At 67.7% G+C, this 113,148-nt stretch carries 105 protein-coding genes, 3 tRNA genes, 1 other RNA gene and 3 pseudogenes (2 of these 112 running past the window's edge); 57 read left to right on the forward strand and 55 right to left on the reverse strand.

Annotated elements, in window-relative coordinates:
* A protein-coding gene (locus ACFRAQ_RS05085) for a YhgE/Pip family protein (RefSeq protein ID WP_379094307.1) crosses the window boundary here: on the forward strand, positions 1-1,101 show its 3' portion. The gene continues 885 nt to the left of window position 1, outside the view; only the last 1,101 of its 1,986 coding nucleotides appear in the window; the start codon falls outside the window, past its left edge; it ends in the stop codon at positions 1,099-1,101.
* Positions 1,102-1,166: 65 nt separating this feature from the next.
* A tRNA-Met gene (locus ACFRAQ_RS05090) sits at positions 1,167-1,240 on the forward strand.
* A gap of 319 nt (positions 1,241-1,559) precedes the next feature.
* On the opposite strand, the gene ACFRAQ_RS05095 is transcribed toward ACFRAQ_RS05090, so the two are convergent.
* From ACFRAQ_RS05095 to ACFRAQ_RS05110, 4 genes are all read right to left on the reverse strand, one after another.
* On the reverse strand, positions 1,560-2,411 hold the full coding sequence (locus ACFRAQ_RS05095) for an alpha/beta fold hydrolase (RefSeq protein ID WP_379094309.1): 852 nt from the start codon (positions 2,409-2,411) through the stop codon (positions 1,560-1,562).
* 42 nt (positions 2,412-2,453) lie between these two features.
* Positions 2,454-3,176, reverse strand: a complete 723-nt coding sequence (locus ACFRAQ_RS05100) for an alpha/beta fold hydrolase (RefSeq protein ID WP_379094311.1) — start codon at positions 3,174-3,176, stop codon at positions 2,454-2,456.
* Positions 3,176-4,144, reverse strand: coding sequence for an alpha/beta hydrolase (locus ACFRAQ_RS05105; protein ID WP_379094313.1), 969 nt, complete (start codon positions 4,142-4,144; stop codon positions 3,176-3,178). The genes ACFRAQ_RS05100 and ACFRAQ_RS05105 overlap by 1 nt, the downstream gene beginning before the upstream one ends.
* A gap of 89 nt (positions 4,145-4,233) precedes the next feature.
* Positions 4,234-4,956, reverse strand: a complete 723-nt coding sequence (locus tag ACFRAQ_RS05110) for a sigma-70 family RNA polymerase sigma factor (protein WP_379094315.1) — start codon at positions 4,954-4,956, stop codon at positions 4,234-4,236.
* A 348-nt stretch (positions 4,957-5,304) separates the two neighbouring features.
* On the opposite strand from ACFRAQ_RS05110, the gene ACFRAQ_RS05115 reads away from it, so the two are divergent.
* Complete coding sequence (locus ACFRAQ_RS05115; protein ID WP_379094317.1) at positions 5,305-8,055, forward strand: ATP-binding protein; 2,751 nt, start codon at positions 5,305-5,307, stop codon at positions 8,053-8,055.
* Between the two features lie 13 nt (positions 8,056-8,068).
* On the opposite strand, the gene ACFRAQ_RS05120 is transcribed toward ACFRAQ_RS05115, so the two are convergent.
* Both ACFRAQ_RS05120 and ACFRAQ_RS05125 read right to left on the reverse strand, forming a co-directional pair.
* Positions 8,069-8,833, reverse strand: a complete 765-nt coding sequence (locus ACFRAQ_RS05120) for an SDR family oxidoreductase (RefSeq protein WP_379094319.1) — start codon at positions 8,831-8,833, stop codon at positions 8,069-8,071.
* 130 nt (positions 8,834-8,963) lie between these two features.
* Positions 8,964-11,669 (reverse strand): AAA family ATPase, encoded by a 2,706-nt coding sequence (locus tag ACFRAQ_RS05125; RefSeq protein ID WP_379094321.1) that lies wholly within the window; start codon positions 11,667-11,669, stop codon positions 8,964-8,966.
* Between the two features lie 145 nt (positions 11,670-11,814).
* On the opposite strand from ACFRAQ_RS05125, the gene ACFRAQ_RS05130 reads away from it, so the two are divergent.
* From ACFRAQ_RS05130 to ACFRAQ_RS05150, 5 genes are all read left to right on the forward strand, one after another.
* Positions 11,815-12,954 (forward strand): ferritin-like protein, encoded by a 1,140-nt coding sequence (locus tag ACFRAQ_RS05130; protein ID WP_379094323.1) that lies wholly within the window; start codon positions 11,815-11,817, stop codon positions 12,952-12,954.
* A gap of 154 nt (positions 12,955-13,108) precedes the next feature.
* Complete coding sequence (locus tag ACFRAQ_RS05135) at positions 13,109-14,545, forward strand: NAD(P)/FAD-dependent oxidoreductase (protein WP_379094325.1); 1,437 nt, start codon at positions 13,109-13,111, stop codon at positions 14,543-14,545.
* Positions 14,542-15,285: an SDR family oxidoreductase gene (locus ACFRAQ_RS05140; protein ID WP_379094327.1), complete on the forward strand. Its 744-nt coding sequence runs from the start codon at positions 14,542-14,544 to the stop codon at positions 15,283-15,285. Before ACFRAQ_RS05135 ends, ACFRAQ_RS05140 begins: the two co-directional genes overlap by 4 nt.
* Positions 15,286-15,361: 76 nt before the next feature.
* Complete coding sequence (locus ACFRAQ_RS05145) at positions 15,362-17,098, forward strand: L-aspartate oxidase (protein WP_379094329.1); 1,737 nt, start codon at positions 15,362-15,364, stop codon at positions 17,096-17,098.
* A 4-nt stretch (positions 17,099-17,102) separates the two neighbouring features.
* On the forward strand, positions 17,103-18,026 hold the full coding sequence (locus ACFRAQ_RS05150) for an RNA polymerase sigma-70 factor (RefSeq protein WP_379094331.1): 924 nt from the start codon (positions 17,103-17,105) through the stop codon (positions 18,024-18,026).
* An 18-nt stretch (positions 18,027-18,044) separates the two neighbouring features.
* Here ACFRAQ_RS05150 and ACFRAQ_RS05155 read toward each other — a convergent pair.
* Positions 18,045-19,205 (reverse strand): annotated as a pseudogene (locus ACFRAQ_RS05155) (low temperature requirement protein A); the annotation flags it as partial.
* Positions 19,206-19,359: 154 nt separating this feature from the next.
* Here ACFRAQ_RS05155 and ACFRAQ_RS05160 point away from each other — a divergent pair.
* Both ACFRAQ_RS05160 and ACFRAQ_RS05165 read left to right on the forward strand, forming a co-directional pair.
* On the forward strand, positions 19,360-19,797 hold the full coding sequence (locus ACFRAQ_RS05160) for a cupin domain-containing protein (RefSeq protein WP_379094333.1): 438 nt from the start codon (positions 19,360-19,362) through the stop codon (positions 19,795-19,797).
* Positions 19,798-19,814: 17 nt separating this feature from the next.
* On the forward strand, positions 19,815-20,672 hold the full coding sequence (locus ACFRAQ_RS05165; protein WP_379094335.1) for a hypothetical protein: 858 nt from the start codon (positions 19,815-19,817) through the stop codon (positions 20,670-20,672).
* 61 nt (positions 20,673-20,733) lie between these two features.
* On the opposite strand, the gene ACFRAQ_RS05170 is transcribed toward ACFRAQ_RS05165, so the two are convergent.
* Both ACFRAQ_RS05170 and ACFRAQ_RS05175 read right to left on the reverse strand, forming a co-directional pair.
* Entirely contained in the window at positions 20,734-21,087 is a 354-nt protein-coding gene (locus tag ACFRAQ_RS05170; RefSeq protein ID WP_379094336.1) for an antibiotic biosynthesis monooxygenase family protein, read from the reverse strand.
* 55 nt (positions 21,088-21,142) lie between these two features.
* Entirely contained in the window at positions 21,143-21,877 is a 735-nt protein-coding gene (locus tag ACFRAQ_RS05175) for an alpha/beta fold hydrolase (RefSeq protein ID WP_379094338.1), read from the reverse strand.
* 808 nt (positions 21,878-22,685) lie between these two features.
* Between ACFRAQ_RS05175 and ACFRAQ_RS05180 the strand changes: the two genes are divergently transcribed.
* The 6 genes from ACFRAQ_RS05180 (at position 22,686) to ACFRAQ_RS05205 (ending at position 28,436) form a co-directional block, all read left to right on the forward strand.
* The gene (locus tag ACFRAQ_RS05180) at positions 22,686-23,951 is read left to right on the forward strand and encodes a glycosyltransferase (RefSeq protein WP_379094340.1); all 1,266 of its coding nucleotides are present in this window, start codon (positions 22,686-22,688) and stop codon (positions 23,949-23,951) included.
* The gene (locus tag ACFRAQ_RS05185) at positions 23,948-25,585 is read left to right on the forward strand and encodes an ArnT family glycosyltransferase (RefSeq protein ID WP_379094342.1); all 1,638 of its coding nucleotides are present in this window, start codon (positions 23,948-23,950) and stop codon (positions 25,583-25,585) included. Before ACFRAQ_RS05180 ends, ACFRAQ_RS05185 begins: the two co-directional genes overlap by 4 nt.
* Positions 25,582-27,612, forward strand: coding sequence for a galactose oxidase-like domain-containing protein (locus ACFRAQ_RS05190; protein WP_379094344.1), 2,031 nt, complete (start codon positions 25,582-25,584; stop codon positions 27,610-27,612). The genes ACFRAQ_RS05185 and ACFRAQ_RS05190 overlap by 4 nt, the downstream gene beginning before the upstream one ends.
* A 10-nt stretch (positions 27,613-27,622) precedes the next feature.
* Entirely contained in the window at positions 27,623-28,021 is a 399-nt protein-coding gene (locus ACFRAQ_RS05195) for a hypothetical protein (RefSeq protein WP_379094346.1), read from the forward strand.
* Positions 28,022-28,086: 65 nt separating this feature from the next.
* A tRNA-Met gene (locus ACFRAQ_RS05200) sits at positions 28,087-28,160 on the forward strand.
* A gap of 111 nt (positions 28,161-28,271) precedes the next feature.
* The gene (locus ACFRAQ_RS05205; protein ID WP_379094348.1) at positions 28,272-28,436 is read left to right on the forward strand and encodes a hypothetical protein; all 165 of its coding nucleotides are present in this window, start codon (positions 28,272-28,274) and stop codon (positions 28,434-28,436) included.
* 137 nt (positions 28,437-28,573) lie between these two features.
* Here ACFRAQ_RS05205 and ACFRAQ_RS05210 read toward each other — a convergent pair whose 3' ends face one another.
* From ACFRAQ_RS05210 to ACFRAQ_RS05225, 4 genes and pseudogenes are all read right to left on the reverse strand, one after another.
* On the reverse strand, positions 28,574-29,680 hold the full coding sequence (locus tag ACFRAQ_RS05210; RefSeq protein WP_379094350.1) for an NAD(P)/FAD-dependent oxidoreductase: 1,107 nt from the start codon (positions 29,678-29,680) through the stop codon (positions 28,574-28,576).
* Positions 29,681-29,723: 43 nt separating this feature from the next.
* Positions 29,724-30,167 carry a TetR/AcrR family transcriptional regulator gene (locus tag ACFRAQ_RS05215; protein WP_379095914.1) on the reverse strand — a complete coding sequence of 148 codons (444 nt, stop codon included), beginning with the start codon at positions 30,165-30,167 and terminating at the stop codon, positions 29,724-29,726.
* A gap of 9 nt (positions 30,168-30,176) precedes the next feature.
* Positions 30,177-30,323 (reverse strand): annotated as a pseudogene (locus ACFRAQ_RS05220) (TetR family transcriptional regulator); the annotation flags it as partial.
* A gap of 230 nt (positions 30,324-30,553) precedes the next feature.
* Positions 30,554-31,108, reverse strand: a complete 555-nt coding sequence (locus ACFRAQ_RS05225; protein WP_379094352.1) for a DUF1772 domain-containing protein — start codon at positions 31,106-31,108, stop codon at positions 30,554-30,556.
* A 267-nt stretch (positions 31,109-31,375) separates the two neighbouring features.
* Here ACFRAQ_RS05225 and ACFRAQ_RS05230 point away from each other — a divergent pair, with 267 nt between their 5' ends.
* Positions 31,376-32,749 carry a cutinase family protein gene (locus ACFRAQ_RS05230; protein WP_379094354.1) on the forward strand — a complete coding sequence of 458 codons (1,374 nt, stop codon included), beginning with the start codon at positions 31,376-31,378 and terminating at the stop codon, positions 32,747-32,749.
* A gap of 24 nt (positions 32,750-32,773) precedes the next feature.
* On the opposite strand, the gene ACFRAQ_RS05235 is transcribed toward ACFRAQ_RS05230, so the two are convergent.
* Together ACFRAQ_RS05235 and ACFRAQ_RS05240 are read right to left on the reverse strand one after the other, a co-directional pair.
* A complete protein-coding gene (locus tag ACFRAQ_RS05235) occupies positions 32,774-33,853 on the reverse strand; it encodes a HoxN/HupN/NixA family nickel/cobalt transporter (RefSeq protein WP_379095841.1) in 1,080 nt (359 codons plus the stop codon).
* A gap of 159 nt (positions 33,854-34,012) precedes the next feature.
* The gene (locus ACFRAQ_RS05240) at positions 34,013-35,548 is read right to left on the reverse strand and encodes a DUF4185 domain-containing protein (RefSeq protein ID WP_379094356.1); all 1,536 of its coding nucleotides are present in this window, start codon (positions 35,546-35,548) and stop codon (positions 34,013-34,015) included.
* A 145-nt stretch (positions 35,549-35,693) separates the two neighbouring features.
* On the opposite strand from ACFRAQ_RS05240, the gene hrpB reads away from it, so the two are divergent.
* A complete protein-coding gene (gene hrpB / locus ACFRAQ_RS05245; RefSeq protein WP_379094358.1) occupies positions 35,694-38,174 on the forward strand; it encodes an ATP-dependent helicase HrpB in 2,481 nt (826 codons plus the stop codon).
* Between the two features lie 201 nt (positions 38,175-38,375).
* The gene (locus tag ACFRAQ_RS05250) at positions 38,376-39,359 is read left to right on the forward strand and encodes a zinc-binding alcohol dehydrogenase family protein (protein WP_379094360.1); all 984 of its coding nucleotides are present in this window, start codon (positions 38,376-38,378) and stop codon (positions 39,357-39,359) included.
* Here the strand turns inward: ACFRAQ_RS05250 and ACFRAQ_RS05255 are convergent.
* Entirely contained in the window at positions 39,343-40,665 is a 1,323-nt protein-coding gene (locus tag ACFRAQ_RS05255; protein WP_379094362.1) for a DUF2252 domain-containing protein, read from the reverse strand. The two genes, ACFRAQ_RS05250 and ACFRAQ_RS05255, sit on opposite strands and share 17 nt — an antisense overlap.
* A gap of 125 nt (positions 40,666-40,790) precedes the next feature.
* On the opposite strand from ACFRAQ_RS05255, the gene ACFRAQ_RS05260 reads away from it, so the two are divergent.
* On the forward strand, positions 40,791-42,104 hold the full coding sequence (locus tag ACFRAQ_RS05260; protein ID WP_379094364.1) for a family 1 glycosylhydrolase: 1,314 nt from the start codon (positions 40,791-40,793) through the stop codon (positions 42,102-42,104).
* 33 nt (positions 42,105-42,137) lie between these two features.
* Here ACFRAQ_RS05260 and ACFRAQ_RS05265 read toward each other — a convergent pair whose 3' ends face one another.
* The 3 genes from ACFRAQ_RS05265 to ACFRAQ_RS05275 all read right to left on the reverse strand — a co-directional run bounded on the left by ACFRAQ_RS05265 (position 42,138) and on the right by ACFRAQ_RS05275 (position 45,132).
* Positions 42,138-43,226, reverse strand: coding sequence for a TIGR03857 family LLM class F420-dependent oxidoreductase (locus ACFRAQ_RS05265; RefSeq protein ID WP_379094366.1), 1,089 nt, complete (start codon positions 43,224-43,226; stop codon positions 42,138-42,140).
* 48 nt (positions 43,227-43,274) lie between these two features.
* Positions 43,275-44,408 carry a phosphotransferase family protein gene (locus tag ACFRAQ_RS05270; protein ID WP_379094368.1) on the reverse strand — a complete coding sequence of 378 codons (1,134 nt, stop codon included), beginning with the start codon at positions 44,406-44,408 and terminating at the stop codon, positions 43,275-43,277.
* An 88-nt stretch (positions 44,409-44,496) separates the two neighbouring features.
* Entirely contained in the window at positions 44,497-45,132 is a 636-nt protein-coding gene (locus ACFRAQ_RS05275) for a TetR/AcrR family transcriptional regulator (protein ID WP_379094370.1), read from the reverse strand.
* Positions 45,133-45,239: 107 nt separating this feature from the next.
* On the opposite strand from ACFRAQ_RS05275, the gene ACFRAQ_RS05280 reads away from it, so the two are divergent.
* Together ACFRAQ_RS05280 and ACFRAQ_RS05285 are read left to right on the forward strand one after the other, a co-directional pair.
* A complete protein-coding gene (locus ACFRAQ_RS05280; protein ID WP_379094372.1) occupies positions 45,240-46,175 on the forward strand; it encodes a MerR family transcriptional regulator in 936 nt (311 codons plus the stop codon).
* Between the two features lie 94 nt (positions 46,176-46,269).
* Positions 46,270-47,781, forward strand: a complete 1,512-nt coding sequence (locus ACFRAQ_RS05285; RefSeq protein ID WP_379094374.1) for a multicopper oxidase family protein — start codon at positions 46,270-46,272, stop codon at positions 47,779-47,781.
* Between the two features lie 147 nt (positions 47,782-47,928).
* Here the strand turns inward: ACFRAQ_RS05285 and ACFRAQ_RS05290 are convergent, their stop codons facing one another.
* Positions 47,929-49,311 carry a flavin monoamine oxidase family protein gene (locus ACFRAQ_RS05290; RefSeq protein WP_379094376.1) on the reverse strand — a complete coding sequence of 461 codons (1,383 nt, stop codon included), beginning with the start codon at positions 49,309-49,311 and terminating at the stop codon, positions 47,929-47,931.
* Between the two features lie 98 nt (positions 49,312-49,409).
* Positions 49,410-50,057, reverse strand: a complete 648-nt coding sequence (locus ACFRAQ_RS05295) for a TetR/AcrR family transcriptional regulator (protein ID WP_379094378.1) — start codon at positions 50,055-50,057, stop codon at positions 49,410-49,412.
* A gap of 203 nt (positions 50,058-50,260) precedes the next feature.
* On the opposite strand from ACFRAQ_RS05295, the gene ACFRAQ_RS05300 reads away from it, so the two are divergent.
* Positions 50,261-50,674, forward strand: coding sequence for a hypothetical protein (locus tag ACFRAQ_RS05300; RefSeq protein WP_379094380.1), 414 nt, complete (start codon positions 50,261-50,263; stop codon positions 50,672-50,674).
* Between the two features lie 78 nt (positions 50,675-50,752).
* Here the strand turns inward: ACFRAQ_RS05300 and ACFRAQ_RS05305 are convergent, their stop codons facing one another.
* Both ACFRAQ_RS05305 and ACFRAQ_RS05310 read right to left on the reverse strand, forming a co-directional pair.
* Positions 50,753-51,424: a TetR family transcriptional regulator gene (locus ACFRAQ_RS05305; protein ID WP_379094382.1), complete on the reverse strand. Its 672-nt coding sequence runs from the start codon at positions 51,422-51,424 to the stop codon at positions 50,753-50,755.
* Between the two features lie 4 nt (positions 51,425-51,428).
* Entirely contained in the window at positions 51,429-51,827 is a 399-nt protein-coding gene (locus ACFRAQ_RS05310; protein WP_379094384.1) for a hypothetical protein, read from the reverse strand.
* Between the two features lie 169 nt (positions 51,828-51,996).
* On the opposite strand from ACFRAQ_RS05310, the gene ACFRAQ_RS05315 reads away from it, so the two are divergent.
* Both ACFRAQ_RS05315 and ACFRAQ_RS05320 read left to right on the forward strand, forming a co-directional pair.
* The gene (locus ACFRAQ_RS05315; RefSeq protein WP_379094386.1) at positions 51,997-52,485 is read left to right on the forward strand and encodes a DUF4265 domain-containing protein; all 489 of its coding nucleotides are present in this window, start codon (positions 51,997-51,999) and stop codon (positions 52,483-52,485) included.
* A 263-nt stretch (positions 52,486-52,748) separates the two neighbouring features.
* Positions 52,749-53,132, forward strand: a complete 384-nt coding sequence (locus ACFRAQ_RS05320; protein WP_379094388.1) for a hypothetical protein — start codon at positions 52,749-52,751, stop codon at positions 53,130-53,132.
* A 434-nt stretch (positions 53,133-53,566) separates the two neighbouring features.
* Here ACFRAQ_RS05320 and ACFRAQ_RS05325 read toward each other — a convergent pair whose 3' ends face one another.
* The 3 genes from ACFRAQ_RS05325 to ACFRAQ_RS05335 all read right to left on the reverse strand — a co-directional run bounded on the left by ACFRAQ_RS05325 (position 53,567) and on the right by ACFRAQ_RS05335 (position 56,684).
* Positions 53,567-55,429, reverse strand: coding sequence for a glycoside hydrolase family 5 protein (locus tag ACFRAQ_RS05325; protein WP_379094390.1), 1,863 nt, complete (start codon positions 55,427-55,429; stop codon positions 53,567-53,569).
* A gap of 156 nt (positions 55,430-55,585) precedes the next feature.
* Positions 55,586-55,801, reverse strand: coding sequence for a DUF397 domain-containing protein (locus tag ACFRAQ_RS05330; RefSeq protein WP_379094392.1), 216 nt, complete (start codon positions 55,799-55,801; stop codon positions 55,586-55,588).
* Positions 55,794-56,684, reverse strand: a complete 891-nt coding sequence (locus ACFRAQ_RS05335) for a helix-turn-helix domain-containing protein (protein WP_379094394.1) — start codon at positions 56,682-56,684, stop codon at positions 55,794-55,796. The genes ACFRAQ_RS05330 and ACFRAQ_RS05335 overlap by 8 nt, the downstream gene beginning before the upstream one ends.
* A gap of 385 nt (positions 56,685-57,069) precedes the next feature.
* Here ACFRAQ_RS05335 and ACFRAQ_RS05340 point away from each other — a divergent pair, with 385 nt between their 5' ends.
* Entirely contained in the window at positions 57,070-57,297 is a 228-nt protein-coding gene (locus ACFRAQ_RS05340; protein WP_379094396.1) for a hypothetical protein, read from the forward strand.
* 26 nt (positions 57,298-57,323) lie between these two features.
* Here ACFRAQ_RS05340 and ACFRAQ_RS05345 read toward each other — a convergent pair whose 3' ends face one another.
* Positions 57,324-58,286, reverse strand: a complete 963-nt coding sequence (locus ACFRAQ_RS05345; RefSeq protein WP_379094398.1) for an esterase/lipase family protein — start codon at positions 58,284-58,286, stop codon at positions 57,324-57,326.
* 154 nt (positions 58,287-58,440) lie between these two features.
* Between ACFRAQ_RS05345 and ACFRAQ_RS05350 the strand changes: the two genes are divergently transcribed.
* Positions 58,441-59,319 (forward strand): DMT family transporter, encoded by an 879-nt coding sequence (locus ACFRAQ_RS05350; protein WP_379094400.1) that lies wholly within the window; start codon positions 58,441-58,443, stop codon positions 59,317-59,319.
* Here the strand turns inward: ACFRAQ_RS05350 and ACFRAQ_RS05355 are convergent.
* On the reverse strand, positions 59,316-60,476 hold the full coding sequence (locus tag ACFRAQ_RS05355) for an AI-2E family transporter (RefSeq protein WP_379094402.1): 1,161 nt from the start codon (positions 60,474-60,476) through the stop codon (positions 59,316-59,318). The genes ACFRAQ_RS05350 and ACFRAQ_RS05355 overlap by 4 nt on opposite strands.
* A 195-nt stretch (positions 60,477-60,671) precedes the next feature.
* Here ACFRAQ_RS05355 and ACFRAQ_RS05360 point away from each other — a divergent pair, with 195 nt between their 5' ends.
* The gene (locus tag ACFRAQ_RS05360) at positions 60,672-61,331 is read left to right on the forward strand and encodes a phosphate uptake regulator PhoU (RefSeq protein WP_379094404.1); all 660 of its coding nucleotides are present in this window, start codon (positions 60,672-60,674) and stop codon (positions 61,329-61,331) included.
* Positions 61,332-61,385: 54 nt separating this feature from the next.
* On the opposite strand, the gene ACFRAQ_RS05365 is transcribed toward ACFRAQ_RS05360, so the two are convergent.
* Positions 61,386-61,601 (reverse strand): hypothetical protein, encoded by a 216-nt coding sequence (locus tag ACFRAQ_RS05365; protein ID WP_379094406.1) that lies wholly within the window; start codon positions 61,599-61,601, stop codon positions 61,386-61,388.
* On the opposite strand from ACFRAQ_RS05365, the gene ACFRAQ_RS05370 reads away from it, so the two are divergent.
* Entirely contained in the window at positions 61,594-63,990 is a 2,397-nt protein-coding gene (locus ACFRAQ_RS05370; RefSeq protein ID WP_379094408.1) for an MFS transporter, read from the forward strand. The genes ACFRAQ_RS05365 and ACFRAQ_RS05370 overlap by 8 nt on opposite strands.
* Before the next feature lie 95 nt (positions 63,991-64,085).
* Positions 64,086-64,970: an SGNH/GDSL hydrolase family protein gene (locus ACFRAQ_RS05375; RefSeq protein WP_379094409.1), complete on the forward strand. Its 885-nt coding sequence runs from the start codon at positions 64,086-64,088 to the stop codon at positions 64,968-64,970.
* A gap of 4 nt (positions 64,971-64,974) precedes the next feature.
* Here the strand turns inward: ACFRAQ_RS05375 and ACFRAQ_RS05380 are convergent, their stop codons facing one another.
* A complete protein-coding gene (locus tag ACFRAQ_RS05380) occupies positions 64,975-66,939 on the reverse strand; it encodes a molybdopterin-dependent oxidoreductase (protein ID WP_379094411.1) in 1,965 nt (654 codons plus the stop codon).
* 215 nt (positions 66,940-67,154) lie between these two features.
* On the opposite strand from ACFRAQ_RS05380, the gene ACFRAQ_RS05385 reads away from it, so the two are divergent.
* Positions 67,155-67,532 (forward strand): hypothetical protein, encoded by a 378-nt coding sequence (locus tag ACFRAQ_RS05385; protein WP_379094413.1) that lies wholly within the window; start codon positions 67,155-67,157, stop codon positions 67,530-67,532.
* Between the two features lie 324 nt (positions 67,533-67,856).
* Positions 67,857-68,540: a DUF6319 family protein gene (locus ACFRAQ_RS05390; RefSeq protein ID WP_379094415.1), complete on the forward strand. Its 684-nt coding sequence runs from the start codon at positions 67,857-67,859 to the stop codon at positions 68,538-68,540.
* Between the two features lie 157 nt (positions 68,541-68,697).
* Here the strand turns inward: ACFRAQ_RS05390 and ACFRAQ_RS05395 are convergent, their stop codons facing one another.
* On the reverse strand, positions 68,698-70,215 hold the full coding sequence (locus ACFRAQ_RS05395) for a diguanylate cyclase domain-containing protein (protein ID WP_379094417.1): 1,518 nt from the start codon (positions 70,213-70,215) through the stop codon (positions 68,698-68,700).
* A 273-nt stretch (positions 70,216-70,488) separates the two neighbouring features.
* Here ACFRAQ_RS05395 and galK point away from each other — a divergent pair, with 273 nt between their 5' ends.
* Entirely contained in the window at positions 70,489-71,601 is a 1,113-nt protein-coding gene (galK, locus tag ACFRAQ_RS05400) for a galactokinase (protein WP_379094419.1), read from the forward strand.
* Positions 71,602-71,867: 266 nt separating this feature from the next.
* Here the strand turns inward: galK and ACFRAQ_RS05405 are convergent, their stop codons facing one another.
* The 6 genes from ACFRAQ_RS05405 to ACFRAQ_RS05430 all read right to left on the reverse strand — a co-directional run bounded on the left by ACFRAQ_RS05405 (position 71,868) and on the right by ACFRAQ_RS05430 (position 79,835).
* Positions 71,868-72,566 (reverse strand): hypothetical protein, encoded by a 699-nt coding sequence (locus tag ACFRAQ_RS05405; RefSeq protein WP_379094421.1) that lies wholly within the window; start codon positions 72,564-72,566, stop codon positions 71,868-71,870.
* Positions 72,567-72,699: 133 nt separating this feature from the next.
* A complete protein-coding gene (locus ACFRAQ_RS05410; protein WP_379095844.1) occupies positions 72,700-74,055 on the reverse strand; it encodes a PepSY-associated TM helix domain-containing protein in 1,356 nt (451 codons plus the stop codon).
* Between the two features lie 333 nt (positions 74,056-74,388).
* Positions 74,389-74,964 carry a hypothetical protein gene (locus ACFRAQ_RS05415; protein ID WP_379094423.1) on the reverse strand — a complete coding sequence of 192 codons (576 nt, stop codon included), beginning with the start codon at positions 74,962-74,964 and terminating at the stop codon, positions 74,389-74,391.
* Positions 74,965-75,109: 145 nt separating this feature from the next.
* Entirely contained in the window at positions 75,110-76,765 is a 1,656-nt protein-coding gene (locus ACFRAQ_RS05420) for an acyl-CoA synthetase (protein ID WP_379094425.1), read from the reverse strand.
* A gap of 227 nt (positions 76,766-76,992) precedes the next feature.
* A complete protein-coding gene (locus ACFRAQ_RS05425; RefSeq protein ID WP_379094427.1) occupies positions 76,993-78,648 on the reverse strand; it encodes an acyl-CoA synthetase in 1,656 nt (551 codons plus the stop codon).
* A gap of 350 nt (positions 78,649-78,998) precedes the next feature.
* A complete protein-coding gene (locus ACFRAQ_RS05430; protein WP_379094429.1) occupies positions 78,999-79,835 on the reverse strand; it encodes an SDR family NAD(P)-dependent oxidoreductase in 837 nt (278 codons plus the stop codon).
* Positions 79,836-79,934: 99 nt separating this feature from the next.
* Here ACFRAQ_RS05430 and ACFRAQ_RS05435 point away from each other — a divergent pair, with 99 nt between their 5' ends.
* On the forward strand, positions 79,935-80,729 hold the full coding sequence (locus ACFRAQ_RS05435) for a LuxR C-terminal-related transcriptional regulator (protein WP_379094430.1): 795 nt from the start codon (positions 79,935-79,937) through the stop codon (positions 80,727-80,729).
* Between the two features lie 173 nt (positions 80,730-80,902).
* Positions 80,903-81,709 carry an SDR family oxidoreductase gene (locus ACFRAQ_RS05440; protein ID WP_379094432.1) on the forward strand — a complete coding sequence of 269 codons (807 nt, stop codon included), beginning with the start codon at positions 80,903-80,905 and terminating at the stop codon, positions 81,707-81,709.
* A gap of 9 nt (positions 81,710-81,718) precedes the next feature.
* On the opposite strand, the gene ACFRAQ_RS05445 is transcribed toward ACFRAQ_RS05440, so the two are convergent.
* A complete protein-coding gene (locus ACFRAQ_RS05445) occupies positions 81,719-82,666 on the reverse strand; it encodes a serine hydrolase (RefSeq protein ID WP_379094434.1) in 948 nt (315 codons plus the stop codon).
* A gap of 220 nt (positions 82,667-82,886) precedes the next feature.
* On the opposite strand from ACFRAQ_RS05445, the gene ACFRAQ_RS05450 reads away from it, so the two are divergent.
* From ACFRAQ_RS05450 to ACFRAQ_RS05460, 3 genes are read left to right on the forward strand one after another with little or no spacing between them, the layout of a single operon-like run.
* Positions 82,887-83,408 (forward strand): hypothetical protein, encoded by a 522-nt coding sequence (locus ACFRAQ_RS05450; RefSeq protein ID WP_379094436.1) that lies wholly within the window; start codon positions 82,887-82,889, stop codon positions 83,406-83,408.
* A 48-nt stretch (positions 83,409-83,456) separates the two neighbouring features.
* Entirely contained in the window at positions 83,457-83,816 is a 360-nt protein-coding gene (locus ACFRAQ_RS05455) for a GNAT family N-acetyltransferase (RefSeq protein ID WP_379094438.1), read from the forward strand.
* Positions 83,804-84,169 (forward strand): VOC family protein, encoded by a 366-nt coding sequence (locus ACFRAQ_RS05460; RefSeq protein ID WP_379094440.1) that lies wholly within the window; start codon positions 83,804-83,806, stop codon positions 84,167-84,169. Before ACFRAQ_RS05455 ends, ACFRAQ_RS05460 begins: the two co-directional genes overlap by 13 nt.
* A gap of 93 nt (positions 84,170-84,262) precedes the next feature.
* Here ACFRAQ_RS05460 and ACFRAQ_RS05465 read toward each other — a convergent pair whose 3' ends face one another.
* The 3 genes from ACFRAQ_RS05465 to ACFRAQ_RS05475 all read right to left on the reverse strand — a co-directional run bounded on the left by ACFRAQ_RS05465 (position 84,263) and on the right by ACFRAQ_RS05475 (position 87,595).
* On the reverse strand, positions 84,263-84,781 hold the full coding sequence (locus ACFRAQ_RS05465) for an O-acetyl-ADP-ribose deacetylase (protein ID WP_379094442.1): 519 nt from the start codon (positions 84,779-84,781) through the stop codon (positions 84,263-84,265).
* Between the two features lie 147 nt (positions 84,782-84,928).
* Positions 84,929-86,179, reverse strand: coding sequence for an acyl-CoA dehydrogenase family protein (locus tag ACFRAQ_RS05470; RefSeq protein ID WP_379094444.1), 1,251 nt, complete (start codon positions 86,177-86,179; stop codon positions 84,929-84,931).
* A gap of 27 nt (positions 86,180-86,206) precedes the next feature.
* Entirely contained in the window at positions 86,207-87,595 is a 1,389-nt protein-coding gene (locus ACFRAQ_RS05475) for an acyl-CoA dehydrogenase family protein (RefSeq protein ID WP_379094446.1), read from the reverse strand.
* A gap of 234 nt (positions 87,596-87,829) precedes the next feature.
* Between ACFRAQ_RS05475 and ACFRAQ_RS05480 the strand changes: the two genes are divergently transcribed.
* Complete coding sequence (locus ACFRAQ_RS05480) at positions 87,830-88,084, forward strand: hypothetical protein (RefSeq protein ID WP_379094448.1); 255 nt, start codon at positions 87,830-87,832, stop codon at positions 88,082-88,084.
* Positions 88,085-88,196: 112 nt separating this feature from the next.
* Here the strand turns inward: ACFRAQ_RS05480 and hisN are convergent, their stop codons facing one another.
* Entirely contained in the window at positions 88,197-88,982 is a 786-nt protein-coding gene (gene hisN / locus ACFRAQ_RS05485) for a histidinol-phosphatase (protein ID WP_379094450.1), read from the reverse strand.
* Between the two features lie 109 nt (positions 88,983-89,091).
* Positions 89,092-89,688 (reverse strand): NADPH-dependent FMN reductase, encoded by a 597-nt coding sequence (locus ACFRAQ_RS05490; RefSeq protein WP_379094452.1) that lies wholly within the window; start codon positions 89,686-89,688, stop codon positions 89,092-89,094.
* Positions 89,689-89,833: 145 nt separating this feature from the next.
* On the opposite strand from ACFRAQ_RS05490, the gene ACFRAQ_RS05495 reads away from it, so the two are divergent.
* From ACFRAQ_RS05495 to ACFRAQ_RS05540, 10 genes and pseudogenes are all read left to right on the forward strand, one after another.
* Positions 89,834-90,691 (forward strand): helix-turn-helix transcriptional regulator, encoded by an 858-nt coding sequence (locus tag ACFRAQ_RS05495; protein WP_379094454.1) that lies wholly within the window; start codon positions 89,834-89,836, stop codon positions 90,689-90,691.
* Between the two features lie 169 nt (positions 90,692-90,860).
* The gene (gene prfB, locus ACFRAQ_RS05500; RefSeq protein WP_379094456.1) at positions 90,861-91,979 is read left to right on the forward strand and encodes a peptide chain release factor 2; all 1,119 of its coding nucleotides are present in this window, start codon (positions 90,861-90,863) and stop codon (positions 91,977-91,979) included.
* Positions 91,980-92,116: 137 nt separating this feature from the next.
* Complete coding sequence (locus ACFRAQ_RS05505) at positions 92,117-92,965, forward strand: mechanosensitive ion channel family protein (protein WP_379094458.1); 849 nt, start codon at positions 92,117-92,119, stop codon at positions 92,963-92,965.
* Positions 92,943-93,119, forward strand: a complete 177-nt coding sequence (locus ACFRAQ_RS05510) for a hypothetical protein (RefSeq protein WP_379094460.1) — start codon at positions 92,943-92,945, stop codon at positions 93,117-93,119. Before ACFRAQ_RS05505 ends, ACFRAQ_RS05510 begins: the two co-directional genes overlap by 23 nt.
* A gap of 57 nt (positions 93,120-93,176) precedes the next feature.
* Positions 93,177-93,866: a cell division ATP-binding protein FtsE gene (gene ftsE / locus ACFRAQ_RS05515; protein ID WP_379094462.1), complete on the forward strand. Its 690-nt coding sequence runs from the start codon at positions 93,177-93,179 to the stop codon at positions 93,864-93,866.
* Positions 93,866-94,771 (forward strand): permease-like cell division protein FtsX, encoded by a 906-nt coding sequence (ftsX, locus tag ACFRAQ_RS05520; protein ID WP_379094464.1) that lies wholly within the window; start codon positions 93,866-93,868, stop codon positions 94,769-94,771. Before ftsE ends, ftsX begins: the two co-directional genes overlap by 1 nt.
* 84 nt (positions 94,772-94,855) lie before the next feature.
* Positions 94,856-96,700 (forward strand): annotated as a pseudogene (gene recQ / locus ACFRAQ_RS05525) (DNA helicase RecQ); the annotation flags it as partial.
* 551 nt (positions 96,701-97,251) lie between these two features.
* Positions 97,252-97,572, forward strand: coding sequence for a hypothetical protein (locus tag ACFRAQ_RS05530; protein ID WP_379094466.1), 321 nt, complete (start codon positions 97,252-97,254; stop codon positions 97,570-97,572).
* Between the two features lie 126 nt (positions 97,573-97,698).
* Positions 97,699-97,771, forward strand: a tRNA-Glu gene (locus ACFRAQ_RS05535).
* Between the two features lie 363 nt (positions 97,772-98,134).
* Positions 98,135-98,812, forward strand: a complete 678-nt coding sequence (locus ACFRAQ_RS05540) for a slipin family protein (protein ID WP_379094468.1) — start codon at positions 98,135-98,137, stop codon at positions 98,810-98,812.
* A gap of 40 nt (positions 98,813-98,852) precedes the next feature.
* Here the strand turns inward: ACFRAQ_RS05540 and ACFRAQ_RS05545 are convergent, their stop codons facing one another.
* A complete protein-coding gene (locus tag ACFRAQ_RS05545) occupies positions 98,853-99,137 on the reverse strand; it encodes a putative quinol monooxygenase (RefSeq protein WP_379094470.1) in 285 nt (94 codons plus the stop codon).
* A 170-nt stretch (positions 99,138-99,307) separates the two neighbouring features.
* Between ACFRAQ_RS05545 and smpB the strand changes: the two genes are divergently transcribed.
* Entirely contained in the window at positions 99,308-99,784 is a 477-nt protein-coding gene (gene smpB, locus ACFRAQ_RS05550; RefSeq protein WP_040860814.1) for an SsrA-binding protein SmpB, read from the forward strand.
* Positions 99,785-99,887: 103 nt separating this feature from the next.
* Positions 99,888-100,260: a transfer-messenger RNA gene (gene ssrA / locus ACFRAQ_RS05555) on the forward strand.
* 47 nt (positions 100,261-100,307) lie between these two features.
* On the opposite strand, the gene ACFRAQ_RS05560 is transcribed toward ssrA, so the two are convergent.
* On the reverse strand, positions 100,308-100,727 hold the full coding sequence (locus ACFRAQ_RS05560) for a nuclear transport factor 2 family protein (protein WP_379094473.1): 420 nt from the start codon (positions 100,725-100,727) through the stop codon (positions 100,308-100,310).
* A gap of 209 nt (positions 100,728-100,936) precedes the next feature.
* Between ACFRAQ_RS05560 and ACFRAQ_RS05565 the strand changes: the two genes are divergently transcribed.
* Both ACFRAQ_RS05565 and ACFRAQ_RS05570 read left to right on the forward strand, forming a co-directional pair.
* Entirely contained in the window at positions 100,937-101,332 is a 396-nt protein-coding gene (locus tag ACFRAQ_RS05565; protein WP_379094475.1) for a hypothetical protein, read from the forward strand.
* 100 nt (positions 101,333-101,432) lie between these two features.
* Complete coding sequence (locus tag ACFRAQ_RS05570) at positions 101,433-102,008, forward strand: dihydrofolate reductase family protein (RefSeq protein ID WP_379094477.1); 576 nt, start codon at positions 101,433-101,435, stop codon at positions 102,006-102,008.
* A 125-nt stretch (positions 102,009-102,133) separates the two neighbouring features.
* Here ACFRAQ_RS05570 and ACFRAQ_RS05575 read toward each other — a convergent pair whose 3' ends face one another.
* The 3 genes from ACFRAQ_RS05575 to ACFRAQ_RS05585 are packed head-to-tail and all read right to left on the reverse strand — an operon-like array spanning position 102,134 to position 103,134.
* The gene (locus tag ACFRAQ_RS05575; protein WP_379094479.1) at positions 102,134-102,355 is read right to left on the reverse strand and encodes a hypothetical protein; all 222 of its coding nucleotides are present in this window, start codon (positions 102,353-102,355) and stop codon (positions 102,134-102,136) included.
* 11 nt (positions 102,356-102,366) lie between these two features.
* Complete coding sequence (locus ACFRAQ_RS05580) at positions 102,367-102,810, reverse strand: hypothetical protein (protein WP_379094480.1); 444 nt, start codon at positions 102,808-102,810, stop codon at positions 102,367-102,369.
* Positions 102,811-102,819: 9 nt separating this feature from the next.
* Entirely contained in the window at positions 102,820-103,134 is a 315-nt protein-coding gene (locus tag ACFRAQ_RS05585; RefSeq protein WP_379094482.1) for a hypothetical protein, read from the reverse strand.
* A 584-nt stretch (positions 103,135-103,718) separates the two neighbouring features.
* Between ACFRAQ_RS05585 and ACFRAQ_RS05590 the strand changes: the two genes are divergently transcribed.
* The 4 genes from ACFRAQ_RS05590 to ACFRAQ_RS05605 all read left to right on the forward strand — a co-directional run bounded on the left by ACFRAQ_RS05590 (position 103,719) and on the right by ACFRAQ_RS05605 (position 106,814).
* Positions 103,719-105,179 carry a hypothetical protein gene (locus ACFRAQ_RS05590; RefSeq protein WP_379094484.1) on the forward strand — a complete coding sequence of 487 codons (1,461 nt, stop codon included), beginning with the start codon at positions 103,719-103,721 and terminating at the stop codon, positions 105,177-105,179.
* Positions 105,172-105,747, forward strand: coding sequence for a flavin reductase family protein (locus ACFRAQ_RS05595; RefSeq protein WP_379094486.1), 576 nt, complete (start codon positions 105,172-105,174; stop codon positions 105,745-105,747). Before ACFRAQ_RS05590 ends, ACFRAQ_RS05595 begins: the two co-directional genes overlap by 8 nt.
* A 273-nt stretch (positions 105,748-106,020) precedes the next feature.
* Positions 106,021-106,272 carry a hypothetical protein gene (locus tag ACFRAQ_RS05600; RefSeq protein ID WP_379094488.1) on the forward strand — a complete coding sequence of 84 codons (252 nt, stop codon included), beginning with the start codon at positions 106,021-106,023 and terminating at the stop codon, positions 106,270-106,272.
* A gap of 17 nt (positions 106,273-106,289) precedes the next feature.
* Positions 106,290-106,814 carry an AAA family ATPase gene (locus ACFRAQ_RS05605; protein WP_379094490.1) on the forward strand — a complete coding sequence of 175 codons (525 nt, stop codon included), beginning with the start codon at positions 106,290-106,292 and terminating at the stop codon, positions 106,812-106,814.
* A gap of 51 nt (positions 106,815-106,865) precedes the next feature.
* Here ACFRAQ_RS05605 and ACFRAQ_RS05610 read toward each other — a convergent pair whose 3' ends face one another.
* The 7 genes from ACFRAQ_RS05610 to ACFRAQ_RS05640 all read right to left on the reverse strand — a co-directional run.
* A complete protein-coding gene (locus ACFRAQ_RS05610) occupies positions 106,866-109,157 on the reverse strand; it encodes an FdhF/YdeP family oxidoreductase (protein ID WP_379094492.1) in 2,292 nt (763 codons plus the stop codon).
* Positions 109,157-110,215 (reverse strand): FUSC family protein, encoded by a 1,059-nt coding sequence (locus tag ACFRAQ_RS05615; RefSeq protein WP_379094495.1) that lies wholly within the window; start codon positions 110,213-110,215, stop codon positions 109,157-109,159. The genes ACFRAQ_RS05610 and ACFRAQ_RS05615 overlap by 1 nt, the downstream gene beginning before the upstream one ends.
* Before the next feature lie 182 nt (positions 110,216-110,397).
* Positions 110,398-111,309: a LysR family transcriptional regulator gene (locus tag ACFRAQ_RS05620; RefSeq protein WP_379094497.1), complete on the reverse strand. Its 912-nt coding sequence runs from the start codon at positions 111,307-111,309 to the stop codon at positions 110,398-110,400.
* A gap of 31 nt (positions 111,310-111,340) precedes the next feature.
* On the reverse strand, positions 111,341-112,030 hold the full coding sequence (locus ACFRAQ_RS05625) for a DUF899 domain-containing protein (RefSeq protein WP_379094499.1): 690 nt from the start codon (positions 112,028-112,030) through the stop codon (positions 111,341-111,343).
* A gap of 84 nt (positions 112,031-112,114) precedes the next feature.
* Positions 112,115-112,642 carry a phenolic acid decarboxylase gene (locus ACFRAQ_RS05630; protein WP_379094501.1) on the reverse strand — a complete coding sequence of 176 codons (528 nt, stop codon included), beginning with the start codon at positions 112,640-112,642 and terminating at the stop codon, positions 112,115-112,117.
* Between the two features lie 64 nt (positions 112,643-112,706).
* Positions 112,707-112,925: a hypothetical protein gene (locus tag ACFRAQ_RS05635; protein WP_379094503.1), complete on the reverse strand. Its 219-nt coding sequence runs from the start codon at positions 112,923-112,925 to the stop codon at positions 112,707-112,709.
* 66 nt (positions 112,926-112,991) lie between these two features.
* Positions 112,992-113,148 carry the final stretch of a hypothetical protein gene (locus ACFRAQ_RS05640; protein ID WP_379094505.1) on the reverse strand. 443 nt of this gene lie beyond the right edge of the window, so only the last 157 of its 600 coding nucleotides appear in the window; its start codon lies beyond the right edge, outside the window; its stop codon occupies positions 112,992-112,994.

The raw sequence follows: 113,148 nt of genomic DNA on the forward strand, positions 1-113,148 counted from the left end.
CCCGACCCGTCCGTGGCCGACGCCGCCACCCAGCTGAAGGGCTTGATCGGCCAGCGCCCTGGCGACCCCGATTCCCTGGTCGGCCAGCTCACCCAATTGCGGGACGGTACCAAGGAACTGGCCCGCCAGCTCACCGACCCCAAGGCCGAATACCGCGCCGGCGTGCTGGCCCTGGCCGACGGCTCCACCCAGCTCCGCGACGGCGCGGTCCAACTCGGTGCGGGCGCCACCGAACTCTCCACCGGCCTCCGTCAGCTCGCCGACGGCGGCCACGAACTCCGCTCCGGCGTCACCCAATTGGACGACGGCGCCACCCAACTCGACACCGGCCTCCGCGACGGCGCCTCCGCCGCCCCCCACATCACCGACACCACGGCCTCCGCCGACGTGATCGCCCAGCCCGTCACCATGGACGTCCGCAACCAGGAGCCGAGCCAGCTGGTCCGCGGCGGCGACCGCAGCCACAAGGAGATCGCCCGCGGTGCGGGCCCGGTCCTGGTGGTCATGGGCGCGTTCCTGGCCGCCATCGTGCTCTGGATGTTGGTGCGCCCGTGGCGTGGAGCCGCGACCGGCCGCACCCCCTGGCGACGCACCGCCGTACCTCTGCTGCGGGGCTCCGCGGTCGGCGCGGCCGGAGTCATCGTCCTGACCGCGCTGGCCGCCGGTTACGGCAGTTCGGCGGGCTGGTCGCCCGAGCAGTGGCCGGTCATGGCGGCTGTGATCGTCCTGGTCGGCGCGGTGGCCGCCGTCACCACGCAGTTGTTCATCGTGGTGTTCGGCCGCGTCACCGGCTCGATCGCCGCTTTCGCCTTCTATATGTTCCAGATCTTCACCTTCGGCGGTGTATTCCCCGCGGGCACAACCCCTCCCGCGTTCCGTCCCTTCGAGGACATCGCCCCGATGACCTTCGCCCGCCGTGCAGTCATCCGCGCCGACATCGCCCTGTACGACACCATGTTCTGGACCTCGATCGCGGTCCTGGTGGCCATGCTCCTCACGGCCTTCGCCCTCATGCTCGTCGCCCGCCACTTCACCACCACCGACCGCTCCACCCCCACGGCCACCCCCGAACCCCTGCACCCCACCTCGACTCCGGCCTGAAAACAGCCCCTGACGAGCCGATTAGGCGCATCCTCCGCCCCCTGTGTACGGTTGTCATTACCCGACGCGGGGTGGAGCAGCTCGGTAGCTCGCTGGGCTCATAACCCAGAGGTCGCAGGTTCAAATCCTGTCCCCGCTACTGCGAAAGGCGGTCCTGGCCAACAGGTTTCAGGTCCGCCTTTCAACTTTTGTCGAGGTTGATGACATCGCAGTTGGCATCACGCCGAAATGCTCATATCGGTCACCGCTTGAAACGCTCCGAAACACCTGCTACCAGGTGTTTTCCATGGGGCGGGGTGGGACGGATGGGGCTGTGATCGTTGGGTTGCCAGCCCTGTGATCGCACCACCTCGTCAGGGTTGCCTGGGAGTCCACGTTGGTCATTGTCGACCATCGGTGAGAGCGGTTGTGGCGGTTTGAATCTGGAGGCGGCACGTAGGGCACCTACAACGCGTGGATCAGTGGGCTGCGGTGCGCGCGGCTTGTTCGATCACGTCAGCGACGAGGTCAGGGTGGGAGACGGCGACCGCGTGGGAAGAATCGACCTCTGTGACCTGTGCGTGGGCGCGCTCGGCCATGAACCGCTGGGCGGCCGCGGGGATGTTGAGGTCCTGGGTGGAAATCACGTCCCAGCTGGGTTTTTCGGTCCAGGCGGCGGTGGTTGCCCGCTCTTCTAGGGCGGCTTGGGCGATCGGGCGTTGCGTGACGGCAGCCAGAGAAGTCCGGTCAGAGGGGACGTCGGCGGCGAACTGGTCGTGGAATCTGTTCTGGCGGATGTAGAGGTCCGTGCCGATCGTGCCGCCTGAGGAGACGATGGGAACCGGCGTCAAGGCGTCGGCCAGGGTGGACCCGGGGAACCTGCTGGAGAGATCGCTCGCGCTCTCGCCCGGGGCGGGCAGGAACGCGGCGACGTAGACCAATGCTTTCACCTGGTCGAGTCCTGCGGCAGCGGCACTGATGACCGAGCCGCCGTAGGAGTGGCCGACCAGGACTATGGGGCCGTCGATAGAGGTGAGCAGACTGCGCAGGGCGTCCGCGTCGGAGGCGAGGCCGCGCAATGGGTTTGCCGGCGCGGCAACGGGATAGTGATGCTTGTGTAGTTTCTCGATGACGTCGTTCCAGCTCGATCCATCGGCGAAAGCGCCGTGTACCAACACGATTGTCGGTTGCGCAACGTCCTCGGTCGGTCCGGCCTGGATGCTGGTGGTAGATGCGATGGCGGCGCTGCCGACGCCAATCGCGATGACGGTCGCGATCCCTGCGCCGGGCCAAGTCGTGCGCGGAAACTGCAGGCGTCGAAAGATGGTCATTTCCCAACTTCTCTCGATGAAAGTTTGTGTGTGGCAGTCTGTTTAAGGTCGAGTTGTTGCTTGCACAGCGGCGAGGATCGACGCGGTCACCGCATCCGGCTGTGAAACGCTGATTGCATGCGATGCCCCGGGGACTTCGTGGGTTTCCTTCGCATTGGCGCGGTGGGCCATGAACCGGTGCAAGGCGACCGGGATGTTGAGGTCGGCGTCACCGAAGACGAACCACGAGGGGATCTCCTGCCATGCGGGGGTGCTGGTGTGCAGGCCTGAGGTGAGTGCGATCTCGGTGACCGGTCGCTGGGTCGCGTTCATAACGGCCGCCATGTTCTTGGGTACGTCCGCGGCGAATTGGAGATGGAATGCTTTCGGCCGGATGGCGAATTCGTTGCCGCCCTGGCTGATCGGATAGGCGGTGAGCGCCTCGCCGAGTGTGCTGCCGGGGAACCTGTTCGACAACTCGAGAGCTGACTCCCCAGGTGCCGGCGCGAACGCGCAGACGTAGACAAGGCCGACGACCTTATCGTGTCCGGCGGCGGCCGCGGTGATCACCATGCCGCCGTAGGAATGGCCCACGAGGATGACGGGTGTGTCGATCGCCGCCAACACATCACGCAGATAAGCGGCATCGCTCGGCAGGCCGCGCAACGGGTTGGCGAGCGCGACGACATCGAGATGTCGATCGTGCAGTCGCTCGATCACGCCGGACCAGCTCGCGGATTCGGCGAAGGCGCCGTGGACGAGGACGATTGTCGGTTGCTCGGTCATCAGTGATTCTCTCCTGTCGAATTTCGGTGGAATGCGTTGCGGAGCATTCGGATTGCCTGATCGATCGCGGCACTCGACGCCGCTGTCCCGCGTACCGGGTTCAGCATCATGAAGTCGTGCAGAGTGCCGTTGTAACGAGTGCTGGTGGTGCGCACACCCGCGGCGACGAGCTTGCGTGCGTACGCCTCGCCCTCGTCGCGCAGCACGTCGTTCTCTGCGACGAGCAGGAATGTCTCGGGCAGACCGGTCAGGTCCTCGAGGCGGGCGCGCAGCGGCGAGGCAGTCATCTCACCCCGCTTATCCAGTTCGGGTAGATAGGCATCCCAGAACCAAGGCATGGCTTTGGCGGTGAGGTTCGGCCCCTCGGCGAACAGGCGATAGCTCTCGGTGTCCTGGCCGGCGTCGGTGACCGGGTAGTACAGCGACTGGTGGACGAAGGTCACGTCGCCGCGTTGTTTGGTGAGAATCGTCACGGCGGCAGCCATATTGCCGCCGACGGAGTCTCCGGCCACCGCTAACCGGGATGCGCTCAGACCGTGCTCGGCACCGTGCTCGGTAATCCAGCGAGCGGTGGCATACGCCTGCTCGATGGCGACCGGGTAGCGCGCCTCGGGTGAGCGGTCGTATTCCACGAACACGACCGCGGCGTTCACACCGATGGCCAGTTCGCGGACGAGCCGGTCGTGGGTGTGCGCGTCACCGAGTATCCAGCCGCCGCCATGGATGTAAAGAATTGTCGGCAAGGGCTTTTCGGCACCGAGGGGTCTGACGATGCGAACCCTGACCTCGCCCGCCTCGGTGGGAAGCGTTACCCACTGCTCGTCTACCGGCGGTTTCTCGACCGGTGCGGCCTGGATCTCGTCGAGCACTCTCCGTGCGGCCTGGGGGCCGAGTTCATATAGGAATGGGGGCTGGGCGGCGGCATCGGCGAACTGCTGTGCCGCGGGTTCGAGGATCGGTTCGTTCATCGCATCGCTTCCTGTGAGGGCATGTGATCAAGGACCCGGAACCGGTGCGCATTCGTGACGGGTGTGCTTGAAATAGCCTGTCCCGCTGGCTATCCGGTCGATATCGGGGTCTCCGTGCGGGAGACCCCGGTATGTCGTTCCCGCACGGGCACCGATTTGGCGTCCTCTGTGAGCAGACGTTCCAGCGGGGCTACCTCTCCGCATCTGGCGGCGCGGAGGAACACCTTCATCAGTTGGTCGCAAGCCACCCGCTGAACCGGTAGCTGCTTCGGCTTCCCCAGGTGTGCACGAGCTCGTCGCGCCAGTTGCCGGGCACCGGCCTCGCTGATTCCGAGACGCTCGGCGATCTCGCGAAACGGGTAGTCGAAGGCTTCGCGTAGGACGAAGACCGCGCGTTCGGTCGGCGACAAGCGTTGCAGGAGCAGCGCGACCGCGCGTTCGAGCTCCGCGGACCGTTCGCTGAGCAGCGATGGATCGTCGGCGGTGACCGCCTGCCCTGGAAGCCAGTGATCGACCGGTATCTCGCGGCGGGCATGAGCCGAGCCGGCGGCGTTCAGGGATACGCGGGTGGTGATCGTCACCAGGAAGGCCACCCGGTCCCGGACCTGCGAGCGGTCGGCGCTCTGCCAGCGCAGCCAGACATCCTGTACGACGTCCTCGGCGTCGGCCACCCGTCCCAGCATGCGATAAGCGATGCCGAACAGGCGTGGGCGCAGCCCATGGAAGTCCGCTGCCGAACCGCCGGCCGCGGATGCTGGTTCAGGCCGGATGTCGGGTCCGGGAATGACGGTCGTGATGCTTGTCGGGCGCATGGGATCGTCCTTTCGTGGTGACCTCGATCGCCATCTGGTTCGGCGATCAACCGAACGGCTGCTGGTAACCGCGAATCCACCGTCGCTCGCGGCGACTGCCGATCGCGCCCTTGGAGATCCCGGGCGAACCCCCGGGCCGGGGCGACCAGGGGCACGTGCCCACGGCGCCCCGGGTCTCCCCGGGACACGGGGTGCGGACCCCGTATTGCCCTGGGCCAGTGGTTATGCGCGGACGGTATGCCCACTCGGATGGAGGTCGCCCGGGGCGGATCGTCGGATGATCGTCCGATAGTGGGAAGATGTGCTGGCCCCTTGCGGATCGGGGCGGACCTTCTCACGGTGGTGGTGATGTCGGATAGCGATCGGGCGGGCACGCTGCGCGTCAGACGCAACGAATGCGCGCCGCTGGAGAGGTTGCTCGCCGACGTGCGTTCCGGTTCGAGCCGGGTGCTGGTGCTGCGCGGCGAGGCAGGTATCGGCAAAACGGCGCTGATCGAATACCTGGTGGGGAACGCGGCGGACTGCCAGATCACCCGAGCCGCCGGTGTCGAGTCTCAGATGGAGCTGGCTTTCGCCGGTCTGCATCAGTTGTGCGCGCCGTTCATGGACCAGCTGGATCGGCTACCGCCGCCGCAGCGCGAAGCATTGTCGGTGGCGTTCGGATTGAGTTCGGGCGGTGTCCCGGATCGGTTTCTCGTCGGGCTGGCGGTGCTCAGCCTGCTCGCCGAGGCGGCCGAGACGCAGCCGGTGTTGTGCGTCGTCGACGACACACAGTGGCTCGATCGGGTGTCCGCGCAGACCCTGGCCTTCGTCGCACGCCGGGTGCTGGCCGAGCGGGTCGCGTTCGTCTTCGCCGAACGCACCCCCGTGGCTGATCCGGAGCGAGACCCACTCACCGGTCTGCCGGAACTCCAGCTACGGGGCTTACCGGACAAAGACGCTCGCGCGCTGCTGGTATCCGCCATTCCAGGACGGGTCGATTCGGACGTCATCGACCGGATCGTGGCCGAGGCTCGCGGGAATCCGCTGGCTCTGCTGGAATTGCCGCAGGGACTGACCAGCGCCCAACTCGCGGGCGGGTATTGGCGGCCGGACGTGCGACCGGTGGTAACCCAGATCGAGCACAGCTTCCTGCAGCGCATCGAGGCGCTCTCGACCGCCGCGCGCCGCGTGCTGCTCACCGCGGCGGCCGAACCCTCGGGAGATATGGCGTTGCTGCGGCGGGCGATCGAGCGGCTCGGTCTCGGCGCGGACGCCATGACTGCCGCGGAGAAGACTGGCTTGATCGAATTCGAGGCGCAGGTTCGATTTCGGCATCCGCTGGTCCGTTCGGCGGCCTATCGTGCCGCGGACCCGGGGGATCGCCGGGCGGCGCATCGTGCGCTCGCCGAGGAGACCGATCCTGCCCTCGACCCGGACCGGCGCGCATGGCATCGGGCAAGTGCCACGGTCGAACCCGATGAGGAGGTGGCCGCCGAGCTCGAACGTTCGGCGGTTCGCGCCCGGGCTCGCGGGGGCGTCGCCGCGGCTGCCGCGTTCCTGCGTCGCGCGACCGGACTGACGCCGGATCCGGGCAGGCGCGGAGCGAGGGCGGTATCCGCGGCGCAGTTCGCGTTCGAAGCGGGCAGCCCGGAATCAGCTTTGGAGCTGCTCGCCGCGGCGGAGATGGGACCGCTGGATGCTTTTCAGCGGGCACGCCTGGCGCGCTTACGCGCCCAGATCGTCTTCGCGCGCCGACGCGGCGGCGACGCGTTGCCGTTGTTGCTCGACGCGGCTCACCGGATGCAGGTCCCGTCACCGGAACAAGCGCGCGAAACCTATCTGGAAGCGATCGGCTCGGCGGTGTTCGCGGGCAGACTCAACGGTCCCGACGGAGTGCGCCCGGTAGCGGAACTCGCCCGTGCCGCGCTGCCCGCGTCGGGAGCCAGGGCGGTCGATGTCCTGCTCGACGGGCTCGCGGCGCGTTTCGCCGACGGATACGTCGTGGGCGCGGAGCCGATGCGGCGCGCACTGCGGGCGTTCCGGGGCGGGACCGCCGACGACGACATCATGCGCTGGCTGTGGCTGACCGGGCCCGCCGCCGCCGATCTGTGGGACGACGAGGCGTGGCACGAACTGACCGCACAGGCGGTTCGAACCGCAAGGGAGGCAGGCGCTCTCAACTTCCTGCCCTTGGCCCTGACCTACCACGCGGCGGTGCACGTGCACGCGGGTGAGTTCGATATGGCTTCCACACTGGTGCAGGAGGCGGAGGCGCTCACCGCGGCGACGGGCAACTCACCGCTCGGCTACACCGCGCTGCTGCTCGACGCCTGGCGGGGCGCGGATCCGCGGGCCTCGGTGGCGATCGCGGCGAGGCTCGACCAGGCCGCCGAGTGGGGCGAGGGCCGAACGATCGGTACGGGCAGTTATCTGCTCTCGGTGCTGCACAACGGCCAGGGCCAGTACCAGGCCGCTCTGGACAGCGCCGGAAAGGCTTGCGAGCACGACGATCTGGCAGCCGTCGGTCATGCGCTCGCCGAGCTGGTGGAAGCCGGGGTGCGGGCCGAGGATCGGGTGCGGGCCCAGGCGGCACTGCGTCGGCTGGAACGCCGCGCGCACGCCAGTGGCACCGACTGGGCTCTCGGAATGCTGGCGCGATCGCGCGCGCTGCTCAGTGCGGGAGAGGATGCCGAAAGGTCGTATCGCGAAGCCCTGGAACGACTCTCGCGCACCCGGATCGCCGTGTATCGCGCTCGCACCCACCTGGTGTACGGGGAATGGCTGCGGCGGGAGAATCGGCGCTCCGATGCGCGTGAGCAGCTGCGCACCGCCTATGACATGTTGCATCGGTTCGGTGCCGACGGCTTCGCCGAACGGGCCCGGCGCGAATTGCTGGCTGCGGGCGAGACAGTCCGCCGACATAGTGCCGAAGCGAACGACGTCCTGTCTGCGCAGGAGGTTCAGATCGCCCGGCTCGCCGGCGCGGGCCTGACCAACTCCGAGATCGGCGCGGAGCTGTTCATCAGTCCGCGCACGGTGGAATGGCATCTGCGCAAGGTCTTCGCGAAGCTGAACCTCACCTCGCGAAAAGAGCTGCGCCAGGCCCTGGACAAGTGAGTTCGACAGGTGGTCAACAAGTTTGGCCACCCGGTCGGATCACCATCTCATTGACGGCCACATGCCGCTCCCGCGTGACGATGTAGGCGATCGCGTCGGCCACATCAGCGGGCCGCAAGGCCGTCATCGGGTCCACGACCGGGCGCGCCTCGTCCCGCCCGGTGCCGTGGGCGTCTCGCTCGGAGGCGTCGACAGTGCCCGGCGCCACCACGCTGACTCGTACGCGGTCCGAAAGCAGCTCCTGCCGAAGCGATTCGGTGAAGCCGTTGAGACCGAACCTCGTCAGGCTGTAGACGCTGCCGATCGGCCGTGCGATCCGCCCGGCCGGCGAACCGACGTTGATCAGGTCCGACACCATTCGCGGTGAGGTGGCGGCGGCGTCGATCAAATAGGGGAGTGCAGCATGCGTGATGTGCACCAGCGCCGAGACATTGAGCGAGATCATCCGGTCCCATTCCTCGATGGGGCTGTGCAGCGCGGTGTCGAGGACCATGAGACCGGCGCTGTTGACCACGACATCCAATCGCCCGAACCGGTCGTGCGCGTCCTCCACAGCTTGATAGGCCAGCGCGGGTTCGGTGATATCGGTCGCGACCGCGATGGCTTGACCGCCCGCAGTGGTCAGCTCGCCCGCGAGGCGGTCCAGCCGTTCGCCGCGGCGGGCGAGCAGGGCGATCGCCGCGCCCTCCCGGGCCAGACGACGCGCGGTCGCCGCTCCGATGCCACTGCTGGCACCGGTCACGAGTGCGACGGCGCCGTGCAACGGACGATCTGACATGACTGCCTCACTTCCACGATTCCAGGACGGTCGGCAGACAGCGCCGACCCGGTCAGACTCGTCCGACCGGTACCCCCGTGGCACCCGGGACAATCCCTGGTCTCGGGAGACCAGGGACCGGCGCGGGCGGCTATTCGGCGTGCGGCAGGGCGTCGCGGAGCTGGCGGCGTGAGGTGATGGAGAGCTTGGTGAAGATCTTGCGTAGATGCCACTCCACCGTCCGTGGACTGAGGAACAGCCGCGCGCCCACTTCGGGATTCGACAGGCCCTCGCCGACGAGTAGCGCGATCTGTCTCTCCTGCGGCGTCAGGTCGTTCTCGGTGGTCTCGACCGTGCGTTTGCGAATCTTCTCACCACTGGCGAGCAGTTCGCGCCGGGCGCGTTCGGCGAAGGCTGCCATGCCGATCGCCACGAACATGTCGTAGGCCGTGCGTAACTCGCGGCGCGCGTCGACGCGGCGGGATTGCCTGCGCAGCCATTCGCCGTAGAGCAGATGGGCGCGCGCCAGCTCCGGACGCATCAGGGTGCGTTGCAGCCGTTCGATCGATTCGCGGTAGAGATCGTCGGCGGTCTCGTCGGCGAGCAATGCCCGGCAGCGCGCGAGAATGCCGTGCGACCAATCGGTATCGCCGGCCTCCGCGGCCGCCACCAGGTGGTCGAGCGCCTCGTGCGCGGCCTTGTCGTCGCCGACTCGTACCGCGGCCTCGATGAGTTCGGGCAGTACCCACACCGAGACCACCAACTGGGCGATGCGGGTGCTGGCCCGCGCCGCCGAGAGTGCCTCCTCGTAGCGGGCCAGTCCGTTGTAGAGGACCGCGGCCGCCCAGTGCGCGGTGGTGACGCCGGTCAATTGACCATCGGCGCTGGTCTGTTCGATCGTGGCGGCGATGACCGCCGCGGCCTCGTCCTCCTTGCCCTGCATCGCGGTCAGGATCAAGGTGGTGTACGGCGCGAGCGGTATGCCGGTGGCGGCGGCGAGGCCCTCGGATTCGGCGACGATCCCGGCCGCCGCGGTGAAATCTCCGATCAGTGAGGTCGCCGCCCCCAGCGAGGCGAGGTAGATGGGGAGTTCGGTCAGGATGCCCGCCGCGCGTACCACCTCGGCCGCCCGCGAGTACGTCTCGAGCATGATCTGTTCGCTCCAGACCGCCGGGCTCAATCCACATGCGGCCCAACCCCATCCGAGCACGTCGGGCACGGGAAGATCCACGAGTGCGTCCATCGCCAGGCGCAGGGTGGTGATGGCTGTGTCGAGACCTTCGGTGACGAGCAACGCGCAGGCCTCGAGGACCAGGTCGATGGGGCGCGGATTGCCCTGTGGCGGTGGAAGTTCGCGAATCGTCTCCGAGATGGTCACCAGATTCTCGGCATCCGCGGCGCCCCAGGCCGCCGCGCCCCAGGCGAGAAGATACGTTTCACGAGCGAGATCCATATCGAAGGATTCCAGCCGCTGAGCCGCGGCCAGCAGGATCGGCGGCGCCTCATTGTTGAACCCGGCAGCCTGCGCGATGCGGCCGCGCACCAATTGGATGCGGGCACGCAGCAATTCGCTGTCGGCATCGAGGTCGGCGATGTCGACGTAGCGCCGTGCGGCGGCTGGGTCACCGGCTCGGACACTGGCATCGGCGGCCGCCACCGCACGCTCGGCGCGCTGCGCGGGATCGATCGTCAGGGCCACCGAACGCTGCAGGAATGCGGCAGCCGCGGCCATTCCACCACGGGCCTGCGCGCGCCCGGCGGATCGTTCCAACTCGGCGGCGACCGTCTCATCCGGTCCGGCAGCAGCCGAGGCCAGATGCCAGGCTCGCCGATCCGGATCGGTCCGGGCATCGGTGACCTCCGCGAGCGCGAGATGCACGGCCCGGCGGTCTGCGTCCTCGGCATTCCGGTAGACGGCGGACCGGACCAGTGGGTGCCGGAAGGTGACCCGGACATCGAACGACACCAGCTGGTCGGTCTCGTCGTCGAGCGCGGTTCCCGGTGTGACTCCGAGCTTTTCGGCGGCGCCCCACACCAGGGCGGGATCGCCGATCGGTTCGGCCGCGGCGACCAGCAGTAGCAGCTGACTCTGCCTGGGCAGCACCGCGATCCGGTCCAGGAAGCTGTGCTCGATGCGGGTGGGCAGCGTATCGGTCTGCAGCAGGCCGTACCCGCCCGCCAACTGGGTGACCGTGCGCTCGCGCGGCAATTCCAGCAGGGCGAGCGGATTGCCCTTCGCCTCGGCCACGATCCGGTCGCGGATATGGGGATCGAGCCGGGCGTGGGTCGTCGACTCCAGCAGCGCCAGGGCATCGGCCTTGTGCAGACCGGCGACCTCCAACTCCGGTAGACCGAGCAGGTGCTGAGTCCGGACCCGGGCGCCGAACACCAGCGCGACCGACTCCGCGAGCAACCGGCGCGCCACAAAACCGAGGACCTGCGCCGAGGCCTGGTCCATCCACTGCGCGTCGTCGACCACGCACAGCACCGGTCCGCTCTCCGACGCATCAGACAGCAGACTCAGCACCGCGAGCCCGACCAGGAACAATTGCGGCGGGGTGCCGGTACGCATCCCGAAGACGGTCTCGACCGCAGCACGCTGCGGCGCGGGCAACGCCGGCAATCGATCCAACAGCGGGACGCACAGTTGATGCAGTGTGGCGAACGGCAGCTCCATCTCGGATTCCACCCCGACCGCGCGCAGCGTACGCAGCCCGGCCCCGGCGTCCTCGAGATGATCCAGCAACGCGGATTTACCGACTCCAGGTGCACCGTGAACGACCAGCACACGACTCTCGCCGGAACGGACCGCGGCGATCAATTGATCGAGGGTCGTGCATTCCGGTGCCCTGCCCACCAGTCTCACTGGACTCCGAAACGCCACGCTGCCCCACCTTCACCGGTCGATCCGTGCTGGAAACTCCCAGCAAACACTCGATGGTCATCCTGTCCGGAAAAGTTCTGTTTGGAAAGTCCAGCGCTCAGGTCCGGGCGGACCACTGGTGGACACCGATCGTCGACCCTCGTCACGAATCCGCGAGATGTCTTGTCCTAGTTGGCGACAGACTCCGCCGACTTTGCCGAGACGAGGTTCCCGCATGGACATGGGCTATCCGGCCATCGATTCCCTTGACGATCTACGCCGCCATTTGCAGTGGGCGATCGAGCTCGAGCACGCAACCATCCCGCCGTACCTGTGCGCGCTGTACTCGCTCGATCCGACCCGCAATGCCGAAGCGGCGCAGGTGATCAGCGGGGTGTTCGTGGAGGAGATGCTGCACCTGGCACTGGCCGCGAACCTGCTGAACGCAGTCGGCGGGGAACCCAAGCTCGACGCGCCGCATATGCTTCCGGCCTACCCACACCCCCTGCCGCACGGGGACCCCTCGATCCAGCTCGCGCTGCTGCCCTACGGCCCTGAGTCATTGGAGCTGTTTCTCGATGTCGAGCGGCCCGCCTCGGCCGCCGCGGCACCGGAGGCAGAGGACTATCACACGATCGGACAGTTCTACGCCGCCATCGAATCCGGGTTTCGAGACCTGACCGACCGACTGGGCGAAGACGCGGTCTTCTGCGGCGACCCGAAGCGGCAGTTGCAGGAGATGCATTTCAGCAGTGGTGGGGGACAGGTCATTCCGGTCCATGACTTGAAGTCCGCGCTGGCCGCGCTGGGCGAGATCATCGAACAGGGCGAAGGCGCGGCCCGAACCGAGGTGTGGGACGGCGACAAGGATGTTTTCCATCCCGAGCGCGAACAGGTCGCCCACTACTACCGGTTCGTCGAGTTGAAAGAGGGCCGCAGGTTCCGCGCCGGGGACACTCCGCAATCCGGGCCCACCGGCGACGCGATCGCGAGCGATCCCGGTGGGGTGCTACCGATGCGGCCCAACCCGCGCACCACCGACTATGCCGAGGGAAATCCGGTGCGACTGGCGCAGCAGGAGTTCAACAACACCTACTGCCTGCTGTTGTATCTGCTGGAGGACACCTTCAACGGCAATCCGGGTCAGATGCGAGATGCCGTCGGGGCCATGTACGCACTGAAATCCCAAGCCCAGGCGCTGATGAAGATGCCGAGCGGCGACGGCCGCACCACCGCGGGGCCGACCTTCGAATACGTGCCGATCGACCAGCGGGCATGAGCGCGCGGGCGTGACGCCCTCCGGCCAGGTCCGGCCGAGTCGCGAGATAAGAGCGGGAACACCGGGTTTCAGACGGCTCCTCGGAGCATGCGTCAAGCAGATCGTGGCTGGTCCCACCCGCCGCCGGATACACCCCAACCAAGGAAACACACAAATGGCCCTGGCTCAGCAGTTCTCACGTGTGCGTGCCCGCCGGGCAGCCGCCCGGACCCGCGCCGCGCCCGCGCACCTGCCGCACGTGGTGGTGGTCGGCGCGGGGTTCGCCGGGCACGCGGCGGCGCGCGGGTTGCTGCGTCGCCTGCACGGCCGCGCGCGGATCACCGTCATCGATCAACGCGACCACTTCGTGTATCTGCCGCTGCTCCCGGAGGTCGCGGTGGGCACGATCGAGCCGCGGCGGGTCGCCATCGCCTTGAACCGGTCTCTGCGCGGCGCCGAGTTGATAACGGGCGCAGTCGATCACATCGATGTCGACGCGCGCACGGTGTCCTGGCGCGATGTCGACGGCGGACATGGCCGGACCGGTTACGATCGGCTCGTTGTCGCGGTAGGCAGCGTCGGCAAATTGCTGCCGATTCCCGGTGTCGCCGAGAACGCTCATGGCTTCCGGAGTATTTCGGAGGCGCTGTCGCTGCGCGACCATGTGGTGCGACAGGTGGAATTGGCAAGTGCCGCGGTCGATCCGGCGGAGCGCGCGGCGCGGCTGACCTTCGTGACGGTCGGTGCGGGCTACACCGGGACCGAAGTCACCGCACAGGGTGCCGCGTTGACGGCGCTGCTGGTCGCGGATCGCCCGGCCTTGGCCGAGACTCCGGTTCGCTGGATGCTGCTCGACCACTCCGCTCGGGTGCTGCCCGAACTCGATCCGCGCCTCTCCGGTGTCGCGGACCGGGTCCTGCGCGAGCGCGGCGTCGACGTCCGCACGGGCACCTCGATCTCCGAGGCGATGCCCGGCGCGGTGCGTCTCAGCACGGGGTCCGAGGTGCCGACCCACACGCTGATCTGGTGTGTCGGCGTGCGGCCGGATCCGCTGGTCGCCGCCCTCGGACTGGCGACCGATCGCGGGCGGCTGGTGGTCGGAACCGATCTGCGCGTGCCGGACCACCCCGACGTCGTCGCCTGCGGTGACGCGGCAGCCGTGCCGGACGTCACCCGGCACGGTGCCCCGACCGCGATGACCGCACAACACGCGACCCGGCAGGGTCGGCTCGCTGCCCGGAACGTCGCCGCTTCTCTCGGTTACGGCCGTGCTCGCCGATATCGACACCACGATCTGGGATTCGTGGTGGAACTCGGAGGCGCGGACGCCGCGGCCAATCCACTGGGTGTGCCCTTGTCCAGCGTCGCGGCCGCCCTGGTGACGCGCGGATACCACTTGTATGCCATGCCGGGCAACCGGATACGCGTGGCCTTGGACTGGCTCGTCGATGCCTGCATCGGTCGGCAGGCGATCGCGTTGAGCGCGATCTCCGCGCGGCCCGAACCGCTCGAGACCACCGCGTCCGTCACGAAATCACCGACTGTCCTGTCCTCGATACAGAGACATTCCACCGACCTCGAAACAACGCTGCAACGGAAGGAAAGAGCATGAAGATCGTCGTCATCGGCGGTACCGGGCTCATCGGCTCGACAGTCGTTGCCCGCCTGGGTGAGCACGGCCACCAGGCGGTTCCCGCCGCGCCCAGCCTGGGCGTGAACACGATCACCGGCGAAGGCGTGAAGGAGGTGCTGCAAGGCGCGGACGTGGTCGTCGACGTGTCGAATTCGCCGTCGTTCGCCGACGACGACGTCATGTCGTTCTTCCGGACCTCGACCACCAACCTGCTCGACGCCGCCGCCGGGGCGGGTGTCGGCCACTACGTCGCCTTGTCGGTCGTGGGCAACGACCGGCTCCCGGACTCCGGCTACCTGCGTGCGAAGGTGGCGCAGGAGAAGCTCATCAAGGCGTCGAGCCTGCCCTACTCGCTGGTGCACGCGACCCAGTTCTTCGAATTCGCCGCAGGGATCGCCGATACCGCCACCGTCGGCGGCGAGGTCCGGCTTCCCGGCGCGGGCGTGCAGCCGGTCGCCGCCGAAGAAGTCGCGGCCCTGGTGGGCAAGACCGCGGCGGGCAATCCCATCAACGGAATCGTGGAGATCGGCGGGCCCGAAGTGTTCGGTCTCGACCAGTGGATCCGCACCGTGCTGATCGCCCGGTCCGACCCGCGCGAAGTCGTCACCGACCCCCAGGCGCACTACTTCGGAACGGCCTTGCAGCACGACAGCCTGCTGCCCGGTCAGGACGCGCAACTCGGGACGACGCGCCTCGCGGACTGGCTGTCCCGCAAGTGAATTCCGCACGCGGGCGGGCGCTACCCCTTGGCGCCCGCCCGCGTGCCCTCGTTCGAGTTCGAAAGGAATGAACCCCATGGTCGACTCTTCGACCGAACGACAGTTCGCGACCTCGGTGCTGGTGATCGGCACCGGTGGCGCCGGGCTGCGCGCCGCCATCGAGCTGGCCGAGCGCGGCGTGGACGTCCTCATGGTCGGCAAGCGGCCGAAGGCCGACGCCCACACCACCCTGGCGGCGGGCGGAATCAATGCCGCGCTGTCGACGATGGACGCCGAGGACAGCTGGCAGCAGCACGCGGCGGACACGATCAGCGAGAGCTATCTGCTGGCCCGCCCCGACACCGTGCGCATCGTCACCGAGAACGCCGCCCGCGGTATCGAGGATCTCGAGCGGTGGGGGATGCCGTTCGCCCGCGAGGCCGACGGGCGCATCTCGCAGCGGTTCTTCGGCGCGCACACCTATCGGCGGACCTCGTTCGCAGGGGACTACACCGGTCTGGAGATCCAGCGAACCCTGGTGAATCGGGCCGCGCAGCTGGGTATCCCGATCATCGACACGTGCTACGTGACCCGAATCCTGGTGCACGACAACGTCGTATTCGGCGCGTACGGATTCGATCTGGAATCGGGGCAACGCTACGGGTTCCGGGCCGACGCGGTGATCCTGGCCGCCGGTGGGCACACCCGGATCTGGCGGCGCACCTCCTCGCGCCGCGACGAGAACACCGGCGACTCCTTCCGTCTGGCCGTCCTCGCCGGCGGCCGGATCCGCGATCCCGAGCTGGTGCAGTTCCATCCGTCCGGGCTCATCGAGCCCGAGAACGCCGCCGGGACACTGGTTTCCGAGGCGGCCCGCGGCGAGGGCGGGATCCTGCGCAACGCCGAGGGCGAGCGATTCATGAAACGCTATGACCCGCGGCGGATGGAGCTCTCCACCCGCGACCGGGTGGCGCTGGCCGCGTATACCGAGATCAAGGAAGGCCGTGGCACCGCGAACGGCGGTGTCTGGCTGGATGTTTCGCATCTGCCGAGGGAGACCATCATGCGGCGGCTGCCGCGCGTCTACCAGACGATGCTCGAATTGCAGATGCTCGACATCACCCGCGACCCGATCGAGATCGCGCCGACCGCCCACTACTCGATGGGCGGGGTGTGGGTGCGTTCGGAGGACCACGGCACCGGCGTCGAGGGGTTGTACGCCATCGGCGAGGCCTCCAGTGGATTGCACGGCGCCAATCGGCTCGGCGGCAACTCCCTGATCGAACTGCTCGTCTACGGCCGCATCGTCGGTGCGGAGGCGGCCCGGTATTCGGCCGAGCTGTCGATCCAACGGCGATCCCACGGCGTGCTGGCCGAGGCCCGTGCCGAGATCGACATGTTGCTGGCGGCCGACGGCCCGGAGAATGTGCGCGCGCTGCAGCGCGCACTGCGCGACACCATGACCGAGCATGCCGGTGTGGTCAGGGACGAATCCGGCATCCGGAAGGGGCTCGCCGAGCTCGACGAGATCGAGGACCGGATCTCGGACATCGGAGTGCACCCCGATGCGGCCGGTTTCCAGGATCTGGCACACGCGTTCGACCTGAAGTCCTCGGCACTCGCGGCGCGGGCCACCCTGGAAGCCGCGCTGGAACGAAGGGAGACCCGTGGCTGTCACAACCGCTCGGATTACCCGGCGCTCGACCCGGAGCTGCGGGTGAATCTGGTGTGGTCGGGTCCGGGCCGACTCGAGCGCGAGGAGATCCCCCCGATCCCCGAGGAGATCGCTCGGCTGATGCGGGATGTTTCGACCGACGGGAAGCTGGTCGAATAGTCGTATGACGAGCACGCCCACGGACACGGGCCTCGACCGAGCCCTCGACGACTTCTCCGACCTCAGGCCACGGCTGTTCGGCATCGCCTACCGCATGCTCGGCGCGGTCGCCGATGCCGAGGACCTCGTCCAGGACGTGTGGGTGAAGTGGCAGTCCTATCCGGACCGCGTGTCGGTGCGGGACCCGGCGGGCTTCCTGATCACCATGACCACCCGGCTGGCGATCAACGCCACCCAGACCGCACGCGTGCGTCGCGAAACCTATATCGGACCTTGGCTTCCCGAACCGGTGGACACCGGCTCCGATCCCGCGCTGGGGGCCGAGCGGGCCGCGGCGCTCGAGATCGCGGTCCTCGTCGTGCTCGAGAAGATGACCCCGACCGAGCGGGCGGCCTTCATTCTGCGGGAGGCGTTCGACTATCCCTACGACCGGATCGCCGAGGTTCTCGAGGTCAAGGAGGCCGCCGCCCGCAAACTGGTCAGCCGGGCGCGGCAGGGCATCGATTCCGAGCGGCACTCCCCGGTCGACGACGACCAGCAGCGCCGACTGCTCGGTGCGTTCCTCCGCGCCGCGCGGGCAGGGGACTTCGACGACCTCGAGGCGTTGTTCGCCGCCGAGGTCGCCAGCTACAGCGACGGCGGCGGCAAGGTGCGGGCCTCGCGTATCCCGGTGATCGGGCGGACTCGGGTGGCTCGCTACGTCGCGGCGTTCGCCTCACATTTCTGGACCGGGGCCACCATCGAATGGGTCGACGCCAATGGCCGGCCGTCGGTGCTGTTGCGCCGGGACGGATCCGTCTTCGCATGGCTCGCCGTCGGCGCGGTCGACGGCGAGCACATCGACCGGATCTTCTGGATGCTCAACCCCGACAAGCTCGGTCGCCTCGCCGCCTCGATCGGGCCGGCGGAGGAGTCCACCGCGCAGTGATACGCCCAGGGCCGTCGCGCAGACACCGGCGACGGCAGGCACGGTCAGATTCGGGATCGAGAGCGTAGCGAGCGGCACGGCGAGCACCGATATCGCTGCGGTGAAAGGGATTCGCGGATTCGAGCGCGCCGTCATTCCGGCGTGTGTCACCCAGAGCAGCACCAGGAACGCGGCTGTTGGAATCGCGACGGCGTAGCCCGCGACCAACGCCGAACCACTGTGGTCGTCGACGCGCACCGCCACTTCCAGACCCGCGCCGAGTGCGGCGAGCGCCGCGAAGGACGCGTAGTGGCCGTAGCCCCACAGGAACGACCACGTCCTGCGCAGGGCCAGCGCATCGCCGCTGGGCCGCAGCTCGTAGAGCCACCACAGCACGAACAACAAAACCAGACCCGACATCGCGACCAGCACCGGCATCGACCGCAGGCCGTCGCCGAGAGCGTCGGCAATGCCCGAGGACACCGCGAGCACGCTCTCGCCCAGCAGAATGATCGTGAAGAGTGAATAGCGTTCGGCGATGTGATGGGGATGCCAGGTGGTTCCGATCGCCCGTTCCGCCCACACTGGAACGGCGAGTTCGGCCAGGACCAGCACGCCGAAAACCCCTTGTGCCCAGATGCCCTGCAGGACATCGAGTTCGACGGCCAGCAGCCGGGTCAGCCACAGCACCTCGAGCACGGCGATGCCCACCGTGTACCGCAGCGCGGTCGCTCGGCCCGCGGCATCCTCGCGTGCTGCCCGAATCCATTGCGTCACAAGGGCGCTGCGCATCACCATGTAGCCGACGGTGATGACGACATAGTCGCCGTGCTCGAAGGCCGCGGGAATTCCCGCGGCTAGCAACAGGACTCCCGCCATCTGTGTGAGCGTGAGAAGTCGGTACGGGACGTCGTCGGTGTCGTAGGACGAGGCGAACCAGGTGAAATTCATCCACGCCCACCAGATGGCGAAGAAGACCTGCAGGAACGGCAACAGCGCCGCGACCGGATGACCGGCGGCGACGGCATGTCCGAGCTGTGCCACGACGCCCGCCACCGCGACCACGAAGGTGAGGTCGAACAGCAACTCGAGCTGCGTCGACGCGCGATGCGGCTCGTCGATCGATCGGCCGCGCATCCGAATCCGCAGCGGCACGGCCTTTCTGCTGCCGGTCGGGACCGTTGTCGGTTTCGTGGTCATCGGTGTCGACTCCTGCGATCTGTCGAGGTTTACCACTAGGACAGGGCAGCAGCGACATTCGTGACGGGCGGAGCCGCGGTCTCGTTGTCACAGATGCGGGTCCGGCGTTGTCCTTGCTGTGAAGCCAGACCACGACAGCACGGGAGGAATCGAGATGACCGACGGATCCCCAGCGCCCACCGCTCGGAAAAGCACCTGGGAGACGGCATTCACCGTCGTGCAGGAGGTGACGCCGCCCTTCGTTCCGGCGGGGGCGCACGCGATGACCGTTGTCATCGCCTACCCGCCCGGAGACCGGGGTGCACCGCCGCACCGGCATCCGGGCGGTCCCGCCTTCGGTTACGTGATCGAGGGCGAGATGCTGTTCGAGCTGGAGGGCGAGCCGCCCCGCGTGATCGGAGCCGGTGAAGCCTTCTGGGAGCCCGGCGGCGATGTCATCCACTATTCGGATGGCAACCACCGCGACGACATCGGATTGCGTTTCGTCGTCACCATGATCTGCGACCCGAACCAGCCGATGCTCACCCTCGTCGACGACGCCGAATTGCTCGCGCGTGCCGACCGCCGTGTCACGTCCGAGCCGAAAGCCTGAGGAGGAAGGGCCTTCCAGTGTCGAAGATCCTGTTGCAGACAACCATCACCGAGAGCGCCGACGACTGGAACGTCACCCGATTCTCTTTGCTCGCAGCTGAATTGCGTGCCGCGGGCCATGATGTGACCGCCCGCAATCGGGCCGGCCGGGGCGAGAACGACCCTGTACTGAGTCGGCTCGACACCACCGATTTCGATCAGCTGTGGTTGCTGGCCGTTGATGTCGGGGACGGTCTTACCGACGATGAGTCCAAGGCCATCGTGCGATTCCGTGAGCGCGGTGGCGGGGTGCTCACCGCACGCGATCACCAGGACCTGGGCAGCTGCCTGCTCGGACTCGGTTCTCTCGGCGAGGTGAACCACTTCCACCTGAGGAACCCCGATCCCGCCCACCGGCGCGATGACCAGGACACCCAGGCGATCTCGTGGCCCAACTACCATTCCGGCGCGAACGGCGATTACCAGCCGGTCTTCGCGACCGAACCGGTCCATGCGCTCCTGCGTACCGACGCGACCCCAAGCGGCCGGATCGAATGGTTCCCGGCGCACCCGCACGAGGGCGCGGTGTCGGCGTGCGTGCCGGGCGCGGCCGTGCTCGCGGAGGGCCGGAGTACGGTGTCGGGCCGACGGTTCAACCTCGCCGTCGTGCTCGAGGGGGAGGTAGCGGCGGACGGCCGGCCCATGGGCCGGGCCGTCGCCGAATCCACGTTCCACCACTTCGCCGACTACAACTGGGATCTCGACCGCGGCAAACCATCGTTCGTCAGTGAAACACCGGGATCACAGATCAAGGCCGACCCGTCTCGGCTGGCCATCTACAAGAACTACATCCGCAACCTGGCGATGTGGCTGCATCCGGCGCACCACGGCCAGTAGGCGCATCGATTCGGCGGCTGCGCAGCCCAATTCGCGTAGCCGCCCTCGACGGCCGGATGCCTCAGGGTGCGTGGCGTTCGGCGACGACGCGGTAGCTCGCGGATTCCGAGGTGAGATGAAGTCCGGGATCGTCGAACAAGCGCCGCAATGAGGCACGCCATTCGGGATTGCCGGTCGCTGTGTCGAGCGCGAGGCCCGATTCCCATTCGGCCACATGGATGAATCGGGCCTCGGCAGCGTCGGCGAGCGGCCGGTGCAGGCGCGAGCGGATGAAGCCCGGCTGGGTCGACATGATCCGGGCGTTCTCGTGGTACGCCTCGACGAAATAGTCGGCTTCGGCGGTCGGCACCGTATAACTCTTGATCACGGTGACCGGTCCGTCGACTCCGGTTTTCGATACCGAGTATTGGCTCATATCCAGAGGGACAGAAGAGGATTCGTTTCTGTGACGCCTCGCCACCAAAGAGCCGTCAGCGATCGGCGTTTGCTGCCCAGTGCGTCTCGAGTGCCGCTGCGACTTCGGCCGGTCGCTGCAGCACCGTCCAGTGGTTGCAGTCGATCTCCTCGATACCCGAGGCTCGGATATTCGCCGCGAGCTGACGGCCGAACTCGATCTGACATGCTGGGTCTAGGGCGCCCCAGAACACCAGGGATGGAGCGGACACATCGGCCAGGGCCGCTTCCCACTCCGCGCCCATGGTCACGGCGGATCGGTAGAGCCTGAGGATGCTGTTCTTCATCGATTCGTCGACGTGCCGAACCATCTCGTCGGCCGCCTCTGCCGGGACATCGAACCCGACCACCAGATCCACGGCGAAGGACGTCGGCTCCAACTCGGCCATGAAGCGGTCCCCCTCGGCCCGGTCCTGCCAGATCCTTGCCAGCGGATGCCACACATAACGAGAGCTGATCGGCCCATTGCCGCCCGCCCACGTACGGACCAGGTCGGGCCGGACCGAGGCGACCCGGGCCGTGAAGATGCAGCCCCAGTCGTGGCCGACCAGGTCCACCGGCTCCCCGATCCGCTCGAGCCGATCGATGAGCCAGTCGACGTACTCCTCTTTGGTGGAACCGAATCCGTTCGGCCGCACCGCACCGAAGCCGGGGAGATCCCACGCCTCAACATCGGTGCGCGTCAGGTGCTGACGCACGGCGTCCCACACTCGGTGCGTGTCGGGGACGCCATGGATCAAGATCGCGGGCATGCGTTGCGGCCTTTCATTGATTCGAGGTCGTGGTCAGCCGACGGGGAGCGGGACTCTTCCCGCTTCCCTGGACTGAATCGACAGTTCTGAAATGTGGACCGGACACGGGGCCTTTCTGTGACACCTGCTCGCTCGTCTGCGGCTACCGATCGGACATCCGCGGCGGGCTCGCACCCGGATGTCGTCACTGCCAAAGTCGCTGATGTGGCGGCGGCAGAAGACATTCGATCGCCGGTCGTGGTCGCGGCGACTGACCGTGCGCATGACGAAATCGCTGGTCCTGGCGCGAAATTGGCATCAAATTTGGCATCACGACAGGGCGCAACCATTGGACAAAGGTGGGACCACGCAGACACTACGGACAGGTGGGATTCCGCTGACCAGCATGAACGGGACGCAGTGGGATGCCATGACACAACCAGAACCGCTTCCGGTTGGCTCATAACCCAGAGGTCGCAGGTTCAAATCCTGTCCCCGCTACTACGAGAACGGCCCGGAACCTTCTGGTTCCGGGCCGTTCTCGCATCTGGCGCGGGCCCTCCGGTCATCGGCCCGGCGCGCTGTGATTCGACCGATCATGAAATTCGCGGTCCGCGACAGGCTGTCGGGGGTGCCGCGTTCATATACCGACGGCCCAGTTCTATTCGCTGGAACATGTGCTGCGACAAACGTTTTCGAGCAATACACTCTTTTCGGAGTGTCTTCGATCGGGGTGTAACGACGCGCGGTGGCGCTCCGCTACACAGTCGGGGTCATCAGGGTGGCATCGAGGCCCCAACTGGTCGGCATTTCTTCTGGGGAGAATCTAGTGCTGCTCGATTCAGCGCTCGCGCTGCTCTCATTCGCTCTGTTCGCCAACGCGACCGCAACGCTCTGGTGGATGCTACATGCGTGGCGTACACCGGAGACGTTGGCGGCCACCAGATTTCGCGCTCCTGACGGTGAAACCGGTCTGTCCTTTTCGCTCTTGGTGCCCGCCCGGCACGAAGACGCGGTGCTGGCCTTCACCCTCGAGCGCCTACTCGAATCCTCCTATGACGCCTACGAAATCGTCGTCGTCGTCGGCCACGACGATCCCGCGACCACAGCGGTGGCGCGGCAGGTCGAAGCCGCGAGCAACCGGGTCACCGTGGTCGTGGACAGCCACGACGTGAAGAACAAACCGAAGGCTCTCAACACCGGCCTGGCGTACTGCCGGGGTGACGTCGTCGGGGTCTTCGACGCCGAGGACCAGGTGCATCCCGCCCTGCTCGCCCACGTCGACCACGCCTTCCGCTCCACCGCGGCCGACGTGGTGCAGGGCGGCGTGCAACTGATCAACTTCCATTCCAACTGGTACGCGCTGCGCAACTGCCTGGAGTACTTCTTCTGGTTCCGCAGCCGCCTGCACCTGCAGGCGCGGCACGGCTTCATTCCCTTGGGCGGCAATACCGTTTTCGTCCGTACCGACCGGTTGCGGGAAGTCGGCGGGTGGGATGAGAACTGCCTGGCCGAGGATTGCGACCTGGGGGCCCGGCTGTCGACGCGCGGCGCGAAGGTCGTCGTCGCCTACGACTCGACGCTGGTGACCCGGGAGGAGACACCCGGCTCGCTGTACGCGCTGTTCAAGCAGCGCACCCGCTGGAATCAGGGCTTCATGCAGGTCTACCGCAAGCGTGACTGGCGGCGACTGCCCACCGCGAGCCAGCGCGCACTGGCCCGCTATACCCTGGCAAGCCCGTTCCTGCAAGCGTTCTCGGGCGTGGCCACCGTGATCGGGCTGGTGATCGCGCTGTCGGTGCGCGCGCCGGTCGGGGTCGCGTTGCTGACCTTCCTGCCGATCGTCCCGGCCCTGGCGACCGTGGCGTTCGAGATCGTGGGACTCCAGGACTTCGGCAAACAGTACGGGCTCGGCATCAAGTGGTCGCACTACGCGAAACTGGTGGCCGGGACGCCGTTCTACATGGCGATGCTGACCGCGGCGGCGACCCGCGCGGTCTGGCGGGAGTACACCGGCCGCAATGATTGGGAACTGACCCAGCACGTCGGCGCGCATCTCGAGCCGGCGTCGTCGAAAGTGCGGGCCACGGCATGACTCTCACCCTGGTTCCCGATCCCGCGCCCGCCGCGGCGGACGCTCCGAAACCTCGTGCGCACCAGCGGATTCCGTTCGACAACTGGGTGCTCGCGGGCCTGCTGCTGGTCGTCGGCGTGGTGGACGGCTGGAACCTCACCAACTATCCGAGCCTCAGCGATGACGAGGGCACCTATCTCGCGCAAGCCTGGGCGGTGCGCTCCGGGGTGGGTCTGACGCACTACACCTACTGGTATGACCATCCGCCGGGCGGCTGGATCCAGGTCGCGCTGCTGTCCTGGCTGCCGGAAATGGCCGCGCCCGATCAGCTCGCGGTCGCGACCGGCCGGGTGGTGATGGTCATCGTCGCGCTGATCAACGCGGCACTGCTGTTCGTGGTCGCCCGGCGGATGAAGTTCGCCACCTGGACCGCGGCGCTGGCCGTGCTGCTGTTCGCGCTGTCGCCGCTGTCGGTGACGCTGCATCGTCAGATCTACCTGGACAATGTCGCGGTCGCGTGGATGCTGGCGGCGTTCGCGCTGGTGTTGTCGCCGCGTCGGCACCTGTGGCATCACGTCGGGGCCGGGATCTGCGCGGCCGTGGCGATCCTGTCCAAGGAGACGATGCTGGTGGTGTTGCCGGCGTTGGGTTTCGCGTTATGGCAGGCCGCGCATCCGACCACCCGCAAGTTCTCGGCGGCCGGGTTGCTGACCGGAATCGTGCTGACCGGTTGCCTGTATCCGCTGTACGCCTTGCTCAAGGTGGAACTGCTGCCCGGCGCCGGGCACGTGTCGCTGGTCGACGGCGTGCTGTTCCAGCTGCATCAGCGGACCGGCTCGGGCGCGATGTGGCAGGCGGGCAGCGCCTCCGGGGAAGTGGTGCGCTCCTGGTTGTTCTACGACCGGGTGCTGCCGGTGGCCGGGGTGCTCGCGGTGGTGGCCGCGCTGGCGGTGCGGCGCCTGCGGGCTCTAGCGCTGGCGGGCGTGCTGCTGGTGGCCATGGCCCTGCGGCCCGGCGGGTATCTGCCCGCGATGTATGTGATCCAGGCGCTGCCGTTCTTCGCGCTCGCGCTGGCCGGACTGGTCGACGCGGGAGCGCGCGTACTGCTGGCCGGGGCCGTATCCGACTTCACCCGGCGGTGGGCGACACGGGGCGGACGCGGCCCGCGTGATGTTTTGCGCGCGGCGGCCGTGCCGTCGCCGACCTGGTGGCTGCGGTGGGCTGTCGCGGCGGTGTGCGTCGCGGTGGGTCTGTCGGTGGTGCTGCCGCGCTGGCACGACGGCCTGCACCGGGCCACCACCTCGCATGTCAACGACGAGTACGCCGCCTCTCTGGTCTGGGTGCGCGAGCACGTCCCGAATCCGGGCAGTCAGGTGATCGTCGTCGACGACGTGCTGTGGCTGGACATGGTGCGCCTCGGGTTCACCCCCGGTCTGGGCGCGATCTGGTTCTACAAACTCGACCTCGACCCCGGGGTGCGGCTGCCGAACGGCTGGCGGGACGTGGATTGGATCGTGTCCACGCCCACCCTGCGCGGCAATCTCACCACCCTGCCGAATACGGCCGACGTGCTCGACCATTCCCATATCGCCGCGACGTTCGGCCGTGACGCCGGCCGTATCGAGATTCGCCAGGTAGACAAGGACCGCCGATGAGACCGATCCACCGGGGCAGTGTCGTGCGCTGGGTGCTGGCGGTGGCGCTGCTGGTGACCGTCGTCGCCTCCGCGCCGTCGGCGCAGGCCGAGAACCTCATGCTCAACGCCGGAATGGAAACCCTCGGGGCGGACGGGTTTCCGGACTGCTGGGAGAAATCCGGCTGGGGTGACAACGATTCCACCTTCGCCGTCACCGATCAGGCGCACAGTGGCTCGAAAGCGGTGTCCATCACCATCACTCGCATCGCGAGCGGCGACCGCAAGACGCTGGTGTTGGAGAACGCGCAGTGCGCGCCGCAGGTCACCGTGGGCCATCAGTACGACCTGTCGGTCTGGTACAAGACGACTACGCCCAATACGGTCGTCACGATGTTCCGGCACGACGTGACGGCCGGATGGCAGTACTGGACCGACCTGTCCGCCCTGCCGGTGACCGCCGCGTACGCCAATGCCGGCGTCCGCACTCCGGCCGTGCCCGCCAATACCGACCGAATCACCTGGGGCGTAACGATTTACGGTGTCGGGACGCTGGTCACCGATGACTACGGTATGTCCGATGCCACGCCCGCGACACCGCCGCCGGCCTGTACCGCGGGCGCGGCCTGCACCAAGGGATCGTGGGAGGTGCTCGCGTTCGAGGCGACCGTGCGCGGTATTCACGCGGCCGTCCTGCCCGGCGGCAAGGTGCTGCTCATCGCCGGATCGGGCAACGACCCCACCGCCTTCGCCGCGGGCACCTTCAAAACCGCCGTCTACGACCCCGCCACCGGCCAATTCGCCGACGTGACAACACCGTTCGACGCGTTCTGCGCCGGGCACGTGATGCTGCCCGACGGGCGGCTGCTGGTCATGGGAGGCAACAAGGACTACCCGGCCGCGGACGGCAGTCACGGCTACGAGGGGTTGAAGGACGCCTACGTGTTCGATCCCGCCGACAACAGCTACCACCGGCTCAACGACATGAACGCCGGGCACTGGTACCCGTCGGCCACGGTGATGGGTAACGGCGATGTGCTCTCGCTGGGCGGGCTCGGCGAGGACTCCAGCGGGACCGTCTCGACCGAGTACTTCTCCTACGCGCAACAGCGCTGGCTGGGCATGGGGGAGATCCCGCAGACCTGGCGGTTCTGGGGCCTGTATCCGTCGATGGTGTTGTTGCAGGACGGTCGCCTGTTCTACACCGGCAGTCATGTCTTCGGAAACGGGCTGTCCGGCACGGGCGCTTCGATCTACGACTACGCGGCCGGCACCGTCACCGATATCCCCGGACTGCGCGACAAGGACGAGCGTGATCAGTCCATGAGCGTGCTGCTCCCGCCCGCGCAGGACCAGCGGGTGGCCACCTTCGGCGGCGGCAATATCGTCACCAATGTCGACGCCAATGCGCTCACCGACATCGTCGATCTCAAGGCCGCCACCCCGAGCTACCAAGCGGGCCCGGGCCTTCCGACCCCGAAGATGTACGTCTCCGCCGTGCTCCTGCCCGACGGCAAGGTGTTCGAAACCGGTGGCGGACTGCACAATCGGGCCGACCCGGTCTACGAGGCGTCCATGTTCGACCCGGCCGCCAACTCCTTCACCCCGGGCATGGCCACCGACCCGGTGCCGCGCACCTACCACTCGTCGGCGTTCCTGCTGCCCGACGGCCGCGTGATGGCGGTAGGCGACAATCCTGGAAACGGCACCTTCGACAAACGCATCTCGATCTACTCGCCCCCGTATCTGTTCCAGGGCGCCCGCCCGGAGATCACGGCGGTGGCCAACACGAACTGGGCCTACGGCAGCTCCCAGCAGATCACCGTCAACGGCCAGATCGCCAAGGCGTCCCTGATCCGCCCCGCCGCGGTCACCCACTCCTCCGACCCCAACCAGCGCTACCTCGACCTGCCGCTGACCGTCGACGCCACCGGCACCAAGGTCAACCTCACCACCAACCCGAATCTGGCCCCGCCCGGCTGGTACATGCTCTTCGTCGCGAACGCCGCCGGCGTGCCGTCGGTGGCCCAATGGGTGCACGTGGGATGAGAGGACTTCCGTGAAGTACGCCAAAACCCTTGCCGCCGTTCTCTTCGCCGCTCTCGTGTGCGTCGGCGGCGACGCCGCCCTGCCCACGTCGGTAGCCGAACCCGCCCCCGCCCAACCCCAGGTCCCCGCACCTCACGTGAACGAATTCGCCCAGCACCCGGCAGCCCCCGCCCAGCGCCCGGCCCCGCCCACCGACAAGGCCCCCGTGGCCGAGTCCGTCGACGGCTGCGACCACGCCTACGGCACGCCCGGCCAATGCGTCCCCTGGAACTTTCCACCCCGAACCCACGACCGCTGCGCCTGGCTCCGCGACCACGGCCTCACCTCTCTCCCCTTGGTCGGCAAACGCGACCGCCACAACCTCGACCGCAACAAGGACGGCACGGCCTGCGGCCCCGGTGATTCCTGAAAACACCCCCTGATCAGCGAATTAGGGTAATCGAAGGTCCCCTGTGTACGGTTATCACTACCCGACGCGGGGTGGAGCAGCTCGGTAGCTCGCTGGGCTCATAACCCAGAGGTCGCAGGTTCAAATCCTGTCCCCGCTACTAACGAAGCGGCCCGGAACCATTGGTTCCGGGCCGCTTTCGTATTGTCGAGGACCATCACCTTCACTGGGGGACTGCGATGAAGACATTGATCCGCCACCGAGCTCGCCGATGTCCGATCAGGCCTCCGATGGCTTCTATGTGTTCGTCCGCGACCACCGGCCGGTGCAGTTCGTTCAGTACCGCCCTTCCGAGCATCCGATCAAGTTGCAGAAGGCCGTGACGACCAAGTCGATGGCACTGGTCCCCTACGGCCCCTACCTGCGGCTGGAGTAGTCGAGGTGTGACCAACAGGTACGGATTTCACCTGTGGAGCGATCCGCGCGAGCTCGCGCTCCGGCAGGCCCTGTTCCGCGGGGTTCTGGGTGGCCGAAGTCAGAGCTGACCTGGTTCGGGGTCGATCGACGCCGGCCTCACCGCGGCGGATGCGACGTGCCAGTGCCCGGCAGCCACGCGTAATTGGCTGTGCGAGAACCATATTTCGCGTAGCGGTTGATCGATTCCTTGCTGATCGCGGCCAGTCGCCCGGCGATATGGAACCGGCGTGGCGTGTCGTCGCGTCGGGATGCTTGCACGAGGCCGTTGCGGCGGCCGAGGCTCAGTGCTTGGCCGGTGTAACCCATGGAGAAGGGCTTCGGGTCGCGGCCTGCGATCAGTCGCGCCAAGGTCGAGGCCGCGTGTGCTCCTTGTGGAGTGGCTGTGGCACAGGCGAATCGAGCGTTCGGGACGGCTGCGCAGTCGCCGATCACGAAGATTTTCGGGTCGCTGACGCTGCGCAGGAACTCGTCGACCACCGCACGGCCATCGGAAGTGACCTGCAAACCGCTGCGGGCCGCCAGATCGGGTACACCCGACACGATCGCCCACAGCGTGAGGTCCGAACCGAGCACGTCTCCTGTCTCGAGTACGACGGCGCCGCCTGCCTTGCCCACGCGCACCTCGGCGAACGAGCCCAGAACGATCTCGACGCCCAAGCCCTCGAGATCGGTGAGCACGCGTCGCCGCGCGGCTGGGGACAGACTCGCGCCGATGGTCGCGCCCACGAGGCGTACCCGTAGACCGGGGTGGGCATCGGCGATCTCGCTCGCGGTCTCGATGCCGGTCAGACCGCCTCCGACCACGGTGACCGTGCTGTCTTCGGCCAACTCGTTCAACAGTTTTCGAGCCTGCTGTGCGCCTTCCCAGGTACCCACGGCAACGGTGCCGCTCGGCGGGACGACGGTACTGCCGACGGCCAGTAGCGCGTAGTCGAACGCGAGCTCCGGAGTGTCGCGCAGGGTGAGGACACCGTCGCCGATCTTCTCCACCGAATCGACGCGGATCCCGATCCCGTCGCGGAGCATTGCCCTCAATGGCGTTGCGGCCGAGCCGGTTCCTGAGATCTGCTCGTGCAGCCGCACCCGTTCGACGAACTCCGCGCGAGGATTGACCACGGTGATCTGCGCATCGCGCACCCTTTTCGCCAGCCGATTCGCCGCGATCGTTCCCGCGTATCCGGCTCCTGCCACAACGATTTTCATACTTGCCTCCCCGATGCCGAACTACCGCACGCTGGTCGCGCGGTCAGCGCTTGCCCTCACTGGCTTGTTGCAATGCGAAGTCGATGACCTCGTACAACTGCTCGAGCGGTGATCCGCCGCTGGCCGCCTGGTTTCCCGTGGTCATCACGATGCCCAGGTAGGCGAAGTACACGACCCGCGCGCGTCGCGCCGCCTCCGCGTTGTTCAGCCCGGCCGCGCTGAGTACGTTCTCGATTTCGGAGACCAGCGCGAGTGCGAGGTCGGCGAAGATCGCCGACTCGTGAGTGCCGCGCACGATGATCGAACTGTATTCGCGTGAGAGCATCGGGTCCTGCGCGAAGTAGCCGATGAACGGCTCGAACAACGCCATGATGGCGTCGCGCGGGGTTTCCGGCAGGTCTCCGCGTTCGCCGCGAGTGCGGTGCACGGCCGCGATCCAGTCGTCGAAGACCGCGACCAGCAGTGCGTCCTTGTCTCCGACGGCCATCACCGATCCTGTGCTGACCTCGGCGTCAGTGGCGATCTGCCGGATGGTCGTCGAAGCGAAACCCTGTGTTCGGAAAAGCTTTTCAGCCGCTGCGAGCACTTTTCGCCGCGTCGCGTCGCGCGCCTCGGCACGAGAGTGAACACGTTCAGTGAACATGTTCAGTAGAGTGCCTCACTTTTCACCGATGGTCAAGAGGCGCTGGTGTAGGGGGCGGCCTGGGCGGTGACGGGCGGGGCGAGGGCGGTGGTGCCGGCGGTGATGGCCAGGGCGGCGGCTGCGGAGCGGAGGTTTATGGGATTTCTCGGGTGTGAGCGGAGTGGCCCAACGGTCGCGCCGCTCACCGATGAGATCCCAATGAAGGTGCTAATCGCCTGGTGGGAGCGAGATCACCTGGTCAGGCGACCGTGCTGGACCAGTGCCCAGGCGAGGGTGGCGAGGGCGCCGGTATTGGCCAGGGCGCGGACGATGTTCCATGTCAGCCACGGGGTTTCGAAGTCCTTGCGCAGGGTGGCGAAATCGGCGAGGCCGGGGGCGGCGTCGGTGGCTGTGGCCAGGTTGTTGTTCAAGGGCACGTTGAAGCCCGAGGTGATGATGAGGCTCAGCAGGTTGAGCGCGGCGGCGACGGCGATCCAGATCAGTACCGGGCGCAGGTCCGAACGCAGGTAGAACACCCCGGCCAGCACCGAGAAGCCCAGCGAGCCGAGGAAGCTGAGCATGAACACCGGGTTCACGATCACCACGTTGATCTTGTTCATCACCTCGACGTACGTCTTGTCGTCGAACTTGCCCAGGCCGATCATGACCGAGCAGGCGTAGGCGTAGAACACGCCCGCCAGGAGCCCGGTCGTCACCGTGGCAGCGATCAGGGAGATGACCCCGAAGGTCGGGGGCGCGTGCGGCGGATCGAGGACTTCGTCGGCCAGTAATGTGCTGTGCTGCATGTCGTTTCACTTCCTGCGAGATTCGGGTTCGACTCAGTTTCGGGTGATCTGGTGATTCGATCAACGGCGATTCGCGCATGGCCGGATCAGCCCGCGTGATTGATAGCTATTGGGCATGGCGGAAATTGCCAACCAACTGAAACACCGATGTGTCTGAAAACCCTGCGAAATCGCCGCCGAGCGGCGAGAATTAGCTATGACTGTGCTGCGGATCTGTCCTTCGCAGCTCGGGAACGGGACCCCTTCGGCGGCAGAGGAATCGGAACGATGAGCAGGCTGGCGACCTCGTGCGCGGTGATCTTGGTTACCGCGGCCGTCACGGTCGGGACCCCGGGTATCGGCATGGCGCGGGCGGAAACGCCTGCCGCGGAGCCGTGCACCCGCTACACCGCGATTCTCGCACCGGGCACCTGGGAGACCCATCCCGACGCCGATCCGACCGTTCCCGTCGGCCTGCTCCGGCCGATCGGCGACGGCCTGCAACGGCAGTTCGGATCCGACATCACCGTCCTCTACGCCCCGTATGCCGCAAGCGCTTTCGACCAGGGCCTGACCTACGCGCAGTCGCTGGGCACCCTCGAAGCGAGATTGCGCGAGATGGTGAGCGGTCTGTGCGCGAAGACTCGCGTCATGCTCGCCGGGTACAGCCAGGGCGCGGACGGCGTCGGCGATTTCGCGACCGAGATCGGCAATGGCGAGGGCCCGATCGCCGCCGACCGGGTGGTGGGCGTCGGCCTGGTGGCGGACCCGCACCGCGACCCGAGAACCGCTCTCCCGCTGGGGACTCCGCAGCCGGGCCATGGCATTGCCGGCATCCGGACCCAGGATTTCGGGGCGCTGACCGACCGCGTGCGCACCATGTGCGCCGACGGCGACCTGTACTGCTCGCTCAATGCCGCGGGGTCCCCGTTCCTTTCGGCGCTCGGCCAGGTGGTGTCCGGTAACCCCGACGCCATCGCGGCCGTGATCCCGCCCGGCATCGATCCGGGCCCGGTCTTCGCGCAGGCGATCAAGGTGGGCGCGGGCTGGTCGGCGACCGCGGCGAACATCCCCGCCATCCTCGCCAAACTCACCGGGCTGCAGGATCTGATCGAGGCGGGCAACATCCCGGCCGCGCATCAGATCGCGAAAGACCTCAATACCGCCCTGGGCCCACTCGTCCAGGCCGCGGCCGGGGTGGACCTGCCGCTGGTCGCCGCGGTGATCCGGGCGGCGGGTGGTGTCGACCCGACCGGTTGGACCGCCGCGACCAGTGTTCTGGCCGACGCACTGACCCAGATCGACATCGTGGGCATCGCCACGAATCTGGGCCGCGTCGAGGACAGCCTGTGGCGCGCGGCCGATGCCCTCGCCCACGACAACGCGCTGGCCGCCGCGGCCGAACTGGTGACCCTCACCCCCGCCGGCCTCGATCTGGCGGGCTCGGTGCTCGGCCCGTTCACCTCCGCCATCCGCAGTGACCTCCGCGCCGCCGCGCGCACCTTGATCAGCCTCGGCGATCCGGACAGCGTCAACAACCTGATGGAAATGACACGTCAGGGCGTCGACCTGGCCAACTTCTACGCCTCCAAGGCCCACGTCGACTACGGCGACGACACCGAGCTGCTGCTGGATTTCCTGGGATCCCAGGCGGTTTCGTAGGGGTCGCCGGATGCCGGCCGAGGATCAGTCGAGAGTGTCTGTCCGAGGCGGCAATCCGGCCGCCCACTTCTCCTCGATCCGGCCGTACCGCCAGGTGAGCAGGGCAGCGGCCCAGGTGACGACGAACAGTCCGACGATCAGGAATCCGATGAGGTTCAGGTCGAGCCCGCTGATCGTGTCCCACGGTCCGCCGGTCCAGCCGAACTCCTCGGCCAGCAGACCGAGCAGTTCGATCGTGCCGATGATGAGCGCGACCGCGATCGACAGCGACGTGATGGTCAGGTTGTAGTAGATCTTGCGCACCGGATTCGCGAACGCCCACCCGTAGGCGAAGTTCATGAACGTCCCGTCGATGGTATCGAGCAGGCTCATGGCGGCCGCGAACAGCACCGGCAGGCACAGAATGGCGTACCAGGGCAGTCCCGCCGCCGCGCTGGTCCCGGCCAGCACCAGCAGCGCGACCTCGGTGGCGGTGTCGAATCCGAGGCCGAACAGCAGCCCGATCGGGTACATCTGCCACGGCTTGGTCACCGATTTCATGATCGGCCCGAGCAGCCGATTCACCAGACCACGTTGCGCCAGCTGGGCTTCCAGCTCGGCCTCGTCGAAGTCCCCGCTCCGCATCCGCCGGAACACCCGCAGAATGCCGACCAGCACAACGATGTTCAGCAGCGCGATGATGTAGAGGAAGGTCCCCGACACCGTGGTGCCGATCAGCCCGGTGTAGCGGTGCAGCGCCGAGGAGTCGTCCTCCACCGGCCCCGCGATCGCCTTGACCCCGAGCGACAGCAGCAGCGCCAGCCCGAACACCACCGACGAATGCCCCAGCGAGAAGAAGAATCCCACTGACAGCGGCCGCTTCCCCTCGCCCATGAGCTTGCGCGTGGTGTTGTCGATGGCCGCGATGTGGTCGGCGTCGAACGCGTGCCGCAACCCCAGCGTGTACGCGGTCAGCCCGACCCCGATCCCGAGCGTCCGGTCTCCGACGCTCAGCTGCTGCGGCGCGACGAACGCCACCAGCGTCACCCATCCCACGATGTGCAGCGCCACGATGACACCGGCCATCGCTCCGAGCCGCACCCACTCCTGCCGAGTCACCCGCATGGATCTCACGTCACACACCTCTCCACGACCACCCATGGTGCCCGACGGCGTCGAAGGTTCCCCGACCGGCGTGATCGACCGTCCGCACCACGGCGTGATCGCGCATGGATTCGATCGGTCCGGGCCCGCACGGGATGGGCCGGACACAAAACAGCTGCGCTACTTCAGTTTCGCGTGCATGAGGTAGACGTTGTAGCTGTTCCACGCGGAGATCGTGAAATACAGGTCCTGGGCAGTGGACCAGGGGTGGATGAACCCGCCGTAGGCGGTCGGGTAGTCCTCGGTATTGATCAGTGCGACCGGTTCGGTCCACGTGCCTTGGGGGTCGGCGGCGGTGCGCAGCACGATCTGCCCGCGCACGGTGTCCAGGTACACCATCCGCCAGCGGTTCGACTCGGCGTCGAAGTGGACCGACAGCTCACTGGCCGTGCCGGTGATCAGGGGCGTGGCGAGCATTTCGTTGGCGCCGTCGGCGGGAATCCAGGCGTCCTTGACCCAGTACTGGTACGCGGACTTGTTGAGCACCTGATCCGCGGGCACCCGGGCGAGCCCGATGGTGCCCAGCCGGCCATTGGGCGTGCCGAACATGTAGACGAAGTCGTCGTGCGGCACCATCGTCGCGACCTGGAAGCGCCCGACGCCGAACAGGTTGTCCCAGCGTGCCCATTGGGATTTGGTCCAGGTGCGGCCGTGGTCATCGGACCAGGCGATGCCGCCGAGGTTGGTCCACCACATGCCGGGGATCTTGGACCAGCGATTGACCGACATGTAGGTCAGGTACTGGCGATCGCCGACGGCGAAGCCGGAGGTGGGGATGGTCGTGGTCTCGTAGTTCTTGACCTTGCGGCTGTCCAGGATCTCGGTGGCGTGGCAGCGGGTGTTCTGCACGAAGTCGTCGAGGACCAGGCCCTGCGACAGATCACGGGTGCTGCTGTAGGCGATCACATTGCTGCGCCAGTCCTGCGTGTCGGTGCCCGCGCCGCCGGGCTTCCAGCCCTTGCCGAAGGTGTCGCCGAACACGACCGCGACCTGGCCGGGCTTGGTCTCCCACATCAGCCCGAGGTCGGTGCCGTCGACCGACCAGCGGGTGTCGGTGCGGTTGACCGACCCGCGCCCGGTCACCTGATTGACCAGCTCCACCGAATCCACCTGCGGCGCGGCCACCGCGGCGGCCGCGGGCGCGGGCACCGACGGCTGGACGGCCGGGGTGGGCGCGGGCTGCGGCTCGGGCGGTTCACCGCCCGGCACCACGATCGGGATGGGTTCGGGATCGGGGGCGACCTCGATCTGCGGCAGCGACGCGCTACCGCCGCCCGGCGGGGCCGGGGTCGGGGCCACGGTGTCGCGGACGTCCGGGCACGGGCTGGCGCACGGGTCCTCGGGCAGCGCGACATCCACCCGGTTGGCGTCCGGCTTCGGCGCGTACTGGCTGACCGTCACGATCTGCGGCACCGGGATGGGCACCTTGATGGTCAGCGGCGGCTGCGAGGTCGATCCGCTCGGGTCGGCCTGCCGATTGACCGGGTCGAATCCCGTTTCTCCACAGCTGTTCACGGGCGCGGGCGCCCACGGGTGCGGCGCGGCGGCGGCGGGGGTCGCGGGCAGCAGCATCGCACCCAGCGTGACCACGGCCGACAGCGACAGCGCCGCAGGGATTTCGGCATGGCTCGAGCGACGGCGGGATCGAATTCCCATGGGGTAGGCGGCTCCTCGTTCGCGATCGACCCGACCACCTTAGACCGATCTTGTCGCAGGGTGTACCACCGTGAACCGGTCGCGAGATCCGTCGCGTGTGAGGTGGTCGCGGCGCGATCCGGCGCACGCGGCAGACTGAACGGTAATGAAACTGCCCGATCTCCCCGACCTCCCCGTGCGCGCCGCGCTCGGCGAGATCACCGACACGCTGGCCGAGCACGGCACCGCCGTCCTGGTCGCCCCACCGGGCACCGGTAAGACGACGCTGGTCCCGCTGGCCCTGGCCGCCGCTACGGCCGGCCGCGTGGTGGTGGCGGAGCCGCGGCGACTGGCCGCGCGCGCCGCCGCCGCGCGCATGGCCGCGTTGCTGGGGGAGCGGGTCGGGGAGACCGCCGGATACTCGGTGCGTGGCGACCGCAAGGTCGGATCCCGCACCCGCATCGAGGTGGTGACCTCGGGACTGCTGGTGCGGCGCTTGCAGAACGACCCCGAACTCGATGGAGTCGACGTGGTCGTCCTCGACGAATGCCACGAGCGACACCTGGACGCGGACCTGCTGCTGGCCCTGCTCCTCGACGCCCGCGCCGGACTCCGCCCCGACCTGCGGGTGCTGGCCACCTCCGCGACCGTTGCGGCGGATCGCCTTTCGACCCTGCTGGGCGGCGAGTCGGAACCGTCGGCCCCCGTGCTGGAGGTGCACGGTCGCACCTACCCGGTCGAATTCGATTACGTGCCACCGCTGCCCCGCGAACGCATCGAGCAGCAGGTGGCCCGCACGACCCGCCGGGCCCTCACCGACAGCCCCGGCGACGTCCTGGTCTTCCTCCCCGGCGCGGGCGAGATCCGCCGCACCGCCGCCCTGCTCTCCGACCTGCCCGACGTCGACGTCGTCCCGCTGCACGGCAGACTGCCCGCCGCCGCACAGGATTCCGCCCTGCGCCCGGGCGCCCGCCGTCGAGTCGTCCTCTCCACCGCGGTGGCCGAGTCCAGCCTCACCGTCCCCGGCGTCCGCACCGTGGTCGACTCCGGACTGGCCCGCGTCCCCCGGATCGACCACCGCCGCGGCCTGTCGGGCCTTGCCACCGTCCGTGTCTCGGCCGCCGTCGCCGAACAACGCGCGGGCCGCGCGGGCCGAGAGGGCCCCGGCCACGCCTGGCGCTGCTGGCCCGAATACGAGCACGCCACGCTCCCCGCCTACCCCGAGCCGGAGATCCGCACCGCCGACCTGACCCGACTGGCGCTGGAACTGGCCTGCTGGGGCACCGTCGACGGCCAGGGCCTGGCCTGGTGGGACGCACCCCCGACAGGCGGCCTCGCCGCGGGTCGCGCGGTCCTGCGCGCCCTCGACGCTGTGGACGACCATGGCGCGGTGACGGATCGAGGCCGCCGCATGGCAGCGGTCGGCCTCCACCCCCGATTGGCCAGAGCCCTGCTCGACGGCGCGACCGAGGTCGGAGCCCGCGCGGCCGCCGAGGTCGTGGCCCTCCTCGACGACGACTCACTGGCCCCCGGCGTGGATCTGGTCGCCGCCCTGCGCACCCTGCGCGGCGATCGCCCGGCCCGCTGGCAGAAGGAGGCGCAACGTCTGGCGCGCCTCGTCGGCGACGACATCGACAATGGTCGGGGATCCACACCCCGTTCAGGGGGCGATGATCCGGCTCTTGTTGCGGCACTGGCTTATCCGGAGCGGCTCGCTCGTCGTCGCGCTTCCGGCTCGGCCAGTTATCTGATGGCGGGCGGGACCGCGGTGACCCTGCCGCCCGGGAGCGGACTGGGCGATGCCGAATGGCTGGCGATCGCGGTGGCGGGGCGAGATCCCGGGCAATCCGAGGGGCGAATCCGGTTGGCGGCCAAGGCAGATGAGCAGCTTGCCCGCCAAGCAGCCGCCAATCTGGTCACCACCGTGGACGAAGTCGACTGGGTCGATGGTGATCTGGTGGCTCGCCGGGTGCGCCGGTTGGGCGCGATCATGTTGTCGGAGCAGCCCCTGCGCGATCCGAATCCGGAATTGGTCTCGGCGGCGCTGCTGCGGGGGTTGCGCGCCACCGGCCTCGACCTGTTGCGCTGGACCGATGATGCCCGGACCCTGCGGCAGCGCCTGGACTTCCTGCACCGCACGCTGGGCGCGCCGTGGCCCGCCGTCGACGACGGCACGTTGCTCGCCGACGCCGAAACCTGGCTAGCGCCTGAACTTTCCACGGCCCGCCGCCGCGCCGACCTGGAGCGTGTGGATGCCGGTCAAGCCCTGCGCCGCCTGCTGCCCTGGCCCGAGGCCGCCCGGCTCGACGAACTCGCCCCCGAGCGCCTGGAGGTCCCCTCCGGCAGCAACGTCCGCCTCGACTACTCCACCGACCCACCGGTCCTCGCCGTCAAGGTCCAGGAGATCTTCGGCTGGACGGAGACGCCCCGCCTCGCCGACGGCCGCGTATCGCCTGTCCTGCACCTACTCTCCCCGGCCCGACGCCCGGTGGCGGTCACCGCCGACCTGCCGTCCTTCTGGCGCGCCGGCTGGCTCCAGGTCCGCGCCGACCTGCGCGGCCGTTACCCGAAGCACGCCTGGCCCGAGGACCCCACCACCGTTGTCGCCCACCGCGGCACCGCCCGCAACGCCAACCGCCCGAGCTGAGCCCGGTCTCGACCGGCACCGCGGAACGCCGTGGCCAGCGGCAGCTGCGGATCGCCGGCGCCGATGCCGACCGGGTGGCCGAGGTGGAACACCAACGGTGCCGGCGGAATAGCCGGCTCGTCGTGGATGCTGCATTCGTGCGTCCGGGTTCGGACGATGTGGCTATCCGTCTGGGAACAGGCGGAGAGGGAGTGTGGCGGTATGCGCGCGATTCGATTCGACGAGTACGGCGGGCCCGAGGTATTGCGGTCGGTAGAGCTCGGCGTGCCGGAGCCCGGTGCGGGGGAGGTGTCCATCGAGGTCGCCTATGTCGGCGTGAATTTCGCTGACCTGCAAGCTCGTTCGGTCGGATACCGGGTTCCGGCGCTGCCCTATGTGCCGGGGTTGGAGCTGTCCGGGCGGGTGCGGGCGGTCGGTGCGGGCGTCGAGGGGCTCAGTGTGGGGCAGGCGGTGGCCGCGATCTCGGACGGTGGCGCGTATGCCGAGGTCGTAGTCGTCTCGGCGGCGACGGTCTTCCCCGTGCCCGATGGCGTGGATCTGCGCACCGCCGCAACGCTTCCCACGGTGTTGCCGACCGCCTACGCCCTGCTGCATACGGTAGGCCGCCTGCAACCGGGGGAGACGGTCCTGGTGCAGGCCGCCGCCGGCGGCGTCGGCACCGTGGCCGCCCAGATCGCCAAACTCGCCGGCGCGGGTGGGGTGTACGGCGTGGTCTCCAGTCGGGCCAAAGCCGATTACGCACGCGAATATGGCTATGACGACGCCTTTTTGGCTGAATCGTTCGATGCTGACGTCCGTGCCGCCACCGGTGGCCGTGGGGTGGACCTGGCGTTGGAGTCGATCGGCGGTGACACCTTCCGCCGTACCTTGGAGTCTCTGGACCGGTTCGGTCGCCTGGTTTCCTTCGGCAATGCCGGTGGCGAGGCCCCGTGGCAGGTCGGTGCGCCCGAATTGTTCCCCCAGGGCCGTTCGGTTGCCGGATTCTCCATCCTCGGCCTGAGCGCCTCCGCCCCGGACGTGTTGCGCGAGATCTCCTCTCACGCCTTCGACCTGGCCACCTCGGGCAAGGTGCGATTGCCGATCACCGCGGAATTCCCGCTCGCCGAGGCGGCCGACGCGCACCGTCTGATGGCGGGCCGCTCCTCGACGGGCAAGCTGGTGCTGGCGGTCAATTCCCAGCTGTGATCCGGCCGGATTCGATTGCCGCGAGCAGGGATTCGTGGTCGGCGTCGGTCTGGTCGGCATAGGCCAGCGCGAACGCACCCATGGCCCGATCGAAGGTGTCCTTGCCGCCCAGGTAGGCCGCGATGGCCGTCCGGTCGCCGGACCGGGCGTGCCCGCGGGCCAGGGTGTGGCCGCACAGGGCGGCGTACTCGCGCAACTGGGCGGGGGACATGTCGTCGATGCTCAAGGAGCCCTTCATGTCTCGCAACTGCCGCCAGTAGTAGAAGCGTCCGTCGGGGCCGGTGGCCCAGCCGAGGAAGATGTCGCCGGCCGATTGGGAGAGCCGCTGTCCGTGCACGACGCGGTGGCCCTGATGGAGGAACTGGCTGTGGCTCAGGTGTGCTGACAGCACCGAGGGCTCGGCCTGCTTCACCTGGAGGAACAGCGGGTCGCCGGTGTTGCGGCCGGTCAACAGCGCGATGTAGCAGCGGGTGCCGACGCTGCCGACGCCCACGACCTTCATGGCGATGTCGCGAAGCTCGTAGCGGTCCAGCAGGATGCGGCGCTCCTCGGGCAGCGTGTCCCGGTAGTCCGTCAGCACCGAAAGCAGCTGCTTCTGTGCCTTTTTCGGCACGGGCAGCAGCAGCGGCGGGTCGGCCTTGATGCGCGGTGCGCCGTCGGGGCCGAGTTCGGTGAGCTTGTCCAGCGCGTGCAGGCTGGTGCGCGTCCGCGCGCGGCTGATCACCTTGGCGGTCAGCTTGCGATGTTTCGGCCGCATCAGGGCGGCGACCTTGTCGGCGTCGACCATCTCGTACCAGACGTCGGTCTCGCCGAGCTCGGCCAGCCGGTTCATGGCCTCGCGATAGGCCCGCGCCGCCGAGACCGCGGCCTCGCCGGCCTCTTCGTCGTCGCTGCCATTGGCCCGTGCCGCCACCGCCACGCTGGCCGCGAGCCGCTTCACATCCCATTCGAAGGGGCCGGGCAGCGTCTCGTCGAAGTCGTTGACGTCGAACACGAGTGACCGTTCCGGCGAGGCGAACAGCCCGAAGTTGGACAGGTGCGCGTCACCGCACAACTGCACATGCAGGCCGGTGTTCGCGCCGCTCGCCAGATCCCCGGCCATGATGGCGGGCGCGCCCCGGTAGAACGGGAGCCGTCCGGCCGCCATCCGCTCGTACCGGATCCCCATCAGTTCGGGCAGCCGCGTGGCGGCCTGCCGCTCCAGCACCGCCACCGGATCCGGCCGATCCACCGCGGCTTTCCACTCACCCAGCGACCGCCGCGGCACCCGCTTGCGCACCGCCCGCCCCGCCTTCGATCTCGACATGCGCTGACTCTAATGGATTGTGCCAAACCACTATCGACCCGCTGCTCGCTCGAAACAATTCGCAGCTATCCAGGAGTAAGTAGCCGCATTCACTCGTTTCGAGTACTGGTCCCGGGGAAGTGCTCATGCGCACTCGATTTCGTTGTCTCGTCGCGTCCGCCCTCGTCACGGCCGCCGCACTACTCCTGGTCCCCGGCGTGTCCGGTACCGCGTCGGAGGAACGCGCCGGGGTGCTGGGGGACGATTTCCTCTGGGGAGTGGCGACGTCCGGGTTCCAATCCGAGGGTCAGTCACCCGACAGCAATTGGACGCGCTATATCGACGCCGATCCGGGCTGGGATCGCCTCGGCGGTTCCGTCGATTTCCGCACCCGCTACCGGTCCGATATCGCCCTGGCCAAGAGCCTCGGCGTCGAGGTCTTCCGTATCGGGATCGAATGGACTCGGCTGGAACCCCAACCGGGGGTGTGGGATTCGTCGGCCTTCGCCTACTACGACGATGTGATCGGCGCCATCGTCGCCGCCGGTATGCGGCCGATGCTGACGCTGGACCATTGGGTGTATCCCGGCTGGGCGGCCGACCGCGGCGGCTGGCGCGATCCCGGCATGGTCTCGGACTGGCTCACCAACATGCGCAAGGTGGTCGACCGTTACGCCGCCCGCAATCCGGTCTGGGTGACCATCAACGAGCCGGTCGCGTACATCATGCACGAGGTCCGCCAGAACCGAACCGACGCCGATCAGATGCTCGACAGTGTGGCGCAGGCGCACAACGCCATCTACGACTACATCCACCAGATCCAGCCGAACGCGCTCGTGACCAGCAATGTCGGCTATGTCGCCGGGGCGGAGTCGCAGGTCAACGGCCCCTTGATGGACCGGATCGGCGACCGGCTCGACTTCATCGGCATCGACTACTACTTCGGCTACGAACCGCCGGATCCCACCGCCGCGAACGCGCCCTCGGGCATGTGGGATCTCCCCGTCCGTCCCGAGGGCATCTACTTTGCGCTGCGGCACTATTCACAGCGCTTCCCCGGTAAGCCGCTGTGGATCGTGGAGAACGGCATGCCCACCGAGAACGCACGACCCCGCGCGGACGGCTACACCCGCTCGGATCACCTGCGCGACACCGTCTACTGGCTCCAGCGTGCGAGATCCGATGGCATGAACCTCATCGGCTACAACTACTGGAGCCTGACCGACAACTACGAATGGAGTTCCTACACACCGAGATTCGGTCTCTACACGGTGAACGTGCGCACTGATCCGACCCTGACCCGAATCCCCACGGACGCCGTCGGCACCTACCGCGCCATCATCACGCACGACGGAGTCCCCGCCGACTACCTGCCCCGGCGTCCAGTCGCCGACTGCCGCCTGATCGATCCACCCGCCAGCTGCGCCGCCCCGGTCGCCGCACCTCGAGCCGATGGCTGACCATCGGCTCGACGCACGACGGGAAACCCTGTCTCAGGCGAACTTTCCCGGGTTGGCGGCCACGGCCCGGCGCAGCGTGGGCCGGTTGGCCCGGTAGGCGTCCACCACCGATTCCAGCTCGTGCGGGCTGGCCCCGTGCATGATCACCGAGTGGCAACCGAGGTCGTATTCGCGGGAGATCTTCCGCACGCACTGCTCGGGCGTGCCGTAGGCGGCGGAGGCGAGCCATTCGTCCGGAACGAGCGCGTCCAGCTGCTCCAGCACCTCGACCGAGGCGGACGCGTCGATGGGGCCCGCCGCCGCGGCGTCCTGGTACAGCTGCGTGCCGCGAATACGCTCCCACACCTGCGGATCCCAGCCATTGGCGCTGATCAGGATGTCGGCGTACGCCTGCAAGTAGGTCACCAGGCGACCGGTCCGCCGCCGCAGCTGGTCCTCGGGAGTGAGCGCGTCGCTCGCGGTCGCCAGGCAGGACCAGATGCGGACACTGTCGGGGTCCTTGCCCGCCCGCTCCGCGCCACGCCGCACGGCAGCGACGGAGTTCGCGGTGGCCTCGTCGGAGAAGAAGGTGTGCAGGACGACGAAATCACCGATCTCACCGGCGAGTTCCATGGTCTTCGGGCCCACCGCGACGAAGCCGATCGGGGGCGCTTCGTCGAGGCCGTTCTGGTGGTACAGCACAGGCCATTTGCCCGCGGGCCCATCGTGATTCACGATCGTCTCGCCGTCCCACAGGCGGCGCAGAATGCCGACGAAATCCCGAAGCTGTGCCTCGGTGACGGCGGGCAGCCCGATCGCCTTCCAGTTCGCCGCCATCCCGCGCCCGAAGGCCATGGCGAATCGGCCCTCGGTCATCGCCTGCATGGTCGAGCCGATGGTCGCGGTCACCATGGGATGGCGGGTGTGGTGATTGGTTGCCGCGGCGGCGATTCCGAGGTCGGTGGTGCATCCGGCGAGACCGCCGGACAGGACGGCGGAGTCCTTCACCGTCATGCGCTCGCCGATCATGCACGAGCCGAGGCCGATGCGCTCGGCGTCGCGGGCCTCGGGCAGCAGGACGCGGGCGTCGGCGGGATGCCGGGTGATGCAGTAGTAGGACAGTTCGTTCAGTTGATCGGTCACGAGAGTTGTACTTCCCTAATAGGTTTCGAAACAGGCGGACGCCGGGGTTCAGGCGCCGAGTTCGGTGAGCAGTTCTTCGACGATCGCCCGGTGGTGGAGCAGCACCTCGATGTCCTCGGGGCGCTCCATCTCACCGAAATGGATCTGACGGCCACCGGCGCGCAGGAAGACGACGGCGTAGTTGAGGGCGGCGAACATCGTGTACCAGGTGAGGTCGGCGAGTTCGACGCCCGCGTGCCGGGCGTAGCTCGCCCGGACGTCTTCCACGCGCATGAAGTCCGGCATGCCGGGGAAACCGAAGTTCTCGGCGATGGCGTGAAAGACACGGTGCCCGAACGTGATCCAGGCGACGTCGAGTTCGCGGGGGCCGATCGTGGCCATTTCCCAGTCGAGCACCGCGACCGGAGCGAAGTCCCGGTACATCAGGTTGCCGAGTCGCGCGTCACCCCAGGACAGCACGGTCTCGTACGTCGACGGCTCCGGGATATTGTCGGTGAGCCACTTCAGGATTCGCTCCACCAACGGTGACGGCCCGATGTCGCGCGCCGCGAACTCGTACCACGCCCGGGCGCGATTCAGGTTCCGCTCGAGCAGGCTGTCACCGGGGTGCGCGGGGTCGAGGAACGCGAAAGTGGTTGCCGCGTCCGGGATAGCGTGGATCTTCGCGAGCGCTTCGACGGTGCTCTCCTGCACGCTGCGCTGCTGCTCCGGGTCTGCGTCGAAGAGCCAGTTGTCGCCGAAGGTGTAGGGCATGACATCGGGCGGCACCAGGCCATCGACCCGATCCATCAGGAGAAACGGTGTGCCCAGCACCTCGCCGGTCGGTTCGAGGAAGCGCACCAGAGGGACGCGCACGTCGCTCGCCTGGGCCACGATGCGCATCACGTCGAACTGCTCGCGCAGGTTGTAGTGCTCGTAGACCGGGAAGTCGCCGGGGGCGGGCACGACCCGGGCGATCAGGTCATCGACCTGCTCTGCTCCGGCGTCCTGCCAGCGCAGGGTGAGGGTGAGCGTCTCCGCGGACATGCCATTGCTGTCGATGCCGGACCCCAGCGCGAGCTCCGGATTCGCGTCGTCGGGCAGTTGCGTGGCCAGCCATGCGGTGAGGCGGGGAATCAGGGCGGCGGTGTCACGGCTACTGCGCTGCAAGCGCATGCCCTGATCATCGGGAGACGGAGACATGAGTCACTCCTGACTGGATTGCGAAAGCTGGAGGTAACAGTGGACCTCCCCATCGCAATTGTCAACGAGGGTTCTCAAAGAATGTGAGTTATAGCAGGTAAAACGCTATGGAGTCGACCAGGCAGTGACGCGCTTCGGTCAGTTCGGCGGGTGTGGACAGCCGGCGCTCGTTATTGATGCCGCGCATGGCCATCGGGATCAGCGCCTGGACGCGATGCACCTTGCCCGCGTCGAGAGGCAGGTCCGCGAGGAAGTACTCGAAGGCCCTGAGCCACGCGTCCTCGTACCCGGCCATCGCCGCCGTGGTCAGCGGGAAATCCTCGAGCCGTTCCTGCTGGCCATTGGGCAGTCCGGCCCGCAGCGTCTCGACCGCCCGCCCCTCGGGAGTGCCGAGGATGGTCCACATGGCATCGACCATCTCCCACACCCGCTCCCGGATCGTCCCGGTCACCTGCGGCCAGCTCTCGGGGCTGTTCGCCCCGGTGCGATCGGTCAATTCGACGAGCACGGCCGCCCATAGTCCGTCGATATCGCCGAACTGATGCTTCAACGTCCCCCAGCTGACCCCGGCCTCCCGGGCGACCCGATTCGCCGACAGCGGTTCCCCGGACCCCGTCGCGAGACAGCCGATGGCCACATCGAGTAGCCGCTGCCTGGTCTCCCGCCCCTTCCGGTTGAGGCGAGTTCCGGCCGCGGATTGCATTGTCGAACTCGTCTCGGTCATCGCCGCTTCCGTTTCGCATGTCCCGAAATCTCGGAATCTCCGATTATCGGTCCGACGATAGCCGGAGGACTTGAGTCTCCATCCGGGGGAGACAGGAAGGTTGGGGCATGGACGACGACACGCTCTTCACGATCGGGGCTCTGGCCGAACGGACCGGGTTGACGGTCAAGACGATCCGGTTCTACTCCGACAAGGGGATCGTGCCGCCGACCGATCACACCCCGACCGGCTACCGGCTCTACGACGCCGCGGCCGCTACCCGCCTGGAACTGGTCCGCACCCTGCGTGAGTTGGGCATCGACCTGCCCACCGTGGCGCGGGTGCTGGCGCGCGAGACCTCGCTGACCGCGGTGGCCGCGGCCCACGCCGATGCGCTCGACGTGCAGATCCGGATCCTGCGGATGCGGCGCGCGGTCCTGCGCGCCGTGGCCGAGCGGGGCTCCCACCGAGAGGAAATGGAACTCATGCACAACCTGATGCGCCTGTCCGAGGCCGAACGCCGCCGGCTGATCGACGACTTCGTCGACGCCGCGTACGGCGGCGTGGACGCCAATCCCGCCATGGTGGAGCTGGTCCGCACCAGCATGCCCGAACTGCCGGACGACCCGACCGTCGCGCAGATCACGGCGTGGATGGAACTCGTGGAACTGGTACAGGACAACGACTTCCGCGAATCGGTCCGGGCCATGGCCGAGTACCAGGCCCGCGAACGCGCCGAGGGCGACACCACCGGGCTGCACCACGACCTGACCGAAGCCGTCCGCACCGATATCGGCAAGGCCCTCGCCGACGGACTGAGCGCCGACTCCGAGGCCGCCGCCACGGTCGTCGACAGGCTGACCGCGCGCTACGCCGACACCTTCGGCAAGCCCGACGACGCGCGTCTGCGCCGCTGGATACTGGAACGGCTCGAGGTGGCCAATGATCCACGCGTGGAGCGCTATTGGCGGCTGGTATCCGCCATCAACGGCTGGCCGGAGATGCCCGACATGGGGCCGGTGTTCACCTGGTTCGCCGCGGCCCTGCGCACCCACCCGGCCTAGGGGATCCACCGGGGATTCTCTCGGGTGAATCAGGGAGGGATTTGGGGGATCCGCCGGATCCGCGGAACTGCGGGTCTTCCCTAGCGTTCGAGGCATGAGAGACGGGTCTCGGATGCGGCGGGTGTTGGTCCGGCTGGGCGTGGCGGTGCTGGTTGTGGTCGTCGGGCTGAGCGCTGCGACGGCCTGGGTGTACACCTCGGCTGAAGTATCCACCGTGGGGAAGGTGGATTTCGTGCGCCCGCTGGCCATCCCGCCGCTGGCCCGGTCGACCGTGGCGGCGGACGGGGTGCGGGAATTCGAACTCGACATGCGTTCCGGCAGTATGGAATTCCGCACCGGACAGGTCACCGATACCTGGGGATTCAACGGTGAGCATCTCGGACCGACCCTGCGTGCGCGCCGCGGGGAGCAGGTTCGAGTGCGGGTCCGCAACGAACTGCCGGAAGCATCGACCGTGCACTGGCACGGCATGCATGTGCCCGCCGCGATGGATGGAGGGCCGCATCAGATGGTCGAACCGGGTGCGGAGTGGAAGCCGGAATGGACGGTCGAACAGCCCGCGGCCACCCTCTGGTATCACCCGCACCCGCACGGGGCCACCGAGACCCATGTCAGCCGGGGGCTGGCCGGGATGTTCCTGCTCGACGACGACGCGTCGGACGCGCTCGCGCTGCCCCACAGCTACGGTGTCGACGATTTCCCGCTGCTCGTGCAGGACGTCCGATTCCGCAACGGGCGGTTCGACTTCGGGCACGGCGCGTTCCGCGACGCCGGATTCCTCGGCGACGAGGTCCTGGTCAACGGCACCCTCGCGCCCTACCGTGAGGTGAGCGACGAACTGGTGCGACTGCGCCTGGTCAACGCGTCCCCCGCACGCATCTACAACTTCGGCCTCTCCGACGGCCGCGACTTCGCGCTCATCGGCACCGACGGCGGCCTGCTGGAGCGCCCCGCCCGGCTGAAGCACGTGCAACTGTCCCCGGGCGAGCGCGCCGAAATCGTGGTCCGCATGCGGCCGGGCGAGCGCGTGACCCTGCGCAGCGACCGCCTCGACGCCGGACTCGACATGTTCACCAACCGATTCAGCGGCGGAGACGACCGATTCGACATCCTCGAACTACGGGCCGCCGCCACCCTCCGACCGGCGCCGCCCCTGCCCGACCACCTCGTCACCCCGCAGATGCCGAAGGCCGCGGACTCGGTGGGGGAGCGGTCCTTCGAGCTGGAGTTCGGCAAGATCAACGGCAAGGCAATGGAGATGAGCCGCATCGACGCCACCGTGACCCGCGGCGCCACCGAGACCTGGGTCGTCCACAACGGCGACGGCACCCCACACAACTTCCACATCCACGACACCCAATTCGCGGTCGCCGAGGTCGACGGCGGCCAACCGCCCGAGTCCCTGCGCGGCGCCAAGGACACCGTCTTCGTCGCTCCGGGCTCCACCGTGAAACTGCTGGTCCGCTTCGACGGCCCCGCAGATCCCCACGCCCCGTACATGTTCCACTGCCACCTCCTCTGGCACGAGGACCTGGGCATGATGGGCCAGTTCGTGGTCGTGGATCCGGGACAACAGGCCGGAACACCTCACCACGCCGGGCACTGACCGCGCGCCATGATCGCCTACGGGACCGGGATCATCTCCGGATGCGGCTGTCCAATCCGACCGGGACCGATACGACGATCGGTGGCAGGGGCTTTCGCGGTCGGTGGACAGCACCAGCTCAGCCTGGTCCAGATCCCCGCATGGGCTTCACGGGTGCTTCGGTGAGTCGGTGCCGAGGCTGCGCTCGGGTGCGGCGGCGGACAGCGCCGCGATGACCTCGTGAGCCGCGCGCTCACCCGACTCGATGGCGCCCTCGATGTATCCGGCGTGCTCGCGGGCGGTTTCGGTTCCCGACCAGTGGATAGGCCCGGTCGGTTCGGCGGCGTGCGGGAAGTAGCCGTCGTCGTGACCGATGCTCGGCAGTGCCGAATAGCCCCCTCCGGCGTGAACGTCCTGATGCCACGCCTTCTCATGCCAACCCCGCGGCGCGAGGACCTCGGAGCCCAGACGGTCGGCGATAGGGCCGAGGATGGTCGAGCGGCGGGCGTCGGGACCGAGCTCCTCGAGATCGCGTGCTTCGGGGCCGGCGATGAGCACGCACAGGTGCCCCGGCCCATCCGGTGGCGAGGTGTCGAATATCGCCATCCCCGGCTCGGTGAGCACGATCATCTCGGCGTCCACGCGTTCGCGCCAGAACGGTCGCTCGAAGACGGCGATCGCCTTGTACACGGATCCCATATAGGTGTTGTCCTGCAATCGGATCCGGTGGGCGGGCAGCGGGGGCTGGTGTGCGATCCGGGCGGCCATCGGGGGCGGGACGGTCACGATCACCTTCTCGGCGCGGTAGGCGCCCGAGGCCGAGTGGATCGTGACTCCGGTCGCGTCGCGGTGCAAGGCGGTGACCGCACTGTCGAACACGATCCTCCCGTCGAGTTCGCCGGCCAGCCGTTCGGCCAGCGTGCCCGCCGCCTGGGTGACCAGGCTTTCCTGCGCGCCGCCCGCGGTGGACAGCATGGCCGTGAATCCACCTTGGTAGCGGGCCATGTCGAGGAGGGCATGCATCGAGTACCGGTCGAGGTCGGCGGTGGTCGATATCGAGACGAGGACTTCCATCAGGCGTCGCGCACGACGACCGGGTATCCGCCGCAGCCACGACCGGACGCTCTGCCGCTGCCATGACCGGGGTGTCCGGAGCCTGGCAACGATCTCCCAGGTCAGCAGAGTCGCGATGGCGACCAGGGCATCTCGACCCCCGTACCCGACGGTGGCGCCGCCTTCGACGATGACGGGCCGCGCGGGGGTGTGCATGGCGAAGACATCGGCGCCCAGTTCGGCGGCCAGCTTCTCGAAACGGTGATGGCCGTGGCCGATCCATTGGCCGCCCAGGTCGACTCTCGAGCCGAACACCGTGGTTTCGGCCAGCACCCGCCCGCCGGGCCGGGCGGCGGATTCGAGCACGAGGACATCGATTCCCTGCCGGTGCAGTTCGCGGGCGGCGACGAGTCCGGCCATGCCGGCGCCGATGACGGCGACTCCGACTGGTCGGGATCCTCGATCGCCGGGTTGATCGATCGGTGAGTGCTGGGTCATCTCGCCACGCTCCAAAAGGCTACAAAAGTCGGTCAGCGGTATGACTCACGATAGATAGCCTGTGGCCCGGGACGCAATAGGCGGTGAGATCGGAGCGGTTACTCGTCGTCGGGCGCCGCGGTCGCCCGCGGCCGGGCCCGGCGGGCAACCGGCTGGGGGTCGGCGAAGAGGACCAGCATGTCCAGGGCCTGCTGCAGGTCGCGCCGGGCGCGCACGGGGTCGGGCTTGGCGATGTACTGCAGTATCAGTCCGTCGACCTGGGCCAGCGCGAGGCGTCCGAGTGTCTCGAAGCCGACGGCGCAGCGCTCCCCGGTGACCCGTGCGGCCTGCTCGCAGAAGTCGGTGACGACCGAGCTGTAGCTCTCGTACTGCAATCGGGCCAGCTCGCCGGACTCGTTGCGCAGGGAGTAGCTCATCAGCTCGTACTGCATGATCTGCAGTCCGATCCGGTTGTCCACCAGCTTCTCCCAGAAGCTGGTCACCCCTTGGCGCAGGGCGTGCTCGACGCCCTTGTCGAGGTCGAGGTGCGGCCGCAGCGCTTCGGAAATGTCGTGGATCACCTTGGTGATGACCCGGCGAAGCAGCTGGTCCTTGCTGGAGAACACGTATTGCAAGGTCCCGAGCGGAACATCGGCTTCGGCGGCCACGCCGCGCAGGGTGGTGGCCGGCACGCCCACGTCGCTGAGCACCCTGATGGCGGCCGCGACGATCTGCTCCTCGCGTTCGGACGCCTTGACGTAAACCACGGACTCTCCTCGTTGCACGGGCCGACGAACCTCGTCACAACTCTTGCATACCGGCGGCACCGCGACCTACCGTACAGTCATACAGCTGACTGACTTTTTGTCGCAGGGTCGGACATATCCCCGGAACGGCGGAATCCTGCTCGACAACCTCGCCGCCGGAGATTGACACCGCGTCCGGTACGGCGGCGCGCCCAAGGTTGATGTTGATCTACCAGCCGGACGGTGGGATCGTCTGGGAAACAAGATCTTCCAGCATTGCCGAGAGGGATCCGAACGCGATGACAGAGCAGTTCCCGCCAACCGCCGTCGTCCGCGTCGGCCGAGTCACCTTCGCTCCGAACCTGTACGACGCGGTCGTCGCCGCGGACAAGAAGACCTCGGAATACCTGATCCCCGCAATCAAACAGCTCCCCGGGCTTCTGCACTGGTACGCGGGCGTCTCCCCTGAAGGCTCGCTCTCCCAGGTCAGCATCTGGGACTCCGAGGAGCATGCGGCACAGATGGACGAGTTGAAGGAGATGAGGGTCAGAGCCCGCGATGACCTCAGGGCAGTGGGCGTGACGTTCACGGCAGAGACCGCGACATACGCCAATTACCCCATCACCTGGACTATCTGACCCAAGTACTCAGGCGCACCCTGCATCCCGGCCGGCTCGGTCCGCGCGGTATGCGGCTGAGGCGTGCATTGCGATTGATCAGTTGCTGAGGTCCTGGATGAGATCCAGGGCTGGGTAGAGGACGGGGCGCAGTGGACGGAGCCTCGACAGTGCCACGATGCGTTCGACGAGCGGGGCGGTTCGGCGGATCAGCAGTCGGGTGCGTTGCTGGTCGGGGCTGCGGTCGTGGACCCAGAACAGGACGATGCCCATGTGGGCCAGCCACAGCAGATTCGGTAGCTCGGCCAGCAGCCGCTTGTCACCCTTGACGTCCGCGCCGATGACCAGGTCGCCCATGATGGCGGTGGATGTCTGTCGGGCGGGTCGGCTTTCGTCGCTGAACGGGCTGAGCGGGCTGGTGGGTTCGGCGGCGATGGCGAAGAACTTGCCGCCGAACTCGTGGTAGGGCGCGGCTACATCGACGAAGGCCATTTCCATCGTCTGCCATCGGTCGGCGAGGGAGTCGCTGCGGGGGGCCTGCTCGACCTGCTGTTGGTGCAGGGCCTGGATGTGCTGGTAGAACCCCTGGACCAGGTGTTCCTTGGATGCGAAGTAGTAGTAGGCGTTGCCGACGCTGACACCGGCTTCGCCCGCGATCGCGCGCATGGTGGTCTTCGTATAGCCGTTCTGCTCGAACAGGCGCAGGGCGGCGTCGATGATCTGCTGGCGAGTTTCCTCGCCGCGCGCGGTCGCGGGCTCGGGGCGGGGCATGGGCTCAGGCTAGTTGGGCGGCGTCGAACGCAACCGGCGGGACACCGGCCTGCTGCTCCGTGTGCCTGCTGCGCCGAATTTTGTTCAGGGCGATCAGGTTCGCGAAGTGCATGCCGCCGAGTACGAGCAGGACCCGGCCAAGTTTCATGGCGAGTTCCTCGATCGCGACACGCGCATCATCGACCGGAACGCTGATGCGCAAGGCCAGTGCCACGAAGCCTGCGTTGACGAGCCAGAACCCGATGACCAGCAGATGATTCACGGCCTCGGCGAGGTCGCTGTCCCCCTTCATGACATCCACCAGAAACCGCGCGCCAGTGCGATGCAGGACCCGCGCCACCCAGAACGTAACCGCCAAACTGACGATCGTGTAGGTCGCGTATGTGATGACGACAAGACTCATTTCCCCAGCTCCTCGCTGATTTGAACGTGTTCAACTATGAGGCTAGGCCATCTTTTGAACGTGTTCAAGAGTGAGTGTCGCGACAGCGCGAACCATCCGAACTGGACGCGCGCCGCGCAAGCCGGTTCGGTCAGCGCGCCGCGCGGTGTGGATGTTGGAGGATGGGCCGGTGACCGAGATCCGTGACGACCACGTGAAAGTCCACTTCCGCATGGACATCGATGAGCGGGGCTGGCCGCCGGCAAGCGTCGAAAGCCTGTGGGCGATAGACCTCGGTGACGGTACCGTGCGGTTGGACAACACACCCTGGTTCGTCCGTGGAGTCGCCAGCGGGGACATCATCACGGTGCAGCCGGATGACGAGGGTGTTCTCTGGGCCGGCGAGACGGTCCAGCCCTCGCAGAACTGCACCATCCGCTTGATCGTGCTGAAAGACGACGGTTCGGCTGCCGCCCGGGAGAGCGTATTGAAGGCCTTCCACCGCCTCGGCACGACAGGCGAAGGCATTGAGCACTACCGGATGGTGGCCTTGGATGTACCGCCGGACGCGGACCTGCCGCAGATCCGCAAGCTGTTGGAACATGGTGCGGAGCAGGGCTGGTGGCACTGGGAGCAGGGGTGTGTCACCGAAGCGTGGAAGGCCACTGATCGAGTGTGATGGCAGCAGATTTCGCGCTGGCCGTTGCGGTCAGCGCGGAATGCGGCATTACGGTGAGCCTTCTCATTCTGGGCCGCACGGAGTTCGTGGTCCTATGCGATATGGATGGCCTTTAGCGAGGCAGCCGTGGGACTTCTATAGGCAGTTGTGGAGAGCCCGTGGAGATTTCGCGTGGATCCGGCGCGACCGTCGAGGGGTTTCGTCGTTGCGTGCCAGCATGATCGCATGCTTGCGACGAATATCCCGATGGCCGGGTTTATGTGATGCCGCGTCGGTGGTCGCCCTGGCTGATTCTGCTCTATCCGGTCATCGGTGTGATGGTGGCGGCGTGGACTTACCACCGGATGGTGGGCATAACCCTCGACTGCGTCCACATCATCGATGGTGGAGCCGGTTTCGCACTCATGTTTCTCGGTGTTACTGGGCTGCTGAGCATGTCGTTCGTGGGTCTGGTGACAGGACTGCTCGCGGTCGTCGCCAACAGCCTGCTGCGCACCTCGGCGACTCGCCGCCACATCAGTGGAATCGTTCCGACGCTGATCACCTGTGTGGGTATCGCTCTGATCGCTGTTATCTGTGTGCGTTTGCTGAACGAGGCCACGCCGCCGGCCGACTATTGCAGTAAATTCAACGTGCCCATGCACTGAACCGATTTCACGTGGGGGCCTGGAGTTCGCGGTCTTCTTCCGGCATCGGCGGCGCGGCGCGATTATCGGTCGGCGTGGGTGCGGCTAGTGGATTTGCGCCGTTTCGGCGATCTCGCGTACACGGTACGACGAGAGCAGGCAGTCCTCGGCATCGGCGAAGTCCGGCTCCCACACGACCGGGGCCGCGGTTGTGTAATTCATCGGGACCTCGGAATGGGCCACTCCACAGCACGAGCAGACGAATCCGAGACCACCGATCATGGCGCGCAGTCTAGATCAAGGCTGTCCGGGCGAGCCGCTGCGAGTCCGCCGGCCGGAATGCGAGGACGGTGCCCGGCCGTCTCCGATTGAGACGGCCGGGCACCGGTGGGCCTGGGTTCCCGGGGCGGGGTCACGCCCCGATCGGTGAGCTTCGGCTGCTGGACAGCTGGGGCTCAGGGGAGGGTGCGGCAGTACAGGGCCTGGGGGCGGTTACCGCGGTTGTTGTTGCCGGAGAAGGCGATTCCGGCGACGTACTCGTTGGCATTGCACTGGCCCTTGTAGTAGCTGTTGGCCCAGTCGCCGCCCTCGCCGGAGGAGGGGCGGTTGTCGCCGCGGTCGAACCACAGGGTGCGGCCCGAACCTGCCAGCGGGACTCGGGCGGGGGCGCACAGGATTCCGGACATGGAGTCGCCGCGGAGGCTGTAGCCGATCATGAACTGGCCTTCGGTGCACTGGTATTTGGTGAAACCGCTCGCCCAGTCGGTGCTGACCTTCTCGGTGCTGACCTTGACCGCATTGGTGCCCGACTGCCACAGATCGCCCAGGGTGGCGTCACCGCAGAGGCCGCCTTGACCACGGTCGGTGACACCGAACAGCCGCTGGCCGTCGGGGCACACCATCTTGTGGGCGCCGCTGTCCCAGTCGGCGGCGGCGCGGATCGAGCGGTTGTCGTCCTCGTGGATGCCCTGGAGCATGGACCAGGTGCGGCTCGGGTTGACCTTGCCGGTGAAGCCGTTCGCCTCGATCAGGCGACTGAAATGCGCACCGCGCCAGTCGTCGGCGTCGGTGATCTTGCGCAGCCCGCCCGTGGTGTCATAGCGCAGCAGACCCCAGGAGTTGCCCTTGTCGTTCTGCTGGTAGCCGATGATCGGCCAGTAGGCGAAGTCGAGGTCGCGCTCGATCAGGTAGTCGACCATGTTCTTGAACCACGCCTTGTCCAGGTCGTTGGCATCGCTTTTGCCGATACCGAATTCGCTGACCCAGACCGGGGCGGTGAAATGCGTGTCGGCGGTGGTGGCGACGTATCCGGCGCGTTCGTCCATCGACTTGAACAGGTCGGTGCGCGACATGTCGCGGAAGCGCGGGTCGTGGGTTTCACCGCCGCTGATGCCGGTGCCGCCGGTGTGCTTGGGGCCGATGTAGCCGTAGAAGTGGACCGCGTAGACAACCTTGTGGGACTTCACCAAGGTGGTGGACAGCCGCTTCATCGGCTCCAGCATCGGTCGTTCATGCCAGGTCAGGTCGGTCGGGATGCCCATCCAGTTGACGCCCTCGACCATGATGAGCAGATCCGGATTGCCCTTGGTGAGAATGGCGTCGCCAGCTTCCTGTGCGGCGTCGGCCCAGTCGTGGCTGTCGCCCTGGCCCCAGTTGGGGTTGTCCCAGGTGTCGCGGCGCACCTCATTGCGCAGGTCCGCGCCGATGACCCCGGGGTCATTGCGGTACCGGGCGGTCATGAATACCCAGTCGTCGATCCACTTTTCCCAGGACTGGCCCGAGTTCCAGCGCTCGTTGCCGTCCACGGCGCAGCACCAGCGAGTGGTGGTCGTGTGGTTGTTGAGGATGACGCCGAGTCCGGCCGAAGTGAGCGCGGCGACGGCCCGGTCGTACACCTCGATCGGCCGTAGGCCGTTGAGTTCCGGATTCGCGGTCAGGCCCTGCACTGCCCGGCTGTCGGTGATCATCTCGTTCGAGAAGGGCAGGCGAATGCTGTTGAGCCCCAGCGCCTTGAAGTCGCCGATCAGCTTGGCCATCGGCACCCGGTCGAGGCCCAGCGGGGCGCGGTGCCCGTTCTCCTCGGAGAAATTGTTGGCGGTGGCCTCGTCGTCGCCACTGCCGGTCCAGGTGCCGCTCGAGCCGTGCCAGTTGCCGGACTTCAACTTCACCCGATTGCCGTTGGCGTCGACGATGTACCGCCCGCTCGTACTCAACGGACCCTTCATACCGCCGGGATCAGCGTGTGCGGGAGCGGTGCCGTGCATGAACGGAACCACCAGTGTTCCGAGCAAGAGCAGCACCGTGGCTAGCTTCCTCATTCCGAATCCTCATCGTCGCGAGACCAATCCGATTGATCGGCGCCACTGACGAATGGTGACCCGGGCCACTCCGGCGGGCCGGTCGAGGAGCAACAGTAGGGTCGGGAGCCAGATTTCAGAAACATCTAATCTTCGGTGTTTGAGCACCTTTTGTTGTCAATCACCCGTCGCACGGTCGAACTCGCCGGATTTGACGCCCAGTGTGAACGCGTCCCACTCGCCTGGATCGAAGAGCAAGGACGGGCCTGTGGGGTTCTTGGAGTCGCGGACGCCGATGCTGCCGGAGTCGAGGAACGCTACCTCGACGCATTCGCCCTGGGGTTGGCTGTAGCTACTCTTGAACCAGTTCGTCACGGGTAGTTCGCTATTCACGCTCGTACTCCTTTGCCAACCGCGTCACCAGGATCTGGCTTGCTTTGGCGTCGAGGCTTGCTTGGGTGATGGTGCTGTAAGCGCGATCGTGAAACTCCACGTCGTCGGGCTTGCGGAGGTAGATCCCGCCGACCACATTCTCGAGGAATACTGTGCGCGGCTCAACGGGCGAGCCGTCGGTGGTCGTGCCGAAGTCGAGGATCACGAACGGTGGCATGCTCGCGCCGCAGGGAAATCCCGCTTCGAAAGGGAGGATTCGCAGACTGATGTTGCGATGGAGCGCACTCATCTCGGTCAGATGCCGAAGCTGAGCCGCCATGATCGTCGGGCTGCCGACGCGGTGGTGCAACGCGGCTTGTCCGATGACAACGTCCATCGCGACAGGGTCGGGGCGGGTCAGGATTGCCTTGCGGTGCGTCTTGATCTCGACGCGTCGTTCCCACTCGTCCTGCCCGGCGTCCGGTAGCGCCCGCTGGATGAGCGCCAGGACATAGCTGGGTGTTTGGAGTAGGCCGGGAATCAGGTTGGGCTGGTGCGACCGGATCGCTTCGGCCGCGGTTTCCTGGGCGACATAGACGTCGAAACCTTCGGGAATCAGATCGCCATAAGCGTGCCACCACCAGTCCTTCTGAGCGGCCTGCATAGCTAGCCCGACCGCACCATCGATGAGGTCGTTGCGAAGACCGTAGAGTTCGCAAATCGCTCTGACATCACGGGGATTGGGCTTCGCCTTCAGCCCCTTCTCCAATCGATACAGGGCGGTCTGACTCATCCCGGGCACCTTCGCCGCCGCCTTCTCCAGGCTGTAGCCGGCATCCTCGCGCCATTGTCTGAGCCGTCGCCCGAGTTGGTGGAGTGGCAGCGTCTGGCCCACGCTCGGCATGGTGCTTCCTTCCGTTCCGAAAGGGCGCTTGCTTCGTTCTGGAACGATGTTCGCACGTAAAACGGCAGGTGTCATGGGGTTTCGGAAGTTGCACTTCGCATCTTCCGATTCGTCATGACTCTCAGTAGCCCGCCTCTCAAGCTTTGAGCACCGATCCGGAAACCTCTGGAGGTGTCGTAATGCACTGGGACATATGGGCGTTGTTGTCGATCCTTGGACTCTGCCTCGGGGTCATCGCGTGGGCGGTCTGGGGCTTCTATCGCGATAGTCATCCGGGCGGTGGTGCCCGGTTTCTTCGGCTCGCGCTGCTCGGCGGCGGAGGACACCTCGAGCTCCCCGCCCGAGGGCAAGCGGGGTGGTGGCATCAGGGCAGGCATCGAGCGGCATGACTACTGCGGAGTTCGCCGTGTTGAGCGTGTTGAGCCTCGCTGATGGGCGGTTGTCGGCTGTGGAGATTCAGCGGGCGGCATCGCTCACCGGGTGGAGTACGCGGAATGCGCTGGTGCAGTTGATGGCTCGCGGGCTTGTCGTGCGCGAGAGCGACCACGGTCGTTGGCGGATCAGTGACCGTGGGCGGCTGGCGGTGGCTGCGAAGAGGAGGAGGTTCGGATGAATGCTAGGTGGGGGGACGGGGTTCGGCTATTCGGAGAGGAGCTGTTTGGTCACCCACTGCGCTGCTTCCGGTGTCATGGGGAGTGTGGCGTGGCTGGACAGGCCGGCTTGCGGGTAGAGGTCTTCGAAGTAGTCGTTCTCTACGCGGGGGTCGTTGATGAAGGAGGCTGGGCCGGGTGGGGTGAGGACTTGGTCGCCGTGGGTGGCGAGGACCGAGTAGATGACGCCGGGGACGGTTATTCCGCCGTCGAGGAGGGCTCGGTTCACTTGGGAGCCGGCCAGGCAGTCCAGAGCGCCTGCTACTCCGGCTAATACATTGGCGCGCAGCGGATCTGTCGCGTCGTTCAGGATTTCGGCCAGGCCCTCGGGGGAGCCGGGGAGGTCGAGGCCGCCTATCAGGGTGGCGGCGGTTGTTCCTCTGGTGACCGGTGCGAGGTATGTCGCGCGCTCTACGTGCGCGCCGCCGTGGAGGAATTTCAGGTAGTAGTTCGCGACCAGCGCGCCCGACGAATGGGCGACGATGTCGACGTGGGTGGCTCCGGTCGTCGCGAGCAGCTTCGCGATGAATGCTCGCAACTGGCCCGCTGATTCAGCGACCGGCGCCGCCGCTTGCATCGGGCCGATGATTCCGTAACCGAAGATGAAGGCGCAGCCACCGAGATCTCTGATGCCGCTGGTGATTCCGGCCATCTGTCGTTCCAGCGTCCCGCGGATGTCGCCGACCGCCCCGAAACCGCCTAGCACCACAACCGGATTCGGTTGTTCCGGTGATGACACGCAGTCGATCGCCGGTTCGAGCGTCGTCGAGGTCTGTCCTGCTTGCCCGCGCTGCGCGTGTTCGGCGGGCTGGCCCGTTCCGTTGTTCCGGAGCGGCCCGGCGATGCTCGGCGGCGGTTCGCCGATCGGGCCGGGCCGAGGGGCCGCGGCGGCGGGGGTGACGCTCAGTCCGATCGCGGCCGCCGTGACCGCGACGACAGTGCCGACTCGCATCCACATCTGTCTACCTGGCGGAGCCCCGTTTGTCTCCGAAGCCGCCGGTGTCGCGTTCCTCACCGAAATACTTCGGCGGGCGGCCACGTTCGGACGACTGGTTCAGCGTGTCGGCGGCGTGCCCTACGCTCCCGGGGATCGGAAGGAGTGTGCGGTGAGTAAGCGCGGGTGGCTGTTGTTCCTGGGTATGGGCGTTATCTGGGGCGTGCCGTACGCGATGATCCGGGTGGCGGTGGGGGAGTTCGATCCGGTGTTCGTGGCATTCGGGCGGACACTGCTGGGTGCGGTGGTGCTGCTCCCGGTCGCGCTGTTCACCAAGGTCCTGTGGCCCGTATTGCGGGAGTGGCGGTGGGTGCTGGTGTACACGCTCGTCGAGATCACCGGGCCGTGGCTGCTCATCGGGCACGCGGAGACTCGACTGACCAGTTCGACGGTGGGGCTGCTCATCGCGGCGGTCCCGCTGATCGCGATCGTGATCACCACCCGCCTCGGACACGAGGGTCTCGATCCGCGCCGGATCCTCGGCCTGGTGATCGGCTTCGCGGGGGTGACCGCACTGGTCGGCCTGGATATCGACATGTCGAACCTGGGCGCGCCGGCCGCCATCGGGGTGAGCGTGGTCGGCTACGCCCTGGGCCCGATCATCATCGACCGCAAGCTGAAGGAGCTGCCGCCGATCGGCGTGGTCACCGCGTCGCTGGTCTTCGCGGCCACCCTCTACCTGCCGTTCACGCTGTGGCGCATGCCGTCCCATTTCCCGGCGGCCGCGACCTGGTCGGTGGTCGGGCTGGGCCTGCTGTGCACGGCGCTCGCGTTCGTCGTCTTCTTCGCCCTCATCGGCGAGGTCGGCCCGTCCCGCGCGACGGTCATCACCTACATCAATCCGGCCGTGGCCCTGCTGATCGGCGTCTCGCTGCTGAACGAGCCGCTGACCGCCGGCATGGCGATCGGCTTCCCGCTGGTGATCCTGGGCTCGATCCTGGGTACCGCGCGGGCCAAGCGGCCCGAGGACGCCGTCCCGGTCCGCGCCTAGTCCTCGGACTCCTCGGCGTCCTTCGCCGCGGCCTCATCCAGCTTGCGCTGCTTGCGTGCCCCGCCCTTCCGCTCGATCCGCGGATCCTCGCTGACCTCGTACCGCTTCACGTACTCCCCGAGGAACGCCTGCAAGGTGGCGGTCGCCGGAATGGCGAGCAGCGCCCCCACCGCCCCCAGCAGCGCCCCGCCCATGATCACCGACAGCAGCGCCACCGCCGGATTCACGTCCACCGTCCGCGCGGTGATCCGCGGCTGCAGCACATAGTCCTGAACCCACTGGTAGACCACCACGAACAGCAGAATCCACACCGCGTCGAGCGGTCTGATGGTGAGCGCCACCAGGATCGGCAGCACGCCCGCGATATAGGTTCCGATGGTCGGCACGAACGAGGCCACCACACCGAACCAGATGCCCAGCGCCAGCGCGTTCGGCAGGCCGAGCAGCGCCAGGAACGCCCCGTGCGCGATGGCCGAGATGACCGCCAGCAGCGCCCGCGAATACAGGTACCCACCGGTCTTGTCGATGGCCAGGTCCCAGGCATGCAGCACCGCACCCTGTTTCGCGGGCGGCAGCAACGAGCACACCGAGCGCCGCAGCTTGGGTCCGTCGGCGGTCATGTACACGCTGAACAGCGCGATGGTGATGAACTGCGCCAGCCCGCCCAGCACCGTGCTCGACAGCCCCCACACATTGTTCGCCGCCCGCTCGGCATAGGAACTGATGATGTCCGAATCCTTGAAGAGTCGATCGCGCAACTGATCCAAGGTGAAATTCTGGTGGAATACGCGATTGACCCAATTCACCAATTCGTCGACCAGTCGCGGCAGTTCGCTCACCACGTGGGAGACGGTCTCGACCAGGAGCACGCCCAGCGTCGCGACGAACCCCGCGGCGCAGGCGAACACGATGATGAACACCACCCCGGTGGCCAGCCCCCGATTCACGCCGTGCCCGGCGAGCCCGTCCACCGCCGGCTCCATGGCGAGCGACACGAAGAACGCCACCGTCATCATGATCGCGATCCCGATGAGCTGGTGCGCCGCCCAATTGGCGAGTTCGAACAGCCCGAGCAGGGCCAGCGCGAGCACCATGGCGCGGGGGAGCCACGCGGGCATGGCGGTCCGCTGCGGCGGGTCTGGGTTGTCGGCGGCCACGAGGCCAGTCTCGGTTACCGGCGGGTGTTTCCGGTTACGACCCACCGAAGCAGGGCAAATCGAACAACCGGTGGACAAATCAGACAAATCTGGACGGTCTGTTTACTTCTGGTGAACGGAATCGAGACCCATTCGGAGAGAAAGGTTTTCCCGCGATAGTGTGCAGGCATGCGGGAGGGCGGCCAAGATATGCGAGTGCGCACGAAATTCTCCAGCGAACTGATGGCGCTGACCGAGGAGCTCGCGCATATGGCGCAGCTGACACAGGAGGCCTCCGAGCGGGCCACGACAGCGCTCCTCGGCGCCGACCTGACGGCCGCGTACGAGGTGTTCGCGCTCGAGGAGCAGGTAGAGATCGAGCACGCCAAATGTGAGGACCGGTCGGTCATCCTGCTGGCCCTGGAAGCCCCGGTGGCCCGTGACCTGCGCCAGGTCATCACCGCCATGCAGATCGCCGACGACCTCCTGGCCGTGAGCCGATCGCTGAGCCGCGTCGCCGACGTGGTGGTGCGCCGCTACCCGAACCCGGTGGCTCCCGAGCACGTCCTGGACCTGCTGGTGGAAATGTCCGGCGCGGTCACGCATCTCGCCGGCAGCGCGGTGAGAGTCATTGCGGCGCAGAACCCGCCGCGCGACCGCGTGCTGGTCCCGCGCGACGAGAACCTTGAGCGCCTACGCGGCCGTCTGGTGGAGCTCGCGGCCGACGACGGCTGGGCGCACGGGTCGGCCATGGCCATCGATATCGCCCTGCTGGCCCACCACTTCGAGCGCGCGGCCGACCACTGCGTGCGCATCGGCCGCCTCATTCGCTTCTTCCACACCGGTATTCCGCTCTACGCGCAAACGGAGGCGTAACCGCCACCTCCTGTGAGGGGCCCCGATCGGCGGGAGTAAGCTGCCCGAATTGCTTCATGGCGAGGTCTTTTCGAGTAGCACCGCACGCACGGCAAGCCGAAATCCGACAAGGGCCCCAAACATGCCAAACAGCTCTACCCAGGCATCGGTATCCACCCCGTCGCGGGTGGCAGCGCCGGTCCGGGTCGCACCGTCCACCGAGAAATCAGCGCCGAGCGAACCCTCGGCGCCCGCCGACAGAACGCTCTCGCACCGCCAGATCATGACCATCCTGTCCGGCCTGCTGCTCGGGGTGTTCCTCGCGGCGCTGGACCAGAACATCGTCAGCGTGGCGATCGTCCGCATCGCCAACAGCCTGCACGGCTTCGACAAACAGGCCTGGGCCACCACCGCCTACCTGATCACCGCCACCATATCGACGCCGCTCTACGGCAAGCTGGCCGACATCTACGGCCGGAAACCCTGCTACCTCATCGCCATCGGCGTCTTCGTGCTCGGCTCGGTGGCCTGCACCTTCGCCACCTCCATGTACCAGCTCGCGGGATTCCGCGCGCTGCAGGGCGTCGGCGCGGGTGGGCTCATGTCGCTGGCCTTCACCATCATCGGCGATATCGTGCCGCCCCGCGAAAGGGTCAGGTACCAGGGCTATTTCATGATGGTCTTCGGCATCGCCACGGTGCTGGGCCCCGTCCTGGGCGGCTTCTTCTCCAACGCCGACCACATCCTCGGACTGTCCGGCTGGCGCTGGGTGTTCCTGGTGAACGTGCCGATCGGCGCACTCGCGCTGGTGGTGGTCGGCAAGGTGCTCGACGTGCCCTTCGAACGGCACCGCCACCGCACCGACTGGCTCGGGGCCATAACCCTTGCGGCGGGCACGGTTCCGCTGCTCATCGTCGCCCAGCAGGGACGCGAATGGGGATGGAAGTCGCAGCACGCGCTGCTCTGCTACGGCATCGCGGCCGCCGGGCTAACCACGTTCCTCATCGTCGAACTGCTCATGAAGGACTCCGCGCTGATTCCCCTGCGGCTGTTCCGCAGTCGCACCTTCAGCATCGCCATCCTGGGCGGATTCATCGTCGGCGTCGCCATGTTCGGCGCGATCGTGCTGGTGCCGTTGTACTTCCAGGTGGTGCGCGGGTATTCGCCCACGCGCTCCGGGCTTTTCATGCTGCCACTGGTGCTGGGCATCATGCTGGGCGCGCAACTGTCCGGGCTGGTCACGAAGTTCACCGGACGCTACAAGGCGCTGCCCGTCCTGGGCTCGCTGATCATCGCCGCCGGATCGGTGCTGTTCGCGCTGGTCCGCTTCGACAGCCCGCTGTGGCAGCCGCTGCTGTACTGCGGCGTCATCGGTTTCGGCCTGGGCGGCTGCATGCAGACGCTGATCATCGCCGCCCAGAACGCGGGACCGCGCGCCGACATGGGCGTGTCCACGGCATCGGCCACCTTCTTCCGGCAGATGGGCGGCACCCTCGGGGTCGCGGTGTTCCTCACCATCCTGTTCAACCTGCTGCCGCGAAAGATCCTGGCGGCCTTCGGCGGTCAACTGCCGCCGGGTTTCGATGCCGCGCAGCTCGGGCGGATCGAGGCCAATACCAGCGGCATCGCGGACCTGCCGGAACAGGTGCGCACGCCCATCCTGACCGGCTTCACCCATGCCATGGGCGGGGTGTTCGCGGTGGCCGCCGCGGTCGCGGTGGTGGCGGCGGTCGTGCTGCTGTTCATGAAAGAGATTCCGCTGCAGGACACTCCGGAACCGGTGGTGGTCGTCGAGGAGGAGATCCTCGAGCCCGAGCTCGAACCGGAGCCGGAGTTCGTGTTGGAGGAGGCTCCGGGGCTGTCGGTATCGGGCCGGGTGCACCGGGAGGACGGGCAGTCGGTGCCCGACACCGTGCTCACCCTGATCGACCAGCGCGGACGCCAGGTATCGCGGGCCGTCGGCGACGCGGAGGGGGAGTACCTGATCGGTGCGCCGCGCACGGGTGGGTACGTGCTGATCGTGTCCGCCTACGGCTATCAGCCCGCCGCGGTGAGCATTTCGGTCGGTAGCCGCCCGCTTCGGCTCGACGTCGCCCTGCTCGGCTCCGGTGAGGTGTCGGGCGTGGTGCGGTCGGCGGGCCGGGGCGCGCCGCTCGGCGACGCGACCATCACCCTGACCGACCACTTCGGTGACGTGGTCGGCTCGGCCGTCACCACCGCCGAGGGCGACTTCACCTGCCGCGGCGTGCTGGCCGGGACCTACACGCTGGTCGCGGTGGCCGAGCACATGCGGCCGTCCGCGGTCACCCTCACCGTGCCCGACAGCGGAATGCTGCGCCACGACATCGAACTCGCGCCGCGCGCGGTCCTGGCCGGATCGGCGTGCAACGACCGCGGCGCCGGCATCCCCGACGCCCAGATCACCGTGCTCGACGAGGCCGGGGACCTGATCGCGGTCACCCGCACCGACGACACCGGCCGCTATGTGGTGCCGGATCTCGCGGAGGGCCGCTACACCGTGATGGCCCGCGGCTATCCGGCCGCCTTCAGCCGGGTCACCGTGGCCGACGGCGAAGTGGCGCACGATGTCCTGCTCGGGTACGAGCGGATGGAGGCGGCGAGCGTCGACCGCAGGGAGATGGTGGGCGCGGACCTGCGGGAGGTGGCGGACCGGGTTTGAGATTTCGGCGAGCAGGACGACGGTCCAACTGCTAGGTTCCGCACTGAAAACAGTCCCTTCTTCGGTATTGGGGACTGATCCAGGGGAGACCAGACATGAAGACCTCGCGCGCACTGCTCACCGCCGCTGCCCTCGCCGCCGTCCTGCCCGCCGGGGCCGTGTCCGCCGAACCACCCGCCACCACGGTCAACGAGTATGTGGCCCTGGGCGACTCCTGGGCAGCCGACGCCACCCTCAGCCAGCTCAGCACCGCGTTCACCCCCGCGCCTTGCGCGCAGAGCGCCCACAACTACGCCAAACAGGTGGCCGCGGCGCTGGCCGTGCCGGTCTTCCGCGACGCCACCTGCGGCGGCGCGGTCACCGCCAATATGACCCAGCCGCAGCACACCGTGCTCGGCTCCAACGCGCCGCAGTTCGACTCGCTGACTGAATCCACCGATCTGGTCACCCTCGAAATCGGCGGCAACGACGCGAATCTGGCGGCCATCGTCACCGACTGCATCACCCTCGACCCCGCCATCAGCCCCTGTCTGAACTCGATGGTCGCCGACGGGGTCGACCGGATGTCGCAGAACATCGCCCGGACCGAGCCACGCGTGGCCGCCACCATCGCGGGCATTCGCGAACGCGCGCCGCACGCCCGCATCCTGCTGCTCGACTACTTCGAAGGCATCGGCCTCGACGGCGGCTGCTGGCCGGTCATCCCGATCTCCGACGGCGACGCGGTCTGGCTGGGGCAGAAGCTGATCGAACTGCACACCATGCTCGAACGGGTGGCGGCGAGCACGGGAGTCGATTTCGTCGACACCTACGCGGGCAGCGCGGGCCACGACGCCTGCCGGCCCGTCGGCACCCGTTGGGTGGAGGGGCTGCTGCCGTTCTCCGGCAACCCGGTCGGCCTCGCCGTCCCCTTCCACCCCAACCAGCTGGGCGCGGACTATCAGGCCAGGCGCGTGCTGGAGCGACTCGCCGCGTCCTGACCGCTCAGTTCCGGGGGCTGATCCACACCCGGTTGTCGTGGAACACCGCGCCGCCGCCGAAATCCGAATCCCGCTCGGCGACGGTGGCGTTGACGGTCGCGCCGCCGGAATGCTTGGCCCAGCGGCCCTTCGGGGTCGCGGCCACACCCGGGCGGACCATGTCGGAGACCTCGGCGACGGCCTCGAAACTGCCGCGATCATTGCCGACCGTCACCGGATCACCGTCGGCGATACCGCGTGCGGCCGCGTCGTCCGGATGGATGGTGACGCGGAGTTCGCCTGCGCGGCGGCGCAATTCGGGATTCGAACCGAACCCGGTATTGAGGAAATAGTGTGACGCCGCCGAGATGAGCACCAGGCCGTCACCGGGATCCGCGGGCGGGGTGTATCCGGCCACCGGATCGTGCCCCGCCGCCGTCACCTGGTCCGAGACGAACCGGAGTTTCCCGTCGGGCACCGGACCCGGCTCGATCTTCAGGAACCCGTCCGCGCGCAGCCGGTCCACGTCGTACTGTTTCAGCAGCTGGTTCGCCAGCTCCTCATCGGACTCGTAGAGCGCCGGCTCGGTCAGCCCCATGCGCCGGGCCAGCCGCCTGAAGGTCTCGGTGGTGGGCAGGCATTCGCCGGGCGGGGCCACGGCGGGCTCGTTCCAGACCAGATACAGATTGCCGTAGGCGGCCAGCACATCGAGGTGCTCGGGCTGCATGGTGGCCGGGAGGACGATATCGGCGTAGTCGACCGTATCGGTCGGGAAGTGTTCCAGCACCACGGTGAACAGATCCGCACGGGACAGGCCCTCGATCACCCGGCGCTGATCGGGGTTGGAGCCCACCGGATTCGCGCCGATCACGAACAACGCGTGCACCGGCGGACCGTCCGGATCCAGCAGCGCCTCGCCCATCCGGGTCATCGACAGCGTCCGCACCGGATGCGGCAGCAGATCGAAACGGGTCAGGGCGTCGATGTCCAGACGGAAGTGGCCGCTGGTCGAATAGTGCAGCCCGCCACCGGGAATCGCCCAGTCGCCGGTGACGCCGGGCAGACAGGCCAGGGTGCGCAGCGCCATGCCGCCGCCCGCGTGCCGCTGCATGCCCTGCGAGGCGCGGATGGCGGTGGGGCGGGTGGCGGCGATCCGTTCGCCGAGCGCCACGATGCGCTCGACCGGCACCCCGGTGATGGCGGCGGCCCGTTCGGGCGGGTACTCGGCGATGCGGGCCCGGAATTCGGGCCACCCCTCGGTGTGGGCGGCCAGGAACTCCTCGTCCTGCGCGCCCAGCCCGACGATCACGTGCATGAGACCCAGCGCGAGCGCGGCATCGGTGCCCGGCAGCGGAGCCAGATGTTCGTCACAGCGTTCGGCGGTCTTGGTGCGCACCGGGTCGATCGCGACGGTGTACGCGCCACTGTCCTGGATGAACTTCCAGACGTGATGGCCGGAGGTGAGCGGATTGGTGCCCCACAACAGGATCAGCTTCGATTTCGCCAGGTCCTCGGGATCCATACCGCCCGACGTGCCCAGCGTGTACCGCAACCCGACCGTGCCCGCGACCGAGCAGATGGTCGGGTCGTGCCCGGACGCGCCCAGCGCATTGAAGAAACGCCGCCCGGAAAGACCCTCCAGCCCTTGGATGAAGCCGAGGCTGCCGGTGCCGTGGAACGGCCACACCGCTTCCCCGCCGTGCTCGGCGATGATCGCGGTGAGGCGGGTGGCGATCTCGTCGAGCGCCTCGTCCCAGCTGATCGGCTCGAAACGGCCCTCACCCTTGCGGCCGACGCGGCGCAGCGGGCGGGTGAGGCGTTCGGGGGAGTGGACCTGCTCGAGGTAGCGGTTCACCTTGACGCACAGCGCGCCCCGGGTGACCGGATGTTCCTTGTTGCCGCGCAGGCCGGCGGCCCGGCCGTCCTGGACATCCACCACCCAGGAGCAGGCGTCGGGGCAGTCGAGGGGGCATGCTCCCAGTACCTTCACGTACTAGATCGTATGCAGGGGCTCCGACACCCGCGAAAGACGAGGATACGGCCGGTTTTCCAGTGCGACACGCCTATGCCGTCATGTGACGACACGCGGTCGAGCTGGGGTAGTCTCGGCCCGCGGCTAATCAGCCGCAACAGGAGTGCGGGGGCGGAAGTGCGCGGTGGAATGGGAGATTCATGATCACCCCCGGCCGAGGTCTAGTCGGTGTCGTGTCAGGATGCGCGGCGCTGCTGACCGGCTGCGCGCACGGGGGACACGGCGAACCCGCACACGCGCACCAGTCCAATGCCGAGCACTCCGTCGGCGACACCGCCGAGATGCAGCGCAGCGCCTTCGTCACCGCCTGCGCGGGCACCTCCGCGGGCTGGCAGGCGACCGCCGTGGTCAGCAACCGGGATGTGGTGGAGCACCGGTATCTGGTGGTGATCAGTTTCCAGACGCCCGAGTCCGCGGATCTGGAACGCACGCGCACCGAGGTCTTGGTGGCGCCCGGCGCGACGCAGGACTTCACCACCGAGACGCTGCTGGATCCGGTGGCCCGGCCACAGACCGTGCGGTGTGTGCTGCGCGGTGTCGAGCAGCTCTGATCGATACTCGCTATTCGGGCGCGAGTCGGACGGGTCCGTCACGAAAGTTGCGCGGGGACAGGGGCGGACGCCTAGGATCACCAGCGCCGGCCATGCTCCGTGGGCCGCACCAGTAGGAATAGCTGAAGGATCACTGACCGTGCGTGGGTGACCAGGCGCGTTCTCCGGATGTGGATTTGTCGGTGCCATGGTGCATGCTCTTGGCACGCAGCTGTCCGCCCCGTCCGCCCCGGAGTGCCCATGTCGACCCGTACCAAGCCACAGCCCTTGTCGGATACCGAGATTCGGGAGATCGCCGCGGAAATCGACGCTGGCAGACCGCCTATGGTGTGGTTCACCGCGTCGGCGGTCGGTGTTCCGGAAGGTCGTTCCGGCAAGGTGATGTCCCTCGGCGATCCGTCCGAGGGCGATTTCCTCCAGGTGAAGCCGACGGGCTCGAAGGACGTGCTGTCCTTCGGTCCCACCGAGGTGACCCTGACCAAGCCGGCCCGGCAGAACCCGGCCAAACCGGCCACCGCGCCGGCCTCCGGCGCCAAACCGGCCGGTGCAACCCCCAGAACGGCAACCAGGAAGGAACCGACCGTGACGATGTCGTCCCCCGCGACGATGCCGGCCGCCGCGCCGAGCACCCCGCCCGCTCCGGAAGCCACCCCGCAGCCGGCGGGCGAGCCCGCCGCCGAGGCCAAGAAGGCCTCGCGCCCGGCCCGCAACGCCGCCGCCACCGCGTCGGCCGCCCGCAAGCCCAAGGCTCCCGAGGTGACGGTCACCCTCAGCGGCACCGGCGAGGGCGAGTGGACCCTCGATGTCGTCAACGGCAAGAAGCGCACCATCCGCGGCCTGGCCGTGCCCAGTTCGGCTGTCTCCCAGGCCGCCAAGATCCTGCACCCCGAGGTGTCGGAGGTCGTGGATTCGATCCTGGAGTCGGTGCGCGCCTCCCAGCGCGCCAAGGTCGAGCAGCTGCAGGCCGAGCTCGAGTCGGCGCGTCGGTTATTGGAAGACCTGGCCTGAGAGCGGGGCGTTCCAGCCTGAGGGCTGACGGCCCAACCCTTTTCGTGTGGGTTGGGCCACAACTCCCCATGTCGGTGGGGCATGACCACCGAGCGTGGGTCGAGTGAACCACCCCGTAGCGCGAGTCAGCGCCGTGTACGCGGCGGCTACCGCGCGCTCACACCGCGGATTCGCGCTGCCAGGTGCGGGTGCCCGCCTCGGGGCGGTTGCGACGCAAGTCGTCGTGGAAGATGTAGCCGAGGGAGTATTCCTTGGCGTGGTACATGGCCGAATCCGCCTCGCGCAGTAACTCGTAGACGGTGGTCTCGGTCTCGCGCGGTTTGGAGCACGCGATGCCGATGCTGGCCGCGATGCGCACCTCGGCCGCGCTCAACTCGAACGGTTCGCCCAGCGTGGCCAGCAGGCGTTCGGCCAGTTGCAGGGCGTGTGGCCGGGCCAGCGGGGCCAGCACCACGAATTCGTCTCCGCCGTAGCGGGCGGCCGCGTCGTCGCGGCGGATCACCCGGCGGATGCGGGCCGCCGCATTGGCGATGAGCTCATCACCCACCGCGTGCCCGTAGTTGTCGTTGACCCGCTTGAATCCGTCCAGGTCGATGAACAGCAGCGCCAGGGGCTGTCCGGCCCACCGGTCCCGATTACGGTGCAGCGCCCGCAGCAGGGCGGCGCGGTTCAGGAGTCCGGTGAGCATGTCGTGGTCTGCCTGATACTGCGCGCGCCGCTCGCTGCGGGCGCTGCGTTCGATGGCGCGCTCGCTGCGTAGCAGCACTCCGGCTAGTAGTAGCGCGAACAGCGACGAGACCACGGTGCGGTCCAGGGTGTCCAGGCTGGAGCCGACCACCGGCACCAGCGAGGCCACGATCATGACGATGGCGATGATGCTGGCCCGCTGCCGGGACCGGTGCGGGTGGATATCGCGCGGCCCGCCGAGCACCACCATGCTGGGGTGCAGCGCGGCCGCGCCGATCAGGGTGAATCCCAGCTGCAGCGGCAGCAATTGGATCTGGCGGCCGATCACCGCCGAGCCCGCGGTCTCCAGGTTGTAGGCCAGGTCACCGGCGAGGATCACCAGCATGGCCAGATGCACCAGGCGCAGTGAGGTTTCCGAGCGCTCCGAGGTGATCACCGAATGCACGATCACCGTGAGCAGCAGCGCGTCCACGATCGGGTCCGCGACGCAGGTGACGGTGGTGAAGTCCAGGTCCCGGGACATGTGCAGCACCGGCGAGATGAGGAAGGTCCACGACAGCAGCAGCGCGCCCAGCCCGATCAGCCCGGAATCGAGCAGCAGATCGTGGTCGGTGCTGTTCTGGCGCGGGCGCAACCACAGCACCGCGGCCACCCCGACACAGCAGTAGCCGCTGAGGGTGAACAGGTCGTCGAAGGGGTGCCGCTGGGAATCGGAGATGTGGCGCAGCGCGGTGCCGATGGCGAATTGCACGGCGGCCGCGGAGAGCAGGTACCACGGCAGCGGATGGCGGGGGCGGAACTTGCGCACCCCCATGCCGATCATGGTGAGACTGATGGCCACCGACACGAACAGCGTGCCCAGCGCCACCGCCTTGGAGTTGATCACCAGGGGTAGGCCGAGAATCAGTACGCCGCAGATGAACAGGACCGTGCGCCAGCAGATGTTGAAACGCCTCGGCCGTTCGGCCGGTTGTACTTCTGTTCCCACCAGCCCCCCTGTCCGAGCAGTACTCGAAAAGACACCGCCGATCATCAACCGTGTGTGTTGCGGTACGAGCATAGGTCCCCGCGCTGCGGTGGCAGAGTGCCCGGTCGAGAAAGGCGCTGCCACTTATTGGGCAACCGAACCGATCATGACATGAAAGCGGGCGGTCCGGATGGGAGTTCGGCGAACCCGCAGGGCCGCTTTCGGGAGACTCGCTATGCTCCCCGCAGATCGAACCGTACGCCCCGCACGCCCCGGTGAAGAGGAGCCCGACACGTGGAATCGACGGCGGGACGCTGGTGGGCTCCCGGACGGGTCAACCTGATCGGCGAGCACACCGACTACAACGACGGGTATGTCCTGCCCCTCGCGCTGCCGCTGGGCACGACCTGCACCGCCCGCGCCAGACCGGATGGTGTGCTGCGCCTGAGATCTGAGCAGGCGCCCGGCGACACGGTCGACACGACAACCGCGGACCTGTCCACCGCGGGCTGGTCCGACTTCCCCGCGTGGTCCCGCTACCCCTTGGGCGTGATCCGGGAATTCGAGCGTCGCGGCCACGAGATCCGCGGCCTGGACATCGACCTCGACAGCACCGTCCCGATCGGGGCGGGCCTGTCCTCCTCGGCCGCCCTCACCTGTTCGGTCGCCATCGCCGTGCGGGACCTGTTCGCCCCGAGCGTCTCCACCGCCGACCTCATCGACATCACCCGCACCGCCGAGAACGTCTACGCGGGCGTCCCCACCGGCGTCCTCGACCAATCCGCCGCCCTGCTCTGCACCCCCGGCCACCTCCTCTTCCTCGACACCCGCACCGGCAAGACCGAACACATCCCCTTCGACCTCGCCCGCCACGGCCTCACCCTGCTCATCGTCGACACCGGCGCCCCGCATCGCCTCATGGACAGCGCCTACGCCACCCGCCGCGCCGAATGCGCCACCGCCGCGGCCCAACTGGACGTCCCCACCCTCCGCGACCTCCCCACCGCCGCCGAGATCGACCGCCTCCCCGACCCCGTCCTCCGCCGACGCGCCCGCCACGTGATCACCGAGAACGCCCGTGTCCTGCGAATAGCCGAACAATTGCGCTCCGGCGCGGACCCCCGCACCATCGCCCCGTTCCTCACCGCCGGCCACACCTCCCTCCGAGACGATTTCGAAGTCTCCGCCCCACCCCTCGAAACGGCCGTTGCCGCAGCCCTCACCGCCGGCGCCCACGGCGCCCGCCTCACCGGCGCCGGCTTCGGGGGCAGCATCCTCGCCCTCATCGATCAGAGGCGCGCCACCGCGGCCTCCGAACGGATTCGAGAAGCCTTGACCGCCAAGGGATTCACCGCCCCCCACATCTTCACCGCCACCCCCTCAGCCGGTGCCCATCGCCTTGGCTGACCAGGGCAGCAGTCGCCGATATCGGTGGGCCCACAACTGTCTCCTGTCCCCGAGGTCGTGACTACTTCGCCCGTCGGGCGTGCGAGCACCGGCTCGGCGGCGAGGACGACTTCGACGACGAGATGGTCGACGGCATGAACGGGACGCCGGCGAAGATCAAGACGGCCGTCGAGGCATCCCGGATTCCTGCGGTATAGAGCCGGAGTCGGTGTGCCCGCCAACCGATCGCGGATGCGGTGATCGGATGGCGGGCAGCGGTTTTCGGGCTACTTGGCGGGCTTGATCGACGGCTGGTTGATCGTCGTGAAGTACTGGACGGCGGCGGCGATGGCGAACGGGGCGGTGACGAAGACCTGGCCGGCGATGGTGCCGAGGAAGCCGACCGCGGCGGCGCCTGCGATGCAGCCGGCGAGGGGGCCCGCGCCGAACATGGTCAGCAGGGCGCCGGTGAGGGCGGTGCCGGCGACGCCGCCGATCAGGCAGCCCAGGGCCGCGCCGCCGAGGCCGCCGGTCAGGGTGCCGATGGTGGCGCCCATGGACAGGGTGCTGGTCATGCGGCTCCAGGCGGCCTGCTCACGCTCGTAGTCGGTCTTCCACGGGGCGCTGTTCTCGAAGGGGAGGGCGACCGGCTTGTAGGTGGCGTGCGCGAGGTCGATCTGCGGCGTCAGGGTGGCGACGCGATCGTGGATCTCGGTGGCGATGGGGAAGACGAAATCATCCACGCGGAGGGACAGTTCGGTTCCGGCGACCGTGGTGCCGTCCGCGGCCTTGATGGTGAACACGCCGTTCTCGACGCCCATGGAACCGGCGTCGGTGCGGATGACCAGGTCCTTGTCGCTGCTGGTGGCCGTGTAGTTGATGGCACCGGCGTCCGCGGGGGCAGGGGCGGCGTTCACGGTTCCGGCGGTGACGCCCAGGGCGGTGGTCACGAGGGCGGCGGACACGGCGAACTTGTTGAGCTTCATCAGTTTTCGATCTTTCGTCGGTGCGGGTCAGAGGCCGCACAGGAGGCGCAGGTCGCGGTCGCGCGAGCTGCGAAAGGGTGCAGGGGTTCGGCGGCACGGCCCGGAGGCCGTGTCGCTCAGTGGATTTCGGTGCCTAGGCGGTCTTGGCGCGCACGCGGGCTCCCACTCCCACGAGCACGTCGATCACCAGGAAGGCCAGCAGCGGGAGGCCGATCATCGGCACGAACCAGCCGACCACGGCGGCGCCGGCCGCCAGCGGCAGCAGCACGATCAAGGGAGTCTGCGCGATCGCGCGCCGCGGAGCCTTACCCACGGCCAGCTTCGACTCCTTGGTCGGGCGACGACGCCACCACATGAGGTAGCCACGCACGATGACCGTGCCCAGCCCGATCATCGCCGCCAGCAGCAACAGCTGATTGACCAGGCCGAACAGCAGGCCCATATGGAACTGGATGCCCCAGTTGGTGAGCTTGGCCATCAGCGGCCAGTCGGCGTAGGGCAGCTTGGCGGTGACATTGCCGGTCGCGCCGTCCACCGCGATGGCATCGCGGGTGTACTGCCCCGGACGCCGCAATTCCTGCGCGACGAAAGCCATGCTGTCCTTCGCCGGAATGCTGATCTCCAGCGGCCCCTCCAGGCCATTGGCGCGGGCGACGCCATAGGCGGTGTCGGCCAGTGCCGCCTTGCCCGCCGGGGGCGTCGCCGCGGGCGCGTTGCCGTGCCCGTCGTGCTCGCCGCCCGCGGGCTTGGCCGGACCGCTCGATCCCGGCAGCTTGGCGTTCACCGCGGGGGTCTGCCAGCTCATGGCCTTGCGCAGCTCGGTCACGTTCTCACCCGCGTACTTCGACCAGGTCATACCGGTGGCCGACAGCAGCAGGATCAACGGCAGGATCCAGACGCCCACCACCGCATGCCAATTCAGCGTGCGCGCGCGGGGCCGCGACCGATCCGGACGCAGCAGCCAACCAGCCGAGCGCTTCTCGCGCCGCGCCCGCACCCGCCGGTACCAGAGCACCAGCCCGGCCAGTGCGACCAGCCACATCCAGGACGCCGCGATCTCGCTGTAGAAGCGCCCGACCTTGCCCAGGTGCAGATCCTTGTGCAGCTTGTCGATCCAGGTGCGCAGGGGCAGCGCGCCCGAGCTGCCGTAGACGACGTCATCGCCCACCGTCTGCGCGGTGACCGGATCGACGAACACGGCCCGGCGCTCGGACTCACCCAGCGACGGATCGCTGAAGATGACCCGTGTGGTGTCACCGGCGTTCTGGCCGGGAGCAACGGCCACCAGCGCCAGCGCAGGCTCGGCCGCCTGCGCGGCCGCGATCTGCTCCTTCAACGGCTTGGCCGGGCCCGTCGAATCGGTGTGCAGCAGACCGCTGGAGGTGATGTTCTCCAGCGTCGGCGAGATCGCGTACAGCGCGCCGGTCACGGCCGCGATCAGGATGAACGGCGCCACGAAGACGCCGGCGTAGAAGTGCAGGCGCAGCATGAGCGCCTGGAAGGCATTGCCCGCACCGCGTTTCGGGGACTTCCCGGACGCCGGTTCCGGCGTCGGGGCAGGGGAGGGCGGCGGTGTCGTCTCGACACCGCTCTCAGTGATTGTCACCAGTGGTCTTTCAGGTTCGAGGGAACACCCGGAACGCGACGTACGGGACACGTCGATGCGGCGCTGGGTCGGCACCCATGACCCCCTCACGGCGCGCACGCGGCGCACAGCGGTCATGGGAGTGCCGGGACACGCAGACACCACCGCGACCGGTCGCGGGCGTACAGCGAAGTCACACGAACGCGAAAGTCCGTGTGCCCGGGTGAAAGTAAGGAATCAGCCTCGAACGAGCGCGGGCGGCCCGCGGGTACGTAAGACGTCGGCCGCGAAGATGCGCAGCACGACCAGATCCCGGTGCGCGATGGGCAGCCGCGGCGGCCCCGACAGCACCGGCAGTGCAATGGGCAGCGGCAGCACCCGGGCCAGCACCGTGGTGCCGATCCGATAGGCCGCCTCCGCGCCCAGAATGACCACCGCCGCCACACACGCGGCCGTGATGTGCGCGGCCAGCATGGCCGGACTCCACATCGAGGCGGTGTGATGCATGTGGTGCATGCTCCCCGGCGAACCCCACATCATGGCGAAGTGCCCGAGCAGCTGCCCGCCGATCAGCGCGAGCACCAGACCCGGAACGGTGGAGCGCAGCGCGTGCACGCTCGCCACCGCCGCGCCGACCGCGGCCGAGGCGGCGACCAGCAGCGTCAACGGCCCCGATTCCAGGGGCGCGGCCCCCGAGATCCAGCCGTGCGCGGCCATCGCGAGCGCCCCGGACACCGAACCGGCCGCCCCACCGCGCAACACCGCAGCATCACTGCGGAATTGCGCCGTACGGCGGCCGGATTGGAAACTCACGCGCTGATAATAGCGATCGCGGTTTTGCTCAGACGCTCGTGCCCCGCTGCCGGGCAGCGGGGCACGAAAAGAACTGGCTATGAGAGTCTTCCGCACCCGGTCGGGGCGCGGAAACCGCTGGTCCCGCGAACCTGCGGCGAAGATCCTAGTTCTCGGTGATCTCCATCTCGATGAGCGGCTTGCGCAGCAGTTTGCCGGTGGCGTTGCGCGGCAGCTCGTCGAGGAAGATGACCTCGCGCGGCACCTTGTACCGGGCCAGGTTCTCCTTCACGTAGTCCTTGATCTCCTGCACGTCGCGCTTGGAGTCGGGGCCGGGGACCACGATGGCGCGCAGCCGCTTGCCGAAGTCGCGGTCGTCGACGCCGACCACGGCGGCCTCGAGGATGTCGTGCCGGTTGGACAGCAGGTTCTCGACCTCCTGCGGGAAGACGTTCTCGCCGCCGGAGACGATCATGTCGTCGTCGCGGCCGTCGATGAACAGCAGCCCGTCGGTGTCGAAGTGGCCGACGTCGCCGGAGGACATCAGCCCGTCCACGTACTCCTTGGTGCGGCCGTCGGTGTACTGCTTGAACGAGTGCCCGTTCTCGATGAAGATCGTGCCGGTCACGTTCGGGGCGGTGACGCGCTTGCGGTTCTCGTCGTACAGCGCGACGCGAATACCGACCGGGGCCTTGCCCGCGGTGGTCGGGGCCTTGCGCAGCTCGCTCGGGGTGGCCACGGTCATGACCGCGCACTCGGTGGAGCCGTACACGTTGTAGAGGGTCTCGCCGAAGTAGTCGAGGGTGCGGGTGACGACGTCCGGCGGGATCGCCGAGCCGGCCGCGAAGATGACGCGCAGGGTCGCCTTCGGGTCGTACTTGGCGAGGGTCTCCTCCGGCAGGTCGAGGATGCGCTGCAGCATGGTCGGCACCACGGTCAGGCCCTGCGCCCGGTACTTCACCAGGTTGGCGAGGGTGGTCTCGGGGTCGAAGCGGCGCTGCTGGAACACCACCCGGTTGCCCAGCGCGATCGACAGCGTGAACTGCGACAGGCCGGTGGCGTGGAAGATCGGGGCGGCCATCACCACGGTGCTGTTGCGCGGCAACGGGATTCGATCCAGGAACTGGGCCGTGATGAACGGCGACACCTTGTCGCGCGGCGCGCCCTTGGGGGTGCCGGTGGTGCCCGAGGTCAGGATGACCATGCCGCCCGGCTTCTCCGGCGGCGCCAGCGGCGCGGTGGACTGACCGGCCGCGACCGACTCGATGGTCGGGATCGACGGGTCGGCATTGTCCTTCTCGTCGACCCAGGTCAGGATGCGCGGAATCTCGGCCGGGATGGCCGACATGAGGTCGAAGAACTCACTGTCGTGCAGCACCGCCTTGACCTTCTCGCGGACGGCCACATCGGTGAACTGCGGCTTGGCGAAGCCGGTGTTCATCAGCACCGCGCGCACGCCGAGCTTGCCGGCGGCGACCAGGCTCAGCACCATGCCGCGGTGGTCGCGGGCCAGCACGCCGATCACGTCGCCGGGGCCCAGGCCCTGCGCGACAAGGCCGCGGGCCAGCGCGGTCGACTGCTTGTCGAGTTGCTCGAAGGTGAGCTCGCCGCGCTCGTCGACGATGGCCGCGGACTTCGGATTGGTGTTGGCGGCGTGCACCACCGCGCCCGCGAAGGGGCCGAACTTCAACACGTTGATCGCCGAGCGCACCGCGTGATCGGGGCGCAGCGGATTGAACAGTCCCCCTCGGACCATCGCGTTGACGCTCAGTGCGGTATCGCCGGCCTTGCGTAGAACCGTGCCCGCCGATGGAAGTGACATGGGTACAACCTTCCGCGGTCCCCCTGCCGGACGAGTCCGCCGACGGACCACAACATCGAGATCCAGTGCGGTGCTAACCCTAGCAAGCACAGGCAGCGAGGATGTGGCCGAGGTCTCCGTTACTCGCGGTTACGAATAAACCTCGCAGCTCGTGGTGTGAATCCCAGGATTGCCACCGTGTCGCGGTGATCGGGACCGGGAAGGTGCGGGTCAGCGCCGCCCGTGATTCAGGCCGCGGGCGGCTCGTATTCGACCAGGACGCGGCGCAGCAGCTTGCCGGTCGCGTTGCGGGGCAGATCGTCGAGGAAGAAGACCTCGCGCGGCACCTTGTAGCGGGCCAGGTTCGCCTTCACATGCGCCTTGATCTCCTCGGCGTCGAGCTGCGCGCCCGGCTCGGGAACCACGAACGCCCGCAGCCGCTTGCCGAACTCGACATCGTCCACACCGACCACGGCCGCATCGAAGATGTCGGCCCGCTCCAGCAGCAGGTTCTCGACCTCCTGCGGGAAGACGTTCTCCCCGCCGGAGACGATCATGTCGTCGTCGCGGCCGTCGATGAACAGCAGTCCGCGGTCGTCGAAATGCCCGACGTCGCCGCTGGACATGTAGCCGTCGATGACCTCCTTCTTGCGGCCGTCGGTGTAGCCCTTGAACGGCGAACCGGAGCGGATGAAGACGCGGCCGGTGACATTCTTGGCCAGCACGCGGCGGCCGTCGTCGTCGAACAGCGCCACCTCGCAGGTGAGCGGGGCCTTTCCGGCGGTGCCCGGGGCCACGGTCAGATCCTCCGGCCGCGCCACCGACGCGATCGCGCACTCGGTGGAGCCGTAGAGGTTGTAGAGCACCGGGCCGAACACCTCGGCCGTGCGCGTCGACAGCTCCGGCGACAACGCGGACCCGGCCAGCACGATCCCCTTCAGTGAGGATGTGTCGTACTTCTGGCGAATCTCCTTGTCCAGCTCCACCATTCGATGCAGCATGGTCGGCACCGCCACCAGCATGTCCGCCTTGTGCTCGGCGATCAGGCGCAGTGTGCGCTCGGCGTCGAAGCGGCGGGCGGTCACCACCTTGTTGCCGAACGCGCACCCGGTCAGCCAGGTCGCGAAGCCGGTGGAATGGAAGATGGGGGAGACGATCACCATCGTGCCCCGATGCGGGAAGTCGATGCGGTCCACCATCTGCACGGTCGACAGCGGCCCGGTGCGGTCGCGCGGCGCGCCCTTGGGCAGGCCGGTGGTGCCGGAGGTGAGGATGATGAAGCCGCCCGGTTTCTTCGGCGCGGGCAGCGGTGTCTTCGCGTTGGATTCGATCAGCTCGTCCAGAGTCTTCGCGCCGGACGGTATTTCGGTGCCCTCGTCGATCCAGGTCAGGACGCGGGGCAGCTCCTCGGGCAGGGCGTCGAGCAGGCCGAGGAATTCGCTGTCGTGCAAGACGACTCGCACGTTCTCGCGCTCACACACCTGCGCGAACTGGGGTTTGGCGAAACCGGTGTTCATCAGTGCCAGCCGTGCCCCGAGTTTGCCCAGGGCGGCCATGGTGAGGATCAGTCCCCGGTGGTCGCGGGCCAGCACGCCCACCACGGTGCCGGGGCGGACGCCGTTGCGCTGCAGGCCGCGGGCCAGCGCGTTGGACTGCTGATCCAGCTCGCGGTAGGTGAGCTCACCCCGCTCGTCGGCCAGGGCGGGCAGATCCGGGAACATGCGGGCCGCCCGGCGCACCGCCGTCGCGGGCGGTCCGAAAACCCGTGCGTCCCTGAGTAATCGCACCGTCTCCACCGGATCGGACGGGTCGCTCAACCCCAATTCTCGCAACCGCCGCAGTCCCTTGAGCGCCTCACCGGTGTGCGCCATGCGTTGCCGAGTCGAATGCAGAACCGAGGCCATGCGGACCACCTCCGTTGACGAGACGCCCGCCGCCCACCCGACGACGGTAGCGCCACCGTAACAGGGGTATGTGACGCCGGTTACACATTTTCGGTCACATCGGGCATCGGTATGATTCGCGAAATTCTCCGAATTGTTAACCCTGCCGTCGCGCGGAGGTCACTCTCATCGCCCAGGCTGCGTGTTTCCCGCTCTCGAACTGATGAGGAACTCACATGGAACTTCTCGCCGTGCTTGCCAACATCGTCACCGCCATGGGCACCGGAAGTGCCGCGCTGACGGCGCTGTAGGCAGAACGCATGAAACAGCCCGCCGAGGGGACCGGCGGGCTGTTCGCGTTTCCGGGGTGCTCAGGCCTCGTCGAAGGCGGTGTTCAGACCGAGCGCCGCGGTGGCGTCGAGCTCCGCGGCGACGGTAGCCAGCTTGGCGCGGATCGCGCCCACGGCGTCCGGGCCCAAGGCCAGGCGCAGCGGGGCGTCCGGCTGACCGACCGAGGCCAGCACGGCGGCCGCGGCCTTGGCCGGATCGCCGGTCTGCTGCTGATCGGAGGCGGGCAGGCCATCGCGGATCACGCCGACCGTCCCGGCGTAGTCGGGAATGGACGAACCGAAAGTGAGGGCGGAGGGCCGGGCGAACCCGGTACGGAACTCACCCGGTTCGACGATCAGGACCTGGATGCCGAGCGGATTCACCTCGGCCGCCAGGGCTTCGCTGGCCAGCTCCAGCGCGCCCTTCGCGGCGCTGTACGCGCCGACGCCCGCGAAGGACATGAACCCGCCCATGCTGGTCAGCTGCACGATCGCGCCGGAGCGCCGCTCCCGCAACTGCGGCAGCACCAGCTGGGTCAGGCGCAGCGGGCCGAAGAACATGACCTCCATGGCATCGCGCAGATCGGCCTCGCTGGTCTCCTCGATCGCGCCGACGATGCCGTACCCGGCATTGTTGACCAGCACGTCGATCCGACCGGCCTCCTTGATCGCGCGCTCGGCGGCCTCGCCGTCGCGCACGTCCAAGGTCACCACCTGCACCTGATCCGGGTGTGCCGCAATGACTTCCGCCATCGTCTCGGGGCGGCGCACCGCGGCCACCACCTCGTCCCCGGCGGCCAGCACGGCCGCGGTGATGGCCGCGCCGAAACCACTGTTCGCGCCGGTGATCAGCCAGCGGCGGGGGTTCTGTGCACTCATTCCATTCCTTCGTCGCTGTGCCCCCGGCGAATTCACCCGGGGCGGTCGCGTCCAGTCTCGTGGCGCGCGGTATCGCCCGGTATGGCCCAAAGGTGGAAAATGGCTGGAGTGACTGGAGCCCTGCTCGATCCGCACCGCCGCCCCCGGCCGCTGCCCGACGGCGAACCGCTGACCGCCGAGGACCACCGGCGGCTGATCGGCGTGCTGGAAGCCGTCGATCGGGCCGTGGACCTGAGCGAGTTCCGCGAGCGGCTGGTGCTGGCCCTGCAGAGCTGGTTCGGTTTCGTCGGAGTCGCAGTGCTGCACGGGGATACGCTCGCCGAGGCGATCCGCGAGGGATGCGGCGTCCAGGGCGGATACACCCCGGAATTCATGGCCGACTACACCGAACGCTGGGCGGAGGTCGACCCGCTGCGCAACGCGCTGGTGCCCGACCTGCTGCGTGCCCGCGGCGTCATCCGGCTCAGCGAGGTGCCCGGGTCCGACGCGTTCCGCGCGGAGTTCCTGCGCCCCAACGGAATCACCGACAAGGCGGCCATGCTGGTCGACGGCGGACCCGCCGGGGTGCTGTGCGTGGGCATGGCGGTCGCGGAGTCGCCGAGCGTTCCCGAACGCGATGTGGCGCTGCTGCACGCGCTGCGGCGCCACCTCGCGCCGCTGGCCGGCGAACAACTCGCCCGCGACCGCGAACGGCGGGCCGCCACCGCGACCTGGCAGCTCACCCCGCGCGAATGGGAGGTCGCCGATCTGGCCGCGCGCGGGCTGACCAACCGGCAGATCGCCGAACGGCTGTTCATCGGTGTGGATACCGTGAAGAAACACCTCAGCCGGGTACTGGCCGAGACCGCCTGCACCAGCCGCACCCAACTGGCGGTCCGCTTCGCCGCCGCTTGACCGGACCGCGCGGTTCGACCGGTTCTCCGGCGCTGCGGTCGGTGACCCAGTGCCCGGGTGTCGGCGCGTGTCGGCGCCCGGCGTCTCGGCGTCTCGGCCCGAACCGGTCGCGAGCCTGCATCGAACCGCGTGAACCCGACCCCGGGGCGGGGGAATCGCCGCAGAATCAGGAGATGAGCGACCTCTTCGACTACTCCGGCCGGACGGTATTCGTGGCCGGTGGCACCAGCGGTATCAATCTCGGTGTGGCCCAGGCGTTCGCGCGGGCGGGGGCCTCGGTGGGGGTGCTGTCACGCTCACCGGACAAGGTGCGCGCCGCCGTCGACTCGATCGGGGAGAGCGGCGGCACCGTGCTCGGCTTCGCCGCGGACGTCCGCGACTACGAGGGGGTGGCGCAGGGGATCGCCGCCATCTGCGGGGAACTGGGGGAGCTGGACGTGCTGGTGTCCGGGGCGGCCGGGAACTTCCCCGCCGCGGCGGACACCATGTCGGCGGGCGCGTTCGCGGCGGTCGTGGACATCGATCTGAAAGGCACCTTCAATGTGCTGCGCGCCGGCCGCGAACATCTGCGCGCGCCCGGGGCGTCGGTCATCACCATCTCCGCGCCGCAGTCGACCATTCCGATGGCGATGCAGGCGCACGCGTGCGCGGCCAAGGCGGGCGTGGACATGCTCACCCGATGCGCGGCGCTCGAATGGGGGCATCACGGTATCCGGGTCAACGCGGTGGTGCCGGGGCCGATCGAGGACACCGAGGGCATGGCGCGGCTGGCGCCCACGCCCGCGATGGCCGATCTGGTGACCGGATCGGTGCCCATGGGCCGGTACGGCACCGCCCAGGAGATCGCCGACTGCTGCCTGTGGTTGGCCTCGCCCTACGCCGCCTACGTCAACGGCGCGATCATCCCCGTCGACGGCGGCTGGTCCCTGGGCGGCGCGTCCGAGGTGTTCACCGCCATGCGAAACATTTTGGCGGGCTGAGCTTCCCGATCAGTGCCCGCCCGCCGCGATCTTCTTCGGATCGATGAACGACTGCAACGGCGACAGATGCGTGTACGTGTCGAGCAACGACCGTCCCAGCGCGGCGTGCGCTTCCACCACCGGATTCGTGGCCCCGTAATTGTCGGCGTCGGGAGCCTGATCGGCGAAGAACGAGAACACCACCGACGGGGCTCCGGCCGCGTCGAACATCACGCCCGTGTCGTGCCGTTTGTCCTCGGACGCACCGTGTTTGGTGGCGAAACGGGCCCGCTCCTCCGACGACATGTTGCGCCGGACGCCGTCGGTGTAGCCGACCGACGTCCACGCCATGATCCGCAGCACCGCCTGCGTCGACTCCTGCGACAGCAATGTCCCCGAAGCCAGCCGATACAACAGGTCATTGTTCTCGCGCGCCGTGGTGACGCCCAGATAGAACCGGCTCTCCCCGGGCAGTGGCTCCACGCGAGTCTGCTTGAACCCCAGTCGATCCAGGGCCTCATTGACCTGATCCCCCGACACGAACCGCGACAGCAGTCGCACCGCGGTGTTGTCCGAGACCTGCAGCATGGTGGTCAGCAGATTAGCGACGGTCAGCTGATCCCCGAACGCGGCCTGATTCAAATACAGCCCGCTGCCCTCGGCGATGATATCGGCGTCCAGCGTCGTGGTGTCCGACAGCTTCACCCGCCCCGCGTCCACTTCCGTCATGAGCGCCGCCATCACCGCCAGCTTCTGCACGCTGGCGCCCTCGATCACGAAGTCGGCGTCCTCCTCGACGACCGGCACCGGCGTTCCCGAGCCCAGATCGGTCACCAGGCAATGCCAGCGGCCGCCGGCGACTCTGGTGATCGCCCGGTATTGCGCGTCGAACGCGGGCCCCGCGACCGGTACCCCGGCCCGGCCGACCGCCGCCGGTATCAACGCACCCGCCGTCAGCGCCCCTGCCCCCAATAGCATTCGCCTACTGAATCCACGCACCGCCGAAACCTATCCGCGCAGATCACATTTCGGCAACCGCCGCGCCGCGCCCGCGCCGCCGGTTTCCGCCATATCAACTGGTCACCCGACCGCTACCGGACCTCGAGAATTCCCTGTGATTCCCGGATTACCGGCAGTATCCTGATCCTGCCGCTTCGCCCGAGCGGCCACTGTGCGTGATCGACCAGGGGAGGCGCGCATGTCCGACCGGGCAGGCGTAGCGATCGCAGTAGCCGTCATCGGCGCGGCGGCCACCATCGGTGCGGCCTTGATAGCCGTCGGCGCCTTCGGCAACATCCATGTCGGTTCCGACAGCTCCGATCAACCCGCCACAGTCGTGGTGACCGCCAATGGCAATGGGAACGGAAATGTCAACGGCAACGGAACCGATTCGGGCAAACAGGATTCAAAGGGTCCAACCGCCGATCAAATGGCCTCCTTCATCCGCAGCTACTACGCCCAACTCCCGTCAGGCACGGAATCGGCCTGGACCCAGCTCTCCTCGTCGTACCAATCCCAGAGCGGCGGCTACTCCGGCTACACCAAATTCTGGTCCACCGTCACCACGGTCCAGGTCGGCTCCATCACCAACACCGACTATCGAACCAGCACCGCCACCCTCACCTACACCTACACCACCGGCAAAACCCAGGCCGAAAAACGGTGGCTCCGAGTCGAATACGTCAACTCCAAGCTCCAGATAACCGCCTCGGGAACCTGAACACGATCAACGGAAAACACCCCGGCGTGATAGAGCTCAGCCGCGTAGGTGGCGACCCCGGCCGTCGAACTGGACGAACTCATCGGGGACCGATCCGAGGCGGCCGCCGCCTCCGAAGCGGCCATCGAACCCTACCGACCCCAGGAGCCGGGATGGATGCTCGACACCGTCGCTGTCGCCCCCGAACATCAGGGCCGGGGACTGGGCAATGCCGTCCTCCGGCCAGGCATCGAAGAAGCCGCCCGCACAGGCTATCCGGCCTTCCTAGAAACCTCGAGCGAGGCCAACGTCCGCTTCTACCAACACCTGGGCTTCGAAGTCACCGCCGATATCGCGCTGGCCGACAACGGTTTGCGCACCTGGTGCATGCGCCGGGAACCGCATGAGGAGAGTCAATGCCGTCGGTAAGAACGATCCAAGTCACCTTCGACTGCGCGGACCCCGCGCGCCTCACCCGTTTCTGGTGCGAGGTACTGGGATACGAGCAGCAAGGATCAGCCTGCGTCGACCCCGCAGGCCTAGGCCCGCGCCTGTACTTCCAACATGTGCCCGAAGGCAAGGTCGTCAAGAACCGGCTGCATCTGGACGTGCGCGTCGGCACCGGTCTCGTGGGCGCGGAGCGCGTGGCCGCCCTGGAGGCCGAATGCGCAAGACTGGTCGCCCTCGGCGCGGTACGGCAGCGGCTGCTGCTCGCCGACGATGTCAATGAATCGTGCCTGGTCATGCAGGACATCGAAGGCAATGAGTTCTGCCTCGACTGAGTGGTAGCGAGCGCTGCGTCAGGCGTGTGGCAAGGGCCCGAGGTTCAGGGGTTCACGGTCTTTCGGGTCGGGCCTGTAAGCCGATCGCCACTGCTAACCCGATCGCTGTTGTGCGCTCACGAAGGCGTCGTGCGCGTCCTGGCTGAACAGTACGAATCGCACTTCCCGCACCGCGGTGTCGGCCGCTCGCACCGTCTCGATCGCGATCCGGGCGCCGTCATCGATCGGCCACCCGAAGATGCCGGTGGAGATGGCCGGAAACGCGACCGTCCGCGCACCCAATTCATCCGCCACCCGCAGTGATTCGCGATAACAGGACGCCAGCAGCTCCGATCGGTCGTCCTGCGCCGACCACACCGGCCCGACCGTGTGAATCACCCACCGCGCGGGCAGATTCCCACCGGTCGTAGCAACAGCCTTCCCGGTCGCCAGCCCCTTCCCATAGTGCGACGCCCGGAGTTCACGGCAAGCAGCCAGAATCGCCGGACCCCCCTTCCGATGAATGGCCCCATCAACACCCCCGCCCCCGAGCAGCGAAGAATTCGCCGCATTCACCACAGCATCAACCTCCTGCTCGGTGATATCCCCCCGAACCAGCACGAGTTCAACCATGGACCCATTGTCCCTCCCGATTGTCAGCACCCTGCCGAAGGCCCTCGTACTCAAACCGGGTAGACGTGGCGAGCGCCTCGCGTTGAAACGAGAAAACCGGTGCGGGCCATTTGCGTGGCGCGCACCGGTTTTTCGTTGTGCCGGAACTTACTTCAGCTTGTCGCTGCCCAGTCCGAGGACGCGGCGGGCGACGATGAGCTGCTGGATCTGCTGGGTGCCTTCGAAGATGTCGAGGATCTTCGAGTCGCGGCCCCACTTCTCCAGGAGGGTGCGCTGGGAGTAGCCCGTGGCGCCGGCCAGCTCGACGGCCTTCAGGGTGACATCCGTGCCCATGCGGCCGGCCTTGGCCTTGGACATGGAGGCCTCGAGGGAGTTGGGCTTCTTGTTGTCGGCCATCCACGCGGCGCGGAGGGAGAGGAGGTAGGCCGCTTCCCAATCCGCTTCCAGGCGGAGGAATTCCGCAGCGGCGGCGTGCTGGTTGTTGGCGGGGGTGTCGTAGGAGATCTCGACGCCCGCGTCGGTCAGCACCGTGCGGAGTTCCTCGAGGGCGGCGCGGCCGACGCCGACCGCCATGGCGGCAACGAGGGGGCGGGTGTTGTCGAACGTCTGCATGACGCCCGCGAAACCCTTCTCCACGTTGACTTCCGGGGAACCGAGGATGTTGTCCTTCGGGATGCGGCAGTCCTCGAAGCGGATCTCGGCGGTGTCGGACGCCTTGATGCCGAGCTTGTGCTCGAGGCGGGACACGGTGAGGCCCTTGGCGTCGCGGGGAACCACGAAGGACTTGATGGCGGCGCGGCCCAGGGACCGGTCCACCGACGCCCACACCACGATGTGGGTGGCGCGCGAACCCGCCGTCACGAAGATCTTGGTGCCGTTGAGGACCCACTCGTCACCGTCGAGAGTGGCGGTGGCGGTGACCGCCGCGGAGTCGGAGCCGAAGGACGGCTCGGTGATGGCCATGGCGGCCCACACCTTGCCGAAACGCGACAGCTGCTCGTCGGTGGCGACCGCGGCGATGGCGGCGTTGCCGAGACCCTGGTAGGGGATCGACAGCATCAGGCCGACGTCGCCCCAGGAGGTCTCGAGGGCGTTCATCAGCGCGGACATATTGCCGCCGTTGGTGTTTCCGAGCAGCTCCGTGGCGTGCGCGTCTTTGGAAGACCCAGCGCCCTCGGTGGACTCGCCCGCCTTACGGCCGCCGGTCGCGCCGGAGACGTCGGCGGAACCCGAGTCGGACAGGCCCTCGACCATCGCGGCCATGGTGTCCAGCTCGACCGGGTATTCGTGCTCGGCCAGGTCGTACTTGCGCGACGCGGGACGGAAGATCTCCTGCGCGACCTGGTGGGCCTGGTTGGCGCTGGCCCGCAGCTTCTTGGGGAGTTCGAGATTGATCATGAGTGGTCTCTCCGTTGAGAAGTCGGGTCAGAGGAGAACGACGCCCTCGGCGACGCCCACACCGCGCAGATCGCGGTACCAGCGCTCGACCGGGTGTTCCTTGGTGAAGCCGTGGCCGCCGAGCAGCTGCACGCCGTCGAGGCCGATCTGCATGCCCTTGTCGGTGGCCAGCTTCTTGGCCAGCGCGGCCTCGCGGGCGAAGGACAGGCCCTGCTCGGCGCGAGACGCACCCCGCAGCGTCACGAGACGAAGACCGTCCAGCTCGATCGCCATGTTCGCGACCATGAACGCGACCGCCTGCCGGTGCGCGATCGGCTCACCGAACGCCTCCCGCTCCTTCACGTACGGAATCACGTAGTCCAGGACGGCCTGACCGGTACCGATGGCCAGCGACGCCCAGCCCAGGCGAGCCAGCCGCACCGCGTCGGCGTACTCCTCGGCGCGCACCGCGCCCTCGGAGTCACCCAGCAGGGCGGTCGCGGGAACCGCGACATTGTTCAGGATCAGGCGACCCAGGCCCGCGGCCCGCATACCCATGCTCGGGTCCGCCTCGATCACCAGGCCCTCGGTGTCGGACTCGACGATGAAGAAGGTCGGACGGCCGTCCAGCTCGGCGGCGACGATGAACAGCTCGGCGTCACCGGCGGCCGGGACCAGGGTCTTCACACCGTTGAGGCGGAAACCGCTGGGGGAGCGGGTGGCCTTGGTCTTCAGCGCGAACGGGTCGAACAGCGCCTGCGGCTCGGCGATGACCACCGAGGACTGCGGCACGTTCTCGCCCGCGTACGCGCCCAGGTAGCTCTTCTGCTGCGCGTCGGTGCCCCACTGCGACAGCGCGACCGCGACACCGCTCGGCGCCAGGATCGGCAGCGCCAGGCCCATGTCGCCGTACGCCAGCGCCTCGGCGACCAGCGAGTTGGTGACCGCGCCGCGCTCGGAGGCCGCGCCCTCGAGCTCCTCGGGCACGTTGATCAGCGTGACGCCCAGCTCGGCGGCCCGCTCCAGCAGGTCGCGCGGCGCCTTGGCCGAGTTGTCGGCCTCGTACGCGGCCGGACGCAGGATCTCGCCGGCGAAGTCGCGCACCGTCTCGACGATCATCTGCTGCTCGTCGGTCGGGGTGAGGTCGAAGTAGTCCTTCTTGCGAGACTCGTTGGCGGGCAGACGCTTCGGAGCGCCACCGCCGGCGACCTTCTCGAACGCGCGGGTCGCGGCACCGAGGGTGCGGAATCCGGTCTTGGTGCCCTCGTAGGTGAGACGCTCGATCGGCTTGCGCAGGTTGTACTTCTCGGCCAGGTCGGACCCCGTGATGGTCGTCATGACCCGCATCGCCGCGCCCATCCAGTCACGTTTGACCGGGTTGAGGCCAACGGCGGACGTATCCCGCTTCGTTGCGGTGTCTCGAGTGCTCATAATCACCAAGTTTCTATCGAGGAGGTGGGTGATCCTGCCCAGCAATCTTACTCCTGAGTAAGACTATCTTACTTCAGAGTAAGAACTGTCGTCGAGTGTTGTCGAATCGCGAGGTCAGAGCCGTGGCTCGAACGTGCCTATGACATAACCCGGATCTAGTGAAACAAACACGCTTCAAACGAAGGCGAGCTGGGCTAAGGTGTCGGCGCATAACCCGATCCTGATGGAGGCTCGTACATAATGAAGATCGCGCTCGGAACGGTCGGCTTCGTCGCCGCCGGTCTCTTCCTCACCGCCCCCGCCGCGAATGCCGAAGTGCCGCTGCAGAACATCGACATCGGCATCACCGGCTCCAGCCTCGGCTCGAGCAACGGCCCCGGCTGTGGCAGCGGCGTGCTGAACACCGAGATCGGCCTGGGCTCGGTCGGTGTGGGCTCCTCCGCCCTCGGCGGCCCCTACATCGACGCCGGCTCGGTCTGCATCCCGCTGGGCTGAAACCCGTAGCAACGCAGCACGATAAGGCGTAGCCGCACCGGAAATTCAGGTGCAGCCACGCGCCCGGTGGCGGGACCGCAGCCCGCGCCGGGCAACCCCCGGAGAATTCGAATCAGGCCTGCAGTGCCGCCAGAACCTGGTCCTGCAGATGCGAATTGGTCGCCACCGCGCTGCCGCCGTGCGGCCCCGGATTGCCGTCGAGCGAGGTGAAGGTGCCGCCCGCCTCGCGAATCAGAATGTCGAGCGCGGCCATGTCCCACAGCGACAGTTCCGGCTCGGTGACGATGTCCACCGCACCCTCCGCCAGCAGCGCGTAACCGTAGAAGTCGCCATATCCGCGCACCCGCCACACCTCGTCGGTGAGCGCGATGAGCTTGGCGCGGCGGCCGATCGCCCGCCAGCCGGACAGGCTCGAGATCGCCAGGCTGGACGCCCCCAGCTCCGCCACCGCGGACACCGAGATCGCCTTGGGCTCACCCTTTTCGAAGGTGCTCCACGCGCCGTGCCCCGAAGCCGCCCACCAGCGCCGCGACAGGCCGGGCGCGCTCACCACGCCCACCACCGGCACGCCGTCCTCGAGCAGCGAGATGAGCGAGGCCCACACCGGCACGCCGCGCACGAAGTTCTTGGTCCCGTCGATCGGATCGATCACCCACTGCCGCCCGGTGAACTCGGCATCCCCGCCGAATTCCTCGCCGAGCACCAGATCGTCGGGCCGCTCGGCCGCGAGCACCTCCCGCACCATCCGCTCGACCGCCAGATCCGCGTCCGACACCGGCGTCAGATCCGGTTTCGAATCGATCTTCAAGTCGAGCGCCCCGAACCGCTCACGGGTGATCACATCGGCCGCGTCGGCCAGCCTCAGCGCGAGTTCCAGGTCAGCGGAGTATCCGGTCACCCCGAGCACGTTAGTCCTCCCCCGTTAACACCGGGTGTCCCGCGTCCCGAACGACGGATGGCACACCGGTGAGCGGAGATTTGCTCGCTCCGGGTGTGCCATCGGCAGGTCAGGCCGGGACAGCGGCCCGCCGGGCGGCGCCGAGGGCCGTTGCCCACCAGTGCAGCTGAGTCAGCAGACGGTCGGCGGCCTCCTCGTACTCGGCGGGCTCGAGCAGTGCGCCCGACTGGTCGAACAGCAGGTAGTAGCGGGAGAAGGAGAGATAATCCTTCACCGTGTGGGCGTTCAACTCGTTGAACACCGCGCGCAGACCCTCGATCGCCAGCAGTCCGCCGGATTTGCCGCTGTAGCCGACGAATCCCACCGTCTTGCGATCCCATTCGGCGACATGCCAGTCGATAGCCGTCTTGAGCGACGACGGGAAGCTGCGGTTGATGTCGGGCGTGACGACCACGAACGCGTCCGCCGCCGCCAGCCGCGCCGCCAGCTCGTCGCCCTTGCCGGGGCGGGCCGGATCGGGGTCCATCGCCAGCGGGATCGCGGGCAGTTCGTGCGGCAGGTCGTAGTCGGCCAGATCGATCACATCCACCTCGAACGCGCCGTGGACGCGGGCCCGCGCGGCGAACCAGTCGGCCACCACCGGTCCGAAGCGTCCTTCCCGGACGCTGCCGATGATCACCGCGAGGCGCAGGGGTGTGCTGGTCATGATGGTCTCCTTCGGGGATCCGGTGCGGCCGGTCGGCCGCTCGGGATCAACTCTGCGAGTTCGCAAGACCGGTAGGGAGACCACGCTGAGGGTGGTAGTGGCAGGGACACCCTCAGCGGCCGCCCCGGTTGTTACCGTCGAAAACGTGAGTGAGAACGAGCTGGGACTGTTCCTGCGCCTGCGCCGCGAGGCCGTCACACCCGCCGAGGTGGGCCTGCCGACCGGTCCCCGGCGGCGCACGCCGGGACTGCGCCGGGCCGAATTGGCCACGCTCGCGGGTGTTTCCGTGGAATACCTGACCCGGCTCGAGCAGGGCCGCGACCGGCATCCGTCCTCACCGGTGCTGATCGCGCTGGCCGACGCGCTCCGACTGACTCCCGCGCAGCGCGTGCACCTGCTCGGTTTCGCGAAGGCGGGGGATCCGAACTTCAACTGCCGCGGCGCTTCCGGGCCCAACCGCCGCATCCGCCCGGCCGTGCAGGCCATGCTGGATCAGCTCGAACCCGCGCCCGCCGCCGTGATGAACCGCCTCACCGAGATCCTCGCCGTGACCGACGGCTACCGCGCCCTGTTCGGACCGATCGGCATGCTCGACGACGGACTGCCCGGCAACTACGCCCGCTATGTGCTGTCCGACCCGCGCGCCCGGGAGTTCTATCCCGACTGGGAGCACAAGGCGGACAAGGTGGTCGCCACCCTCAAACAGGGTCCGGGCCGCGCCGACCCGCACGTGAACGCACTGTTCGAGGAGCTCGCCGAAACGCTCGGCCCCGAATTCACCGATCGGCTCGACACCATCCCCGGCCTGCCCGACACCAATGGCGTCGGCCGCCTCGAACACCCCGAGGCCGGGTCGCTGCGCCTGGCCTACGAGACCCTGCACTTCTCCGCGGACGACGACCAGACCCTCATCGTCTATCTCCCCGCCGATGACGCCACCGCGACCGCCGTGGACCGCCTCGTCGGCCGTCGCCCCGGCGGTCTGCGCGCCGTCGCGGGATGACGGGTTCCCGCTCGATCGAGAGGTGACAACTGATTTCGTAGTGGTCGGGGTAACGCACCGGGTGTGCCCGGAATCGGGTCGGCTCTCGACCACCGGCCCGGGTGCATGGGTGGCTACGGCACTCAGCTGTCCGCTGAAGGCGCGGGGAGGCGGTGTAGTTTGGGATCTTGTGCATCCTGACGTCTCCGCTGATCTGGCCGAACTCGACACCACTCTGAAGACCATCGAGTCGGTGCTCGATATCGACGAGCTGGCTCGCCGCATCGACGAGCTGGAACACCAGGCGGCCGATCCGGAGCTGTGGAACAACCAGGAGCACGCGCAGAGCGTGACCAGTGAGTTGTCGCACGCCCAGGCCGAACTGCGGCGGGTGCGCGACCTGCGGCAGCGGCTCGAGGACCTGCCGGTGCTCTACGAACTCGCGGAGGCCGAGGAGGGCGCGGACCAGGTCGCGGCGCTGGCCGACGCCGACGCCGAGCGGGCCGGCCTGCACGTCGACGTCGAGGCGATGGAAGTCCGGACGCTGCTCTCGGGCGAATACGACAAGCGTGAGGCGCTGGTCAACATTCGTTCCGGCGCGGGTGGCGTGGACGCCGCGGACTGGGCGCAGATGCTGATGCGCATGTACGTGCGCTGGGCCGAGGGACACAAGTACCCGGTCGAGATCTACGACACCTCCTACGCGGAAGAGGCGGGCATCAAGTCGGCGACCTTCGCGGTGAAGGTGCCCTACGCGTACGGCACGTTGTCGGTCGAAATGGGTACGCACCGACTGGTCCGTATCAGCCCGTTCGACAACCAGGGCCGCCGCCAGACCTCCTTCGCCGAGGTCGAGGTGCTGCCCGTCGTCGAGACCACCGACCACATCGAGATCCCCGAGGGTGAGGTCCGCGTCGACGTGTACCGCTCCTCGGGCCCGGGCGGCCAGTCGGTCAACACCACCGACTCCGCGGTCCGCCTGACCCACATCCCGACCGGCATCGTGGTCACCTGCCAGAACGAGAAGTCGCAGCTGCAGAACAAGATCTCGGCCATGCGCGTGCTGCAGGCCAAGCTGCTCGAGCGCAAGCGGCAGGAAGAACGCGCCCAGATGGACGCGCTCAAGACCAACGAGGGCGCGTCCTGGGGCAACCAGATGCGCTCCTACGTGCTGCACCCCTACCAGATGGTCAAGGATCTGCGCACCAACTACGAGGTCAACAACCCCTCCGCCGTGCTCGACGGCGACATCGATGCTTTCATCGAAGCCGGAATTCGTTGGCGCATGCGGGAGCAGTCGGCGAATTAGGCCGAGCCGCCGTTTCCTCGGGTGTTCGCGGCCCGCCCCGGTCTGGACTGACGGAGTGGGGGAGCGAAGCGGAGGAGCGGAGGAGGGAAGACCGGGGTTACGAGGGCCGCGAACCGCCGGAGCGGAGCGGAGGCAAATTGGACACAGAGTTCGGAAATTGGCTGCGGTCCAGCGGTCTGGAGATCGTGCTGCTCATCGTGGGCACCATGCTGTTCAGCCGGGCCGCGAACTACGTGCGGGACCGGATCACCCGGCGCATCGACGCCGGATTCCGCAGCAGTGACTCGCTGGTGCGGTCGGAGGCGTCCAAGCACCGGCACGCGCTGGCCCAGGTGATCACCTGGGTGGTGCTGTCCATCGTCTACTTCCTGGTCTCGCTGGAAGTGCTGCGGCGCTTGGGCTTCGAGCTGGGCGGACTGGTCGCCCCGGCGGCGGTGCTGGGCGCGGCACTGGGTTTCGGCGCGCAGCGCATCGTGCAGGATCTGCTCGCGGGGTTCTTCCTCATCACCGAAAGGCAGTACGGCTTCGGCGATGTCGTGCGGATCGCGGTCAGCGGGAACTCCTCGGAGGCCGAGGGTACGGTGGAGGACGTCACGCTGCGCATCACCACCTTGCGCAGCGCGGACGGCGAAGTGGTCATCGTTCCCAACGGTCAGATCGTGAAAGTGACCAACCTGTCCAAGGATTGGGCGCGCGCCGCCATCGATGTGCCGGTGCCCGCCACCTCCGACATCAACAAGGTCAACGAAGTCCTGCGCGATGTCGGGGCCAAGGCGTTCTCCGATCGCAAGTTGAAGGCCCTGCTGCTGGACGAACCCAGCGTGATGGGTGTCGAAGATCTCACCGTCAATCAGATGAACATCAAGATGGTGGCCCGGACGCTCCCGGGCAAACAGTTCGAAGTCGGGCGCGAGCTCCGTGTGCGGGTGGCCGCGGCACTGCGCCGGGAGGGTATGAGTGTCGGTGTCGATCAAGCGAATCCGTAAGTCCACCGCGATCCTGATGGCCGTGTGGGTCGCCACCTTCGCGCTCTACGTGGTCGTCAAGCCCGCCGGACACGAGCCCAAGAGCACCCCGCCGATCGTGAACACCGTGCTCAGCAACTATCTGCCAAACACATCGGAGCACACGCAGCGCTGACCCCGCACCCGCGCGGTGTAGTCGGCCGCGCGGTCGTGCTGGCTACACTGGCTCCCCGTGATAACCCTGCGCAACGTCACCAAGTCGTATCAGACCTCGACGCGGCCGGCGCTGGACAATGTCTCCGTCGATATCGGAAAAGGCGAGTTCGTCTTCGTTATCGGGCCCTCGGGCTCCGGAAAGTCCACGTTCATGCGGCTGCTGTTGAAGGACGAGAAACCGACCACCGGTGAGGTGTGGGTCGCCGACTTCCGGGTCGACCGGCTGCCGGGGCGCAAGGTTCCCAAGCTGCGCCAGCGCATCGGGTGCGTCTTCCAGGACTTCCGGCTACTGCAGCAGAAGACGGTGGAACAGAATGTCGCGTTCGCGCTGGAGGTGATCGGCAAATCGCGAGCATTCATCAATCGGTCGGTGCCCGAGGCGCTCGACATGGTGGGACTCGCGGGCAAGGCCGACCGGCTGCCCGGTGAACTGTCCGGTGGTGAGCAGCAGCGCGTCGCGCTCGCCCGCGCCTTCGTGAACCGGCCGCTGGTGCTGCTGGCGGACGAACCGACCGGCAACCTCGACCCGGAGACCAGTCAGGACATCATGATGCTGCTCGAACGCATCAACCGCACCGGAACCACGGTGGTCATGGCGACCCACGACAACACCATCGTCGACGCCATGCGCCGGCGCGTGGTCGAACTCGATCGCGGACGCATCGTGCGCGACGACGAGATGGGCGTCTACGGGGTGGGCCGATAATGCGCGCGGGATTCCTGTTCAGCGAGGTCTTCACCGGCCTGCGCCGCAACGTCACCATGACCATCGCCATGATCCTCACCACCGCGGTGTCGCTGACCATGCTCGGCGGCGGTCTGCTCGCGGTCCGGATGGCGGACAAGATCCAGGACTACTACGTCCAGCGCGTGGAGATCCGGCTGTACCTCGACGACCAGGTGTCGAAGACCGACCCGGACTGCACCGGACAGCCGTGCGCCTCGCTCATGGCGGATCTGAAGAAGCACGACTATGTGGCGAACGTGCAGTTCATCAATAGCGTGGACGCGGTGAAGGAGGTCAAGGAGACCACCTTCAAGGATCAGCCGGGACTCGCCGACGAGGTGAGCAAGGACGGACTGCCCGCCTCGTTCCGGGTGAAGCTCGACGACGTCACCAAGTACCGGTCCATCTACGACGACTTCTCCAAGCGGCCCGGCGTCATGACCGTGCTCAATGACATGGACATCGTGGACCGGCTGGTCAGCTTCTTCGTCGGATTGCGCAATGCCGCCTTCGGATTGGCGGCGCTCCAGGCCCTCGCCGCCTTGATGCTGATCGCCAATATGGTGCAGGTCGCGGCGCTGGCCCGGCGGACCGAGGTCGGCATCATGCGGCTGGTCGGCGCCACCCGCTGGTACACGCAGCTGCCGTTCCTGCTGGAAGCCGTGCTGGCGGCGTTGGTGGGATCGGTGCTGGCCGTGGGTGGTCTGTTCGTGGCGCAGCCGCTGGTGATCAACCGGGCCCTGGGGTCGCTGTTCAACGATCAGGTGCTGCCGCGGATCACCGGCGACGACATCGCGGCCGTGGCGATGGTCGTCACACCGATCGGTATCGGATTCGCCGCTCTCACCGCGTATGTCGCCTTGCGGTACTACGTGCGCGAGTGACGGGGTGCGAAGTTCTCGAGCGGGCACCGGTCGTCGGAGGGTGTCCGTAGGATTGCCGTCGTGAGTGCGCCGGAGGTCGAGACCATTGACGGGAACCTGGGTGATGCCGGAAGTGATCCGGCACACCAGGTTTTGCGGAAGACGTTCGGGTACGACAATTTTCGCGGGCCGCAGCGGGAGATCGTCGAACAGGTGATCTCCGGCGGCGACGCCCTGGTGCTCATGCCCACCGGTGGCGGCAAGTCGCTGTGCTATCAGATCCCGGCGCTGGTGCGGCCGGGCGTCGGCGTGGTCATCTCGCCGCTCATCGCCCTCATGCAGGACCAGGTCGACGCGCTCACCGCGGTCGGCGTGCGGGCCGGGTTCCTGAACTCCACACAGTTCCCCGACGAACGGCGCACGGTCGAGGCGCAATTCGTGGCGGGGGAGCTGGACGTGCTCTACCTCGCGCCCGAGCGGCTGCGGCTGGAGTCCACCGCCCAGCTGCTGGACAGGGGCAAGATCTCGGTCTTCGCCATCGACGAGGCGCACTGTGTGTCGCAGTGGGGCCACGACTTCCGGCCCGACTATCTGGGCCTGTCCATGCTGCACGAGCGCTGGCCGGACGTGCCGCGCATCGCGCTCACCGCCACCGCCACCGAGGCCACCCGCAAGGAGATCGCCGAACGGCTGGACCTGCTCGAGGGGCGCGGGGCCAAGCACTTCGTGGCCAGCTTCGACCGGCCCAATATCCAGTACCGGATCGAGGGCAAGAACCGGGCCGAGCATCAGCTGCTGTCGTTCATCCAGAACGAGCACGCCGGCGACGCGGGCATCGTCTACTGCCTGTCCCGCAATTCGGTGGAGAAGACCGCGGCGTTCCTGACCGCCAACGGCGTGGAAGCGGTGCCGTATCACGCCGGCCTGGACAATCGGACCCGCGCGACCAACCAGTCGCGGTTCCTGCGCGAGGACGGCCTGGTCGTGGTCGCGACCATCGCCTTCGGTATGGGTATCGACAAGCCGGACGTGCGGTTCGTCGCCCACCTGGACCTGCCCAAATCGGTGGAGGGCTACTACCAGGAGACCGGCCGCGCCGGACGTGACGGGCAGCCGTCCACCGCGTGGATGGTGTACGGCCTCAGCGACGTTGTGCAGCAACGCAAGATGATCGACTCCTCCGACGGCGACGCCATGCACCGCCGTCAGCTGCAGCTGCACCTGGAGGCCATGCTCGCGTTGTGCGAGACCGTCCAGTGCCGCCGGGTCCAGCTGCTCGCCTACTTCGGCCAGCGGGGGGAGCGCTGCGGCAACTGCGACACCTGCCTCAATGCGCCCGAGGCGTGGGACGGCACCGTGCCCGCGCAGAAGGTGCTCTCCACCGTGCTGCGGCTCAAGCGGGAACGCGGGCAGAGCTTCGGCGCGGGGCACATCGTGGACATCCTGATCGGCAAGCGCAATCCCAAGGTGGAGCAGCACGCCCATCACGAGCTGAAGGTCTTCGGCATCGGAACCGAGCTGCGCGATATCGAATGGCGCGGGGTGATCCGCCAGCTGCTGGCGCAGGGGCTGCTCGCCGTGCACGGCGACTACGGGGTCCTGACGCTCACCGAGTCCAGCAACCAGGTGCTGTTCGAGAAGCGCGAGGTCATGCTCCGCCGCGAGCCCGAACGCGGCAAGGCCGCCCGAACCTCCAAGCCCGCCAAGGGTTCCCGCCTCGCCGCGGGCGACCTCAGCAAGTCCGACACCGACCTGTTCGAGAAGCTGCGCGCCTGGCGTGCCGCCACCGCCAAGGAACAGGGCGTGCCCGCCTACGTCGTCTTCCACGACGCGACGCTGCGCGATATCGCCACCCGCAAGCCCGCCTCGCAGTCCGACCTCGCGGGTATCTCCGGCATCGGCGAGAACAAGCGCGCGAAGTACGGCGAAGGCGTGCTCGAGGTGATCGCCGCGGCGGGCGGCTCCGTCGATGGGGGCGGCTCTCCGGCGGTCGGTGGCTCCGTGATCGCAGGCGGTGCGGCGGTCGCCGGTGGCTCTGTGACCGCCGGTGATTCTGCGGTCGCCCGCGGCTCCTCGGATGCGGGTGGTTCAGGGGCCACCGCGAGCCCACGGCGCGAATCAGCGAGTCCCGCACCGACTTCCGGGTCCGCGTCCGCCGGCTCGGCGGTCTCGGCACCGACTTCGGGGTCCAGGTTCGGGGCGACCGAGGGGCCTTCGACGGCTGCCCCCGGAGCGCGGCGCGGCACGCGCTCCGCCACGCGGTCCACTGCGGGCCGCGGGTCGAGCTCCGCCGCGTCGGCACCTGGCTCCGCCGCGTCGGCATCTCGCTCCGCTGACCCGGGAGCCCGCTCCGCCAGACCCGCACCTGGATTCGCCGCGCAGGCGAGCGGCTTTGCCGCGGCCGACGACATTCCCTGGCCCGACGAGGCGCCACCGGAATTCGACGATCTGCCGCCGGACTACCAGTAGAGCTGCGAACTATCGATCGAACGGTGGCTGCCATGACAACCGACATGCCGCAGGTCGCGGCCGAAATCCTGGCCCGCCTGCGGGATGCCGGGTTCCCGGCCGAGGGGTCGCGGAACCGGCAGGTGCTCGCCCTGGCCGAGGAGACGGGCGAGTTCGTCGGGGCGTACCGCCGCTGGTCCGGACAGGCCCGCCGCACAGGCACATTCGAGGAGATGCGGGCCGAGCTCGCGGACGTCGTCATCTGCGCGTGGCTGACCGCCGCGGAGCTGGGTATCGATCTCGACGCCGCGATCGCGGACAAGCTCGCGGTGATCTTCGATCGCGGCTGGCGCGACGAGGTCCCGGAGAGCTGATCGCGGCGTCCACTCTGGCGGGTCCTGGGGCCCTCCGCAAGCCCGTCAACAGGCGATTTGGTTGCTGGGCGGCGGCAGGATAAGCTTTCGGAGCTGCCGCGGTCCACGGATCGCAGCGAGCGACCTGGTCCCGTCGTCTAGCGGCCTAGGACGCCGCCCTCTCAAGGCGGTAGCGCGGGTTCAAATCCCGTCGGGACTACTGTGAAAGGCCCTTCAGTGAAGACTGAAGGGCCTTTTCGCATTTCACGGCCGCCGTTCCCGCGCCCGGAAAATCGTTGGCGCGCAGCGCGATGCGCTGGCTACCGTTGATCTCGGCCGCTACCAAGGGGCGCACCGGAATCTCCGGACCGCGTTCTCCGCATCGGGGGTGGCTATTTCCTGGTGACGCAGATTCCATCTGCCGAGGTTCGACTCCTTGACGTGATGCGCCCTGACCGGTCGTGGGCGGTATCGCGGCTCTGCGAGCTCTCCGTCCCCGGACGGGGGAGGCTCCCGCCGCGTGCCGTGATCGGTCAGGGCGTGTCCGGTCGTGCCCGATGCCAAGCGAGGGAAGGAGATTGGGATGTTCACGAAGACGATGTTCACGAAGACGTATGCGACTGTCATGGATTGGCAGCGCACCCTGCTGTACCGCGACGGTGTCCTGGAGCGGACGCTGGAGCCGGGCCGCCACCGCTACGACGAGAAGCGCTGCAAGCTCGTCACCGTCGATATGCGCCCGCGGACACTCCAGGTCGGCGGCCAGGAGCTGCTGACCTCGGACGGCCTGTCGCTGCGCGTCAGCTTCGCCGCGGACTGGTCAATCACTGATCCGGTGGCGTTCACGGTCGCGGCGCAGAACGCCGAGGTGGTCCTGTACGGCGCGGTCCAGGAGGTCGCGCGCGACCTGGTGGCGGCGCACACCCTCGACGAGCTGGTCGCCGAGCGCGCGCTGCTCGGTTCCGGGACGGCGACGGTCGCGGCCGCGGTCGAGCGGCTCGGCATCCGGGTCGACACCGTACGCGCCAAGGACCTCATGCTGCCGGGTGAGCTCCGCAAGGCCGCCCTCGAGACGGTCCTGGCCCGTGAGCGCGGTCGCGCCGAGCTGGAGCGGGCCCGCGCCGAGGCGGCCGTACTGCGGTCGCTGGCCAACACGGCCAAGCTGCTCACCGACAACCCGGTGCTGCTGCGCCTGCGCACCCTGCAGGTCGCGGCGTCGCCGGGCGCGAAGGTCGTGCTCGACTCGCGCGAGAACGTCTGAGGTTCCCGGCCGGAACGGTGTGTTCTGGCCGGGATCCGCCTCAGGCCAGCGCGGAGGTGTGGTTCTGTTCCCAGACCTGGATGTGCGGCCCGAACTCGCTGAGGAAGGCCCGCACGTGCGGGGTCGAGCCGTGATCGTCGAGGGCTTGGCGGGAATCCCAGTGCTCGAAGCACAGGAACAGCGACGGGTCGTCGTTGTCGCGGTAGAACTCGTAGGTGTGGCAGCCGGGCTCGGCCAGGGTGGGTGCGGTGAGCGTCAGCATGGCCTGCGCGACCTGGTCGGCGGCGGCGGGATCGACCTTGATTCGGATGAAAGCCGTATGCACGGAGGTCCTTTCGAGGAGAGTCGCTGTGAACTGGCTCACGCCAGCACCGGTTTCATGATTAACACCGGGCCGCCCGGTCCGGACTGGGCGCGTCCCGGCCAGCGGAACCCGGCCGGACCATCCGTAAGCTGGTTGGGAATTCCGACCGGCGACGGGACGATAGAGGAGACATGAAGGAAAAGGGGCGCAAGGTCATCGCCAGCAACAAGAAGGCGAGGCACAACTACGCGATCCTCGAGACGTTCGAGGCCGGCGTGGCGCTGGTCGGCACGGAGGTGAAGAGCCTGCGTGAGGGCAAGGCCTCGCTGGTCGACGCCTACGCCTCCATCGACGACGGCGAGGTGTGGCTGCGCGGCCTGCACGTGCCCGAGTACGGTCACGGCACCTGGACCAACCACGCCCCGCGTCGCACCCGCAAGCTGCTGCTGCACCGTCGCGAGATCGACAAGCTGCTCGGCAAGACCAAGGAGTCCAGCCTCACCCTGGTCCCGCTGTCCATGTACTTCTCCGACGGCAAGGTCAAGGTCGAACTGGCTCTCGCCAAGGGTAAGCAGGACTACGACAAGCGCCAGGACCTGGCCCGACGCGACGCCGAACGCGAGGTCACCCGCGAACTCGGCCGCCGCATCAAGGGCATGCGCGGCTGACCCGTCCGCCCGCGCGTTAATGGAATGAACCAAGGTTTGTGCGGTGTTAGGATAGGTAGCCCGGTGAGAGCCGGGAAGTTCATCTGAATCGGTGAACACAGACGGGGCTGAACGGTTTCGACTGCGTACGTTGATTCAGGGGAAGCGTGTCGGTGCAGGCAGGAGACCACCGTATAAGCGTCGCTGTAACCCTATAAGCGCCGATTCTCATCAGCGCGACTACGCTCTCGCTGCCTAAGCAACGAAGCGTGTCTGTCAGCCCGGGTTCGCCCTCGACCCGGTCCCTGGCATCAGCTAGAGGGCTTTACCGTCCGGCGCGGTCGCGGCGTCGGATGGGACATCTAACAGCGACTGGGATCGTCATCTCGGCTTGTTCGCGTGACCGGGAGATCCGAGCAGAGGCATAGCGAACTGCACACGGAGAAGCCCTGAAGATGCGGCGGAGGACCCGGGTTCGATTCCCGGCAGCTCCACCTCGAGGCTCCCGACCTGATCTCAGGTCGGGAGCCTTTTTCATGCGTCTCTATCCGCGGCCGAACACCTGATAGGTGCCCAGCTCGTGGGTGACCTCCTGGCGCCAGGACATGATGCGCCATCCTTCCGGGCCGCGCCGCACCGTGGCGTGATACCAGCCGAACACCTCGTAGCGCAGATCCGGCCGACCCTCTCCGATGTGGTGAACCCGCATCTTGGCTGTCACCGTGCCCGTTTCGCCATCGATGGCGGCCGACTCGTTGCCCATGAGGTGTTGGGTCGGCCCGCACGCGTCGAGGTAGCCGCGAATCATCCCGACCAGATTGCCGCGGCCCGAGACGATCTCGCTGCCCGCGTAATCGGCCGAAACATCATGGCTGAATACGGTTTCCAGCGCTTCCCACGTGCGCCGGTCCAGGGCGTCCGCGTACCGGTGCAGTAGTCCGATGACCTCTGTCTCATCACTCATTAGCCGGACGCTAGCCCCACCCACCACATCCGCCCGGCTACGTCCTGATCATCGGGACTGCGACGGCGTGCGGCGGGCGGGCGCATGTCAGCAGACGTGTCAGGTTGTTGTCAGGTCGCTGTCAGTCCGCGCGGCGAAAGTGTGTCCATCGAACACAACGACCGGGGCCGAACCGGTTGGGATCACCAGAGATTCGAAGGAGACACGACATGTCCATCACCCTGACCGACCAGGACAAGAGCACCATCCGCACCGCCGCCTACGGCGCGGTCGCCCTGCTGTCCGCCGCCGGGGCGCCCCACAAGGGAAGCAGCCAGGGCTCCATCGCCCTCACCTCGGCGACCGGCGTGGTCGGGCACGTGCTCTCCACCCGGGCCCGTGACATCCAGTTGGACGGCAAGAACGTCGCCGAGCTGGCCGATCAGGTGCTGCCCGCGCTGACCGCGGCCATCACCTTGCTCGGTGCGCAGGATCCGGCCGAGGCCGCCAACTTCCGCGACACCGTGCTGGTCGCGGTCGACGCCACCGCCGGGGCCAAGGGCGATCCCAGCCCGGCGGTGACCGCCATGGCCCGCAAGATCACCGCGGCCCTCGACGCCTCGTGACACCGACAGACACTTCCGATCTCGTGAGGTCGGAAGTGTCTCTCGGACAGTGGATTTCCCCGGCCATGCGGGCCGGGGACGGTTGAAGATCAGGAGAACCATGACACGCGAATTGGTCTACACAGGCTTCATGTCGCTCGACGGCGTGGTCGACTCGCCCGGCGGCACGGCCGAGGGCCACCGCAGCGGCGGCTGGGTGATGGACACCGAATTCGTCCCCGAGGCCTACTCCCTCAAGGACGAGGAACTCGCTGACCACACGGCCCTGCTGTTCGGCCGCCGCAGCTACGAGGCCTTCGGCCCGTTCTGGCGTGAATCCGAGGACCACGCGGCATACCAGGACTTCCCCAAGTACGTCCTCTCCACCACCCTCTCGGACGCCGACCTGATCGACGGGTGGGGCCCGACCACGATCCTCCGGTCGATCGAGGACATCGCCAAGCTGAAGGAAACCGACGGCGGCGCAATCTTCATCCACGGCAGCGCCGAACTGGCCCGAAACCTCGCCGACGCCAACCTGATCGACCGCTACAACCTGCTCGTCTTCCCAGTCCTCCTGGGCGCAGGCAAAACCCTGTTCACCCGCGCCGACCGAGACAAGCAAAACCTGCGCCTACGCGAATCCGAGTCCTACTCCAACGGCGTCACCAAACTGATCTACGACGTCGTGCACTGATCGGGTTCCCCTCACGCTGGGGAACTCCGGGACGGGCCTCATAGTCGTGAGCAACTGGGCCCAGGCCCGGCCAGTGGAAAGGCCCCCAACCCGAGACGGGGAGGGGGCCATTTCCTGCTGAACTGTCAGCCGTAGGTCCGCGGTTCCGGCACCGTAACCGCCGCGTGGATCCCGTCCGCCGCTTCGTGCAGGGCGCGCATCACCGGATGGCTGAATGGTTCATCGTCGTATACGCCCGCGCCACGCAGGTACGGCCAAGCCTCCTCCATGACGGCCTGGATTCGGTCACTCAGTTCGCGCGCCTTCGCCCGGTCCAGCGCAGGGGGCGTGGTCGACTCGGTGGGCATGCGATGCTCCTTCACTTCCGGTTCTCGCAGGTAGCGACCGTTTTCGGCGGGTCCGAGTGCTCGGTGTAGTTGAAGTCCCCCTGTTTGTCCGTACCCGAAATACGAGCGGTAATCCGCCAGGTTCCGTTGTAGCAGGCGGCGCTCACCTTGTAATGGACATCGGGATTCGGGACGGCAGCAATCGGGTCGGTCATCGATCCGACCACCCAGTTGTCGCCGTCCTTGTACTCGAGCGCCAAGGTCACCACGTGTGTGGTCGGCGGTTCGGTGCACTTCGCGATACCTTCGCCGGTGATCTGCGGAGGCAGGACCGTGGGCGAGCTGAACGGTGTCCAGTCCCACGAACACCAGTTCACCCCGGGCAATGCCTCGGCGGCCGGGGAGGCGACCGCTACGACGCTGCCAACCATCGAGGCGGCCGCCAGGGTCAAGATTCCGAATTTGTTGCACAACATGCGTTTCCCCTATTCAAGCTGGTTCCGCCACTGGGGGTGGTCCGTGGGCCCGCATTTCAGCGCGGCTCGAGTGCCAAGACCTCCTCTCGGGCTGTAGTCGATATCGACGACCGAGAGCGGTTCGGTGTCGACAACTGTGGCGATGAGCCCGGCCGCCTCGAGCGCGGCGAGGTCGCGGTGCGTCGCTTGGAGCAGTTCGACCGCTGTGATCGGCGGCCCGACCCAGCCATCCGACGTGACCGGCGCCCAGGACCCGTCCCGATACTGCACCCATCCGACGGGCCGGTCCTCGTCCAGCAGCGGCAGGATGTCATCTACGGACATGGCTGCGCCCAGCTCGTATTCGCCCCTCGGAGACGTCCTTCCGAACGTATTCCTGGAGCGCCGGCGCTTGCATGACGTCACGGCCGCGATTTGTGGCACGCCAGTTCGGCGGGTGCTGGAATGTAGTGGCGGCAAAACCGCTGTGGGACAGTGCCCGAAGTGCTCGACGCGCTGATACTGGAGTGAGTCCAACCTCCCCGCACAGCTGCTGCACGGTGAGCGCTCGAGTCGGCTCGAGTCCAGACAACACGCCTAGTACCCGTGCCTCGAGTTCGGTCAACGACGACATTGCTAGTGCCCTCCATTCGTCTTCGATGAGGCGCACCCCGTGCCGGGACTGTGGTCCAGATCCCCACGGCTGCAGTGTGATCGATACGGAGGAGGGGCGAATGGTCCCTCCCGGCACCGGGGCTGAGTCGATCGTGCCGTGTCCGCCGAGCATCGTGAAGTGCAGAAACACCCCGCAGGCTCCCCCGCAATTTCGATGTCAACCCCTCAGTTTCGATCGAAACCGGGCTGGCTTATGCGGGGTGCGGATTACTCTCAACGACAAGAGGTCTCGGGCAGGCAGGTGGGGGCTACCGATGGGTTTGCAGCGCCGGAACACGCATTTGAAGTCGTTGATCGACGCCCGTGGATGGTCTCAGCCCCAGATCGCCGAGGCTGTCAACGCCGCTGTTGGCACCGCTACCGGTCGCCCAGGGCTCTATACCGAAGAATCGATTCGGCGGCTGCTGACCGGCCACGTCACCTGGCCGCCCCGCCACTACCGCGCTGCGCTGCAAACCGTCTTCGCGGTAGCTGATCCGGCTCTACTGGGCTTGTACAACAAGCGGGCGCGTGCGCCGCAACCTCCCGCCAGCCCAGGCACCGACCGCACAGCGGACGTACTGTGGGGGACGGCCGCTGTTCCTCACCCGGAATCACCAGGATTCGACCGGTCGCTGGCGCAGGGCCTGGTGAAGGGCATATCCGCCACAGATTTAGGAGGTGTCTCAACGAACCGCCGAGACGCTCTGCGTACCTTGGGCATCGGGGGGATTGCCGTCGCCGGTCTGCGCGATGCCGTTCTGGGGGCAGCCCGGGAGTCGGCGTCGCTGAGTAACGTCGTCGATCGGCGTGCTGTCGAACCGACGACAATGAGCGAGTGCACCGACACGCTGCACCGACTCGCCACGGATTACGTGCTCTGCCCTGACCTTGATCGGATATTCGTCGAGCTGACCGTGCTGCGCGACCGACTGGCCGCGGTGATCCAGTGCGCCAGCAGGATCACCGATCTTCAGGATCTCTACGTTTTGCTCGCTGCCGCCTGCACTCTGCTGGCATCGGTGTCACACGATTTGGCTGAGCCGCACGCGGCAATGATCCAAACAGATTCGGCGACCACGTTCGCCAAGCTGGCAGGTCACCGTTCCCTCGAAAACTGGGTGTATTGCACGCGCGCGATGATCGCGTCCTGGTGGGAACCTCCCGCACGTGTACTCGAGGAAGCCGGCAAAGCAGTTATCCCACGGGGAATTTCACAAGTGAGGCTGTCTGGTCTCGTCGCTCGCGCCCATTCGCAGGTCGGGCACCGCAGCGCGGCTATGGCAGCCATGGATGCCGCGCGTCGTGAACGCGACCGGCTGCCCGAGCACGAGAGCCTGACCGACCTCGGTCCGGTGTTCGCGTTCTCCCTTGCCCGCCAGCACTACTACGACGCGACCACCTATGCCCGGCTCGGGGAGTGGAAACGCGCAAAGTCCGAGGCCGAGAACGTGATCAGCCTGTACACGCCGACTTCGACGCAAACCTGGTCGGCCACACTCACCCTCGCCCAGGTGACCCTCGCCCGTGCAGACCTTCACCTCACCGGGCCCGATGCGGCGCTGGCGCACTTGGAGCCAGTGCTGGCGATACCAGTCGGACAACGTATCCCGCAGGTCAAGGCCGCGTTGAACGGGATCGGTTACGACCTCGCAGGCTCAGCCGCCACACCGGCTGGGCGGATGCTCGGCGAGGCAGTACGCACGTTCGCACCGAGGAGGGATCTCGATGGGTAGTGACAATGCGATCGAACGCGCACACCGGTTGCTCGCACCGCGCATCGCGTACCTGATCGGAACCGTGAACACGGACAAGACGCCGAATCTGATACCGGTCTCGAATCTGACCTCGGTGTCCACCCAGCCGCAGCAGATCGCGCTGGCTGTGTACAAACAGTGGGCGACTTTTGAAACCTTGCAAACTGCAGCGGGATTCACTGTGTCGGTGCCAGTGTTCGATCAGCTGGAAGCGGTGTGGAAACTAGGCGCACGCTACTCCCACTTCCCCACAGTGGGGGCCGCGGAGAAGCTGACCGCGAGCGGCTTGCCGCTTGACTACCAGACGTCGGAGTATGGACCGGTCCTTTCGTCTGGAATCGGATGGATGTGCTGCCGCACCATCACGCGCCTGGACCTGGGCGGTGACCACGGCATAATCATCGGCCAGGTAGAACAGGTCTGGTTCAACCCGGATCATCTGGAACGTGATGGCACACCGCGCGGAACTCCGCACCCGGTGATGCAGCAAACCGGCAACCAATTCACCTCGACAGCAGACGAATTCACATCGATCCCCTACTTCTGACGGTTGACTTCCTCAGAACCGATCGTCGGGAACCACATCCCCGTCCGCCGCACGGCGTCGCCAAGGTGTACAGCCGCGCGAGGCTACATCGGCCGCCGCGGCCGACACGGTCGGTGCTTCTTCCACTCTCTGTGAAGGTATAGCGAACTGCACACGGAGAAGCCCTGAAGGTGCGGTGGGGAACCCGGGTTCGATTCCCGGCAGCTCCACACAGCCACCCTGACCTGCTCCAGGTCCGAGAGCATAATCACCGATCGAATGGAGACCGACCGAGTGAATCAGTACACCTTGTACGAGCATCACCCTTGCGCCTTCTACGGCTGCGGCGGCGAAACATACGAGATCGGCAAATACGAGTCGGTGGCGGATGCCCGCGCGGCCGCCGAAGGCCGGACGGACGCTGTGATCCAGTGGCGGCCTGTGCCTTGCTTCAATGCCGGAACAATGTATGGCTGCCCAGCTGACGCGGACAGCACGACCTGGAGGTTCATCATCAAGTGGGACGACGATCTGGAGTTATCGTGACAGGTGACTATTGAGGGGTGGACCGACTTCTGGTGCTGGTCAATGGGCTTCCGGGTGCGGGGAAGACGAGCTTGGGGCTTGGGTTGGCCGAGGAACTGAAGGCGTTGTTCTTGTCCAAGGACGTCGTCAAGGAGGCGTTGGCGGAGTGCGTTGGGGGTGCGGTGGGTGGGGCGGAGCTGGGTGGGATCGCTATGGATGCGGTGTGGGCGTTGGCGGGGGAGTCGCGCGGCGATGTGGTGGTCGATTCGTGGTGGTTCAGGCCGCGGGATTTGGGATTTGCGCGGGCAGGGATCCGGCGGGCGGGCATTCATCGAGTTGTGGAGGTCTGGTGCGACGTTTCCGTGGAGGTTGCCCAGGCACGGTACGCGTCGCGGCAGCGTGCCCCCGTTCATCGGGATCAGCAGCGATTGGTCGAGGATTGGGCTGTTTGGGCGGCGGGTGCGGTGCCGCTCGGGCTGTCGCCCGTCATCGCGGTTGATACCGCGCGCGCAGTTGATTTCGCTGAGCTTGCTGGGCGGGTGAAAGCGGCAGTGACGGCCTGAGTCAGGCAATTTCCTGCTGGCGCACGACCGCCCGCACCCGCCGGCGCGCTGTTAGCCCGAGCGTTCGATGGTGACGTTCACGTTCTTCATGATCGGCTGGTCGCTCTGGGTGCTGTAGTCGCCGATGGCGCAGAGGACGTTGAGTTCGGGCATGTAGCCAGCGGCGCAGCCTTGGGGGATGTCGTAGGGGATTGCCTTGTAGCGGTGGACTGTTCGGGTGGTGCCGTTGCGGGCGATGCTGGTGATGTCGACTTCGTCGAACAGTTTCAGGTTGCGGTCGCGCATGTCGTCGGGGTTCATGAGGACCAAGGTGCGGAGGTTCTTGATGCCTCGGTAGCGGTCGTCGTGGGAGTAGATGGTGGTGTTCCACTGGTCGTGGGAGCGCATGGTGGCCAGGGTGAGGGTGCCGGGGGCGGGGGTGAGGTCGGGGAGGTCGGCGGTGGAGAATTCGGCGCGGCCGGAGGGGGTGAGGAAGACCAGTTCGCGGGCGGGTTGTTTGATGCGGAAGCCGAGGGGGAGGCGGACTCGGCGGTTGAAGTCCTCGAAGCCGTCGATCACCTCGGCCATGGTGTCGCGGATGCGGTCGTAGTCGTCGACGTAGTGGTCCCAGGGGGTATTCGTCCGGGGGAGAGCGGCTTTCGCTACTCCAGCGATGATGGCCGGCTCGGAGAGCAGGTGCGGGGAGGCGGGCTTCTTCATGCCCTTGGACAGGTGGACCATGGCCATGGCGTCCTCGACGGAGGTCTGCTGCAGGCCGGCGCGTTGTTCGTCGCGCTCGGTGCGGCCCAGGCAAGGGAGGATGACGGCGCGGGCGCCGTGGACCAGGTGGCTGCGGTTGAGTTTGGTGCTGACCTGGACGGTCAGGGCGCAGCGGCGGAGCGCCTCGGAGGTGTAGGCGGTGTCGGGGGCGGCCAGGGCGAAATTGCCGCCCATGCCGACGAATACGGTGACCTTGCCCGCGTGCATCGCCTCGATGGTGGCGACGGTGTCGAGGCCGTGCGCGCGGGGCGGATCGATGCCGCAGACCTCCGCCAGCCGATCCAGGAACTGCGGTTGCGGACGATGGTCGATGCCGCAGGTGCGGTTGCCCTGGACATTGCTGTGCCCGCGGACCGGCGACGGGCCCGCGCCCTCACGGCCCAGATTGCCGCGCAGCAGGAGCAGATTCACGATCTCGCGGATGGTGTCGACGCCGTGCTCGTGCTGCGTCACACCCAGGCACCAGCTGATGATCGAGCGGTCCGCCTCCCGGTATATCTTTGCGGCGCGGCGCAATTCGGTCTCGGTGAGCGCCGACTGCTCCTCGATCTCGGCCCACGAGGTGGCCTCCAGCTTGGCGCGGTACGCCTCGAAACCGGTGGTGTGGAGCTCGATGAACCGGTGGTCGAGGGCCTTCGGATCGGTCTTCGACTGCTCCAGAACAGCTTTGGCGATACCGCGGATCACCGCGAAGTCGCCGCCGATGCGGGTCTGCAGGTTCAGGGTGCCGGTCGGGGTGGCGTGGAAGGTCGCCATCTGTAGGAACTCGTGCGGGATGATGGTGCGCCGCGAACCGGCCTCGATCAGCGGGTTGATGTGCACGATCTGCGCGCCCCGGCGATCGGCCTCGGCCAGCGCGGTGAGCATGCGCGGCGCGTTGGAAGCCGCGTTGACGCCCATGATGAACAGCGCGTCGGTGGTCTCCCAGTCCGCCAGATCGCAGGTGCCCTTGCCGGTGCCGAGGGAAGCCTGCAGGGCGCGGCCGCTGGCCTCGTGACACATGTTCGAGCAGTCCGGCAGATTGTTGGTGCCCAGTTCGCGGGCCATCAGCTGATACAGGAAGGTGGCTTCGTTGCCGAGGCGGCCGGAGGTGTAGAACGCGGCCCGGTTGGGGTCGTCGAGCTCACGCAGGGCCCGGCCGACCAGCTCGAACGCCTCATCCCACGAGATCGGGAGGTAGCGGTCGGTGTCCGGGTCGTAGCTCATGGGCTCGGTCAGCCGGCCCTGGTTCTCCAGATCGTGGTCACTCCAGCCGGACAACTCGGTCACCGTGTGGGCGGCGAAGAACTCCCGGTCGACCCGCTTGTGGGTCATCTCCCAAGTGACATGCTTGATCCCGTTCTCGCAGATATCGAGGTGGATGCCCTTGAGGGAATCGGGCCAGGCGCAACCGGGACAGTCGAACCCGCCGTTCTCGTGATTCATCTTCAGGATCGCGCGCGTGCCGATGATCGGCTCGCGTTCCTGGGCGATCATGAACTCGGTGACGGACTTGGCCGCACCCCACCCGGCAGCGGGATGGTCGTACGGGTGGAAACTCGGCCCACCGTCGGACTCGGTCCGTTTGGTGAAATCGATGGCCATCACGGATCCCTTCGACAACGTGTCTGCGGTCGGTGTGGTGCGATGCCCGGTGTTTGCCAGCGTAGATGCTGATGGGCTATCGCCACCAGCACACCGATGGCCACGCCCAGCACCGTGTCGATGCCACGATCGAACAACAGCCGCTCAGGGCTGGTCGGAACAGACAAGCTGGTCATCAGCATGATCAACGGCGTGAAGAATCCGAGCGCCAGCGCGTAGTTGCGGGCCATGTACCACTCGGTCGGGAACAGCAGTGCCAGCACCAAGGCGCCGGTCAGGACCGGGCGCGGTCCGGGGATCAGCAGGATCGCCGTCAGGCCCAGCCCCAGGAAGGTCCCCGCCACCCGGTGCAGTCCCCGCGAGAAGTGCGCTCCGGCATCGAGCGCGGCCAGCGGGACCGCCGCGGAGACCATGGCCCAATTCGCGTGACCCACACCCAATCCGAGGCCGGCGAGACCCGCGCCGGACACCGCGACGGCGTAGCGCGTCGCGTGCCGTGCGCCGACGTGCAGGCCGGGTGGCGCGGGTGCGGCAGCCGCGTCGGTGCTCTCGATGTCGAGGGCCGCGAGCGCCATGCACAGTGCGGCGGTCACTGTGAACACCGCCAGCGCCGGAAGCGGTTTCGCCGCGTCGGCCGGTGTCAACGCGATCGCCCCGAGCGCGAAGATCGCATAGAACGGGCCCGCGGGCCGGATCCCGCGGTGGTCGGCCAGCAAGGAGGCCGCCGCCGCGAATCCGCTCTCGACCACGACCAGCACGAGGGGTGTGACCCCGGTCGCCGCCAGCCACACGCCCACGCCGACCCCGCCGCCGATGAGCAGCGCCGCCGACCGCTGATGCCGCCCGCGCTCGCGGCGCGAACCGTCGCGCCCGTACATGCCGACGAAGGAGCCGAACACGGCGAAGAGCAACAGGTCGGTCCGGCCCAGCGCCAGCAGCACCGACCCGGGGATCGCCAGGCCCGCCGCCACGCGCAGCGCGTGCCGGGTGTGACCGGCGGCGGGCCCGACGGTGAACAGGCCCGTGGCCGCCTCGCGAGCCGTCTGCACCGCACGCACGTTCACACCCGCCTCTGCCTCGATACCCGCGGCGATCGAGTCCGACGGATGGTGAGATCAAGTGTTCGGGGTAGCGGCCTCCGGTGTCCAAGACGTGGCTCCTACCGCCTGATAGGCGCGGCCGATCAGACCCGGTCCACCACTGTGCTCGGGCCAGGCCTATCGCCGCGCTCGACCCAGGGCTACCCCTGCGCGCCGAGGGCGCCGGCCTCGACGCGGACCGACCGCGCGGTCTCGGTGAATGCCCGGACGATCAACGGCACCGGCTCGGTCGCCAAGGTGACCAGCGCGATCGTCGCGGTCACCGGATCGCTGGGGCGCAGGACCCGCACACCGGCGGGCGGTCGTGTGGTGCGCAGCCAGGACGCCGGCACGATCGTGGCCCAGCGGCCCGTGGCCACCTGCCCGAACAGGGTCGCCACCGAGTCGGTCTCGAGCTGCGGCCCGGCCGTCAGGCCGCGACCGGCCAGCGCGTCGTCGATCAGTGTGCGCCCGCGCATCCCCGGCCGCAGCAGGCACAGCGGCAGCTCCACCACCTCGGCCCAGTCGACCGATCCGGCCGCACCGGTCACCAGTCCCTCCGCGGCCAGCACGACATGTTCCTCGGAGTACAGCGGCGTCACCGTCAGATCCGGGGCGTCCTGCGCGTCCGGATACACCAGACCGGCGTCGAGTTCGAACCGGCGCAGCCGGTCGATGATGCCGACCGACTCCAACCCGGTGTCGACGCGCACCTTCACCAGCGGATTCTCCGCGCAGAACGGATCGGTGAGCAGCGCGACCGTGGCCGCGGCCGCGGGAATCACCCCCAGCCGCAGCTCACCCGTCAGACCGGTCTGTAGCGCCACGACCTCCTGCTGGAGCGCGTCGCGATCGGCCAGGATCCGGCGGGCCCACAGCACCAGCCGCTCCCCTTCGGGAGTGAGGCCCTCGAAGGTGCGGCCCCGCTTGACCAGCGGCACCTTCAGCTCGTGCTCGAGCTTGCGGATCGCCTCCGACAACGCCGGTTGTGACACGTAGCAGGCGGCGGCAGCTCGCGCGAAGTGACGCTCCCGGGCGAGGGCGACGAAGTACTCGAGCTGCCGGAACAACATGACCACATTCGATCACGGCTGCGGTGGGGTCCTAGGGATTCGGGTCGCCGTAGGCGGCGGCGATGTCCTCGGAGGTGGCCCAGCGGGAGTAGGCCGGGGACTGGGGCCAACCGGCCGGGGAGTCCTGCCACTCTTCCTGGCGGCCGTAGGGGAGCAGATCGATGAGCGGGAAGGTGTGGGCGATCTGTTCCACGCCGCGGCCGTTGGTGTGCCAGGTCCGGTAGACGGTATCGCCGTCGCGCAGAAAGACGTTCACGCCGAAGCCGCCGCCGGGAGGGGCGTCGACGTCGGTGCCGAACGCGCTGTTCGCCGTGGAGTACCAAGGCATTTGGTTGCCGACCCGGCGCTTGTAGGCGAGTGCCTCGTCGATCGGGCCCTGAGTGATGATGACGAAGCGGGCATCGTAAGCGTCGAGGAAGTTGAATCGGGTGAATTGGGCGGTGAATCCGGTGCAGCCGGGGCACTGCCATTCCTTGCCCTCGAACCACATGTGGTTGTAGACGATCAGCTGGGACCTGCCGTCGAAGATCTCGGCGAGGGTGATCGGGCCGTTCTCGCCTTCGAGGGTGTAGGCCGGGAGTTCGACCATGGGGAGGTGGCGGCGCTGGGCGGCGATGGCGTCGAGCTCACGGGTGGCGGCCTTCTCGCGGATACGCAGGGCTTCGAGTTCTTTGCGCCAGGTGGCGGCGTCGACGATCGGTGGCAAGGGCTGGGTGCTCACGGAGGTCCTCCTGACCGGCTCACGGTTCGCGTGCTGACAGTGAGGACGGGATCAGCGTGCCGGATTCATCGGTGGCGGCCGAAGTCAGTTGGAGCGGTCGGCGTAATCACGGGGGAGTTTGCCCGGGGGACGGTCGATGACGGTGTCGTCGTCGGGGGTGCGGGCTTCCAGGAAGGTGATGTGGCCGGTGGCGGCGACCAGGGTCTGGGGGTAGGCGGGGCCGCGATTACGGGCGGCGGTGATCTCCCGGATGTTGTCCTCGTAGCGGCCCAGGGTGAATTCGGGGTAGTCGAGCATCCACTGCGGATAGCAGATGGTGGTGTGGACGCGGCGTTCGGCGAGCCAGGCGATGACCACGGTGACCGTGCCGGTCGGTTCGACCCAGGCGAGTTTGAACAGGCCGTCGCCGAGCTGGACGATCTTCGCCGGTTGCGCGGTGGACCAGCGGCCGAACATGGGACCCATCAGGCAGCGGAACGCGACGGTCTGGGGATTACGGACGTACAGCTCGTATTTCCAGCCGTTCTCGTACGTGTAGATCAGGTGCTGCCCGACGATGCCCGCCAGGTCACCGGCCCAGGCCGGTACGGTGGCGGCTTCCTCGGCGCTCATCGTGAACTCCTCTCGGCCGACCTGCGTCGAGCCCCGGGGTGATCCCCGCCAGCCTATCCGCTGATCACACCGTTTCGAGGAAACCGAGAGGTGTTCCCGGTCGCGCGCCCAGTCCGTCGGCCGCGGGCACCCGGACCGGCGGCAGCACACGCCGACCCCCGTGGGGGAGACGCGGCGCGCACAGCTCGACGAGGAGGTCTTCGGCTCGGTCCCCACGCTCGCCGTGCTGGACGTCCGGCAGCGGCGTGAGCTGTGCGCGCTTCTGGAACTTGTAGCTTCTCAACAGGATTCGGCTGTTCCGAGCGTCAGCCGGGCGGTGCCGCCGGAATCGACGGCACCGCGGCCGCATTCAGCTCGCCGGTGCTGCCGGAGGTGTACTGAGCAAGCCCTCCGCCGCTCCGACCGCGGCGCCGACCCCGGCGCCCAGCGCCGCGAACGGTGCGGCGACCATGGCGTAGCCGACCGCCGCGCCGAACACCGGAACGACCACCAGACCGATCGGTGCG

The sequence above is a fragment of the Nocardia sp. NPDC056611 genome (genome assembly GCF_042792755.1).
Lineage (GTDB): Bacteria > Actinomycetota > Actinomycetes > Mycobacteriales > Mycobacteriaceae > Nocardia.

Bases quoted from the DNA above. Each gene is read 5' to 3' on its own strand.
- ACFRAQ_RS05335 (WP_379094394.1), bottom strand. From the start codon at position 56,684: ATGCCGAGCGTGGGCCAGACGCTGCCACTCCACCAACTCGGGCGACGG.
- ACFRAQ_RS05460 (WP_379094440.1), top strand. From the start codon at position 83,804: ATGCCGTCGGTAAGAACGATCCAAGTCACCTTCGACTGCGCGGACCCC.
- ACFRAQ_RS05260 (WP_379094364.1), top strand. From the start codon at position 40,791: ATGCGCACTCGATTTCGTTGTCTCGTCGCGTCCGCCCTCGTCACGGCC.
- ACFRAQ_RS05160 (WP_379094333.1), top strand. From the start codon at position 19,360: ATGACCGACGGATCCCCAGCGCCCACCGCTCGGAAAAGCACCTGGGAG.
- ACFRAQ_RS05345 (WP_379094398.1), bottom strand. From the start codon at position 58,286: ATGCGAGTCGGCACTGTCGTCGCGGTCACGGCGGCCGCGATCGGACTG.
- ACFRAQ_RS05365 (WP_379094406.1), bottom strand. From the start codon at position 61,601: ATGGTCATGATCTGGCGGTGCGAGAGCGTTCTGTCGGCGGGCGCCGAG.
- ACFRAQ_RS05095 (WP_379094309.1), bottom strand. From the start codon at position 2,411: ATGACCATCTTTCGACGCCTGCAGTTTCCGCGCACGACTTGGCCCGGC.
- ACFRAQ_RS05225 (WP_379094352.1), bottom strand. From the start codon at position 31,108: ATGCAGCACAGCACATTACTGGCCGACGAAGTCCTCGATCCGCCGCAC.
- ACFRAQ_RS05275 (WP_379094370.1), bottom strand. From the start codon at position 45,132: ATGACCGAGACGAGTTCGACAATGCAATCCGCGGCCGGAACTCGCCTC.
- ACFRAQ_RS05135 (WP_379094325.1), top strand. From the start codon at position 13,109: ATGGCCCTGGCTCAGCAGTTCTCACGTGTGCGTGCCCGCCGGGCAGCC.
- ACFRAQ_RS05570 (WP_379094477.1), top strand. From the start codon at position 101,433: ATGACACGCGAATTGGTCTACACAGGCTTCATGTCGCTCGACGGCGTG.
- ACFRAQ_RS05110 (WP_379094315.1), bottom strand. From the start codon at position 4,956: ATGCGCCCGACAAGCATCACGACCGTCATTCCCGGACCCGACATCCGG.
- smpB (WP_040860814.1), top strand. From the start codon at position 99,308: ATGAAGGAAAAGGGGCGCAAGGTCATCGCCAGCAACAAGAAGGCGAGG.
- ACFRAQ_RS05285 (WP_379094374.1), top strand. From the start codon at position 46,270: ATGAGAGACGGGTCTCGGATGCGGCGGGTGTTGGTCCGGCTGGGCGTG.
- ACFRAQ_RS05575 (WP_379094479.1), bottom strand. From the start codon at position 102,355: ATGCCCACCGAGTCGACCACGCCCCCTGCGCTGGACCGGGCGAAGGCG.
- ACFRAQ_RS05560 (WP_379094473.1), bottom strand. From the start codon at position 100,727: ATGAGTGATGAGACAGAGGTCATCGGACTACTGCACCGGTACGCGGAC.
- ACFRAQ_RS05115 (WP_379094317.1), top strand. From the start codon at position 5,305: ATGTCGGATAGCGATCGGGCGGGCACGCTGCGCGTCAGACGCAACGAA.
- ACFRAQ_RS05370 (WP_379094408.1), top strand. From the start codon at position 61,594: ATGACCATCCTGTCCGGCCTGCTGCTCGGGGTGTTCCTCGCGGCGCTG.
- ACFRAQ_RS05470 (WP_379094444.1), bottom strand. From the start codon at position 86,179: ATGATCAATCTCGAACTCCCCAAGAAGCTGCGGGCCAGCGCCAACCAG.
- ACFRAQ_RS05565 (WP_379094475.1), top strand. From the start codon at position 100,937: ATGTCCATCACCCTGACCGACCAGGACAAGAGCACCATCCGCACCGCC.
- ACFRAQ_RS05250 (WP_379094360.1), top strand. From the start codon at position 38,376: ATGCGCGCGATTCGATTCGACGAGTACGGCGGGCCCGAGGTATTGCGG.
- ACFRAQ_RS05185 (WP_379094342.1), top strand. From the start codon at position 23,948: ATGACTCTCACCCTGGTTCCCGATCCCGCGCCCGCCGCGGCGGACGCT.
- ACFRAQ_RS05325 (WP_379094390.1), bottom strand. From the start codon at position 55,429: ATGAGGAAGCTAGCCACGGTGCTGCTCTTGCTCGGAACACTGGTGGTT.
- ACFRAQ_RS05100 (WP_379094311.1), bottom strand. From the start codon at position 3,176: ATGACCGAGCAACCGACAATCGTCCTCGTCCACGGCGCCTTCGCCGAA.
- ACFRAQ_RS05270 (WP_379094368.1), bottom strand. From the start codon at position 44,408: ATGTCTCCGTCTCCCGATGATCAGGGCATGCGCTTGCAGCGCAGTAGC.
- ACFRAQ_RS05425 (WP_379094427.1), bottom strand. From the start codon at position 78,648: ATGGCCTCGGTTCTGCATTCGACTCGGCAACGCATGGCGCACACCGGT.
- ACFRAQ_RS05290 (WP_379094376.1), bottom strand. From the start codon at position 49,311: ATGACCCAGCACTCACCGATCGATCAACCCGGCGATCGAGGATCCCGA.
- ACFRAQ_RS05140 (WP_379094327.1), top strand. From the start codon at position 14,542: ATGAAGATCGTCGTCATCGGCGGTACCGGGCTCATCGGCTCGACAGTC.
- ACFRAQ_RS05420 (WP_379094425.1), bottom strand. From the start codon at position 76,765: ATGTCACTTCCATCGGCGGGCACGGTTCTACGCAAGGCCGGCGATACC.
- ACFRAQ_RS05430 (WP_379094429.1), bottom strand. From the start codon at position 79,835: ATGAGTGCACAGAACCCCCGCCGCTGGCTGATCACCGGCGCGAACAGT.
- ACFRAQ_RS05145 (WP_379094329.1), top strand. From the start codon at position 15,362: ATGGTCGACTCTTCGACCGAACGACAGTTCGCGACCTCGGTGCTGGTG.
- ACFRAQ_RS05170 (WP_379094336.1), bottom strand. From the start codon at position 21,087: ATGAGCCAATACTCGGTATCGAAAACCGGAGTCGACGGACCGGTCACC.
- ACFRAQ_RS05150 (WP_379094331.1), top strand. From the start codon at position 17,103: ATGACGAGCACGCCCACGGACACGGGCCTCGACCGAGCCCTCGACGAC.
- ACFRAQ_RS05205 (WP_379094348.1), top strand. From the start codon at position 28,272: ATGTCCGATCAGGCCTCCGATGGCTTCTATGTGTTCGTCCGCGACCAC.
- ACFRAQ_RS05175 (WP_379094338.1), bottom strand. From the start codon at position 21,877: ATGCCCGCGATCTTGATCCATGGCGTCCCCGACACGCACCGAGTGTGG.
- ACFRAQ_RS05465 (WP_379094442.1), bottom strand. From the start codon at position 84,781: ATGGTTGAACTCGTGCTGGTTCGGGGGGATATCACCGAGCAGGAGGTT.
- ACFRAQ_RS05305 (WP_379094382.1), bottom strand. From the start codon at position 51,424: ATGCCCCGCCCCGAGCCCGCGACCGCGCGCGGCGAGGAAACTCGCCAG.
- ACFRAQ_RS05435 (WP_379094430.1), top strand. From the start codon at position 79,935: ATGGCTGGAGTGACTGGAGCCCTGCTCGATCCGCACCGCCGCCCCCGG.
- ACFRAQ_RS05235 (WP_379095841.1), bottom strand. From the start codon at position 33,853: ATGCGGGTGACTCGGCAGGAGTGGGTGCGGCTCGGAGCGATGGCCGGT.
- ACFRAQ_RS05255 (WP_379094362.1), bottom strand. From the start codon at position 40,665: ATGTCGAGATCGAAGGCGGGGCGGGCGGTGCGCAAGCGGGTGCCGCGG.
- ACFRAQ_RS05540 (WP_379094468.1), top strand. From the start codon at position 98,135: ATGTTCACGAAGACGATGTTCACGAAGACGTATGCGACTGTCATGGAT.
- ACFRAQ_RS05450 (WP_379094436.1), top strand. From the start codon at position 82,887: ATGTCCGACCGGGCAGGCGTAGCGATCGCAGTAGCCGTCATCGGCGCG.
- ACFRAQ_RS05630 (WP_379094501.1), bottom strand. From the start codon at position 112,642: ATGAGCGCCGAGGAAGCCGCCACCGTACCGGCCTGGGCCGGTGACCTG.
- ACFRAQ_RS05480 (WP_379094448.1), top strand. From the start codon at position 87,830: ATGAAGATCGCGCTCGGAACGGTCGGCTTCGTCGCCGCCGGTCTCTTC.
- ACFRAQ_RS05230 (WP_379094354.1), top strand. From the start codon at position 31,376: ATGAGCAGGCTGGCGACCTCGTGCGCGGTGATCTTGGTTACCGCGGCC.
- ACFRAQ_RS05590 (WP_379094484.1), top strand. From the start codon at position 103,719: ATGGGTTTGCAGCGCCGGAACACGCATTTGAAGTCGTTGATCGACGCC.
- ACFRAQ_RS05120 (WP_379094319.1), bottom strand. From the start codon at position 8,833: ATGTCAGATCGTCCGTTGCACGGCGCCGTCGCACTCGTGACCGGTGCC.
- ACFRAQ_RS05595 (WP_379094486.1), top strand. From the start codon at position 105,172: ATGGGTAGTGACAATGCGATCGAACGCGCACACCGGTTGCTCGCACCG.
- ACFRAQ_RS05215 (WP_379095914.1), bottom strand. From the start codon at position 30,167: ATGGCCGTCGGAGACAAGGACGCACTGCTGGTCGCGGTCTTCGACGAC.
- ACFRAQ_RS05390 (WP_379094415.1), top strand. From the start codon at position 67,857: ATGGTGTGGTTCACCGCGTCGGCGGTCGGTGTTCCGGAAGGTCGTTCC.
- ACFRAQ_RS05530 (WP_379094466.1), top strand. From the start codon at position 97,252: ATGACAACCGACATGCCGCAGGTCGCGGCCGAAATCCTGGCCCGCCTG.
- ACFRAQ_RS05210 (WP_379094350.1), bottom strand. From the start codon at position 29,680: ATGAAAATCGTTGTGGCAGGAGCCGGATACGCGGGAACGATCGCGGCG.
- ACFRAQ_RS05585 (WP_379094482.1), bottom strand. From the start codon at position 103,134: ATGTCCGTAGATGACATCCTGCCGCTGCTGGACGAGGACCGGCCCGTC.
- ftsX (WP_379094464.1), top strand. From the start codon at position 93,866: ATGCGCGCGGGATTCCTGTTCAGCGAGGTCTTCACCGGCCTGCGCCGC.
- ACFRAQ_RS05340 (WP_379094396.1), top strand. From the start codon at position 57,070: ATGACTACTGCGGAGTTCGCCGTGTTGAGCGTGTTGAGCCTCGCTGAT.
- ACFRAQ_RS05280 (WP_379094372.1), top strand. From the start codon at position 45,240: ATGGACGACGACACGCTCTTCACGATCGGGGCTCTGGCCGAACGGACC.
- ACFRAQ_RS05440 (WP_379094432.1), top strand. From the start codon at position 80,903: ATGAGCGACCTCTTCGACTACTCCGGCCGGACGGTATTCGTGGCCGGT.
- ACFRAQ_RS05105 (WP_379094313.1), bottom strand. From the start codon at position 4,144: ATGAACGAACCGATCCTCGAACCCGCGGCACAGCAGTTCGCCGATGCC.
- ACFRAQ_RS05580 (WP_379094480.1), bottom strand. From the start codon at position 102,810: ATGTTGTGCAACAAATTCGGAATCTTGACCCTGGCGGCCGCCTCGATG.
- ACFRAQ_RS05375 (WP_379094409.1), top strand. From the start codon at position 64,086: ATGAAGACCTCGCGCGCACTGCTCACCGCCGCTGCCCTCGCCGCCGTC.
- ACFRAQ_RS05610 (WP_379094492.1), bottom strand. From the start codon at position 109,157: ATGGCCATCGATTTCACCAAACGGACCGAGTCCGACGGTGGGCCGAGT.
- ACFRAQ_RS05190 (WP_379094344.1), top strand. From the start codon at position 25,582: ATGAGACCGATCCACCGGGGCAGTGTCGTGCGCTGGGTGCTGGCGGTG.
- hrpB (WP_379094358.1), top strand. From the start codon at position 35,694: ATGAAACTGCCCGATCTCCCCGACCTCCCCGTGCGCGCCGCGCTCGGC.
- ACFRAQ_RS05490 (WP_379094452.1), bottom strand. From the start codon at position 89,688: ATGACCAGCACACCCCTGCGCCTCGCGGTGATCATCGGCAGCGTCCGG.
- ACFRAQ_RS05620 (WP_379094497.1), bottom strand. From the start codon at position 111,309: ATGTTGTTCCGGCAGCTCGAGTACTTCGTCGCCCTCGCCCGGGAGCGT.
- ACFRAQ_RS05320 (WP_379094388.1), top strand. From the start codon at position 52,749: ATGCCGCGTCGGTGGTCGCCCTGGCTGATTCTGCTCTATCCGGTCATC.
- ACFRAQ_RS05445 (WP_379094434.1), bottom strand. From the start codon at position 82,666: ATGCTATTGGGGGCAGGGGCGCTGACGGCGGGTGCGTTGATACCGGCG.
- ACFRAQ_RS05410 (WP_379095844.1), bottom strand. From the start codon at position 74,055: ATGCTGCGCCTGCACTTCTACGCCGGCGTCTTCGTGGCGCCGTTCATC.
- ACFRAQ_RS05310 (WP_379094384.1), bottom strand. From the start codon at position 51,827: ATGAGTCTTGTCGTCATCACATACGCGACCTACACGATCGTCAGTTTG.
- ACFRAQ_RS05240 (WP_379094356.1), bottom strand. From the start codon at position 35,548: ATGGGAATTCGATCCCGCCGTCGCTCGAGCCATGCCGAAATCCCTGCG.
- ACFRAQ_RS05405 (WP_379094421.1), bottom strand. From the start codon at position 72,566: ATGAAGCTCAACAAGTTCGCCGTGTCCGCCGCCCTCGTGACCACCGCC.